The sequence below is a fragment of the Burkholderia sp. IDO3 genome (assembly GCF_003366075.1).
GTDB classification, from domain to species: Bacteria; Pseudomonadota; Gammaproteobacteria; order Burkholderiales; family Burkholderiaceae; genus Burkholderia; species Burkholderia anthina.
Genome location: NZ_CP028962.1, coordinates 1,481,822 through 1,595,721 on the forward strand (window position 1 = coordinate 1,481,822; position 113,900 = coordinate 1,595,721).

The 113,900-nt window shown below is 68.0% G+C and carries 100 protein-coding genes and 3 pseudogenes (2 of these 103 running past the window's edge); 51 read left to right on the forward strand and 52 right to left on the reverse strand.

From position 1 onward, the window contains the following. The 7 genes from DCN14_RS06830 to DCN14_RS06860 form a co-directional block, all read right to left on the reverse strand. Positions 1–334 carry the 5' portion of a LysE family translocator gene (locus tag DCN14_RS06830; RefSeq protein WP_096498832.1) on the reverse strand. Its footprint begins 272 nt before the window's first position, so only the first 334 of its 606 coding nucleotides appear in the window; it begins with the start codon at positions 332–334; its stop codon lies beyond the left edge, outside the window. A 95-nt stretch (positions 335–429) separates the two neighbouring features. Then, the gene (locus DCN14_RS06835; RefSeq protein ID WP_096498830.1) at positions 430–1,887 is read right to left on the reverse strand and encodes a heavy metal sensor histidine kinase; all 1,458 of its coding nucleotides are present in this window, start codon (positions 1,885–1,887) and stop codon (positions 430–432) included. After that, positions 1,884–2,579 carry a heavy metal response regulator transcription factor gene (locus tag DCN14_RS06840; protein WP_096498828.1) on the reverse strand — a complete coding sequence of 232 codons (696 nt, stop codon included), beginning with the start codon at positions 2,577–2,579 and terminating at the stop codon, positions 1,884–1,886. Before DCN14_RS06840 ends, DCN14_RS06835 begins: the two co-directional genes overlap by 4 nt. A 21-nt stretch (positions 2,580–2,600) precedes the next feature. Next, on the reverse strand, positions 2,601–4,100 hold the full coding sequence (locus DCN14_RS06845; protein ID WP_096499313.1) for an efflux transporter outer membrane subunit: 1,500 nt from the start codon (positions 4,098–4,100) through the stop codon (positions 2,601–2,603). 5 nt (positions 4,101–4,105) lie between these two features. Next, entirely contained in the window at positions 4,106–5,335 is a 1,230-nt protein-coding gene (locus tag DCN14_RS06850) for an efflux RND transporter periplasmic adaptor subunit (RefSeq protein ID WP_096498826.1), read from the reverse strand. Between the two features lie 25 nt (positions 5,336–5,360). Further along, entirely contained in the window at positions 5,361–8,528 is a 3,168-nt protein-coding gene (locus DCN14_RS06855) for an efflux RND transporter permease subunit (RefSeq protein WP_096498824.1), read from the reverse strand. A 228-nt stretch (positions 8,529–8,756) separates the two neighbouring features. Further along, on the reverse strand, positions 8,757–9,521 hold the full coding sequence (locus tag DCN14_RS06860) for a Crp/Fnr family transcriptional regulator (protein ID WP_096498822.1): 765 nt from the start codon (positions 9,519–9,521) through the stop codon (positions 8,757–8,759). A gap of 216 nt (positions 9,522–9,737) precedes the next feature. Here DCN14_RS06860 and DCN14_RS06865 point away from each other — a divergent pair, with 216 nt between their 5' ends. After that, complete coding sequence (locus DCN14_RS06865; RefSeq protein ID WP_096498820.1) at positions 9,738–11,390, forward strand: acyl-CoA synthetase; 1,653 nt, start codon at positions 9,738–9,740, stop codon at positions 11,388–11,390. 110 nt (positions 11,391–11,500) lie between these two features. Here the strand turns inward: DCN14_RS06865 and DCN14_RS06870 are convergent, their stop codons facing one another. The 4 genes from DCN14_RS06870 to DCN14_RS06885 form a co-directional block, all read right to left on the reverse strand. Beyond that, entirely contained in the window at positions 11,501–11,815 is a 315-nt protein-coding gene (locus tag DCN14_RS06870; protein WP_057930197.1) for a HigA family addiction module antitoxin, read from the reverse strand. 12 nt (positions 11,816–11,827) lie between these two features. Beyond that, complete coding sequence (locus DCN14_RS06875) at positions 11,828–12,106, reverse strand: type II toxin-antitoxin system RelE/ParE family toxin (RefSeq protein WP_096498818.1); 279 nt, start codon at positions 12,104–12,106, stop codon at positions 11,828–11,830. A 93-nt stretch (positions 12,107–12,199) separates the two neighbouring features. Beyond that, positions 12,200–12,631, reverse strand: a complete 432-nt coding sequence (locus DCN14_RS06880) for a YqaA family protein (protein WP_096499311.1) — start codon at positions 12,629–12,631, stop codon at positions 12,200–12,202. Between the two features lie 108 nt (positions 12,632–12,739). Beyond that, positions 12,740–13,384 carry a LysE family translocator gene (locus DCN14_RS06885; RefSeq protein ID WP_096498816.1) on the reverse strand — a complete coding sequence of 215 codons (645 nt, stop codon included), beginning with the start codon at positions 13,382–13,384 and terminating at the stop codon, positions 12,740–12,742. A gap of 286 nt (positions 13,385–13,670) precedes the next feature. Between DCN14_RS06885 and DCN14_RS06890 the strand changes: the two genes are divergently transcribed. Further along, positions 13,671–14,153 (forward strand): Lrp/AsnC family transcriptional regulator, encoded by a 483-nt coding sequence (locus DCN14_RS06890; RefSeq protein ID WP_096498814.1) that lies wholly within the window; start codon positions 13,671–13,673, stop codon positions 14,151–14,153. A gap of 818 nt (positions 14,154–14,971) precedes the next feature. On the opposite strand, the gene DCN14_RS06900 is transcribed toward DCN14_RS06890, so the two are convergent. Continuing rightward, positions 14,972–16,624 carry a helix-turn-helix domain-containing protein gene (locus tag DCN14_RS06900; protein ID WP_096498810.1) on the reverse strand — a complete coding sequence of 551 codons (1,653 nt, stop codon included), beginning with the start codon at positions 16,622–16,624 and terminating at the stop codon, positions 14,972–14,974. A 177-nt stretch (positions 16,625–16,801) separates the two neighbouring features. On the opposite strand from DCN14_RS06900, the gene DCN14_RS06905 reads away from it, so the two are divergent. From DCN14_RS06905 to DCN14_RS06915, 3 genes are all read left to right on the forward strand, one after another. Beyond that, positions 16,802–17,761, forward strand: a complete 960-nt coding sequence (locus DCN14_RS06905) for an MBL fold metallo-hydrolase (RefSeq protein ID WP_096498808.1) — start codon at positions 16,802–16,804, stop codon at positions 17,759–17,761. Between the two features lie 182 nt (positions 17,762–17,943). Beyond that, complete coding sequence (locus DCN14_RS06910; protein ID WP_096498806.1) at positions 17,944–19,323, forward strand: MFS transporter; 1,380 nt, start codon at positions 17,944–17,946, stop codon at positions 19,321–19,323. Positions 19,324–19,432: 109 nt separating this feature from the next. Continuing rightward, positions 19,433–20,776 carry an MFS transporter gene (locus tag DCN14_RS06915; protein ID WP_096498804.1) on the forward strand — a complete coding sequence of 448 codons (1,344 nt, stop codon included), beginning with the start codon at positions 19,433–19,435 and terminating at the stop codon, positions 20,774–20,776. Between the two features lie 60 nt (positions 20,777–20,836). Here DCN14_RS06915 and DCN14_RS06920 read toward each other — a convergent pair whose 3' ends face one another. Further along, positions 20,837–22,645 (reverse strand): sensor domain-containing diguanylate cyclase, encoded by a 1,809-nt coding sequence (locus DCN14_RS06920; RefSeq protein ID WP_096498802.1) that lies wholly within the window; start codon positions 22,643–22,645, stop codon positions 20,837–20,839. A 205-nt stretch (positions 22,646–22,850) separates the two neighbouring features. On the opposite strand from DCN14_RS06920, the pseudogene DCN14_RS06925 reads away from it, so the two are divergent. Beyond that, positions 22,851–23,066, forward strand: a pseudogene (locus tag DCN14_RS06925) (GlxA family transcriptional regulator); the annotation flags it as partial. Between the two features lie 42 nt (positions 23,067–23,108). On the opposite strand, the gene DCN14_RS06930 reads toward DCN14_RS06925, so the two are convergent. Next, the gene (locus DCN14_RS06930) at positions 23,109–23,600 is read right to left on the reverse strand and encodes a 2,4'-dihydroxyacetophenone dioxygenase family protein (RefSeq protein WP_096498800.1); all 492 of its coding nucleotides are present in this window, start codon (positions 23,598–23,600) and stop codon (positions 23,109–23,111) included. Between the two features lie 169 nt (positions 23,601–23,769). On the opposite strand from DCN14_RS06930, the gene DCN14_RS06935 reads away from it, so the two are divergent. From DCN14_RS06935 to DCN14_RS06945, 3 genes are read left to right on the forward strand one after another with little or no spacing between them, the layout of a single operon-like run. Next, positions 23,770–24,273 carry a MarR family transcriptional regulator gene (locus tag DCN14_RS06935; protein ID WP_096498798.1) on the forward strand — a complete coding sequence of 168 codons (504 nt, stop codon included), beginning with the start codon at positions 23,770–23,772 and terminating at the stop codon, positions 24,271–24,273. A 2-nt stretch (positions 24,274–24,275) separates the two neighbouring features. Further along, positions 24,276–24,605, forward strand: coding sequence for a hypothetical protein (locus tag DCN14_RS06940; RefSeq protein WP_096498796.1), 330 nt, complete (start codon positions 24,276–24,278; stop codon positions 24,603–24,605). Next, complete coding sequence (locus DCN14_RS06945; RefSeq protein ID WP_096498794.1) at positions 24,602–25,840, forward strand: MFS transporter; 1,239 nt, start codon at positions 24,602–24,604, stop codon at positions 25,838–25,840. Before DCN14_RS06940 ends, DCN14_RS06945 begins: the two co-directional genes overlap by 4 nt. Positions 25,841–25,863: 23 nt before the next feature. On the opposite strand, the gene DCN14_RS06950 is transcribed toward DCN14_RS06945, so the two are convergent. After that, positions 25,864–26,823 (reverse strand): LysR family transcriptional regulator, encoded by a 960-nt coding sequence (locus tag DCN14_RS06950; RefSeq protein ID WP_240327281.1) that lies wholly within the window; start codon positions 26,821–26,823, stop codon positions 25,864–25,866. A 105-nt stretch (positions 26,824–26,928) separates the two neighbouring features. Here DCN14_RS06950 and DCN14_RS06955 point away from each other — a divergent pair, with 105 nt between their 5' ends. Next, on the forward strand, positions 26,929–28,287 hold the full coding sequence (locus tag DCN14_RS06955; RefSeq protein ID WP_096498790.1) for an aspartate aminotransferase family protein: 1,359 nt from the start codon (positions 26,929–26,931) through the stop codon (positions 28,285–28,287). Positions 28,288–28,336: 49 nt separating this feature from the next. Further along, positions 28,337–29,854, forward strand: coding sequence for a CoA-acylating methylmalonate-semialdehyde dehydrogenase (locus DCN14_RS06960; protein WP_096498788.1), 1,518 nt, complete (start codon positions 28,337–28,339; stop codon positions 29,852–29,854). Between the two features lie 140 nt (positions 29,855–29,994). Here DCN14_RS06960 and DCN14_RS06965 read toward each other — a convergent pair whose 3' ends face one another. The 4 genes from DCN14_RS06965 to DCN14_RS06980 all read right to left on the reverse strand — a co-directional run bounded on the left by DCN14_RS06965 (position 29,995) and on the right by DCN14_RS06980 (position 33,854). Continuing rightward, on the reverse strand, positions 29,995–30,369 hold the full coding sequence (locus DCN14_RS06965) for a hypothetical protein (RefSeq protein WP_096498786.1): 375 nt from the start codon (positions 30,367–30,369) through the stop codon (positions 29,995–29,997). A gap of 389 nt (positions 30,370–30,758) precedes the next feature. After that, on the reverse strand, positions 30,759–31,691 hold the full coding sequence (locus tag DCN14_RS06970; RefSeq protein ID WP_096499309.1) for an AEC family transporter: 933 nt from the start codon (positions 31,689–31,691) through the stop codon (positions 30,759–30,761). Between the two features lie 164 nt (positions 31,692–31,855). Further along, positions 31,856–32,740: a LysR family transcriptional regulator gene (locus tag DCN14_RS06975; RefSeq protein WP_096498784.1), complete on the reverse strand. Its 885-nt coding sequence runs from the start codon at positions 32,738–32,740 to the stop codon at positions 31,856–31,858. Positions 32,741–33,053: 313 nt separating this feature from the next. After that, positions 33,054–33,854 carry a LuxR C-terminal-related transcriptional regulator gene (locus DCN14_RS06980; protein WP_096498782.1) on the reverse strand — a complete coding sequence of 267 codons (801 nt, stop codon included), beginning with the start codon at positions 33,852–33,854 and terminating at the stop codon, positions 33,054–33,056. A 132-nt stretch (positions 33,855–33,986) separates the two neighbouring features. Between DCN14_RS06980 and DCN14_RS06985 the strand changes: the two genes are divergently transcribed. Together DCN14_RS06985 and DCN14_RS06990 are read left to right on the forward strand one after the other, a co-directional pair. Next, complete coding sequence (locus DCN14_RS06985) at positions 33,987–35,393, forward strand: APC family permease (protein WP_096498780.1); 1,407 nt, start codon at positions 33,987–33,989, stop codon at positions 35,391–35,393. 64 nt (positions 35,394–35,457) lie between these two features. After that, positions 35,458–36,567, forward strand: a complete 1,110-nt coding sequence (locus DCN14_RS06990; protein WP_096498778.1) for a P1 family peptidase — start codon at positions 35,458–35,460, stop codon at positions 36,565–36,567. Between the two features lie 135 nt (positions 36,568–36,702). Here DCN14_RS06990 and DCN14_RS06995 read toward each other — a convergent pair whose 3' ends face one another. Together DCN14_RS06995 and DCN14_RS07000 are read right to left on the reverse strand one after the other, a co-directional pair. Further along, positions 36,703–36,915 carry a hypothetical protein gene (locus tag DCN14_RS06995; RefSeq protein ID WP_096498776.1) on the reverse strand — a complete coding sequence of 71 codons (213 nt, stop codon included), beginning with the start codon at positions 36,913–36,915 and terminating at the stop codon, positions 36,703–36,705. 147 nt (positions 36,916–37,062) lie between these two features. Then, positions 37,063–39,246 carry an FUSC family protein gene (locus DCN14_RS07000; protein WP_096498774.1) on the reverse strand — a complete coding sequence of 728 codons (2,184 nt, stop codon included), beginning with the start codon at positions 39,244–39,246 and terminating at the stop codon, positions 37,063–37,065. Positions 39,247–39,425: 179 nt separating this feature from the next. Between DCN14_RS07000 and DCN14_RS07005 the strand changes: the two genes are divergently transcribed. Next, positions 39,426–40,373: a LysR family transcriptional regulator gene (locus tag DCN14_RS07005; RefSeq protein ID WP_096498772.1), complete on the forward strand. Its 948-nt coding sequence runs from the start codon at positions 39,426–39,428 to the stop codon at positions 40,371–40,373. A 117-nt stretch (positions 40,374–40,490) separates the two neighbouring features. Here the strand turns inward: DCN14_RS07005 and DCN14_RS07010 are convergent, their stop codons facing one another. Both DCN14_RS07010 and DCN14_RS07015 read right to left on the reverse strand, forming a co-directional pair. Continuing rightward, complete coding sequence (locus DCN14_RS07010; RefSeq protein WP_096498770.1) at positions 40,491–40,778, reverse strand: DUF4148 domain-containing protein; 288 nt, start codon at positions 40,776–40,778, stop codon at positions 40,491–40,493. Between the two features lie 218 nt (positions 40,779–40,996). Beyond that, on the reverse strand, positions 40,997–42,139 hold the full coding sequence (locus tag DCN14_RS07015) for a porin (RefSeq protein WP_096498768.1): 1,143 nt from the start codon (positions 42,137–42,139) through the stop codon (positions 40,997–40,999). A gap of 308 nt (positions 42,140–42,447) precedes the next feature. Between DCN14_RS07015 and DCN14_RS07020 the strand changes: the two genes are divergently transcribed. The 4 genes from DCN14_RS07020 to DCN14_RS07035 all read left to right on the forward strand — a co-directional run bounded on the left by DCN14_RS07020 (position 42,448) and on the right by DCN14_RS07035 (position 47,279). Further along, positions 42,448–42,912 carry a VOC family protein gene (locus DCN14_RS07020; protein WP_096498767.1) on the forward strand — a complete coding sequence of 155 codons (465 nt, stop codon included), beginning with the start codon at positions 42,448–42,450 and terminating at the stop codon, positions 42,910–42,912. A gap of 73 nt (positions 42,913–42,985) precedes the next feature. Next, positions 42,986–44,227 carry a cytosine deaminase gene (gene codA, locus DCN14_RS07025; RefSeq protein WP_096498765.1) on the forward strand — a complete coding sequence of 414 codons (1,242 nt, stop codon included), beginning with the start codon at positions 42,986–42,988 and terminating at the stop codon, positions 44,225–44,227. Positions 44,228–44,400: 173 nt separating this feature from the next. Continuing rightward, on the forward strand, positions 44,401–45,735 hold the full coding sequence (locus tag DCN14_RS07030) for a chloride channel protein (RefSeq protein WP_096498763.1): 1,335 nt from the start codon (positions 44,401–44,403) through the stop codon (positions 45,733–45,735). A 221-nt stretch (positions 45,736–45,956) separates the two neighbouring features. Continuing rightward, positions 45,957–47,279 (forward strand): TIGR00366 family protein, encoded by a 1,323-nt coding sequence (locus DCN14_RS07035; protein WP_096498761.1) that lies wholly within the window; start codon positions 45,957–45,959, stop codon positions 47,277–47,279. Between the two features lie 66 nt (positions 47,280–47,345). Here the strand turns inward: DCN14_RS07035 and DCN14_RS07040 are convergent, their stop codons facing one another. The 4 genes from DCN14_RS07040 to DCN14_RS07055 all read right to left on the reverse strand — a co-directional run bounded on the left by DCN14_RS07040 (position 47,346) and on the right by DCN14_RS07055 (position 51,453). Then, entirely contained in the window at positions 47,346–48,674 is a 1,329-nt protein-coding gene (locus DCN14_RS07040) for an MFS transporter (RefSeq protein ID WP_096498759.1), read from the reverse strand. Between the two features lie 228 nt (positions 48,675–48,902). Next, on the reverse strand, positions 48,903–49,835 hold the full coding sequence (locus DCN14_RS07045; RefSeq protein WP_096498757.1) for a 3-keto-5-aminohexanoate cleavage protein: 933 nt from the start codon (positions 49,833–49,835) through the stop codon (positions 48,903–48,905). 37 nt (positions 49,836–49,872) lie between these two features. Beyond that, positions 49,873–50,670 carry an SDR family oxidoreductase gene (locus DCN14_RS07050; RefSeq protein ID WP_096498755.1) on the reverse strand — a complete coding sequence of 266 codons (798 nt, stop codon included), beginning with the start codon at positions 50,668–50,670 and terminating at the stop codon, positions 49,873–49,875. A 72-nt stretch (positions 50,671–50,742) separates the two neighbouring features. Next, positions 50,743–51,453, reverse strand: coding sequence for a GntR family transcriptional regulator (locus tag DCN14_RS07055; protein ID WP_096498753.1), 711 nt, complete (start codon positions 51,451–51,453; stop codon positions 50,743–50,745). 359 nt (positions 51,454–51,812) lie between these two features. Here DCN14_RS07055 and DCN14_RS07060 point away from each other — a divergent pair, with 359 nt between their 5' ends. Next, a complete protein-coding gene (locus DCN14_RS07060; RefSeq protein WP_096498751.1) occupies positions 51,813–52,256 on the forward strand; it encodes a T6SS amidase immunity protein Tai4 family protein in 444 nt (147 codons plus the stop codon). Between the two features lie 77 nt (positions 52,257–52,333). Further along, entirely contained in the window at positions 52,334–53,065 is a 732-nt protein-coding gene (locus DCN14_RS07065; RefSeq protein ID WP_096498749.1) for a class I SAM-dependent methyltransferase, read from the forward strand. Positions 53,066–53,086: 21 nt separating this feature from the next. On the opposite strand, the gene DCN14_RS07070 is transcribed toward DCN14_RS07065, so the two are convergent. Both DCN14_RS07070 and DCN14_RS07075 read right to left on the reverse strand, forming a co-directional pair. Beyond that, entirely contained in the window at positions 53,087–54,505 is a 1,419-nt protein-coding gene (locus DCN14_RS07070) for a cytochrome c peroxidase (RefSeq protein WP_096498747.1), read from the reverse strand. Between the two features lie 114 nt (positions 54,506–54,619). Further along, positions 54,620–56,293 carry an alkaline phosphatase family protein gene (locus tag DCN14_RS07075; protein WP_096498745.1) on the reverse strand — a complete coding sequence of 558 codons (1,674 nt, stop codon included), beginning with the start codon at positions 56,291–56,293 and terminating at the stop codon, positions 54,620–54,622. A 349-nt stretch (positions 56,294–56,642) separates the two neighbouring features. On the opposite strand from DCN14_RS07075, the gene DCN14_RS07085 reads away from it, so the two are divergent. After that, positions 56,643–57,554: an EamA family transporter gene (locus DCN14_RS07085; RefSeq protein ID WP_096498743.1), complete on the forward strand. Its 912-nt coding sequence runs from the start codon at positions 56,643–56,645 to the stop codon at positions 57,552–57,554. Positions 57,555–58,023: 469 nt separating this feature from the next. Here the strand turns inward: DCN14_RS07085 and DCN14_RS07095 are convergent, their stop codons facing one another. Next, on the reverse strand, positions 58,024–58,656 hold the full coding sequence (locus DCN14_RS07095) for a type VI secretion system amidase effector protein Tae4 (protein ID WP_096498739.1): 633 nt from the start codon (positions 58,654–58,656) through the stop codon (positions 58,024–58,026). A 281-nt stretch (positions 58,657–58,937) separates the two neighbouring features. Beyond that, positions 58,938–59,411 carry an Lrp/AsnC family transcriptional regulator gene (locus DCN14_RS07100; RefSeq protein ID WP_096498737.1) on the reverse strand — a complete coding sequence of 158 codons (474 nt, stop codon included), beginning with the start codon at positions 59,409–59,411 and terminating at the stop codon, positions 58,938–58,940. Between the two features lie 322 nt (positions 59,412–59,733). On the opposite strand from DCN14_RS07100, the gene DCN14_RS07105 reads away from it, so the two are divergent. The 6 genes from DCN14_RS07105 (at position 59,734) to DCN14_RS07130 (ending at position 64,100) form a co-directional block, all read left to right on the forward strand. After that, the gene (locus DCN14_RS07105; RefSeq protein WP_096498734.1) at positions 59,734–61,119 is read left to right on the forward strand and encodes an amino acid permease; all 1,386 of its coding nucleotides are present in this window, start codon (positions 59,734–59,736) and stop codon (positions 61,117–61,119) included. A 63-nt stretch (positions 61,120–61,182) separates the two neighbouring features. Next, positions 61,183–62,385: an amino acid aminotransferase gene (locus DCN14_RS07110; protein WP_096498732.1), complete on the forward strand. Its 1,203-nt coding sequence runs from the start codon at positions 61,183–61,185 to the stop codon at positions 62,383–62,385. 117 nt (positions 62,386–62,502) lie between these two features. After that, the gene (locus tag DCN14_RS07115; RefSeq protein WP_096498730.1) at positions 62,503–62,901 is read left to right on the forward strand and encodes a DUF488 family protein; all 399 of its coding nucleotides are present in this window, start codon (positions 62,503–62,505) and stop codon (positions 62,899–62,901) included. A gap of 117 nt (positions 62,902–63,018) precedes the next feature. Continuing rightward, positions 63,019–63,309, forward strand: a complete 291-nt coding sequence (locus DCN14_RS07120; RefSeq protein ID WP_096498728.1) for a DUF1488 domain-containing protein — start codon at positions 63,019–63,021, stop codon at positions 63,307–63,309. A 16-nt stretch (positions 63,310–63,325) separates the two neighbouring features. Next, positions 63,326–63,565 (forward strand): UDP-glucose 4-epimerase, encoded by a 240-nt coding sequence (locus tag DCN14_RS07125; RefSeq protein WP_096498726.1) that lies wholly within the window; start codon positions 63,326–63,328, stop codon positions 63,563–63,565. 181 nt (positions 63,566–63,746) lie between these two features. Next, positions 63,747–64,100, forward strand: coding sequence for a metal ABC transporter ATPase (locus tag DCN14_RS07130; protein ID WP_096498724.1), 354 nt, complete (start codon positions 63,747–63,749; stop codon positions 64,098–64,100). Between the two features lie 23 nt (positions 64,101–64,123). On the opposite strand, the gene DCN14_RS07135 is transcribed toward DCN14_RS07130, so the two are convergent. From DCN14_RS07135 to lhpI, 3 genes are all read right to left on the reverse strand, one after another. Further along, positions 64,124–64,903, reverse strand: coding sequence for a helix-turn-helix domain-containing protein (locus DCN14_RS07135; protein ID WP_096498722.1), 780 nt, complete (start codon positions 64,901–64,903; stop codon positions 64,124–64,126). Between the two features lie 17 nt (positions 64,904–64,920). Then, on the reverse strand, positions 64,921–65,325 hold the full coding sequence (locus DCN14_RS07140; protein ID WP_096498720.1) for a response regulator: 405 nt from the start codon (positions 65,323–65,325) through the stop codon (positions 64,921–64,923). Positions 65,326–65,498: 173 nt separating this feature from the next. Continuing rightward, positions 65,499–66,434 carry a bifunctional Delta(1)-pyrroline-2-carboxylate/Delta(1)-piperideine-2-carboxylate reductase gene (lhpI, locus tag DCN14_RS07145; protein ID WP_096498718.1) on the reverse strand — a complete coding sequence of 312 codons (936 nt, stop codon included), beginning with the start codon at positions 66,432–66,434 and terminating at the stop codon, positions 65,499–65,501. Positions 66,435–66,698: 264 nt separating this feature from the next. On the opposite strand from lhpI, the gene DCN14_RS07150 reads away from it, so the two are divergent. The 4 genes from DCN14_RS07150 to DCN14_RS07165 all read left to right on the forward strand — a co-directional run bounded on the left by DCN14_RS07150 (position 66,699) and on the right by DCN14_RS07165 (position 72,522). Beyond that, positions 66,699–67,436, forward strand: a complete 738-nt coding sequence (locus DCN14_RS07150; protein ID WP_096498716.1) for a GntR family transcriptional regulator — start codon at positions 66,699–66,701, stop codon at positions 67,434–67,436. Positions 67,437–67,555: 119 nt separating this feature from the next. After that, entirely contained in the window at positions 67,556–68,677 is a 1,122-nt protein-coding gene (locus DCN14_RS07155; RefSeq protein WP_096498714.1) for a branched-chain amino acid ABC transporter substrate-binding protein, read from the forward strand. 63 nt (positions 68,678–68,740) lie between these two features. Beyond that, entirely contained in the window at positions 68,741–69,748 is a 1,008-nt protein-coding gene (lhpH, locus tag DCN14_RS07160) for a trans-3-hydroxy-L-proline dehydratase (RefSeq protein ID WP_096498712.1), read from the forward strand. A gap of 200 nt (positions 69,749–69,948) precedes the next feature. Then, entirely contained in the window at positions 69,949–72,522 is a 2,574-nt protein-coding gene (locus DCN14_RS07165) for a transglycosylase domain-containing protein (RefSeq protein WP_115531406.1), read from the forward strand. Positions 72,523–72,556: 34 nt separating this feature from the next. Here DCN14_RS07165 and DCN14_RS07170 read toward each other — a convergent pair whose 3' ends face one another. From DCN14_RS07170 to DCN14_RS07180, 3 genes and pseudogenes are all read right to left on the reverse strand, one after another. Next, the gene (locus DCN14_RS07170) at positions 72,557–73,306 is read right to left on the reverse strand and encodes a glucose 1-dehydrogenase (protein WP_096498708.1); all 750 of its coding nucleotides are present in this window, start codon (positions 73,304–73,306) and stop codon (positions 72,557–72,559) included. 219 nt (positions 73,307–73,525) lie between these two features. Further along, on the reverse strand, positions 73,526–73,936 hold the full coding sequence (locus DCN14_RS07175; protein ID WP_096498706.1) for a DUF427 domain-containing protein: 411 nt from the start codon (positions 73,934–73,936) through the stop codon (positions 73,526–73,528). 182 nt (positions 73,937–74,118) lie between these two features. Further along, positions 74,119–74,292, reverse strand: a pseudogene (locus DCN14_RS07180) (SDR family NAD(P)-dependent oxidoreductase); the annotation flags it as partial. A 148-nt stretch (positions 74,293–74,440) separates the two neighbouring features. Between DCN14_RS07180 and DCN14_RS07185 the strand changes: the two are divergent. Further along, entirely contained in the window at positions 74,441–75,322 is an 882-nt protein-coding gene (locus DCN14_RS07185) for a LysR family transcriptional regulator (RefSeq protein WP_096498702.1), read from the forward strand. Positions 75,323–75,394: 72 nt separating this feature from the next. Here DCN14_RS07185 and DCN14_RS07190 read toward each other — a convergent pair whose 3' ends face one another. After that, positions 75,395–76,141 (reverse strand): glucose 1-dehydrogenase, encoded by a 747-nt coding sequence (locus tag DCN14_RS07190; protein ID WP_096498700.1) that lies wholly within the window; start codon positions 76,139–76,141, stop codon positions 75,395–75,397. A gap of 450 nt (positions 76,142–76,591) precedes the next feature. Between DCN14_RS07190 and DCN14_RS07195 the strand changes: the two genes are divergently transcribed. Further along, entirely contained in the window at positions 76,592–76,921 is a 330-nt protein-coding gene (locus DCN14_RS07195; protein ID WP_096498698.1) for a DUF4148 domain-containing protein, read from the forward strand. A gap of 286 nt (positions 76,922–77,207) precedes the next feature. Then, on the forward strand, positions 77,208–77,612 hold the full coding sequence (locus DCN14_RS07200) for a lysozyme inhibitor LprI family protein (RefSeq protein ID WP_096498696.1): 405 nt from the start codon (positions 77,208–77,210) through the stop codon (positions 77,610–77,612). Positions 77,613–77,690: 78 nt separating this feature from the next. Here the strand turns inward: DCN14_RS07200 and DCN14_RS07205 are convergent, their stop codons facing one another. Together DCN14_RS07205 and DCN14_RS07210 are read right to left on the reverse strand one after the other, a co-directional pair. Further along, a complete protein-coding gene (locus DCN14_RS07205) occupies positions 77,691–78,338 on the reverse strand; it encodes a response regulator transcription factor (protein WP_006755659.1) in 648 nt (215 codons plus the stop codon). Then, positions 78,335–80,437 (reverse strand): PAS domain-containing sensor histidine kinase, encoded by a 2,103-nt coding sequence (locus DCN14_RS07210; RefSeq protein WP_096498694.1) that lies wholly within the window; start codon positions 80,435–80,437, stop codon positions 78,335–78,337. The genes DCN14_RS07205 and DCN14_RS07210 overlap by 4 nt, the downstream gene beginning before the upstream one ends. A 319-nt stretch (positions 80,438–80,756) precedes the next feature. On the opposite strand from DCN14_RS07210, the gene DCN14_RS07215 reads away from it, so the two are divergent. From DCN14_RS07215 to DCN14_RS07245, 5 genes are all read left to right on the forward strand, one after another. Then, positions 80,757–81,230, forward strand: a complete 474-nt coding sequence (locus DCN14_RS07215) for a universal stress protein (protein WP_096498692.1) — start codon at positions 80,757–80,759, stop codon at positions 81,228–81,230. A gap of 342 nt (positions 81,231–81,572) precedes the next feature. Beyond that, positions 81,573–82,079 carry a cupin domain-containing protein gene (locus DCN14_RS07220; protein WP_096498690.1) on the forward strand — a complete coding sequence of 169 codons (507 nt, stop codon included), beginning with the start codon at positions 81,573–81,575 and terminating at the stop codon, positions 82,077–82,079. A 206-nt stretch (positions 82,080–82,285) separates the two neighbouring features. Beyond that, on the forward strand, positions 82,286–83,314 hold the full coding sequence (locus DCN14_RS07225) for a DedA family protein/thiosulfate sulfurtransferase GlpE (RefSeq protein ID WP_096498688.1): 1,029 nt from the start codon (positions 82,286–82,288) through the stop codon (positions 83,312–83,314). Between the two features lie 430 nt (positions 83,315–83,744). Further along, complete coding sequence (locus DCN14_RS07235; RefSeq protein WP_096498686.1) at positions 83,745–85,127, forward strand: amino acid permease; 1,383 nt, start codon at positions 83,745–83,747, stop codon at positions 85,125–85,127. Positions 85,128–85,379: 252 nt separating this feature from the next. Continuing rightward, entirely contained in the window at positions 85,380–86,315 is a 936-nt protein-coding gene (locus tag DCN14_RS07245; protein WP_096498682.1) for a universal stress protein, read from the forward strand. A gap of 597 nt (positions 86,316–86,912) precedes the next feature. On the opposite strand, the gene DCN14_RS07250 is transcribed toward DCN14_RS07245, so the two are convergent. Continuing rightward, positions 86,913–87,323, reverse strand: coding sequence for a hypothetical protein (locus tag DCN14_RS07250; RefSeq protein WP_096498680.1), 411 nt, complete (start codon positions 87,321–87,323; stop codon positions 86,913–86,915). 586 nt (positions 87,324–87,909) lie between these two features. Between DCN14_RS07250 and DCN14_RS07255 the strand changes: the two genes are divergently transcribed. Both DCN14_RS07255 and DCN14_RS07260 read left to right on the forward strand, forming a co-directional pair. After that, positions 87,910–88,164 carry a DUF3562 domain-containing protein gene (locus DCN14_RS07255; RefSeq protein WP_096498678.1) on the forward strand — a complete coding sequence of 85 codons (255 nt, stop codon included), beginning with the start codon at positions 87,910–87,912 and terminating at the stop codon, positions 88,162–88,164. A gap of 195 nt (positions 88,165–88,359) precedes the next feature. Further along, positions 88,360–90,159 (forward strand): methyl-accepting chemotaxis protein, encoded by a 1,800-nt coding sequence (locus DCN14_RS07260; protein WP_096498676.1) that lies wholly within the window; start codon positions 88,360–88,362, stop codon positions 90,157–90,159. A 76-nt stretch (positions 90,160–90,235) separates the two neighbouring features. On the opposite strand, the gene DCN14_RS07265 is transcribed toward DCN14_RS07260, so the two are convergent. Beyond that, entirely contained in the window at positions 90,236–91,273 is a 1,038-nt protein-coding gene (locus tag DCN14_RS07265) for a sigma-54 dependent transcriptional regulator (RefSeq protein ID WP_096499307.1), read from the reverse strand. A 354-nt stretch (positions 91,274–91,627) separates the two neighbouring features. Between DCN14_RS07265 and DCN14_RS07270 the strand changes: the two genes are divergently transcribed. The 3 genes from DCN14_RS07270 (at position 91,628) to DCN14_RS07280 (ending at position 94,689) form a co-directional block, all read left to right on the forward strand. Beyond that, on the forward strand, positions 91,628–93,613 hold the full coding sequence (locus tag DCN14_RS07270) for an ATP-binding protein (RefSeq protein WP_096498674.1): 1,986 nt from the start codon (positions 91,628–91,630) through the stop codon (positions 93,611–93,613). 37 nt (positions 93,614–93,650) lie between these two features. Beyond that, positions 93,651–94,061, forward strand: a complete 411-nt coding sequence (locus DCN14_RS07275) for a BON domain-containing protein (RefSeq protein ID WP_096498672.1) — start codon at positions 93,651–93,653, stop codon at positions 94,059–94,061. An 82-nt stretch (positions 94,062–94,143) separates the two neighbouring features. Then, the gene (locus DCN14_RS07280) at positions 94,144–94,689 is read left to right on the forward strand and encodes a hypothetical protein (protein ID WP_096498670.1); all 546 of its coding nucleotides are present in this window, start codon (positions 94,144–94,146) and stop codon (positions 94,687–94,689) included. A gap of 152 nt (positions 94,690–94,841) precedes the next feature. Here the strand turns inward: DCN14_RS07280 and DCN14_RS07285 are convergent, their stop codons facing one another. After that, positions 94,842–95,273 (reverse strand): CBS domain-containing protein, encoded by a 432-nt coding sequence (locus tag DCN14_RS07285; RefSeq protein ID WP_096498668.1) that lies wholly within the window; start codon positions 95,271–95,273, stop codon positions 94,842–94,844. Between the two features lie 339 nt (positions 95,274–95,612). After that, the gene (locus tag DCN14_RS07290) at positions 95,613–95,831 is read right to left on the reverse strand and encodes a hypothetical protein (protein ID WP_096498666.1); all 219 of its coding nucleotides are present in this window, start codon (positions 95,829–95,831) and stop codon (positions 95,613–95,615) included. Between the two features lie 145 nt (positions 95,832–95,976). Between DCN14_RS07290 and DCN14_RS07295 the strand changes: the two are divergent. The 5 genes and pseudogenes from DCN14_RS07295 to DCN14_RS07315 all read left to right on the forward strand — a co-directional run bounded on the left by DCN14_RS07295 (position 95,977) and on the right by DCN14_RS07315 (position 102,062). After that, a pseudogene (locus DCN14_RS07295) lies at positions 95,977–96,268 on the forward strand (hypothetical protein). A 309-nt stretch (positions 96,269–96,577) separates the two neighbouring features. Next, a complete protein-coding gene (locus tag DCN14_RS07300) occupies positions 96,578–96,889 on the forward strand; it encodes a hypothetical protein (protein ID WP_096498664.1) in 312 nt (103 codons plus the stop codon). Positions 96,890–97,092: 203 nt separating this feature from the next. Further along, positions 97,093–97,974, forward strand: a complete 882-nt coding sequence (locus DCN14_RS07305; protein WP_096498662.1) for a MipA/OmpV family protein — start codon at positions 97,093–97,095, stop codon at positions 97,972–97,974. Between the two features lie 96 nt (positions 97,975–98,070). Continuing rightward, positions 98,071–99,765 (forward strand): VRR-NUC domain-containing protein, encoded by a 1,695-nt coding sequence (locus DCN14_RS07310; protein ID WP_096498660.1) that lies wholly within the window; start codon positions 98,071–98,073, stop codon positions 99,763–99,765. Then, positions 99,762–102,062 carry an ATP-dependent DNA helicase gene (locus DCN14_RS07315; protein ID WP_096498658.1) on the forward strand — a complete coding sequence of 767 codons (2,301 nt, stop codon included), beginning with the start codon at positions 99,762–99,764 and terminating at the stop codon, positions 102,060–102,062. Before DCN14_RS07310 ends, DCN14_RS07315 begins: the two co-directional genes overlap by 4 nt. A gap of 23 nt (positions 102,063–102,085) precedes the next feature. On the opposite strand, the gene DCN14_RS07320 is transcribed toward DCN14_RS07315, so the two are convergent. The 3 genes from DCN14_RS07320 to shiA all read right to left on the reverse strand — a co-directional run bounded on the left by DCN14_RS07320 (position 102,086) and on the right by shiA (position 105,940). Then, complete coding sequence (locus DCN14_RS07320) at positions 102,086–102,856, reverse strand: IclR family transcriptional regulator C-terminal domain-containing protein (RefSeq protein ID WP_096498656.1); 771 nt, start codon at positions 102,854–102,856, stop codon at positions 102,086–102,088. Between the two features lie 262 nt (positions 102,857–103,118). Next, complete coding sequence (locus DCN14_RS07325; RefSeq protein WP_096498654.1) at positions 103,119–104,420, reverse strand: UDP-N-acetylglucosamine 1-carboxyvinyltransferase; 1,302 nt, start codon at positions 104,418–104,420, stop codon at positions 103,119–103,121. Positions 104,421–104,632: 212 nt separating this feature from the next. Continuing rightward, a complete protein-coding gene (gene shiA, locus DCN14_RS07330) occupies positions 104,633–105,940 on the reverse strand; it encodes a shikimate transporter (RefSeq protein ID WP_096498652.1) in 1,308 nt (435 codons plus the stop codon). 357 nt (positions 105,941–106,297) lie between these two features. Between shiA and DCN14_RS07340 the strand changes: the two genes are divergently transcribed. Next, positions 106,298–107,425, forward strand: a complete 1,128-nt coding sequence (locus DCN14_RS07340) for a VOC family protein (protein WP_096498650.1) — start codon at positions 106,298–106,300, stop codon at positions 107,423–107,425. A gap of 62 nt (positions 107,426–107,487) precedes the next feature. Here DCN14_RS07340 and DCN14_RS07345 read toward each other — a convergent pair whose 3' ends face one another. The 5 genes from DCN14_RS07345 to DCN14_RS07365 all read right to left on the reverse strand — a co-directional run bounded on the left by DCN14_RS07345 (position 107,488) and on the right by DCN14_RS07365 (position 112,810). Beyond that, on the reverse strand, positions 107,488–108,723 hold the full coding sequence (locus DCN14_RS07345) for an NADH:flavin oxidoreductase (protein ID WP_096498648.1): 1,236 nt from the start codon (positions 108,721–108,723) through the stop codon (positions 107,488–107,490). A gap of 107 nt (positions 108,724–108,830) precedes the next feature. Next, the gene (locus DCN14_RS07350; protein WP_096498646.1) at positions 108,831–110,159 is read right to left on the reverse strand and encodes a type II toxin-antitoxin system HipA family toxin; all 1,329 of its coding nucleotides are present in this window, start codon (positions 110,157–110,159) and stop codon (positions 108,831–108,833) included. Positions 110,160–110,161: 2 nt separating this feature from the next. Then, entirely contained in the window at positions 110,162–110,587 is a 426-nt protein-coding gene (locus DCN14_RS07355) for a helix-turn-helix transcriptional regulator (protein ID WP_096498644.1), read from the reverse strand. 172 nt (positions 110,588–110,759) lie between these two features. Beyond that, on the reverse strand, positions 110,760–111,875 hold the full coding sequence (gene ribBA, locus DCN14_RS07360) for a bifunctional 3,4-dihydroxy-2-butanone-4-phosphate synthase/GTP cyclohydrolase II (RefSeq protein ID WP_096498642.1): 1,116 nt from the start codon (positions 111,873–111,875) through the stop codon (positions 110,760–110,762). Next, positions 111,872–112,810 (reverse strand): alpha/beta hydrolase, encoded by a 939-nt coding sequence (locus tag DCN14_RS07365; RefSeq protein WP_096498640.1) that lies wholly within the window; start codon positions 112,808–112,810, stop codon positions 111,872–111,874. The genes ribBA and DCN14_RS07365 overlap by 4 nt, the downstream gene beginning before the upstream one ends. Positions 112,811–113,091: 281 nt before the next feature. Here DCN14_RS07365 and DCN14_RS07370 point away from each other — a divergent pair, with 281 nt between their 5' ends. After that, positions 113,092–113,900: the 5' portion of a helix-turn-helix transcriptional regulator gene (locus DCN14_RS07370; RefSeq protein WP_096498638.1), read on the forward strand. It continues 382 nt past the right edge of the window; the window shows 809 of its 1,191 coding nt (coding positions 1–809); its start codon is at positions 113,092–113,094; its stop codon lies off the right edge, out of view.

Below are 113,900 nucleotides of genomic sequence, written 5' to 3' on the forward strand. Positions count from 1 at the left end.
CCGACGGGCCGGCGACGCCCGGTGCGTCCGGATCGGCGGGGTCGGCCGACAGCCGGCCGTCGTCGAGCGCGAGCCGCAATGCGAGGTAGAGCAGGAACGCGATTCCCGACCATTGGGTGGCCGTGGTCAGCATCGGCCAGCGCGCGAGCGCCGCGTGCAGCCCGAGGCCGATCAGCAGGAACAGGGCGACGAAGCCGAGCGTCGCGCCGGCCGCATAGCGCAGGCTTGCGCCGAGACCGTGGCGCGCGCCCGCACTGAGCGCGACGATGTTGACGGGACCGGGGGTGATCGATGACGCCAGCGCGAACGCGGCCATCGAAACCAGCATGCTCATCGGAAGTCTCCATGCGAATGTGAAAGTCGCATCGAGACTAAAGAAGCCGAGCGGGCCCGTATTGAAGAAAACTGCCCTCGGCGGCGCGGCCGCCGTCAGTGCATCGCGCGCGATGCGTGCGCCGGGCGCGCCGGGTGCGGCGCATGCGGGTCGGTCGCGTCGGCCGCGCGCAGCGGGGCGCCGGTGAACGGCTGCGCCGACACCGAGAAGCCGAACGTATTGGTGCCGCCCGAGCACGCGACGAACACGCTGCCGCCATGCATCTCCGCGACGGCCTTGACGATCGACAGCCCGAGCCCGTGATTCTCCTTGCTGTTCGCGCGCGCTTCCTCGAGCCGGTAGAAGCGCTCGAACACGTGCGAACGCTGCACGGGATCGATCGGCTCGCCGGGGTTCGCGACCGACACGTCGACGAGCGTGTCGCGGCGCGTGATCGTCACGTTCAGCGTCGCGCCGGGCGCCGAATGCTGGATCGCGTTGATCAGCAGGTTGGTCATCGCGCGGCGGAACAGCGACGGATCGACGGCCGCGCGCGCGTCGCCGTGCAGTTCGGCGCGCAACTGCGCTTCGTCGAGCGGAATTTCGAGAAAATCGAGCATGCGCCGCACCTCGTCGGCGAGCGACACGTGCTTCAGGTCGGTCGCGCGCTCGCCGCGATCGCTGCGCGACAGGAACAGCATGTCGTTGATGATCACGCGCAACCGTTCGAACTCCTCGAGGTTCGACTGCAGCGTCTGGCGCATCCGGTCGACCGAGCGGTCGCGGCTCGTCAGCGCGACCTGGGTCTGGCCGATCAGGATGCTGATCGGCGTGCGCAGTTCGTGCGCAACGTCCGCGTTGAAGGCTTCGAGCCGCGCGTAGGTCTGCTGGATGCGTTCGAGCGCGCCGTTGAACGAGGCGGCGAGATCGCGCAGCTCGGTTGGCAGCGCGTCGGTCTGCAGCCGCTGGCGGCGGTTGGTGGCGCTGACGGCCGCCGCGTCCTGCGACAGCCGTTCGAGCGGCGCGAGCCCGAAGCGCGCGACCGCGCGGCTCAGCAGCAGCGTGATGACGGTGGCCGTCGCGATCAGCGCGGCGAGCGTCCACACGAAACGGCGCAGCATCCGCTGCGTGCGCTCGCACGACGACGCGACGATCAGCTTCAGATCGGGGCGCTCGCCGCTGCCCGCGATCGGGATGGTCTTCGTCATCACGTCGTAGCTGCTGTGGTTGAGCGCGTATTGCCGGAATGCGCCGAACGGTTTGCCGACGGGCGCGCCGTCGATCGGACGACCGAAGCGGAAGTCGGCGTCCGGGCTCTCGATCTGGTAGCGCGTCGAGCCGTCGGGCGGTTCGAGGTCGGCGAGCTTTTCCTGCATCAGCCGGCCGCGCGCGGCCGTGGTCGCGTGCGACACGATCATCTGCGCGACCTTCGCGCGCGTGTCGATCGTCGCGCGCAGTTCGGCGAACAACTGGCGCTCCATCATCACGAACAACCCGCAACCGACCAGCGTGAACACGAGCAGCGACACGATGCCGAACATCGCCGAAAGGCGCAGGGTGATCGAGCGTTTCATGGGTGCCTCTCGCCGTCGCCGTCCTCGCGCGCCTCGAGCACGTAGCCCATGCCGCGGATCGTGTGCAGCAGTTTTTCCGCGAACGGGCCGTCGAGCTTCGCGCGCAGCCGCTTGATCGCCGTCTCGACGACGTTCGCGTTGCTGTCGAAGTTCACGTCCCACACGAGTTCGGCGATCGTCGTCTTCGACAGCACCTCGCCGCTGCGCCGCGCGAGCACGCCGAGCAGCTGGAATTCCTGCGCGGTCAGGTCGAGGCGCGTGCCGTCGCGGGTCGCGCGGCGGCCGATCAGGTCGACGCGCAGGTCGCCGATCGAGATCAGCGTCGATTCCTGCACGCGCGCGCGGCGCGTCAGCGCGCGCAGCCGCTCGATCAGCTCGAGGAACGAGAACGGCTTGGTCAGGTAGTCGTCGGCGCCGCCGCGCAGCCCGCGCACGCGGTCGTCGACGCGGTCGCGCGCGGTCAGCATGATGACGGGCGTCTGTTTCTGCGCGCGCAACGCGCGCAGCACGCCGAAGCCGTCGAGCTTCGGCAGCATCACGTCGAGCACGACCACGTCGTAGTCGAACTCGACCGCCTTCCACGCGCCGTCCTCGCCGTCGAGCGCGGTATCGACGACCCAGCCTTCCTCGGTCAGGCCGCTTTTCAGGTATTCGACGACTTTCGGTTCGTCTTCGACAATCAGGACTTTCATAGGCTTGTCCGCGTAACCGGGTTAGGGGGCCGCGCCCGCGTCGTGCTGCGGGGACGCTCCCGCGACGGCGGTTGGCGCGGTGGTGCCGTCCCAGCCGCCGCCGAGCGCCTTCGCGAGAAACACGACGAGCGCCGCGCGCTGGCCCTGGATCTGCACGGCCTGGCGTTCGCTCGTCAGCAACTGCTGCTCGGCGGTCAGCACGTCGATGAACGGCGTCAGGCCACCCGCGTAGCGGTCCTGCGCGAGCGACACGAGCTTGCGCGCATCGTCGACGGCGGCCGACGCCTGCTGCGCGGCCTGCGCGAGCACCGACAGGCCCGTTACGGCATTCTGCACCTCCTGGAACGCGGTGAGCACGGTCTGCCGGTAATCGGCCTGCGCGGCCACGTAGCCGGCCTGCGCGAAGTCGACGCCGGCCTTCAGCTTGCCGCCTTCGAACAGCGGCTGGCTGACCGACGCGCCCACCGACCACAGCAGCGCCGGCACGGTGAACAGGCCGGCGAAGCGCGTCGCATCCCAGCCGATGTCGGGCGACAGCGCGATGCGCGGGAAATACGCGGCGCGCGCGACGCCGATCTGCGCGTTCGCGGCGGCCATCGCGCGTTCGGCGGACGCGACGTCCGGCCGCCGCTGCAGCAGGTCGCTCGGCATGCCGGTCGGCAATTCGGGCGCATGGATCGGCACGACGCGCGGCGGCAGCGAGAACGCGGGGGCTGGCGTGCCGACCAGTGTCGCGATCGCGGTTTCCACCTGCGCGCGCTGCTGGATCAGCAACTGCGCCTGCGTGCGCGTCGCATCGAGCTGCGAGCGTTGCTGCAGCAGATCGAGGCCCGAGACCGCGCCGAGGTCGTGGCGCGCGCTCACGTAGTCGAGCGCCTTCTGCTGCAGGTCGATCGAGCGCTTGACCACGTCGATCTCGGTATCGAGTTCGCGCAGCGCGAAGTAGCTCGACGCGAGATCGGCGGTCAGCACGAGGCGCGCGTTCGCGAAATCGTCGCGTGCTTGCTCCGAGCTGGCCTGCGCGGATTCGACGCTGCGCCGCACGCGGCCGAACAGGTCGAGCTCGTAGCTGACGCTCGCGCCGACCTGGATGTCGTTCTGCACGGTCGATGTGCTGACCGTCGCGTAGTTGGTCTGCGGCCGGTCGGCGGAGATCTTGAAGCGCTGGCCGCTCGCATTCAGACCGACGGCCGGATATTGCGCGGACGCGACCGACGCGAGTGTGGCCTTCGCCTGGTCGTAGCGTGCGGCGACGGCCTTCAGGTTCTGGTTGTTGCGCAGCGCGTCGGCTTCCAGCGCATCGAGCTGCGCATCGCCGAACGCGGTCCACCATGCCGGATCGAGCGGCGCGCGGGCCGGCGAGGCCGGGTGCCAGTAGGCATCGGCCGGGTCGAGCCGCCACGCGGCCGGCGTATCGACGGCCGGGCGGCGGTAATCGGGGCCGACGGTGCAGCCGGCGAGGGCCGCGAGCGCGACCGTCGCCGCGGCCGCAACTGCCGTCGGGCGCAGGCGGGCGCGCATCGCGATCACGACTTCGCTCCCGCAGCCGCGGATGCCGGCTGCGCGGCCGGCGTCTGCACGACGACCGTGTCGCCGTCCGCGAGCGCGTCGCTCGGGTTCGCGACGAGGCGGTCGTTCGGCGTGAGCGGGCCGTCGACTTCGAGCGTCTGGCCGATCGTGCGCACGACCGACACGGCCTTCAGGTGCACGTGGCCGTTCGCGCCGACGGTCGCGACCGTCGGCCCTTCGGCGCGGAACAGCAGCGTGCTGGCCGGAATCTGCAGGCGGCCGACCGGCGTCATCGGCAGCGTCGCCTGCACGTATGCGCCGGGCAGCAGCCGGCCGTCCGGGTTCGGCAGCGTGATCTCGATCTGCAGCGAACGCGTCGCGACGTCGATCGCCTGCGACGTGCGCGTGATCGTGCCGTCGAAGGTCTGGCCGGCCAGTTCGGCCTGCGCGACGCTCACGTGCTGGCCGACCTTCACCTGCTGCGCATACGCCTGCGGCACCTGCACGTACAGGCGCAGCCGGTCGGCCTGCACGACGGTGAATAGCGAGCGGCCCGCGTTGCCTGAATTCACGAGATCGCCGACGTCGACGTTGCGCTGCGTGACGATCCCGTCGATCGGCGCGACGATGCGCTGGAAGCCCTTCAGCTCGGTGAGCCGGCGCATGTTCGCGTCGGCCGCGGCGAGGTTGGCGGTGCCCTGGTTGAATGCGCCTTGCCGGTCGTCGAGTTCCTGCTGCGACACCGCATCGCGCTGCCGCAGCTGCTGTGCGCGGTCGAACGACGTCTTCGCGAGCGCGAGCGTGGCCTGCGCCTGCTGGCGCTGCGCGGTGGCCTGCGCGAGTTCCTGGTTCAGCTCGGGCGTGTCGAGTTCGGCGAGCAGTTGCCCCTGCTTCACGTGCGCGCCGATATCGGCCTGCCAGCGCAGCACGTAGCCGCTCGCGCGCGCGTAGATCGGCGCCTCGATGAAGCCGCGCAGCGTGCCGGGCAGCGTCAGCTTGCCGCCGGTGGCCGCGTCGACCGGATGCACGACGTTGACGTACTGGTGCGTGTTCTGCTCGGCAACGGCGTCGAGCTGGTTGCGGTTCAGGACGTTGACGACGATCGTGCGCGCCGCGCCGGCGGCCAGCAGTACGCCGATCACGATCAGCACGATCCGCCCGCGCCGCGATACCGACGTGCGGCTCGGCAGGTGCATGCCGTGTTCATCGACCTGGATGCCGACGGCGCTGTGATGTTTCTCTTCCATGAATTAACCGGTCTATAGGCGAAAGTCAGTGTCCGGCCTGGCGCGCGCGCCGGCGGGCCAGCCGCGAATGCACGCCGCCGAACACGAGCGGCACGAACAGCAGCGTCGAAACGGTTGCGAACAGCAGGCCGCCGATCACCGCGCGGCCGAGCGGCGCGTTCTGCTCGGCGCCTTCGCCGAGACCGAGCGCCATCGGCACCATCCCGATGATCATCGCGAGCGCCGTCATCATCACCGGCCGGATCCGCGTCGCGCCGGCTTCCAGCGCGGCCGTGAGCGGCGGCGCGCCGGCCGCGAGGCGCTGCCGCGCGAACGACACCACCAGAATACTGTTGGCGGTCGCGACGCCCACCGTCATGATCGCGCCGGTCAGCGCCGGCACGCTCAGATGCGTGCCGGTGATGAACAGCATCCACGCGATGCCCGCGAGCGCGGCCGGCATCGCGCTGACGATGATCAGCGGGTCGAGCCACGACTGGAAGTTCACGACGATCAGCAGGTAGACGAGCACGATCGCCATCGCGACACCCGCGCCGAGGCCGAGGTACGACGTGCGCATCGTCTCGACCTGGCCGCGCACCGACAGGTCGGTGCCGCGCGGCAGCGTCGCGCGCGCGTCGGACACGACCCGGTCGATCTCGCCGGCGACCGAGCCGAGATCGCGGCCCTCGACGCTCACGTAGAGGTCGATCGCCGGACGGATGTTGTAGTGCGTGATCACGGCAGGGCCGATGAAGGGACGGATCCGCACGAGGTTGCCGAGCAGTTGCAGCGGCGTGCCCGTGCGGCCGCTCGCGGAAACCGGCGTGGCGAGCAGGTCGTTGATCGACGAGATGTCGTATTGCGGGGTCTGGATCTGCAGCGGGTACTGGACGCCCGTGCGCGGGTTGATCCAGAACGACGGGGTCGTCTGGGAACTACCGGACAGCGAGATCAGCATGTTCTGCGCGACGTTCTGCGCGGAGAGGCTGAGTTGCTGCATGCGCGTACGGTCCATGTCGGCCACCAGGGTCGGTTCGTCGTTGCGCTGCAGGACGTGCACGTCGACGGCGCCGGGGATTTGCCTGATCTTCTTCATCAGGCTGCTCGCGATAGCCATGTTACTCGCGAGATCGTTGCCGAGCACCTGCACGTCGATCGCGGCCGGCTGCCCGAAGTTGAGGATCTGCGTGATGATGTCCGACGGCTGGAAGAAGAATTCGACGCCCGGGAAGCGTTGCGGCAGCAGCGTGCGCAGCAGCCGCACGTAGTGCTGGGTCGAGCGGTGACCGGGCTTCAGCGCGATCATCAGTTCGCCGTCGAGCGTGCCGATCGTGCCGCTGTTGCTGTACGACAGGTTGATGCCGCTCACCGGCAGCCCGAGGTTGTCGACGATCGCGCCGAGCTCGTCGGGCGGCACGGCCTCGCGGATCACGCGCTCGACCTGGTCGGCGAGGCGCGCGGTTTCCTCGATCCGGTAGCCGGTCGGCGCGCGCATGTGCATCCGGATGTTGCCGGAATCGGCGTTCGGGAAGAAGTCGCGACCGAGCACGAACACGAGGCCGGTCGACAGCACGCAGAAGCCGAGGAAGCACATCGCGTAGAAGCGGCGGCGCACCAGCAGGATGCTCAGCAGCACGATGTACCATGCGCGCAGCCGCTCGAACGCGTCGTTGAACGCATGATGGATGCGTGCGAAACGCGACGTCGAATGATCGGGGCCGGTGCTCGCCTGTTGCGGGCGGAACAGCAGCATCGCGAGCGTCGGCACCAGCGTGCGCGACAGCACGTACGACGCGAGCATCGCGAATACCACCGCCTCGGCGAGCGGCACGAACAGGTAGCGCGCGACGCCGGTCAGGAAGAACATCGGCACGAACACGATGCAGATGCACAGCGTCGACACGAACGCGGGCACCGCGATTTCGCCGGCGCCTTCGAGGATCGCCTCGTGCAGGTTGGTGCCGAGATGCAGGTGCCGCTCGATGTTCTCGATCGTGACGGTGGCATCGTCGACCAGAATCCCCACCGCGAGCGCCAGCCCGCCGAGCGTCATGATGTTGATGGTCTCGCCGAGCGCGGACAGCGCGATCAGCGACGTGAAGATCGACAGCGGAATCGAGATGGCGATGATCAGCGTGCTGCGCCAGTTGCCGAGGAACAGCAGGATCATCATCGCGGTCAGCACGGCGGCGATCAGCGCTTCGTGAATCACCCCCTGCACGGCGGCGTCGACGAACACCGACTGGTCGAACAGCGGCGTGACCGTGAGCCCTTCGGGCAGCGTCGGGATCACCTTCGGCAGCAGCGCCTTCAGGTCCGACACGACTTTCAGCGTCGACGCGTCGCCGGTCTTCAGGATCGACATCAGCACGCCGCGCTGGCCGTTCTGGCGCACGACGTTGGTCTGCGGCGCGAAGCCGTCGCGCACCGACGCGACTTCGCGCAGGTAGGTCGTCGCGCCGTTGACGGTCTGGATCGGCAGGCCGTTGATGTCGGCGATCGTGTCGGCCGACGCGTTCGTGTCGATCCGGTATTCGGTCTGGCCCATCTTCGCGGTGCCGGTCGGCAGCACGAGGTTCTGCGCGTTGATCGCATTGACGATGTCGGCGGGCGTGAGGCCTTTCGCGAGCAGCGCCTGCGGATCGAGGTCGATCGCGACCACGCGCGTGCGGCCGCCGTACGGGAACGGGATCTGGGCGCCGCGAACCGTGATCAGTTGCGGGCGCAGGAAGTTGAGCGCGATGTCGGCGAGCGACTGCTCGCTGAGCGTCTTGCTCGACAGCCCAAGCTGGATCACCGGGATGCTCGACGCCGAATAGGTGATCACGAGCGGCGGCGTCGCGCCCTGCGGCATCTGGCGGACGATCGACTGCGCGGACGCCACCGTCTGCGCGATGGCCGTCTGCACGTTCGCGCCGGGTTGCAGGAACACCTTCACGACCGCGATGCCGGGCAGCGACGTCGACTCGATGTGCTCGATGTTGTTGACGGTCGTCGTCAGGCTCCGTTCATGAACGGCCGTGATCCGGTTGGTCATGTCCGTCGCCGAGAACCCGCTGTAACTCCAGATCACGCTGATGACGGGGATGTTGACCGCCGGCAGCACGTCGACGGGCGTGCGCATCAGCGCAAGCGGGGTGGCCAGCACGATCATGATGGCCATCACGATGAACGTGTACGGGCGCCTGAGGGCGAGATTGACGATCCACATGGAGGCAGCGGGACAGGCCGTGATCAGGCGTCGGTGAAGGGAACCCGAATGATAGGCGTCGGGGCTGAACGCGTTACTGACATGAAACTGGCGGAATTGTCAGTTTCGGGCGCGGTGCAGGCCGGCCGATTCGTCGGATGGAAAGCGGGCTGGCGCGGGAGCCGGGAAGCGGCTGCCGGATCGGCTGCGCGCGCTGCATCGACGCCGGTTTCGTTCATCGGGCCGCGCTCAGATCTGCTCCATGCCGACCCGCGCGAGCGCGGTCAGGTCGACGACTTCGATCTGGTTGTATGCGAGCCGCAACACGCCGAGTTTCTCGAGTTGCTGCAGCGCCTGGTTGATCCGCTGCCGCGATACGCCGACGAGCATGCCCAGTTCCTCCTGCGAGATCGCGAGCGACGGGCCGGTGTCCGGATACAGATCGGGATTGAACAGTTGCGCGAGCGCTTGCGCGACGCGTGCATCGACGTCGAGCAGCCGGCTGTTCTGGATCGATGCGATGAACTCGCCCATCCGGTTGTTCAACTGATGAATCACGAAGCGCGTGAACGGCAGGCTGGTGTCGAGCAGCGCATGGAACGTGTCGACCGGCACGAACAGCACGGTCGAGCGCTGAACCGCGACCACTTCGTATTTGCGCAGCTCGCGCTTGATCACGCTGCCTTCGCCGAACCAGCCGCCCGACGGCACGCCGGAAAACGTGCAGCCGCGTCCCGACGCATTGAAGATCGCCAGCTTCAGCAGCCCGCGATGCACGCCGATCCAGTACTCGGACGGCGCGAGTCGCTGCGCGATCACGTCGCCGGCCTCGCGCTGCTCGGCGCGCGACTGCGCGAGCACCAGCGCCTGATGTTCCGGCGCGAGCGCGCGGAACCACGCGCATTGCCCGAACAGCGTCGACAGCGCCGGCAACGGGCCCGGATCGAACGGCGTGCCGGCCGTGGTGGCCGGGGTGGCGGCCGCGTCGGGCGGCGCAACGAGGTGGTCGTGCATGGGTGCGGGTTTGCGAGGATAGGGATAACGCGCAGCGTTCGAAAGGCACTCTGTCGTTTCGATGACAGACGGCTCACAATAGCGCCCGTTAGGCTGTCGGCAATTGAACCACATCAAAACGAATCGGGGTGCATGCACTCCGGCTGAACACGAGACCGATGCGTGCGCCGCGGCGTCGATGCACGCGCCGGTCGACAGAAAACGGGAGACAGGATCATGACGCAGATGTTCGAGGCCGGACTCGGCCGCCGCGACGCCAACTACGTGCCGCTCACGCCGCTCGACTTCCTGGTCCGCGCGGCCGAAGTCTACGGCGCGCGCCTGGCCATCGTGCACGGCGACGTACGACGCACGTGGGGCGAAACCTACACGCGCGCGAAGCAGCTGGCGAGCGCGCTCGCGCAGGCCGGCGTCGCGCGCGGCGAAACGGTCGCGGCGCTGCTGCCGAACATCCCGGCGATGGTCGAGGCGCACTTCGGCGTGCCGATGGCCGGCGCGGTGCTCAACACCATCAACACGCGGCTCGACATTTCGTCGGTGTTGTTCATGCTGCGCCATGGCGAGGCGAAGGTGCTGATCGTCGACACCGAATACGCGGATCTCGCGCATCGCGCGGCGTTGGAGGTGCCGGGCCTGAAGATCGTCAGCGTCGCCGACGCGATGCCGGCCGACCCCGCGCGCTTCGCCGGCGCGACCGACTACGAAGCGTTCGTCGCGGGCGGCGACCCCGACTACGCATGGACGCCGCCCGCCGACGAATGGGATGCGATCGCGCTGAACTACACGTCCGGCACGACCGGCGACCCGAAGGGCGTCGTCTATCACCATCGCGGCGCGCATCTCGCGGCGATCAGCAACATCCTCGAATGGGACATGCCGAAGCACGCCGTGTATCTGTGGACGCTGCCGATGTTCCACTGCAACGGCTGGTGCTTCCCGTGGGCCGTCGCGGCGCGTGCGGGCGTGAACGTGTGCCTGCGCAAGTTCGATGCGAAGACGGTGTTCGACCTGATCCGCCGCGAACGCATCACGCATTACTGCGGCGCGCCGATCGTGCAGAGCGCGATCGCGAATGCGCCGGCCGAATTCCGCGAAGGCATCGATCACACGGTGCACGCGATGGTCGCCGGTGCGGCGCCCGCGCCGGCCGTGATCGCGAAGATGAAGGAGATCGGCTTCGACCTGCTGCACGTGTACGGGCTGACCGAGGTCTACGGCCCGGCGACCGTGTGCGCGAAGCAGGCGCACTGGGAAGCACTGCCCGATGAAGAGCGCGCGCGGCTGAACGCGCGGCAGGGCGTGCGCTATCACCTGGAAGCGGGGGCGACGGTGCTCGACCCGGACACGATGGCGCCGGTGCCCGCCGACGGCGAGACGCTCGGCGAGATCATGTTCCGCGGCAACATCTGCATGAAGGGCTATCTGAAGAACCCGCACGCGACGGATGAAGCCTTCCACGGCGGGTGGTTCCATACGGGCGATCTCGGCGTGCTGACGCCGGACGGCTATATCCGCATCAAGGATCGCCGCAAGGACATCATCATTTCGGGCGGCGAGAACATCTCGAGCATCGAGGTGGAGGATGCGCTGTACCGGCATCCGGCGGTTGCGGTCGCGGCCGTGGTCGCGATGCCCGACCCGAAGTGGGGCGAGGTGCCGTGCGCGTTCGTCGAGCTGCGCGAAGGCGCGAGCGCGACCGAGGCGGAGATCGTCGCGCACTGCAAGCAGTTGCTCGCCGGGTTCAAGGTGCCGAAGGTCGTGCGCTTCGGCGAGCTGCCGAAGACGTCGACCGGCAAGATTCAGAAATTCCAGCTGCGCAACGCGGTCGGATCGGACAAGGCGATCGATCTGGCGGGGGACAAGAAGTAAGTGACCGATGCGCGTGCAGGCGCGTGACACCGAGATGACCGGCAGTCGGCCGTCCAGTGACGGGCGGCCGGTTATCGGGGGAGCGCGGTGCGGCCTTGTACTTTGTGATGTCAGGCGTGGGCGAATTCTCGGGGCTCGATGCGCTTCTGGATCTCGCGGCCGTGGTCGCGCTCGGCGATTTTCAGGTCATAGGTGGCTTGCAGGTTCAGCCACGTTTGCGGATCGCCGCCAAAGTAGCGGGCAAGGCGCAGCGCCGTATCGGCGGTGATGCCGCGCCGCTCACGGACGATATCGTTGATGCGGCCGGCCGTGACGCCAAGTGCGCCGGCCAACGCGTTCGCGCTCATGTCGAGCGGGATGAGGTAATCCTCACGAAGAATTTCGCCCGGATGGACCGGGCGCATACCGTTTTTGAACCGGGTCATGTCAAGCTCCATTCAGTGATAGTCGGCGATTTCCACATCGGCCGGCCCGTCATCGCCCCATGTAAAGCACACACGCCATTGGCCGTTGATTCGGATGCTGTACTGGCCAACACGATCGCCCTTCAGTGCCTCAAATCGGTTGCCGGGCGGTGATTTCATCGCGTCCAGCGTCGCCGCGTTGTCAAGTTGCGTAAGACGACGCATTGCGACATCGGCAATGTTGGCGAATTGTCTGCAACGTCCCGTTTCGAAAAGCTGCCGCGTGTCTTTGCATTTGAACGACTGGATCATTGCCACATCTTATGCCGTTTATCGATAAACGGCAAATCTGCAGCCGGCCGGCAAAATTCGCAAGATCCACCCGGGCAATGTGCGTCGCGCACCTCAATGCACGACGAGCCACGCGATTACCAGATACCGGCCGACTTTCGCGATCGTGACGATCGCGAGGAAAGTCGGTAGCGGCTCGCGCAGCACGCCGGCGATCATCGTCAGCGGATCGCCGATCACCGGCGCCCAGCTCAGCAGCAGCGACCAGCGGCCATAGCGCCTGTACCAGCCCTCGGCGCGCGCGAGCGCGGCCGGCTTGACCGGAAACCAGCGGCGATCGCGGAAATGCTCGATGCCGCGGCCGAGCACCCAGTTGATCGCCGAGCCGGCGACGTTGCCGACGCTCGCGACCAGCACCAGCGCCCACACGGGCTCGCGCCCGGCGAGCAGCAGGCCGGCGAGCACGGCTTCGGACTGGAGCGGAAACAGGGTCGCGGCGACCATCGACACGGCGAACAGGCCGCCGTAAGTGAGCAATTCGGACATCGCGCGATTGTACCGGCCGCGCATCGGCCGGCCGCGATCGGCTGCTTTTTCGAGGGGCCGGCGGCGGGTGACGCGGCACCCGCGTGCGCAGCCGCCCGGGCTTCGACCTCAGTTCCAGCCGACCATGATTGCGCCCATCCCGACCAGCAGCCCGCCCGTCACGCGATTCATCGCGCGCATCCGCGCCGGCCGTTGCAGCGCGCGGCTCAGCCGGTGCGAGAACAGCGCCATCGACGCGACGCCGCCGGCGAACAGCACCGCGAAGGTCGTCGCGAGCAGCAGGAACTGCGCGTTCAGGCTCCAGTCGGTGTTCGGGACGATGAACTGCGGAAAGAACGACGGAAAGAACAGCAGCGTCTTCGGATTCAGCCCGGACGTCGCCACGCCGCGCCAGAACAGCGCGCGCCCGGTGTCGGCGCCGGATGCGGCGGCGCCGGTTTCGGCCGACGCGGCAGGCGCGTTCGCCGGGGCGCGGCTGAGCCATTGCTTGCAGCCGAGCCAGACGAGGTATGCGGCGCCTGCCCAGCGCAGCACGGTCAGTGCATGTTCGTTGAGATGAACCAGCGAATTCAGGCACAGCGCGGTCAGCGCGAGTTGCAGCAGCACGGCGAGCGTGCCGCCCCATACGCACGGCAGCGCGCGGCGCCAGCCGGTGCGCAGTGCCTGGTTCATCGTGAGGAGGTTGACGGGGCCGGGAGCGTAGATGAGAACGGCGGATGCAGCGAGGAACGACAGATAAAGCCTGAACGACATGACGGGATAGTACGGGAACAGGGAAATCGGGCGCCGGCCCGGCAGCCGGATAGGCCGCGCGGGAGGCGGGGAATCGCATGCCTGCAGGTCCGGCGCCGCAACTCGTGATTGCGGCCGGGCGTCCCGGTGCGAGGGGGTTGTCGCGGGGAGCGTGCCGGACCACAGGCATGGAGAAAATGTATCAAGCGGGCCGATTAAAAGGCTTCCTGTTTTCCAGCAAAACGGACCCGAAACCGGAATGCTGTTCAGATAGAATGCCGATTTTCAGTAGAAGATTCTTCCTGTTATGGCTACCCGCGAACGCTCGCCGAAAACCCTCGACAATCAGGACCGCAAGATCCTCGGAGCGCTGCAAAAAAATGCGCGCCTGTCGAACGCCGAACTGGCCGAGCAGATCGGCATGTCGACCACCGCATGCTGGAACCGCACGCGGCAACTCGAACTCGACGGCTACATCGACGGGTATGTCGCGCTCGTCAACCAGAAGATGCTCGGTTACGCGGACATCGTGATTCTCGAAGTCACGCTCGATCGCCACGAGGACGACGCGCTGGCGCGCTTCGGCGCCGAACTCGCGGCACTGCCCGAGGTGCTCGAGGCGTATCTCGTGTCGGGCGAATATGACTACTGGATCAAGGTCGCGGTGGACGGCACGGCCGGCTACGAACGTTTCCTGCGCGAGAAGCTGTACCGGATTTCGAGTATCCGCCACAGCCGCTCGATGTTCGCGCTGCGGTGCATGAAGGATGTGCCGTCGATTCAGGTCTGACGGGACAGCGTCGGGCCGGCGATCCGTCGCGGCAACGATGGATTCGGCTGCGCTGAAGAAGGGCGGTGATCGGGCTGCGCGGCGCGTGTGCGCGGCCCTGAACCGTTTACGGGCGGGACAATGCCGGCGGGGCCGGAAAACGGATGAATCTTCCGCGGCGACCCGGCGCGACGCGATGCCGCGGCATCGCGCGTCGCGAGCGCACGCAGCGGCCAGCTGCTGCGTTGACCGATGCGTGAAACTCAGCATCGGCCATTACCCATGGCGCTCGCATCGTGCCGAGGCCATTCGAACCAGGACCATGCGGCCCTGTTTCATGAAATTCGTCCGGCGCTCCGATGCCGGACGCGGCGGCCTTGCGGCGCGCGTCCCGACACGCGGATCGGACGGTTATCGTGCCGCCGGCCGGCGGCCAGTGGCCAAGCTTAGTGCGGCAGGCGTGCGTGCGCTTCAGCGATGACTTCGCAGTTTTCCAGGTGGAGCGACCAGGCTTCTGCGATCAGCTCGCCAACACGTGCGAGCCAGCCAGCGGATTCGGTGGAACGGTTCGAGACATTAGACGTTTGCATGACGAAACCCCAGAGAAGTAGTGGATTAGGGATAACCCTAATCATAAAGAAACTTCACCGCTTTGTGAAATGCGATTTCGTTATATGAGAATTACTGACATTCTCTGTTGCTGCTGCGCAACACGGAAAGCGTGCATGCGGATCGTCGTGGCGAACAGGCGCGCCGAGGCCGTGGCAAGCACGGCCTCGCATCGAGGAAATGGAAAAAGGGAGGGCAGCCGGGGCGGATGAGCGGCGGTAGTACGGCGATCAGGTGCCGATCCACCCGAACCGCCACGACAGCCGGCGCGTCGCCGCGAGCAGCGTATGCGCGAGCGCGCTGTCCGGCCCGCGCGGGAAGCCGCGCGACGAGCCGATGATCGCGATCACGAGCCGGATGCTGCCGGTGTGATCGAACACGGGCGCGGCGATCGTGCCGATGCCGGGCACCGGCGCGTCGAACGCAAAATCGAGTTCGTCCGCGCGGATCGCCGCAAGCCGCGCGCGAAACGCGTCGTCGACCTGCGCCGCGCCGCCGGCAAGGCGCACCGGTTCGTCGGCCAGCAGGCCGGCCAGCACGTCGTCGGACATGCCGGCCGCGAAGATCCGGCCGATCGCCGTATTGACGAGCGACATCACGGTGCCGACCTGCAGGCTCACGTGCTGTGGCCGTGCCGATTCCTCGAGCCGGATCACGGTCGGCCCGAGCGGCCCGAGCGTCGCGGCCGCCACGCTCATGTCGGTCGCCCCGGCGAGCGCGACGATTTCGGCTTCCGCATCGCGTGTCGGCGATACGCGCTGCATTGCGATCAGGCCCAGCGCCTGCGCGAGCGGGCCGCCGCCGAAGCAGCCGGCGTCGTCGCGGCTCAGCAGGCCGATTTTCTGAAGGCTCACCAGATGCGGGAACGCCTTGGCGGCCGGCATCCCGGCGGCGGCCGCGAGGTCGCGCAGCGGCAGCGCGCGGCCCGCCGACACGAGCGCGAGCAACAGCTCGCCGGTGCTGTCGAGCGCATTGATGCCGCGTTGCGTCTTCGCGTCGTCACCGAGCGCGGGCGGCACGCGCGGCGTGGCCGGCGTCGCGGCCGGCACGGCCGGCGGTGCGTCGCGTCCCGCGTCGAGCGACGCGGTGGCTTGCCGCGCGGCGTCGCGCAACGCCGTCGCGATCGGGCCGTCCCAGCCGACGTCGATCGACCCGGTCGAACCGATCACGGTCAGCGCGAGTGGCAGGCACCCGTCGGCATCCAGCACCGGCACGCACATCGCGCTGACGCCGGGGCTCGGCCGGTCCACACCGCGCTCGATCCCGCGCGTGCGGATCGCGTCGAGTTCGGCCTGCTGCGCGCGGGCATCGGTCGCCGGCTGCTCGCCTTCCGCGCCGGCGAGCGTGTCGCCCGCGCCGGCCTGGCTGGCCGCCATCGCGTCGAGTTGCGCGGGATCGCCGAAGGCGCGGAACACGCGGCCGGTGGCGGTCGTGTCGAGCGACATCACCGACCCGACGTGCAGGTTCACGTGCAGCGGATAGCCGCCGTGCTCGATGCGCACGATCGTCGGGCCGAGCGCGCCCGGCACCGACAGTGCGACGCTCAGGCCCACCGTCTCCGCGAGCCGCGCCGCGTGCGGCAGCGCCGCGCGATAGGCCGGCTGGCGTTCGATCGACATCAGCCCGAGCCGCAGCGACAGCGGGCCCGGTTCGTAGTTGCCGGTGATCGCGTCGCGTTTGACGAGCGCGAGGCGCGTCAGGCTCACGAGATAGGTGTGCGCCTGCGCGGTCGACAAGTCGGCCGCGCCCGCCAGCTCCGACAGCCCGAGCGGCTTGCGCCGGCGCGCGAACGCGTCGAGCAGCCGGCCGCCGACCTCGACGCTCTGGATGCCGCGCTGCGCCTTGGGCGGCGCGTCGTCTGCGCTGACTTCGTGGTTCTGCACGCGATGATTCTTCCGTTGACGAAACCCCGCATGGTATCCGACGCCATTTCCCGCGCCAGCCCACACGTTTACCCGTATTAAACAATAGCAAGAAGATTTGCCATTGACAAATATTTGGCGCAGGACGATGATCCGCTCACTCCCCTCAACACATGGCTCGCAGCCACGGAACGCCACATGGCCAAAGCATTCGCATCCCAAGCCGATCTGGAAGAGAAGAAGGTCACCTGGACGAAGCTGTCCGAGAACGCATACGCGTACACCGCCGAAGGCGACCCGAACTCGGGCGTGATCATCGGCGACGACAGCGTGCTGATCGTCGATACGACCGCGACGCCCGCGATGGCGCAGGACTTGATCGCGAAGATCCGCAGCGTGACGGACAAGCCGATCAAGCACGTGGTGCTGTCGCATTACCACGCGGTGCGCGTGCTCGGCGCATCGGCGTATTTCGACGAAGGCGCGCAGCAGGTGATCGCGAGCCGCGGCACGTACGAAATGATCGTCGAGCGCGGCGAGGCCGACATGAAGTCGGAGATCGAGCGCTTCCCGCGCCTGTTCGCGGGCGTCGAGACGGTGCCGGGCCTCACGTGGCCGACGCTCGTGTTCGAGCGCGAGATCACGCTGTTCCTCGGCAAGCTCGAAGTGAAGATCATGCACGTCGGCTCGGGCCATACGAAGGGCGACACGATCGTCTGGCTGCCGTCGCAAAAGGTGCTGTTCTCGGGCGACCTCGTCGAATACGACGCGGCCTGCTATTGCGGCGACGCGCAGCTCGAACAATGGCCGGCCACGCTCGAGGCGCTGCGCGCGCTGGGCGCCGAGAAGCTCGTGCCGGGCCGCGGCCCCGCGCTGCTGAATCCGGCCGACGTGAACAAGGGCCTCGACTACACGAAGGATTTCGTGACGACGCTGCTCGCGCAGGGCCGCAAGGCGGTGGAGCGCAAGCTCGACCTGAAGGCGTCGATGGCGCTCACGCGCGAAGCGATGGATCCGAAGTTTGGCCACGTGTTCATCTACGAGCATTGCCTGCCGTTCGACGTGTCGCGCGCGTTCGACGAGGCGAGCGGCATCACGCATCCGCGCATCTGGACCGCGCAGCGCGACAAGGAAATGTGGGCCGCGCTGCAGGACTGAGCGGGTCACGACGGCGGGGCGTCCGGGCGGACGTCCCGCCGTTCTTCTGAAGGCTCGTGAATGGCGGCGGCGTTGTGCCGCGGCCCACGGCGCCGATTTCCGGTTTCACAAGAAAGCAGGGCGCATGCACGCCCTCGGAGACTGCTGCGCGCTCGATTCGCGCGGCCCGTTTGGAGAGAGACATGCCCCGATCGCTTCCCGCCGAAGCGACGATCGCGCACGCGAGTGCCGCGGCGTCGACTTCCGCATACGAGACTTCCGCCTATGCGTCCGGATCCGAATCCAGCGACGCGCTGCTGTTCCGCAAGATCGCATGGCGGATCGTGCCGTTCCTGTTCCTCTGCTACGTCGTGTCGTTCCTCGACCGCATCAACATCGGCTTCGCGCAATTGCAGATGAAGCACGACCTCGGCTTCAGCGATGCGATGTACGGCCTCGGCGCCGCGGTGTTCTACGTCGGCTACGTGTTCTGCGAAGTGCCGAGCAACATGCTGCTCGCCCGCTTCGGCGCGCGCCGCACGTTTACGCGGATCATGCTGCTGTGGGGCCTCGCGTCGACCGGGATGATGTTCGTGTCGCAGCCGTCGCATTTCTACGTGCTGCGCTTCATGCTCGGCGTGTTCGAGGCCGGCTTCTTCCCCGGCATCGTGCTGTACCTGACCTACTGGTTCCCCGCGAACCGGCGCGCGGCGGCGATCTCGGTGTTCTTTGCGGGCGTCGCGGTCGCCGGCGTGCTCGGCGGCCTGATGTCGGGCTGGATCATGCGCGACATGAGCGGCGTGTTCGGGCTGCACGGCTGGCAGTGGATGTTCGCGATCGAAGGCGCGCCGGCCATCGTGCTCGCGTTCTTCGCGTTCACGTATCTGGTCGACCGGCCGCAGGACGCCGCGTGGCTCGCGTCCGATGAAAAGGCGCGGGTGGCGGCCCTGTGCGCGGACAGCCGCACGCACGGCGCCGCGCACGACGCGCGCAGCGTGGCGGCCGCGCTCGCGAATCCGCGCGTCTACCTGTTCGCGTTCATCTATTTCGCGCTGACCTGCGCGTCGCTGACGCTCAATTTCTGGATGCCGCTGATGATCCGCGACTTCGGCGTGACCGATGTCGTGGCCGTGAGCCTGTATACGGTCGTGCCGAACGCGGTCGGCGCGGTGGGCCTGATTCTGATCGCGCGTCACTCGGACCGCACCGGCGAACGCCGCAAGCATTTCGCGTGCTGCACGATCGGCGGCGGGCTCGCGCTCGCGGCCTTGACGCTGCATCTGCACAGCTTCGCGGCGATGCTCGCGTGCCTGTCGATCGCGGCGACGCTGATCTTCGCCGCGCTGCCGATCTTCTGGGCCGTGCCGACCCGCTACCTGTCGGGCAACGCGGCCGCGGCCGGGATCGCGCTGATCAGCAGCATCGGGATCACGAGCGGCATCGTCAGCCCGTGGGTGATCGGGATGATCCGCACGCGCACCGGCAGCATGGATCTCGCCGTGTACCTGCTCGCCGCACTGCTCGCGCTGAGCGGCGCCGCGCTGATGCTCGGCGTGAAGGGCGAACCCGTGTCGCGCGACTGAACGCGGCCGGTCGCTGCCGGCGGGCGGCGGCGACCGGCGTTCGATTTTCCGGCCCGCATTCGTACGCGGTATTCGTACCCCGCATTCGCATCCATCGAGGAGACGATCGATGTCAGCCCCTCTTCAAGCGGACGCCGCGCAAGCGGTCGCGTCCGGTTCCCGCGCGTCGGACAACGACGCGCTGTATCGCCGCATCGGCATGCGGATCGTGCCGTTCCTGTTCATCTGCTACATCGTGTCGATCCTCGACCGCAGCAACATCGGCTTCGCGCAGTTGCAGATGCGGCAGGATCTCGGCCTGACCGACGCGATGTACAGCCTCGGCGCGGTGCTGTTCTTCGTCGGCTACGTGCTGTTCGAGGTGCCGAGCAACGCGCTGCTGCGCCGCTTCGGCGCGCGCCGGACGTTCGCGCGGATCATGTTCCTGTGGGGCGCGGTGTCGGTCGCGATGATCACCGTCGACAGCGCGAAGCATTTCTACGTGCTGCGCTTCCTGCTCGGGCTGTTCGAAGCAGGCTTCTTCCCGGGCGTCGTGTTCTACCTGACGTACTGGTATCCGGCGCGCCGGCGCGCGTCGGTGCTGTCGATCTTCTATGCGGGCGTCGCGGTGGCCGGGATGATCGGCGGGCTGCTGTCGGGCTGGCTGATGCGCGGGATGTCCGGCGTGCTCGGGCTGCACGGCTGGCAATGGATGTTCGCGATCGAAGGCGCGCCCGCGATCCTGCTCGGCGTGATCGCGTGGTTCTGGCTGTGCGACCGTCCCGAGCACGCACGCTGGCTGTCCGACGACGACCGGCAACGGCTGGCGGCCGATCTTGCCGCCGATCGCGCCGGCGCACCCGCGCATGTGGCCGGGTCGCTGCGGCAGGTGCTGGCCGAGCCGCGCACCTACCTGTTCGCGTTCATCTATTTCTCGCTGACGACCGCGCTGCTGATGCTGCTGTTCTGGATGCCTTTGATGATTCGCGAATTCGGGATTCACGACGTCGTGCAGATCAGCCTGCTGTCGATCGTGCCGAACGCGGTCGGCGCGGCCGGCCTGATCGCGATCGCGCGGCGTTCGGACCGCAAGCGCGAACGGCGCCGGCACTTCGCCGCGTGCGCGTTCGGCGGCGCGGTGGCGCTGGCGTTGCTGACGCTGCATCTGCAGAGCATCGTCGCGATGATGGCGCTGCTGTCGATCGCGGCCATGCTGATCTTCGCCGCGCATCCGGTGTTCTGGGCTGTGCCGTCCGCGTATTTCGCGGGCGCCGGCGCGGCCGGCGGGATCGCGCTGATCAGCAGTATCGGCGTATCGAGCGGGATGATCACGCCGTGGATCGTCGGGGTGATCCGCACGCGAACCGGCGGCATGGATCCGGCCATGCTGATGATCGCGGCGCTGCTGGCCGCGTGCGCGGTCGCGATGCTGCTGGGCGTGCGCGCCACGCCGCGCGAGGCGGCGCAATCGTAGCGTTGGGGGCGTGAGCGACGGCGCGACCCGTCGGCGGGCCGCGCGAAGGGCGGCGCGCGGCTACGCCTGATAGACCTCGATCCGGTTGCGGCCGTGTTCTTTCGCGACGTACAGCGCCTTGTCGGCACGCGACAGCGACTGGTACGCGCCGAAGTCGGACATCCGCATCGCGTCGATCCCGATGCTGACCGTCAGCGCAACACGCTGATCCTCGTGCATGAGCCGCGTGTCTGCCGCGCGCCGCTGCACGCGCAGCGCGAGCGCGAACGCCGCGTCGACCCCCGCGCGCGGCAGCACGATCGCGAATTCCTCGCCGCCGATGCGCCCGACGATGCCGTCCGGCCCGATCTCCGCGAGCAGCAGCCGCGCGAAATGGCGGAGCGCGCGGTCGCCGAGCGGATGGCCCCAGCGGTCGTTCAGCGCCTTGAAGTGGTCGAGATCGAGCATCAGCACCGCGGCGTCCTGGCCGGTCGCGCGCACACTGCGCAACACGGCCTCGCTTTGCCGCATGAACGCGTGGCGGTTCGGCAGCTGGGTCAGATGATCGGTCGTCGCCATCCGGTGCAGTTCGGCCTCGATGTGCTTGCGCTCCGTCGCGTCCGTGATGAAGCCGTGCCACACCGTGCCGCCGTCGGGCGTGCGTTGCGGGCGCGCGTCGCCTTCGCGCCAGCGCAGGCCCTGATCCGGCAGCATCACCCGATATTCGAGCCGCCACGGCGTCAGCCGCTCCGCCGACGCTTGCAGCGACTGACGGTATGCGGGCAGATCGGCCGGATGGATCCGGGTTTCGACCGCATCCGCGTCACCGGCGATCTGTTCGGGCGTCAGCTCGTAGATGTCGCACACGCCGGCGCTCGCATACGAAAAGAAGCGGCGGCCGTCGGCCGCCTGGCGCAGCTTGAACACGAGGCCCGGCACCTGGTCGGTCAGGCTCGTGACGAGCGTGGCGGAATCGCGCAGCCGGTCGGCGAGCTCACGCAGCGCGGTGATGTCGGTGGTCGTGCCGACCATGCGCAACGCGCGGCCGTTGTCGTCGCGCGCGATGACCTTGCCGCGGCTGCAGATCCATTTGTACGCGCCGTCCTTGCAGCGGATGCGGTGCTCGACCGCGTAGCTGTCGGTCCGGCTCTCGAAATGCGCGAGCATCGTCGCCTTCACGTCGTCGACGTCGTCCGGGTGCAGTCGTTCGTACGCGTCCTCGATGCGGCTGGTCAGCTCGTGCGGCGCGTAGCCGAGCAGCGCCTTCCATGCCGCCGAGTAATGAATTTCGCCGGTTTCCACGTTGCGATCCCAGACGCCGGTGCCGCTTTCCGTCAGCGCCAGCGTGGTCAGCGCGCTGTGTTCCTCGATCGCGCCGAGCCGTTCCCGCAGCGCGGCTTCCGAGATTGCGCGGCCGATCGCATGTTCCGCCAGCGTGGCCAGATCGTCCAGGAGGGTGCGTTGCGCGATGTCGAGCGCGAAGTCGCCGTCGCTCACGACGCACAGCGCGCCGAGGCGCGCACCGTCCGGCGCGATCAGGTCGCAGGCTGCGGCGATGTGCGGTGCGTGACGCGCATGCGCGCTCGCATCGGGCGCGACGAATCGTCTGCCGACAGGCGACGTGCGGGCGGTATGGGCGGTGTGGGCGACCTGAGGCGGGAACAACACGGAAGGTAGCGACGCGGGCAGCGTTCCGTCGAACGCGAGCACGCATTGCGCGCCGGCCTCTCCGTGCACGACCAGCGCGCCGGCCGCGCCGACCTGCGCACGTGCGATCCGGCACAGGGTTTCCAGCTCGGGTAACGGCGCAAACGCGGGCCGGCCATCGGCGGGCACGCTGGAAGGGCCAGGCGCGTCGCCGGCCCCGGTGGTGAACATACGGAACCGCATGGTCGAATTTCGCAACGGTCGATAGCGCCGATGATCGGACGAATGCCGGAGCGCAACTCCGGAAACTGCAATCGTAGAGATTACTGTTGCGGGGAGGGCATGGCAAGCGGGTCGGAACGCGCCGGGGATGGTGCGAAACGCGGTGACGTCGGGGCATCGCGGCAGCGGCGGCTCGCATGCCATCGGCGCCATTCGAATCGACGGCTTTACGCTGAAAACGGGGCAGTCGCCGGCGACGGCGATCGAGCGGCCGCGGCTCGAGGCCGCGCGTCTGATGATCGAGCGGAGCCGGCATCCGCTCGACGTGATCGCGAAGGCGGCCGGCTTTCGCGACCGGCGCTGTTTGCGCGACGCATCCATGCGCGGTTTCGGCGTGCCGTCGCTGGCGATTCGGCGCAGGGACGAACGCGAGATGGCCTGAAGCGCCCGAACCCGAACGGGCCGAAACCGGCTGCGCGGTTGCTCAGCGCGTGACGAACGGCGCCGCGTCGTTCGGCGCCGTGCGCGCATGCTTGCGCTGGCGCAACAGCGCGACCCGGCAATTCTCGCGCGCGGTCTCACGGCCATCGTCGTCGAGCAGTACCAGATCGCCGCGCATCACGTTGAGCGTGATCACGTCTTCGCCGGGCGCGCCGAGCGTTTCCGGCGTGTGAACCGAGCCGGCCGGTTCGAGCACCGTCGAGCCGGCCTGCGCGATCCAGTCGTACTCGAGGTAGCGCCACGCCCCCTGCAACGTATGGACGAACACTTCGCCGTCGTGACGATGGCGCGGCAGCGTGCCGCCGGCCGGCATCTTCAGCAGCGCGGTCAGCGTGTCTTCGGCCGCATTGATATGCAGATACTTGATCGCGAGCCCCGGCAGGTCCGCGCTCATCGGCAGCCACGGCAACGCATCGCCGGGCAGGCACGAAATCGGCGGCAGGTCGGTGGGAAGCGGGGCGGACGGCTGCGTCATGGCGGAAGGCGGTGCGGGAACGGGAAGCCCGCATTATCGCAGAGCCGGATCGGGCCGAAGAACGGGGGCGGATTGCGTGCGGCGCCGATGGACCGGTCACGCGCCACCTCCGAGGGCATATTTACAGCTTAACTGTACAGTTTTCCTGTAGATGTGCTATCTTGAATTCATGAACACGTCATCCTCGCCCCCCGAAGCGCTGCATCTGGCCGGACTCGCCGGCGAACTCCGCATCTCCGTCAGCAAGCTGATGCGGCGGATGCGCGAGCAGACCCACCCGAACGATCTGACGTCGTCGCAGAAATCGGTTCTGCTGCGTCTCGATCGCGACGGCGCGGCGACCGTTTCCGCGCTCGCGCGTGCCGAAAGCGTGCGGCCGCAGTCGATGCGCATGACGGTGGCGACACTGGAGTCGATGGGCGCCGTCAGCGGCGCACCCGATCCGACCGACGGCCGGCAGACGCTGATCGCGCTCACGCCAGCGTTCCGCGAGCGGCTGCAGGCCAACCGCGCGGCCAAGGACGACTGGCTGTTCCGCGCGCTGCATGCGCAGCTGTCGACACACGAGCAGGCCGAACTCGCGGCGGCCGTGCAACTGCTGCAGCGGCTCGCGGAATTCAACGACGGCGCGCCCGCGCGCCCGACCGACCTGCCCGGCGGGAGGCATGCCTGAACATGAACATCCTGCATCTCGTGTGCTGTTTTTTCGGCGGCGCCTTCCTGGCGAATGCCGTCCCGCATCTCGTCAGCGGGCTGCGCGGCGAGCCGTTCCAGACGCCGTTCGCGACGCCGCCCGGCCGCGGCCTGTCGTCGTCCACCGTGAACGTCGTGTGGGGCGTCGTCAATCTCGCGATCGGCTATGCGCTGCTTTGGCGGATCGGCCGTTTCGACCTGATGCGTACCGCCGACGCGGCCGCATCCGGCCTCGGCGTGCTGGCGCTCGGCCTGTATCTCGCGCGGCACTTCGGCGCGCTGCACGGCGGCAACGCTCCGGAGCGGCCATGAGCGTGCCGGCCGCGGGCGTGTTCCGTTCGCTGCGCAGCTTCAACTACCGGGTCTGGGCGGCCGGCGCGCTGGTGTCCAACGTCGGCACGTGGATCCAGCGCACCGCGCAGGACTGGCTCGTGCTCACGCAGCTCACGCACCACGACGCGTCGGCGGTCGGCATCGTGATGTCGCTGCAGTTCGGCCCGCAGCTCCTGCTGCTGCCGTGGACGGGCTATGCGGCCGACCGCTTCAACCAGCGCCGGCTGCTGATGACGACCCAGGCGCTGATGGGCGGCCTCGCGCTCGCGCTGGGGCTGCTGACGGTCACGGGCGTCGTGCGGCTGTGGCACGTCTATCTGTTCGCGTTCCTGTTCGGCTGCGCGTCGGCGTTCGATGCGCCGGTGCGGCAAACCTTCGTCGCGGAACTGGTCGGCGACCGCGAGCTCGCGAACGCCGTCGCGCTCAATTCGACGTCGTTCAACGCGGCGCGGATGATCGGGCCCGCGGCGGCCGGCTTCATCATCGCGTCGGTCGGCACCGGCTGGGCGTTCCTGATCAACGGCGTCAGCTTCGTCGCGGTGCTCGCGTCGCTGTCGCTGCTGCGCGCCGGCCAGTTGCGCGAGAACGCGCGCGCCGGCCGTGCGAGGGGGAGCCTACTCGACGGGTTCCGCTACGTGTGGCAGCGCCCGGACCTGAAAGCGACGCTCGCGATGCTGTTCCTGATCGGCACGTTCGGGCTGAATTTCCCGCTGTTCATCTCGACGATGGCGGCCGGCGTATTCCATGTCGACGCGCGCGGCTTCGGGATCCTGTCGTCGATGATGGCGGTCGGCACGATCTCCGGCGCGCTGCTCGCGGCGCGCCGCGAACGCCCGCTGTTCCGGCATCTGTGGATCGGCGCGACGGTGTTCGGCGTCGGCTGCACGTTCGGCGCGATCGCGCCGAGCTACTGGCTGTTCGCGGCGGCGCTCGTGCTGACCGGGATCGCCGCGATGACCTTCACCACGTCGACCAATGCGCTGATGCAACTGTCGACCGAGCCGGCGATGCGCGGGCGCGTGATGGCGCTGCGCCTCGCGGTCGCGTTCGGCGGCACGCCGATCGGCGCGCCGGTCGCGGGCTGGGTCGCGAACCATCTGGGCCCGCGCTGGGCGCTCGGCGTCGGCGCGGCGTCCGGGTTCGCGGCGGCGCTCGTCGCCGTCTATTTCCTGATGCGGATGCGGCGACGCGCGCAGGCCGACGGCGGCGCGTGAGCGGGCCGGCAGCCCGGCCGCGGCTACGCGTTGCCGTCGGCCCGCTGCGCCGCCGCATGCGCGGCTTCGAGGCACGACTGGAACAGCAGCGCCGCCCGTGACGGCCGCGGCGAGCGCCGCAGCAGGCTCACGAACCGGCACCGGTAGTTGAACCGGTGCGGCGCGATCGCCTGCATCAACCCCTTGTTTTCGAAGCTTTCCGCGTAATGGTCGGGCAGGAAGCCCAGGTAGCGGCCGGACAGGATCAGCGTCGCGATCGATTCCTGGTCCGACGCCGTCGCGCTGCGCGTGAGCTTCGCGCGGTGGCTCAGTTCCATGTTCGGCGAGTGGAAGCCGAGCCCGGCGAACGCATGGTCGCGGATCGTCGTCCACGTGAGCTTGCCGTGCGGCGCGTCGTACAGCGGATGCTGGCGGCCGCAGTACAGCAGCATCCGCTCGTCGAACAATTCCGCATACACGAGGCTGCCCGAGCTGCGGTGCGCGGGAATGATCCCGACCTGATAGCTGCCGTCGATGATCCCGCGCTCGACTTCGTTGATCGACGCGACATGCAGGTTCAGGGCGACGTCGGGCGCTTCGTCGGCGAACTGGCGGATCGCGTCGCCGAGCCGTGCATTCGCGTTGGTGGCCGTCTTGTCGAATACGGCGATGTGCAGTTCTCCGCCCATCTTGTCGTGAATGCCGTCAATCCGGCTGCGAAATGCTTCCATCGACGCGAGCAGCCGCAACGTTTCCTCGTATACGGTCTGGCCTTCGGCCGTCAGCGTGAAGCCCGCGCGGCCGCGCCGGCACAGCACCAGGCCGAGGCGCGTTTCGAGATCCTTCACGTGCCGGCTGATCGTCGAAATGCCGATATTCAGCTCGAGTTCGGCCGCCGCCATCCCGCCGCACTGCACGACGCCCTTGAAGACCCGCAGCAGCCGCAGGTCCATGTCGCTGAGCTGCCCGAGCAGCGCGCGACTCTTCGGTTTCTTTGCTTGCATAGTTGCGCAAGTGAACATTGATATTGCGATATTCAAAAGACTAATTGGCGTCCCGACAATGCGCAACATCAACACAAGGAGGAGGGGCGCGCCGCGCCGACCGACATGACCGACACGACCATCGCCAACCAGCACCAAGAGACGAATCTCCGTACCGACGCCGCCTGGCTCGACGCCCACTGGATGCCGTTCACGGCGAACCGCCAGTTCAAGTCGGACCCGCGCATGATCGTGTCGGCCAAGGACGCGTATTACACGGACGGCGAAGGCCGCAAGATCTTCGACGGCCTGTCGGGCCTGTGGTGCACGGGCCTCGGTCACGGCCGCGCCGAAATCACGGAAGCCGTGAGCCGCCAGGTCGCGCAGCTCGACTACGCGCCGGCGTTCCAGTTCGGCCATCCGAAGTCGTTCGAGCTGGCGAACAAGATCAAGGATCTGACGCCGGCCGGCCTCGACTACGTGTTCTTCACGGGTTCGGGCTCGGAAGCGGCCGACACGTCGCTGAAGATGGCCCGTGCGTACTGGCGCGCGAAGGGCAAGGGCACGAAAACGCGCCTGATCGGCCGCGAGAAGGGCTATCACGGCGTGAACTTCGGCGGCATCTCGGTCGGCGGGATCGGCGCGAACCGCAAGCTGTTCGGCCAGGGTCTCGACGCCGATTTCCTGCCGCACACGCAACTCGCCGAGAACACGTTCTCGCGCGGGATGCCCGAGAACGGCGCCGATCTGGCCGATCGCCTGCTCGACCTGATCACGCTGCACGACGCATCGAACATCGCGGCCGTGATCGTCGAGCCGTTCTCCGGCTCGGCGGGCGTGGTTATTCCGCCGAAGGGCTATCTGAAGCGCCTGCGCGACATCTGTACCGCGCACGACATCCTGCTGATTTTCGACGAAGTCATCACGGGCTTCGGCCGTGCCGGCGCGATGACGGGCGCCGACGCGTTCGGCGTGGTGCCGGACATCATGAATTTCGCGAAGCAGGTGACGAACGGCGCGCAGCCGCTCGGCGGCGTGATCGCGACGAAGGAAATCTACGACACGTTCATGGCCGCGGGCGGCCCGGAGTACATGCTCGAGTTCCCGCACGGCTACACGTACTCGGCGCACCCGGTTGCATGCGCGGCCGGCGTCGCGGCGCTCGACCTGCTCGTGAAGGAAGACGCGGTGAACCGCGTGCGCGATCTCGCGCCGCATTTCGAGGCGGCCGTGCACGGGCTGAAGGGCCAGCGCCATATCGCGGACATCCGCAACTACGGGCTGGCAGCGGGCCTGACGATCGCGGCGCTGCCGGGCGAGCCGGCACGGCGCCCGTACGAGATCGCGATGCGCTGCTGGGCGAAGGGCTTCTACGTGCGCTACGGCGGCGACACGATCCAGCTCGCGCCGCCGTTCATCGCCGAGAAGCGCGAGATCGACAATCTCGTGAACGCGCTGTCCGACGCGCTGAACGAAGTGGACTGAGCCGCGGCCCGTTCCCGGCGATAACCGAATTCACGAAAGAGCCAGAAACATGAAACACGACAGCAATGTGACCTCCACCGTCGGCCACCTGATCGACGGCAAGCGCGTCGACGGCGGCAGCCGCGTCCAGCCGGTGTTCGACCCGGCCACCGGCGAATCGGACAAGAGCGTCGCGCTCGCCGACAAGCTGACCGTCGAAGCCGCGATCGCGTCCGCGCAGGCCGCGTTCCCCGCGTGGCGCAACACGCCGCCGCTGAAGCGCGCCCGCGTGATGAGCCGCTTCAAGACGCTGCTCGAGGAGCACGCGGACGAACTGTGCGCGCTGATCACCGCCGAGCACGGCAAGGTGCTCGCCGACGCGATGGGCGAACTGCAGCGCGGGATCGAGAACGTCGAATACGCGACCTACGTGCCCGAGCTGCTGAAGGGCGAGCACAGCAAGAACGTCGGCCCCGCGATCGATTCGTGGAGCGAGTTCCAGGCGCTCGGCGTGGCCGCCGGCATCACGCCGTTCAACTTCCCGGTGATGGTGCCGCTGTGGATGTGGCCGATGGCCGTCGCGTGCGGCAACACGTTCGTGCTGAAGCCGTCCGAGCGCACGCCGTCGTCCACGTTGCGCATGGCCGAGCTCGCGTTCGAAGCCGGCCTGCCGCCGGGCGTGCTGAACGTCGTGAACGGCGACAAGGAAGCGGTCGACACGATCCTGACCGACCCGCGCGTGAAGGCGGTGAGCTTCGTCGGCTCGACGCCGATCGCCGAATACATCTATTCGACCGGCTGCGCGCACGGCAAGCGCGTGCAGGCGCTCGGCGGCGCGAAGAACTTCGCGGTCGTGATGCCCGACGCCGACATCGGCAACGCGGTGAACGCGCTGATGGGCGCCGCGTACGGTTCGTGCGGCGAGCGTTGCATGGCGATTCCGCTGGTCGTGGCGATCGGTGACGAAACGGGCGACAAGGTCGTCGCGGGGCTGACGGCCGAGATCGAGAAGATGAAGGTCGGTCCGGGCAACGGCGCGGGCATCGACATGGGGCCGCTCGTCACGAAGCAGCATTTCGAGAAGGTGACGGGCTTCGTCGAAGCGGGCGTGGAAGCGGGCGCGACGCTCGTCGTCGACGGCCGCGGCGTGAAGGTCGACGGCCACGACGGCGGTTACTACCTCGGCCCGTGCCTGTTCGACGACGTGAAGCCCGGCATGCCGATCTATCAGCACGAGATCTTCGGACCGGTGCTCGGCGTGATCCGCCTGAAGTCGCTCGACGAGGCGATGGCGCTGATCGACGCGCACGAATACGGCAACGGTACGTGCCTGTTCACGCGCGACGGCGAAGCGGCACGCTATTTCAGCGACAACATCCAGATCGGCATGGTCGGCATCAACGTGCCGCTGCCGGTGCCGGTCGCGTATCACTCGTTCGGCGGCTGGAAGCGCTCGCTGTTCGGCGACCTGCACGCATACGGCCCGGATGCGGTGCGTTTCTACACGAAGCGCAAGACGATCACGCAGCGCTGGCCGTCGGCCGGCGTGCGCGAAGGCACGGTGTTCAGCTTCCCGTCGAACCGCTGATCGTGCCGGCGTGCGCTGCGGCTGCGCGCGTCGCGATGCCGCCGGCGTGAAGACGCACTGGCCCGCCCCGGACTCCGACCGGGGCGGGCCTTTTTACGTGTGCGGCGGTGGCGCCGTTGCGGAAGGCGGGGAAAGAACGCTTACGGCGCGACTACGTGCCACATGTTCTTGAAATTGTCGCCGTTGCGGTCGCCCTGTTTCATGTCCTTCGAGAAGAAGTACAGCGGCTTGCCCTTGTACGCCCATTGCGGGCTGCCGTCTTCGCGCTTGACGATCGAGTAGGGCCCGACTGGAACGTCGGTCGCGCTGGCCTTGTACGGCGGCCAGAAGGTTTCGCACTGGCCCGAACATGCGCTGGTGCCGGCGTTGGGCTTGTCCTTGTCGAACGAATAGACGGTCATCCCGTTCGCGGCGACGAGTGCGCCGTCTTCGACCTTGGTGATCGAGCCTTGAGCCGAAGCCGAAACGGATGCGAGGGCGAGCAGGGCGGAACTGACGAGCAGCGCGGCTTTCATGGGTACCTCCTTGTAGTCCGGTGGGCGGCGCCGTCACGGGCATGGCCGGGCGTGCCCGCGACGGCGGGGAATGGTGCCGGAACGCTGCGCCGTGGCCGCCGGTGCGAGCGACCTGGAGTCGAATGGCGGCAAAGCGGGCGCGCTTCTTTCACCATAGGCGGTTTTTGGCGGGGCTGCGAGAAGAACCGGGGGCGTATCCGCGTTGCGTATGTCTGACGCAACGACGCGGGTTTGACAGCCGGGTGACGGCATTCGACGTCCGTTCCCGACCCGGCGCGAATCGCGCCTGAAGTCCGCACCGCCGGTCCGCGAGACGGGCGGATTCAGGCCGCTTCGGCGGCAGGCGGTGACGGTTGTTGTCGAGTCGGTGTGCTGCCGGTCCCGCGCCGTCAGCGAAACACGGGTGCCGACGCGAGCGCCGTCAGCACGGCCGGCATCGCGAGCGCGGCGGCGATCGTCTGGAACGCGGTGATGCCGGCCATCAGCGGTGCGTCGCCGCCGAGCTGGCGCGCCATGATGTACGACGAGGACGATGTGGGCAGCGCCTGGAACAGCAGCGCGATGGTCAGTGCCGCGTCGCCGAGCCCGAACAGGCGGCCGGCCGCAAGTGTGACGAGCGGCATCGCCATGAACTTGAATGCCGACGCGATGCACATCGGCTGCAGCCAGCCGCGCGCCGCATCGAACTTCAGCGCCGCGCCCACGCACAGCAGGCCGAGCGGCATCGATGCGGCGCCGAGCGCGCGCACGGCCGGCTCGACGGCGGCCGGAAACGCGATGCCGCTCGCCTGCATCGCGATCCCGAGCGCACAGCCGACGACGAGCGGGTTCGACAGGATCTGCCGTGCGAGCGCCAGCGCGCCGAGCCGCGTTTCGCCGTAGCGCGCGAACACCAGCACGCACATCAGGTTCACGGTCGGGACGATCGCCGCGACGCACACGGCCGCGAGCGCGATGCCGTGCGCGCCGAACAGTCCGGCGGCGAGCGCCGTGCCGACGTAGTTGTTGAAGCGCACCGCGCCCTGGAACACCGACGTGAACCCGGCGCCGTCGACCCGCACGAAGCGGCGGACCAGCAGCAGAAGCGCCGCGACGAGCGCGGTCGAACCGACCAGCGCCGCCGCGAGCGGTAAAACCGGCAGCGATTGCAGTTTCGCGTTCGCGAGACCGTCCGCGAACAATGCAGGCAGCAGCACGTAGTAGCACAGCCGCTCGGCGTGCGGCCAGAACGCGTCGCCGATGAAACCCGTGCGTCTCAGGCCGTGGCCGAACGCGACCAGCAGCGCGACCGGCGCGAGCGCGAGCAGGATCGGGCCGATCATCGGCGCGCCTTCAGGCGGGCCGGTCGGAGCGGCTTGCAGGCGGAGCGGCGGAACGAAGCGGGAATCCATCCGGCGGGCAACATGGCGACAGGCGATCGAAAGCGTGACGATGGCGCCAAGTTAACACGCGCTTGCAACAGGAATAATGGTTAATTATCGGGTGTTCAATGAGAAAGTCTCATCGATGACGCGGTGACTTCGGCGGCCAGCGCACGCGCGAAACGCTCGGCCGGACGCGACTGGTGTTCGAGCAACACGACAGCGCGGCCCATCTGCGGCTGGCCGAACGGCAAACGCGTGACGGGCGGCAGGCGTGCGAGCGTCGAATCGGGCAGCGCGACGACCGCCACGCCGAGCCCTCGCGCCACCATGCGCGCGATCGTCTCCGCGCTGTCGAGCACCATCTCTTCGCGTACCCGGACGCCGATGCGGCGCAGTTCGGCGGCGATCATCCGGCCGGCCCAGGCCTGCGCGTCGAAGCGGATGAACGGCAGAGCTTCGAGCAGCGCGCCCGCGTCGCGCTCCGCGTATTCCGGCGGCGCGAGCAGCCAGAAGCGGTCTTCGTAGAGCGTCGTCCACGTCAGCTGTGCCGGGTGCGGGCGCACCGGGTGTGTCGTGATGGCCGCATCGAGTTCGCCGGCCGCGACGCGGTTCGCCAGTTCGACCGACATGCCGGCCGACACGTGCACGCGCAGCGACGGATGCGCGTTGCGCAGCGAGAGCAGCGCATCGGGCAGCGGGCCCGACAGCGCGGTCTGGATCGCACCGATCCGCAGGCGGCCGACGAGCTTTTTCTCGTCGCTGAGCGCATCGGGAATCCGGTCGACCATCGCGAGCACCTGCTCGGCCTGCGCGACGAGAATGTTGCCGGCTTCCGTCAGCACCGGCTGGCGGCGCGAACGGTCGAACAGCTGGACGTTGTATTCGCTTTCGAGCGTCTTGATCTGCAGGCTCACGGCCGACTGCGTGAGGCCGATCGCTTCGCCGGCGCGCGCGAAGGTCCGGTATCGGGCGATCGCGACCAGGGTTCTGAATGCGCGTAGTGACATGGGCTCGATGAGGTGGGCGGCGAAGGGCCGGCATGCGGATTGCTCGTTGCGCGATTGCGGCGGATGGCGCCATGCGGACGGGCTACCCATGACCGCCGCAGCGGACGACCGCGGGCCGGCAGGCTGGCGGACATCATGCCCGCGCGTATGGAAACGGGCAACCGCGGCATGGGCCGAGCGTGACGAGGATTGCGGGGCGACGCGTGCGGGTTTTCGTGAACGGCCTCGCGCCGCGCGTGCACGCGTATCTGCGAACGCGGGATCGGTCGCGGCCGTTCGTGCCGCCCGTTGCCATTTCTCTTCGTCGATGCCGTTATCCGGCCGCATCCTCTCCCAGCGCCTGGATGAACCGCGAAAACAGTTCCGGCTGCGACGAGATCCCGAGCTTCGCGTAAAGGTGCCGCCGATGCACCTTCACCGTCTCCGGTGAAATCGCGAGCCGCTCCGCGATCGCCTTCGACGAATTGCCGCGCAGCACCATGCGCGCGATCGACATCTCGCGATCGGTCAGCACACCCGCGCCGAAGCGCGCGAGCGCCTGCTCGACGCGTGCGCCGAGGTCGGCGTCGGGCGTTGCGCGCGCGGCGTCGCCCACCAGCCGCCAGTGTTGCCGGATGACCGCGAGCACCCACGGCATCGCGGCCGTCAGCTTGCCGAGCGGCTCGACGTCGAAGCGCATGGCCGCGCCGAGCGACAGCGACAGCAGCGTGTCGGGGTTCGGCCGCAGCAGGATCTGGATCTCGTCGTCGCCGACCGCGTCGCGAAAATAGCTCAGGAAATATTCGCTCTGCCGGAACAGGTCGGGCGCGACTTCCTCGAGCCGGTAGCAGCCGTCGGCGAGCCCGTCGTGCGCGGCCTGCAGGAACGGATCGAGCAGATATAACCCATTGAGGTAAAGCGGCACCGGCGACGCGCTGTCGGTGCCGCCCGCGTCGTATTCGTCGAGCACGAGCGGCACGCCGTCGGGGCCGATCGCGGTCGCGAGCGCGTTGTCGAACGGCACCATTTCGTTGAGCAGCAGCACCAGGAAACGCCAGAAACGCGGCTGGCCGAGATGATCGATTGCGCGGCCAAGCGCCTGGTGCATCGCGATTTCGGAGAAGAGTCGATCCATACCACCACCGGAGGGCGTAACACGAAGGGGGAATAGCGGTCCTGAATTTGGCTTCCTAGACTGCCACGCAATCAATCGGGCCCGAGTATGGGCGTTCAAAAAAAAGCAGCATAGGCGCTACAGGAGAACGAAATGGCGATGATGTCGGAATCGACGGGCACGCTGCAAGCGACGCCTGCAACGGAAGACGCGCCGCGCGCGTTGTCGCAGACGCTCAGCGTGCGCGACGCGGTGATGATCACCGTGTCGGGCGTGACGCCTGCCAGCTCGATCTTCGTGATCGCGCCGTTCGCGATCCAGCAGGCGGGCAGCGGCGCGGTGCTGTCGTTCGTGCTCGGCGGCGTGCTCGCGCTGGCGTTCGCGCTCTGCTATGCGGAGCTGAGCGCCGCGCACCGCAGCGCGGGCGGCGAGTATGTGATGGCCAAGCGCGTGTTCGGCACGCTGCCCGGCTACCTGACCTTCATCACGGTGCTGTCCGTCAGCGTGTTCATTCCGGCCGTGCTCGCGAGCGGCGCCGCGCCGTACCTGAACAACGCGCTCGGCACGCACTTCAGCAACCAGTCGGTCGCATTGACGATCGTGCTGCTCAGCTACGTGCTCGGGATGCTGAACATCAAGACGAACGCGTGGATCACCGGCGCGTTCCTCGTCGTCGAGATCGGCGTGCTGATGCTGATCGCGGGGCTCGGCTTCGGCTCCCCGCATCGCGGCGCGGACGTGCTGGTCGCGCCGGTGGTCGTGAGCGGCAGTGCGCTGGTGCCCGCCACGCTCGCGGCGATCGTGCCGGCGATCGGCACGGCGATCTTCTGCTACAACGGCTTCGGCTCCGCCGCGTATCTCGCGGAAGACCTGCGCGGCGGCAACCGCAACGTCGCGAAGGCGGTGATCTATTCGCTGCTGGTGATCCTCGTCGTCGAGCTGGTGCCGCTCACGGCGATCGTGCTCGGCGCGCCGTCGCTCACGGAGCTGACAAAGAGCGCCGATCCGATCGGCTACGTCGTGCGTTCGCTGAGCAATCCGGTGGTGTCGCGCATCGTCAGCGGCGGGATCTTCCTGTCGGTGTTCAACGCGATCATCGCGATCGTGATCACGATGGGGCGCCTGCTCTACAGCAGCGGCCGCCACGCGCTCTGGTCGCGCACCTGCAACCGTGCGTTCTCGACGATCCATCCGCGCCTCGAATCGCCGTGGCTCGCGACGCTCGCGCTGGCGGTGCCGTCGGCGGGGCTGGTGTTCGTGTCGAGCCTCGACGAACTGACCGCGTTCACGGTCGACCTGCTGCTGATGATCTACCTCGTCGTCGGGCTGGCCGCGCTGGCGAGCCGGTACGTGCGCCGCGACGTCGAACATCACTACCGGATGCCGCTGTGGCCCGTGACGCCGCTCGTCGCGGTGGCGGGCGCCGCGTACACGCTCTACACGACGCTGGCGACGGCGACGAAGTCGACCGACCTGCTCATCATCGGCGGGCTGCTGGTGGCCGCGCTCGTGATGTACGGCGCCTGGGCGCGCCACAGCGAGGCGTTCCGCTCGCTCTGAACGCCGTGTCGAAACCTTGCCATACCGAAACATCGAACCATTGAAAGACTGGAGGAACTGCATCATGCGCACGAGGGATCTCGGCATCCGCATCGGACTCGGCACGCCGGGCCGCTTCAACGCGATCACGGACGTACCGGGCGTGCGGGTCGGACATTGCACGCTGCAAGTCGAGAACGGCGACGCGTCGATCCGCACCGGCGTCACCGTCATCGAGCCGCGCGCTGGCGTCGCGCACGATTCGCCGTGCTTCGCGGGCGTCCACGTGCTGAACGGCAACGGCGATGCGACGGGGCTCGAATGGATCCGCGAGGCCGGTTTGCTGACGACGCCGATCGCCTATACGAACACGCACAGCGTCGGCGCGGTGCGCGATGCGCTGGTCGCGAACGAGCGCGCGGCGGCGGCCGGCCGCGTGTACTGGTGCATGCCGGTCGTGATGGAAACCTACGACGGTCTGCTCAACGACATCTGGGGGCAGCACGTGAGTGCCGAGCACGTGCAGCGTGCGCTGGCCGCCGCGCAGTCGGGGCCGGTCGCCGAAGGCGGCGTGGGCGGCGGCACCGGCATGATCTGCCACGAGTTCAAGGGCGGCATCGGCACCGCGTCGCGCGTGACCGGAGCCGAGGCGGGTGGCTGGACCGTCGGCGCGCTCGTGCAGGCGAACTACGGCGTGCGCGAGATGCTGCGCGTGGCCGGCTATCCGGTCGGCGAGGTGCTGCGCCACGTGCATTCGCCGTTTCGTGCCGCCGATGCGCAAGGCGAAGCCGGGATGGGGTCGATCGTCGTCACGATCGCGACCGACGCGCCGCTGCTGCCGCATCAGTGCACGCGCCTCGCGCAGCGCGCGAGCGTCGGGCTGGCGCGCGTGGGCGGCGGCACAGAGGATTCGAGCGGCGACATCTTCCTTGCGTTCGCAACGGGCAACGACGGGCTGCCGGCCGCGAACTACGGCAGCAAGGGCGCGCCGACGACCGACGTGCGGATGGTGAACAACGACCATATCTCCGCGCTGTTCATCGCGGCGGCGGAAGCGGTGGAAGAGGCGATCGTGAATGCGCTGGTGGCGGGCGGCGACGTCGAGTCGCGCGGTGCGCGGGTCGAAGGGCTGGGGCAGGCGCGCTTGCTGGATGCGTTGCGCGAAGTGGGCTGGCGGCCGGGGCGCGGCGCCTGAAACGGCATGCGCCGCTTCAATCGAAGCGGCGCGGCGGGCAGTCTTGTTGCGGGAGCGGCGATCGGCCGGCTCGCCGTGCGTTCGCGCATGCGCTGCGCGAGCGGCGGGCCTGGCCGTGACGACGCGGCGTCATGCTCAGCTGCCGAAGTAGATGTTGCAGAAGCTGACCGGGCCGACGCATGCGTTCGGGTCTTCCTGCTTCGATTGCGCACGATCGACGCGGCCTGCGGCCTGGACGGCTTCGGCGCGGTTCGCCTGCTGTTGCGCGAGCTCGGCCGGCGCGGGCTGTGCGTGTGCGACAGCGGCGGTGAGCGAAAGGGCAACGAGGGCGAGGTGCAGCGGCTTCATTTGGGTTTCTCCTGGGTGATTGCCAGTCTCGCTGGCAGTGAGGAAACTATAGGCTCGCACTGCTTGAAGATTAATCGCCGCGGGTGCAGAGCTTATTTCCAAACGGAACAAGGATGACGTTGCGCGCGCATCGATCGCCGTCGACGCTCAATGACGGTGGTGGTTGAACGGCGCGTCCTTGTCGAGCAGCGCGCTGCGGATGAAGTGCAGGCAGCCGACGATGCGCTGCATGCGACGACGCGCTTCGGGCACCGCGTACCACGCATGCAGCGTGTGCTGCGCCGCGCGGATCGCCAGGTTCACCGATTTCAACGTGCGGGCGTGGTGACTCGGCGTCGGATCGTCGAAGAAGCGCGGCAGCGCGCGCAGCACCGCGTCGATCGACGCGGTCCAGTGCAGCGTCTGCGGTGGTTTCGCGTCGCAGAACGCATGCAGTTCGTCGCGCAGGTCGATCACCGCGTGACCCACTTCGAGCGTCGCCAGCATCCAGCGCAGCGCGTCGCGATGCTGGCGCGTGCGTTGCACGAGCAGCGTGCGAAGCTGCGCCATCAGGTCGTGCGTGCTCGACTGGAAGCGCGGCGCGAGGCCGTCCCGCACGCCTTCGCACGCGAGCGTGACCTGACGGCGCAGGTCGTGCGCGATGCGGCCCGTGAGCCACGGCATGCGGGTCGGAAACACGACGGCGAACACGATCGAGCACGCGAACATCGCGACGACCACCGCCAAACCGTTGTTGATCAGCACCTCGGGCGTATACGCGACGGCATTGTCGGGGCCCGCGAGCAGGCAGAAGAACACCGCGAAGCCGATCCCGTAGCCGGACAGCCCCGGTCGCATCGCGAGAAACGCGCCGAGGCCGAGCACGGGCGCGAGCGCCGCGCACAGCAGCGGAAAGCCGTCGATGTTCGGATACACGTAGCAGAGGAACACGTAGCCGACGGCGGTCGCGAACGCCGCGCCGACGCCCATCTGCGCGACGAACTTCGGCGCCCGCGGCGACATCGAACTCAGCGCGCACGCGATGGCGGTGGCGATCACGGCGAGCGAGCCGCTCGGCCATTCGGACGCGATCCAGAACGCGCTCATCGCGCCGACGGCGACGAGCGTGCGCAGGAACGCGAAGCCGACGAAGAACGCATTGGTCTTCACCGCGTAACGCGTGACCGAGCGTTCGAGCGCGTGATTGTCCTGGTCGAGCGACGCATAGGTGTCGGCATAGCCGAGGTATTCGCCGATGAAGCGATACATCAGCTCGATCGCGGTATCGAAGTCGAGCACGCCGCCGGCCGCGTGCGCTTCGATCTCGCGGCGCGTCGCGCGCGCGGCCTTCGGCAACGCATCGTGAAAGCGGCGCAGTTCGAGCAGCGCGCCGGTCGTCGATGCGATGCCGCGCTGCCGCTCGTCGCGCAATGCGGCGATCCGTTGCGCGAGCGCGTCGATATGCGGGGCGAGCGCGTCGAGCACGGCGTCCGACCGGTTCGCGCGCAGGCGTTTGATGAGCTGGTGCAACGCATGCAGCCGCGTGCACGCGTTCATGAATTCGCTGTTCAGCCGCGCGAGCCGGCGGCTGCGCGCGCGAATGTGCGGATCCTCGAACGATGCGAATGCGCGATTGGCCTCGAAGCCGACGATCTCGTCGACGAAATCGGCAAAGCGCCGTTCGAAGTCGCCGCGTGCAAGTTCGCCCGACAGCGCGCCGGCCGCGAACGCCGGGAATCTCACGTGGCGGGCGGTCAGCGTGCGCATCAGCGTCTTCGCGGAACTGAGCGGCAGGATCAGCGCGCTGACCGCGCCGGAGCATGCGATGCCCAGCGCGACTTCCCCGGCGCGCGTGAGCGCCGACTGGAACAGCGTCTGCGGCGTCATCACCGCGGGCAGGCCGATCAGCGCGGCCGTGTAGCCGGCGAGCACGAATCCGTACCAGCGGAAGTGGCGGTTACGCACCGCGAGCGCGATACATGCGCCGATCCACAGCGTGATGCCGGCCATGTACAGCTCCGGCTGTTGCGCGAACAGGCCGCCGAGCGCGAGCGCGGCGACGAGGCCCGCCGCCGTGCCGAGCACGCGGTAGAAGCTCTTCGCGAACACCATTCCCGACAGCGGCTGCATCAGCACGAACACGGTCGTCATCGCCGTACGCGGCTGCGACATCTCGAGCCGCATCGCAATGCCCATCGCCAGCAGCGCGGCGAGCACGGTTTTCGCGAGGTGCAGCCAGACGAGACCGTCGCTCGCGGCCCAGTCGCGCGCCGCGTCGCCGAGCGGATCCAGCCAGCTCCTCCATCGTGCCGGTTCGATGGAAGGTCGCTCGATCGCAGGTTGTGGCTTCATGAAAGGAAAATGGGCGCGTGTAGTGCGCGGCGCGTCCGTTCGACTGTGAGGCGCCGATTGTAGGAGTGCGGCGCGCAGGCATTAACGCAGCTACGGGGAAACGATAGTTGCAGGCCACGTAACAATCTGTCGCACCCGGTGGAGGAAAATAGCGGCTCCGCTACAGGTTGCTCACAGGAATGGATACGCTACAAAACATGCGGGTGTTTACGCGCGTCGTCGAGACGGGCAGTTTCACCGCGGCCGCGCAATCGCTGAATTCGACGACGGGCGCGATGTCGCGTGCGGTCTCGGAGCTCGAGGCGCGCCTGCGCACCCGTCTGATGAATCGCTCGACGCGCCGTCTCGCGCTGACGTCGGCCGGCGAAAGCTATCTGCGGCGCTGCCGCCAGATTCTCGCCGACGTCGATCGCGCGGAAGAAGAAGCGAGCTGCGCGCACGAACGGCCGGCCGGCGTGCTGCGCATGCACAGCTTCGCGAGCGTCGGCCATCACTACGTGATGCCCGCGCTCACGCGTTATCACACGCAGTTTCCGGACGTGTCGATCGAGCTGTCGCTGTCGCAGCGCATGCCCGACCTGTTCGACGGCACGAGCGACATGGCGGTCGTGACCGCGTCGTCGCTGCCCGATTCGGAACTCGTGTCGCACCTGCTCGGTTCGACCTTCAGCATCCTGTGCGCGTCGCCCGGGTACGTGAAGCGGCACGGCGCGCCGGCACGTCCGCAGGATCTCGGCGCGCATGCGTGCCTGACGCTCTGCACGCCGGCCTTTCCGACGCACGAATGGGTGCTCGAAGGGGCCGACGGCGTCGAGCAGATCCACGTCACGGGGCCGGTGCAGACCAACACCGCCGAATCGCTCGCACTCGCGATCCGCGACGGCATCGGGATCGGCATGCTGCCGCTGTATTCGGCGATCGACGCGTTGCACGACGGCACGCTCGTGCGCGTGCTGCCCGGGCACATCCTGCAGAAGATGAACGTGTATGCGCTGTATCCGTCGCGCCGTTTCGTCGACGCGAAGGTGCGCACGTGGGTCGAGATGCTGCGCGCCCAGGTGCCGGGCATGATCGCGCGCGACGTCGACATGCTCAACGCGATCGGCCGCGAGGCGCAGGCCGCCTGAGCGCGAACCGGCCGGACGCTGAACGCTTCGTCCGGCCCGATCGTTTCATCCCGGTTCTTCAATACGCGCGCCGCCCGCAGCAGACCTTCGATGCGGGCGGCGCGTGTCGTCACGTCGTTACAGCGTGGGCTTCGCCGCGCCGGATTCCGTTGCCGGCACACCTGCCGGGCCGTATGCGGCTTGCGCGGCGTCGCGCTTCGCATTCAGGCGCGCCTGGGCGGCGAGAATGTCTTCCGGATAGTTGCCCGCTTCACCGCGCGCCGGGTTGTAGCCGACCGACTCGAGATCGACCAGTTCCTGCAGCACCTGCGCACGCGTGACGTGCGACTGGGCCGACTGGGCGAACGACAGGGCCGGTGCAGCGAGCAGCACGGCAGCGGCGGCGGTAACGACGAGCGATTTCACGATGTTCTCCTGTAGACGGGGTGTGGCCGGTTCGGCGATCGAGGTTCGATCCGAACCGTCGACGTCAGTCTATGCAGCGCGCGCGATCGCAAAAACCCCGATTCCAGGCAGGCAGCTTTCCAGATGGCACAACATTGGCGTGCGCCGCCCGCGTCGAACGAACTTGCCGGTTGCGGCGGATTCGTTGCCGGCGGAACGCTTGCCGATGTCGATGCCGATCAGAACCGCGTGCGCATGCCGATCGTGCCGACGATCTGGTTCGCGGTGCTCGATGCGCCACCCGACGTGTTGATGAACGCCTGGTAGCCGCGGCCCGATGCGTGCTGATACATCGCTTCCGCGTACACGTCGGTGCGGCGCGACAGCTTGTACACGGCCTGCAGGTCGACCTGGTGCCACTTCGGATCGGTGCCGTGCTTGCTGTCCGGGTTCGACACGGTGGCGTCCGTGTACACGTACGCCGCGCCGAGGCTGACGGCCGGCGTGACCGCATAGCGCACGTTCACGTCGAAGTTGTTGAACGCGACCTGGCCGGTCGAGCCGAACGAACCCGAGTTGTCGTACTGCGAGCGCGTATAGACGAAGCCGACGGTCGCCGGGCCGAACACGTAGCCGATGCCGCCGCCGTACGCACGCATGCGATCCGCGCCGACCGACCAGCCGCCCTGGCTCACGCTTTTCGCTTCGGCCACGTCGGTCGCGCCGGCGCTCGCGCTCGTCGAGCCCTTCGTGCCGTTCATCTGCAGGTAGGCGCCGGCCAGCTTCAACGGGCCGTTCGTGTAGCTCGCCGCGACGCTGTACGCGCGGTTGCCGGCGAAATTCGTCGAATTCGAGAAGCCGTACAGCGCGCCGACCTTGAAGCCCGCGATCGTGTCGCTCGTGTACTTGACCGCGTTGTTGATGCGCACCGAATGGTTCAGGTTGTCGTTGTCGAACGGATGCGCGAAGCCCGTGTCGCCGAAGTCGCCGGACGTGGCGGACAGCGGCGCGACGAAGTCGACCATCGTGTCGTACTGGCGGCCGAGCGTCAGCGTGCCGTAGCCGTTGCCGCTCAGGCCGACGTATGCGTGGCGGCCGAACAGCTTGCCGTCCTGGCCGAGCGCGCCGTTGTTCGCGTTGAAGCCGTTCTCCAGCACGAACAGCGCCTTCACGCCGCCGCCGAGATCCTCGGTGCCGCGCAGGCCGAAGCGGCTGCCGTTGATCGTGCCGGTAGCCATGCGCCACTGGGCCGCGCCGCCGACGTTGTTGGTGTACGCGATGCCGGCGTCGATCAGGCCGTACAGCGTGACCGAGCTCTGCGCATGGGCGAGCGGGGCGAACAGCACGACGGTGCATGCGACGGTAGCGGTGGTTTTTTTCATGTAAGGACTCCTGCGTGTGGGTCTGTCGATCAAGTTCGGCGCAAGTGTAGGGGCGCGTTCGCCTGATTCCGGCGATGAGGGCGCGAGGGCACCATTGCGAGTCGCGCAAGAGTGCGTCACACGGCGTTCACAAATCGGCGTGAACCCGGCGGGCAATGGGTTTTCGCCTGCGCGCCGGCGCGCGGCGCGCGATGGCCGCGCACCCCGTGTCGCGCATCGGCAACACGCGCGTTGCCGGGGCGGGAGTTGATTGCCGCGGCGCGTGCGTGGAGAATGGGGAATCCGACGACACGATCCGGAGACACCCCATGACCACGCCTCGCCGTCCATCCTTCAGCGCCGCGCTGTGCTATCGCGACCCGAAAGCCGCGCTCGCGTGGCTCGAGCGCGCATTCGGCTTCCAGCGCTTGATCGTCGTCACCACGCCGGAGGGCGACATCGCACACGCCGAAATGAAATTCGGCGACGGTGTCGTCATGGTCGGCGGTTCGTGGGCCGATTTCATCGCGTCGCCGGAAGACACCGGCGACCGGAACACGCAGAACGTCCACGTGCATCTTCCCGACGACGCGGACATCGACGCGCATTGCGAGCGCGCGCGTGCCGCCGGCGCGGAGATCCTGCAGGCGCCAGGCGACCAGTTCTACGGCGAGCGCGTGTATCGCGCCCGCGACCCGGGCCGGCACGTATGGACGTTCGGCAAGCACGTGCGCGATGTGTCGAACGACGAGATGAGCGCGGCGACCGGCCTGAAGATCGAGGATTTCAGATAACGGACGGACGCGTTGCCCGAGCCGGTTTTCCCCACCACGCGGCCCGCCGGGGCCGCATGACGCCTGGACCCACATGAACCTGTTCAATACCCACCTGCGCGGCCGCGACGGACTGTTCACGATCGGCATCGACGCCGGCAAGATCGCGCGGATCGACGCGCAAACTGCACCGGTCGCGCCCGTCGGCGCCGACGACGTCGATGCGGGCGGGCGCCTCGCGATCCCGCCGCTCGTCGAGCCGCATATCCATCTCGATGCCGTGCTCACGGCCGGCGAGCCGGCCTGGAACATGAGCGGCACGCTGTTCGAGGGGATCGAGCGCTGGGCCGAACGCAAGGCGACGATCACGCACGAAGATACGAAGACGCGTGCGCACACGGCGATCGGCATGCTGCGCGACCACGGCATCCAGCATGTGCGCACGCACGTCGACGTCACCGATCCGACGCTGGCCGCGCTGAAGGCGATGCTCGAAGTGAAGGACGAGGCGCGCGGGCTGGTCGACCTGCAGATCGTCGCGTTTCCGCAAGAGGGCATCGAATCGTTCGACGACGGGCGCGCGCTGATGGAGCAGGCGATCGCGCTCGGCGCGGATGTCGTCGGCGGGATTCCGCATTTCGAGAACACCCGCGAGCAGGGCGTCAGTTCGATCCGTTTCCTGATGGATCTGGCCGAGCGCACCGGTTGCCTCGTCGACGTGCACTGCGACGAGACCGACGATCCGCATTCGCGCTTTCTCGAAGTGCTCGCGGAAGAAGCGCGCGTGCGCGGGATGGGCGCGCGCGTGACGGCGAGCCACACGACCGCGATGGGTTCGTACGACAACGCGTATTGCTCGAAGCTGTTCCGGCTGCTCAGGCGCGCGGGGCTCAACTTCATCTCGTGCCCGACCGAGAGCATTCATCTGCAGGGGCGTTTCGACACGTTTCCGAAGCGGCGCGGCGTCACGCGTGTCGCGGAGCTCGACCGCACGGGCCTGAACGTGTGCTTCGGGCAGGATTCGATCAAGGATCCGTGGTATCCGCTCGGAAACGGCAACATCCTGCGGGTGCTCGATGCGGGGCTCCATATCTGCCACATGATGGGTTACCAGGACCTGCAGCGCTGCCTCGACTTCGTGACCGATCACAGCGCGACGACGATGCACCTCGGCGACGGCTACGGGATCGCGGTCGGTCGTCCGGCAAACCTCGTCGTGCTCGACGCGGACAGCGATTACGAAGCGGTGCGCCGACAGGTGAAGGCCACGCTGTCGGTGCGGCACGGGAAGGTGATCATGCGGCGCGAGCCGGAGCGGGTGACTTATCCAGGGTGACGCCGTGACGGGGCGGCGCGCCCGTCGCGGTGCGCCGTCGCCATAGTATTCAAAAAATACATGAGTTAATCAGAAAAATACGTTTGTCTCATGAGAAGCCGAGGCCTACGATGCGGTCCTGACGGCGGCGTGCAGGGTGCGCGCCGTCTTTTCGATCCTCGTTCGCCGACCTCATGCGCCTCGATCTCCCGTCCGCTCCCGCGTCTTCTTCGCCGTCCATCAGCCCGTTCGCACGGATTGCCGTCGTCGCGGTCCTGACCGGCGTCGGCGCGGGCTTCGGCGGGATGCTGCTCGCGCTGTTGCTGCACGCGATCCAGCATGTCGCCTACGGCTACAGCCTCCGGCACGTGGTTGGCACCGAGAGCTTCCTCACGGGCGTGACCCAGGCCGATCCGCTGCGCAGGCTGGCGGTGCTGGTCGTATGCGGGCTCGTCGCGGGCGGCGGCTGGTGGGCGCTTTATCGATACGGGCGGCCGCTGGTCAGCATTCGCCGCGCGGTTCGCGCGGCCGACCCGCGGATGCCGTTCGTCAGCACGACGGTTCACGCGCTGCTGCAGATCGTCACCGTCGCGCTCGGTTCGCCGCTCGGCCGCGAAGTCGCGCCGCGCGAGATCGGCTCGCTGCTGGCCGGGCGGCTCGCGCACCGTGCGGGGCTCACGCCCGCCGACTGCCGTCTGATGGTCGCGTGCGGCGCGGGCGCCGGCCTCGCGGCCGTCTACAACGTGCCGCTCGGCGGCGCCGTGTTCGTGCTCGAAGTGCTGCTCGGCACGTTCGACATGCGCGCGCTGGTCGTGGCGGTCGTCACGTCGGCGATCGCGGCGGTCGTGGCGTGGATCGGTCTCGGCAACGAACACCAGTACGCGGTGCCGCCGTTCGTGCTGAGCGCGCCGCTCGTCGCATGGTCGATCGTCTGCGGGCCGCTGTTCGGCTTCGCCGCATACGGCTTCGTGCGGCTCACGACCCGTGCACGGGCCGATGCGCCGAAGGGCCGGCTGCTGCCGGTGCTCGCGCTGATCAACTTCGCGGTGATCGGTGTGCTTGCGATGCGGTTTCCGCAACTGCTCGGCAATGGCAAGGGGCCGGCTTCGCTGGGTTTCGACGGCTCGCTGACGATCGGTCTTGCCGCCGCGCTGCTCGTGCTGAAGGTGCTGATCGAGGCGGGCAGTTTGCGCGCGGGCGCCGAGGGCGGGTTGCTGACGCCGGGCCTGGCGAATGGCGCGCTGCTGGGTGTCGTGCTCGGCGGGCTGTGGAGCCTCGTATGGCCGGGTGCGTCGATCGGCGGATGCGCGCTGATCGGTGCGACCGCGTTTCTTGCTGCGTCGATGCAGATGCCGATCACGGCCGTCGTGCTGCTGCTCGAATTCACGCATGCGAATCACGACAGCCTCGTGCCGATGCTGCTGGCCGTGGCCGGTTCGCTCGTTGCGTATCGGTTCGCGCAGAAGCTGGCGGAGCGGCGGGCGAATGCGATGGCGATGGTCGGTACGCCGGCGACGGCTGCTCGCTGAACCGCGCCGTTATCCATCGTCCTCGCAGGCTGAGCCCGAGCCGGCTGCCGTCGTCTTTTCCCCGTTTCCTCGTCCGTTCCTTGCGCGTATCGCTACCTGATCACACCGGGGGCGCGCGCCGAAGCGCGTCTTGCGGTTCTGTGCAAGAATCCGCGCGATTCCGCGCACCGAACAACGAACCACACGCGCGGACGTCCCTATCAGGAAACGAGGAGCTCAAGTTGATTCAACGCATTTCCCGCTTTTTCACGCAGGTGGTCCACCGCGTGCTGCCCGACCCGTTGATTTTCGCGATCCTGCTGACGATCGTCACGTTCGCGCTCGCGTTCGGCCTCACGCCGAACACGCCCGCGCAACTCACGACGATGTGGGGTTCGGGCTTCTGGAACCTGCTCGCGTTCTCGATGCAGATGGTGATGATTCTCGTCACCGGCCACGCACTCGCGAGCTCGCCGCCCGTGCGACGCATGCTCGTTGCGCTCGCAAGCACCGCGCGCACGCCGGGGCAGGGCGTGATGCTCGTCGCGTTCGTCGGCGCGCTCGCCTGTGCGATCAACTGGGGCTTCGGCCTCGTGCTCGGCGCGATGCTCGCGCGTGAAGTCGCGCGCCGCGTGGCCGGCAGCGACTACCGGCTGCTCGTCGCGTCCGCGTACATGGGCTTCCTGAGCTGGCACGGCGGGCTGTCGGGTTCGGTCCCGCTCGTCGCCGCGACGAAGGGCAATCCGATGGAAAAGACCATCGGGCTGATTCCCGTGTCGCACACGATCTTCACCGGCTACAACGCGTTCATCACGATCGGGCTGATCGTGATGCTGCCGTTTCTCGCCCGGATGATGATGCCGAAGCCCGGCGAGGTCGTCAGCGTCGATCCGGCGCTGCTCGCGGAGCCGCCGAGCGTCGAGCGTCAGCTCGGACCCGACGCGACGTTCGCCGAACGACTGGAAGAAAGCCGCGCGCTGTCGATTTTCGTCGCGGCGCTGTGCGCGGTGTTCCTCGTGCTGCGCTTCATGCAGAAGGGTTTCGCGCTCGACATCGACACCGTGAACCTCGCGTTCCTCGCGGCCGGCATCCTGCTGCACCGCACGCCGATGGCCTATGCGCGCGCGGTGGCCGGCGCGGCGCGCGGCGCGTCGGGGATCATGATCCAGTTCCCGTTCTACGCGGGCATCCAGGCGCTGATGGATCACTCGGGCCTCGCGGGCGTGATCACCAAGTGGTTCGTCGATATCGCGAACGTGCACACGTTCCCGCTGCTCGCGTTCCTCAGCTCGGCCGTGATCAACTTCGCGGTGCCGTCGGGCGGCGGCCACTGGGTCGTGCAGGGCCCGTTCGTGATGCCGGCCGCACAGGCGCTCGGCGCCGATCTCGGCAAGGCCGCGATGGCGATCGCTTACGGCGAGGCGTGGACCAACATGGCGCAGCCGTTCTGGGCGCTGCCCGCGCTCGCGATCGCCGGGCTCGGCGTGCGCGACATCATGGGGTACTGCGTGACGACGCTGCTGTTCTCGGGCGTGGTGTTCGTCGCGGGGATGTATCTGTTCTGACGGTGCGCGGCGCGATGCGGACGAGGCGGGATCGCCGCATCGCGCCGGCTTGAATCGCGCGGACGTTCAGCCGGTCGAGCGTGCACCGCGCAGTTCGTGCCCGTGACGCAGCGCAAGACTCGCGAACGCCGCGACGACGAGCGCCGCGGCGAGCAGCGTGAGCCCGTTCCTTGCATTGCCCGTCGCCTGTTCGATGGCGCCGACGACAGTCGGGCCGACGAAGCCGCCGAGGAGCCCGCACGTATTCACGAGACCGAGGCCGCCGGCCAGCGCGCTGCCCGCGAGCCGGGACGCGGGAAACGTGAATACGATCGACTGCACGACGAAGAACATCGACGCGGCCACGCACACGCAGGCGAGGCCGGCCACCGGCGACGCATGCGCGGCGCCCACCATCCCCGCTGCCATCACCACGAGCCCGGCACACAGTATCCGGCGCGAATGGTGCGATTCGCGCGCGAAGCGCGGCAGCGTCGCTGCGCCGAGCGCGGCGGCGAGCCAGGGCAACGCGGTCAGTAATCCGACCGCGAACGGCGAGAAACGCCCGGATGCACCGATGATGCCCGGCAGGAAGAAGATCACTGTATAGATCGTCAGTTGGTGGCAGAAGTACACGAAGATCGCGAGCCAGATCTGCGGATCGCGCAGCGCCGAGCCGAACGCGTGGCTGCCGCGGGCGGCCACGCCCGCATCCTGTTCGGCCGCGAGCGTGCGTTCGAGGGCCCGACCGGTCTCGGGGGAGAGCCACGGCGCGCTGCTCGGGCGGTCCGGCAGGCGCATCCAGACGACGAAGGCGAGCAGGATCGCCGGAATCCCTTCGACGACGAACAGCCATTGCCAGCCGCGGAAGCCGAGCGACCCGTCGAGTTCGATCAGCGCGCCCGCCAGTGGCCCGCCGATGATGTTCGCAATGCACACGCCCAGCAGGAAATAGCCTGTCGCGCGCGCACGTTCCTCGCGACCGAACCAATACGTGAGGTACAGCATCACGCCCGGAAACAGCCCGGCTTCGGCGACGCCGAGCAGGAGACGCATCACATAGAACGACGTCGGGCCACCGACGAAGGCCATCGCGACCGACAGCGCACCCCATGTGAGCATGATTCGCGTGATCCAGAAGCGCGCGCCGACGCGGTGCATGATCAGGTTGCTCGGGATCTCGAACAGCGCGTAGGTGAGGAAGAACAAGCCCGCGCCGAGCCCGTAGGCGGCGGACGAAATACCCAGATCCACACCCATCGAATGTTTGGCGAAGGCGATGTTGGTGCGGTCGAGGAAGCTGATGACATAGGCGGCGATCAGCAGCGGCATCAGCTTGCGGAACAGCAGTTGGTTCAGCGACGCGCTTGCGTCGCCGGCGGCGGAAGGCAGTGCCTGGGCGTGGTGAGTGGACATGCGGACGACTCCGGTAAAGGCGAACGGGCGCACACGGCAAGCACGGCGCACCGCATTCGACAGAGGCCGCTGCGTCGCGCGCAGCGGAGGGGCAGACGACGGAGCCGCGCCGGCGGCGCTCGACGGGAGCGGGGCGATGAAGGGCGTCCTGGCGCCGGCTCGGGCCGTCGCCTTGTCTCTGCGCTTGCGGGTCCTGGGTTAAGGCTGCGGTCGGGGGCTACCCGGCGATCAGAAATTGACCGCGTCGCCGCCCTTGAGCTCGAGCATCGCGCGCGCCTCGGCCGGCGTCGCGATGTCCAGCGACAGGCCCTCCAGCACCTGCCGCATCTTCAGCACCTGCGCGGCACTCGATTCGGCGAGTTTGCCGGGCGCGATCCACAGCGAGTCCTCGAGGCCGACGCGCACGTTCGCGCCCTGGGCCGCGCCGATCGTCGCGAGCGGAATCTGGTTGCGGCCCGCACCGAGAATCGACCACACGTAGTCGTCGCCGAACAGGCGGTCGGCCGTGCGGCGCATGTGCATCAGGTCTTCCGGGTGCGCGCCGATGCCGCCGAGCAGGCCGAACACGCTCTGCACGAAGAACGGCGGCTTCGCGAGTCCGCGGTCGACGAAATGGGCGAGGTTGTACAGGTGCGAGATGTCGTAGCACTCGAATTCGAAGCGCGTGCCGTTCGCGCCGCAGCGCGTGAGGATCGTCTCGATGTCGGCGAACGTGTTCTTGAACACGAGGTCGCGGCTCTTCTCGAGATGTTCGCGCTCCCACGGATGCTTCAGTTCGCGAAAGCGCTCGAGCATCGGATAGAGCCCGAAGTTCATCGAGCCCATGTTCAGCGATGCGATCTCGGGCTGGAAATGCAGCGCCGGCTGCAGCCGTTCGTCGACGCTCATGTGCGGACTGCCGCCCGACGTGAGATTGATCACCGCGTCGGTTTGCGCCTTGATGCGCGGCAGGAATTCGGCGAACACGGCCGGATCCTGCGTCGGTTTGCCGTCGGACGGGTTGCGCGCGTGAAGATGCAGGATCGCCGCGCCGGCCTCGGCAGCCGCGACGGCGGCCGTCTCGATCTCATGCGGCGTCACGGGCAGATACGGCGACATCGACGGCGTGTGGATCGCGCCGGTCGGCGCACAGGTGATGATGACTTTGCGAGCGTTTGCCACGGATGGATTCCTTTCGGTGAGCGATGCGTGAGACGCGTCAGAGCACTTCGACGTTGCCGCAGACGGAAATCGCCTGCCCGGTGATGCCGTGTCCGCCCGGCGAGCACAGGAACAGCGCGGTCGCGGCGATCTCGGCCGGATCGGTCATGCGCCGCAGCGAAATCTTCTCGAGATAGCGCTTCTCCATCTCGTCGTAGCCGATACCCAACTGCTGCGCGCGCGCCTCGATCACGCGGCGCATCCGCGGGCCGCGCACGATGCCGGGCTGGATCGCGTTCACGCGGATGCCGAGCGGCCCGAGCTCGATCGCGAGGCTTTTCACGAGGCCGACGATGGCCCACTTGGTCGCTGCGTACGGCGTGCGGAACGCATAGCCGAGCCGTCCCGCGACCGACGACAGCGCGATGATCGCGCCGCCGTGCTTCGCGTCGCGCAGCAGCGGCACCGCGTGCCGCGCGAACTGGAACTGCGCGTTCAGGTTGATCGCGACCGTTTGCTCCCACTGCACCGGGTCGATTTCGTCGATACCCCCGGTCGGGCCCGCGATGCCGGCATTGTTGACCAGCACGTCGAGGCCGCCGAGCGCCGCCGCGACGTCCGCGAACACGCGTTCGACCGCGGCCGGATCGGCTACGTCGGCCAGCGTCGCGCTGATCGCGGGGCGGGACGGCCGGTCCGCCAGCGCCGCGATCGCGGCTTGCGACGCATCGCACACGTGGACGCGCGCGCCGCATTCGGCGAACGCGTCGGCGATCTCGAGACCGATGCCCGAGGCGCCGCCCGTCACGAGGACGCGCAGGCCGTCATAGGGTTTCAGCAGGTCGGAAGCTGTCATGCCGGGTTGTCTCCATCGTTGAAGTTGTAATCGGGTGCGCCGCCGCCGGGCGGCTGCTGCGCAATGCGGCCGCTACGGCTTTGCGTTCACGCGCCGCGGGGTTTGCTCGGCCCGCAACGTCTCGGCGAGATCGTGCGCCGCGCCGCCGATGTCGAGCGCGATGCCGGCGCGCACGCCGGCGCCGTCGCGCCGTTCGAGCGCATCGACGATCGCGCGGTGCGCATCCATCGAGCGCCGCATGTGCGGGATATCGAGCGCGACCATGTTGAGGAACGGCCCGACGCGCATCCACAGGTTCTCGACGATCGCGAGCGTGCTTTCGCTCGCGCCGTGCGCGTAGATCGCGCTGTGGAACGCGAAATTGCTCTGCAGGTATGCGCGCGAACGGCCGGCCTCGACTTGCGCCTGCATCGTTTCGCAGGTCCTGCGCACGGTGGCGATCTGCGCGTCGGTCATGCGGGCGCACGCACGTTCCGCGATGCAGCCTTCGAGGGCGATCCGTACGTCGCGGAGTTCACCGAGCATGTCGAGCGTCATCGGCGGCACGACGAGCGCGCGATTCGGGCCGTCGACCAGCGCGCGCTCGGCGCGCAGCCGCGTGAGCGCGGCGCGCACGGGCATCGTCGACGAGCCGACCGCCTCGGCGACGCTGCGCAGGCTCAGCGCCTGGCCGGGCGCGAAACGGCCGCTCATCAGCGCTTCGCGCAGTTGCTGATAGACCTTGTCGGCCATCGTTTCCGATTCGATGGCTTTCAGTGCGGGCGGGACGATACGAGGCGCCAAGGCGGGGTTCTCCTGGGTTTGATCTGCGATCTGTGATCACACTTGCGATGTGCGAAGTGTTGTCGATCGGGCGACGGGAGTCAAGATGGTCGGGGTTGGGGAAAACGAGGGGGGAGCTTCGCGGGAGGTGGGCGAGGGTACGACAGGTGTCGCCAGATGATTATTACAAAATCATTTCATAAAGTGCATCATGATGCACGGGATGGAGGACCCGAAGGGTTTCGGGAAACCATGAGTCGCGGTGATTTTCCGATGCACGCGAGCCAACCAAGTTAATTCCAATGACAGGGAGTCGAAGTGAAACGACCTTCGTTTGCCGTTGCGTGGGGTACGGATCGTGCGAATTTTTGGAGTCTGTCATGAAGGGAGCCTGGATCGCGATCGCACTGGCATGCGCTGCGCTTCATCCTGCAACGGTGTCGGCGAAGGAGGCAGCCCGAACGTCGCCGGAAGCCGGCTCACGGACCTACCTCCAGAACTTCAAGGACATGCTCCAGGTCGTAGTAGGTCCAGTCGCGCAACGCGTTCGTGCTGCTGCCGATATCCTTGCTCACGGCGGGTGCCTGCTCGTAGGCGGTAGCCAGACACTGCGCGAGCACCATGCACCGGACGTCGTGCATGCGCTGGTGGCGAAGTACCTTGCACGTGATTACCGGAATCCGGTCGTCGAATCGGAAGTGAGGAACGTCAGGTTCGACTACCTGAAGTGCATGGATCTGTATCACGGCAACGAACTGGACGCCGCCGCGAAGAAGCTCGTCCTGCGCCCGAACAGCACGTACCGGGCCGAGCACCCGCGATAAGCGGTGACGTTCGATCGTCGCCGTCCGGGCGCCGATCGGGCAGAATCGAAATCCCGACTCCCCCCGACGGACGCCGCATGACCGACCCGAACGAACCGTCCGCCCGCCGCGCGTACGCGAGCTTCGCGCAACGCTACGCGGACATCGCGCCGACCAAGGCGCACAACGCACTCTACGAACGGCCGGCGACGCTGGCGCTGCTCGGCGACGTCGACGGCCTGACGGTGCTCGACGCCGGCTGCGGGCCCGGCATCTGCAGCGCGCACCTCGCGCGCCGCGGCGCGACCGTCCATGCGTTCGACATTACGCCCGAAATGATCGCCCTCGCGAAATCCCGCTGCGCGGGGCTCGCGGTCGACGTCGTGGAGGGCGATCTCGCGGCGCCGCTCGACTGGCTGCCCGACCGATCATTCGACAAGGTCCTGTGCTCGCTCGCGTTCGACTATCTGCGCGATCTCGCGCCGACGCTGCATGAATTCAGGCGCGTCGCGCGACCGGGCGCGACGTTGGCGTTCTCGATGGCGCATCCGATGCGCGACTGGATGGACGAGCGCACGCACGGGGAGGACACGTACTTCGACACGAACCGGTTCGGTCTCCATTGGTCGGGTTTCGGCGAACCGAAGCCGTATGTCGAGGCATGGCGCCGCCCGCTTGCCGACATCCTGAACGCGCTCGCCGACGCCGGCTGGCGGCTCGAGCGCTTCGTCGAGCCGCGGCCGCTGCCCGAGATGAAGGCCGTGTCGGAACGGCTCCATGCGGCGCTGTCGCTGGCGCCGGCCTTCCTCTGCATCCGCGCGCGCTGCTGACGCCGCGCGGCGGCCCGCCGCTCAGTGCGCCGGCTCGTCGGTCAGCGTGCCGAGAAACGCTTCGATATCCTTGATGTCCTGCGCGGTCATCGCGGGCTTGTCGCCGGGCTTGCGATCGAACGGCGCATCGGTCACGTCGACGTTCGCATGGTACTTCGCCGGAATATCGTCGTATTCGTCGACCTTGCCGTCCGCGCCGCGCGAATAGAACTTCTGCGGCGAGATGCTGCGCTCGTTGTAGAACGCCATCACCTGGTCGAGCGTATGGAACACGCCGTTGTGGAAGAACACGTGGCGCGTCGCGGCGTTGCGCAGCGTCGGCGTGAGGAACATCGCGCAATACTGCGTCTGGTCCTTCAGATCCTCGCGGAACGGCCCGCACACGCCGAGATCGTAGAACGCGGGGTTGCGGTTCTGCGCGAGCTGCCGGTTGCGCGGCGCGCCGAGCGCCTCGTACTGATAGTCGGTAAACATCGGCGGCAAGCCGTCCTTGCCGGGCTTCGACAGGTGGCAGCCGGCACAATTGGCCTTGTCCGGATCGTTGAAGAGCCGCAGCCCGCGCAGCTCGGCCTGCGTGAGGCGCGCGCGGCCTTCGAGCCAGCGATCGTACTTGCTGTTGTACGGGTGGAACGACGAATCCTCGACCTGGTACCGCGCGATCGCGAACATCGCCTCCGACACCGCGAGCTGCGGGCTGTCGAACACGCGCGGCCCGAACAACTGCTCGAACTGCGCGCGATGCGACGACTGCGCGAGCTTGTGCGCGACGTCGTCGATGCTGGCGTTTGCCATTTCCACCGGATTCAGCAGCGGCCCGAATGCCTGCTGCTGCAGCGTGTCGGCGCGGCCGTCCCAGAACATGCCGCCTTGCGGCACGAGCTGCGGTGCCGCCGACGTGCCGGCCACCTTCTGCGCCTTGACGACGCCGGCCGCCGACGCGGCCTGCTGCGCGACGCTCGGCGCGGCGTCGTTTTCGCCGGCATCGGGGCCGATGCTGAAGTTGGGCTGCCGGTACAGGTACATCAGCGACGGCGGCGGACGATAACCCTGCTGCGTCATCGCGAGGCCGCCCGGCTGCACGTCGAGCCCGTTCGGCGGGCCGTACGCGTGATCGGGGCTGTGGCACGACGCGCACGACTGCTTGCCGGAGGCCGACAGCGACGGATCGACGAACAGCGCGCGCCCCAGTTGCGCAACCGCGGACAGCGGCTGCGCGGCCGGGCGCTGCAGCACGACCGGATGCGGATTCGCGCCCGTCCAGTCGGCGACGACGTCGCCGATCGCCGCCGGCGTGCGGGCCGGAAACGCGATCGCGAACGCGCCGTAGCCGAGCACGGCCGCGCCGAGCGCGAGCGCCGCGCGGCGCAGCGCGCGGGAAGGGGAACGCGGCGCGGCGGCGCCGGATGCGTCGGGAGACGGGTACGCGGGACGAGCTGTCATGCTGTCGGTCGAAAGTCGGAGTGCGGGCGCCGCGCGAAGCGGCGCGTTGAATGGAAACGGCCGGCGCACGATGCGCCGGCCTGCTGCGTGCTGCTACGTGTTACGCAATGCCGGTCAGATCGCCGGCGCCGCGCTCAGCACGGTGCCTTGCGTCGGATCGAGATACAGCGGCGCCGTATTCGGCTTCGACGAGAAGTCGAACAGGCCGCGCAGATCGCCTGCGGACGCATCGAACGAGCCGCCGCCGATGCGCTGGCTGCCGAGCCAGTTGTCCTCGATGAAGCGCACGACGGACGCCTGGTCGATCTGCGTGTGGTCGACGTAGTTCTGCTTCGCATACGGCGAGATCACGACCAGCGGAATGCGCACACCCGGGCCGCAGCGGCCGTTCACGGTGCCGCCGTTCACGCCCGTGGTACCGCCCGAGCCGCACTTGCCGTTGCCGTTCACCTGGTCGACCGCGTCGGACGACGAGCGGGTCGGCGTCGTGTACGCATGGTCGTACCAGCCGTCCGAATCGTCATAGGTGACGATCACGGCCGTGCTCTGCCAGTCGGGCTGCTGCTGCAGGAAGTTGACGACCTTCGTCACGAACGCCTGCTCGTCGAGCGGATCCGAATAGCCTGCGTGCGCGTCCTGTGCGGCCGGCGCCTTCAGGAAGCTGACCGACGGGAAGTTGCCGGCCTTCACTGCCGAGAAGAAATCGTCGGTGTCGTACTGGTGGTTCGCCGGTTCGGCCGTCTTGCCGTCGGTTTCGAGGCTCGAGCCGATCGCCGCGACCGAGCTCGGGCGCGTGTGCTGCGGGTTCGACGTCGACGCGTAGTACTGGAACCAGTTGTGGTGCGGGATGTAGTCGGCCGTCGCGGCGTTCACGGCGGTGGCGATCGTGCTGCGCGCGCAGCCCGTCGTGCCGTTGCCGTTGGTCGTCGACAGGTTGAAGCCGCCCATGAAGCCGCCCCACGTGATCTTCGCGCCGTTCAGCAGGTCGCCGATGTTCTTGCCGGTCATCATCGCCTGGTCGGTCGTGCTCGAGCACACGTCGTAGCCCGGGTCGACGTCGTTGATCATCGTGAAGCCGCCCTGGCCGTCATTGATGTAGTACGAACTCGTCGCGAGCGTCGACGGCTGCGCCGACGTCTTGACGATCTGCATCCCGTTGGTCTGGCCCGACACGACGTTCAGCGCGCCCGGCGTCGACGGGCCGTACACCGTCGTATATGCGTTGTCGCTCATCGCGAAGCGCTGCGCGTAGTTCCACAGTGCGGTGACGGTGTTGCCGTCGAAGAAGCCCATCACCTGGCCCTTCGTGCCGAACGCGCCGGCGCCGCCGGACGAGCCCTTGCCGGTGTATTTCGGGAACAGGTCGGCGAGGCCGTTGTCCTCGGCCTGCTGCTCGGCCGTGTACGCGTGGTTCTGGTCGGCGGTCGCGGCCTGCGTGCGATCGAGGCGGAACGGGTTCGCGGCGTCGGTGCCGTTGGCCGTGTTCGTGAAGTTCGGGTTCGCGGTCAGCAGCGTGCCGGTCAGCCCGTTGACCGTCGGCGTGCCGGACTTCGCGGTGAATGCCGGTTCGCCCGACGGGTTCGACGCGTTCGGGTAGGTGCCGAAGTAGTGGTCGAACGACACGTTTTCGCCGTAGATCACGACGACGTGCTTGATCGGCGTGGCGGTCTTCAGCGCATTCTGCGACGACACGGCGGGCGTCGACGTGGGATCGTCGCTGCCGCCGCAGGCGAACAGCGCGAGCACTGCGCCGGCGCAGGCGGTGACGAGCAAGGCTTGACGGAACATCGGAAAGCTCCAGATAGGTTTGCGATGGTGGAGATCGGCCCCGTCGCCGTATCGGTTCGGCGCGGAGCTCGTTGATAGAGCACCGGCATTGAAACAGTCCGGTATGAAGATATGGGGGCGGAGTGGTTTCGCGGCGGTTGCGTTGCGGTATCGATTTCATTACGGCGCGGAGGGTGGCGAAAGAGAACGGAAAGGGACGGAGCGTCTGCCACCTGTGCGACACATTCGGCCGGGGGGCCGGCCGCTGCCCCGTGCGCCATGTCCGGCGGGCGATAGCGTGCCGCGGGCAGGGTCGGGCCGGCGGTCGCGCAGCCGGTCGTTTTTGACAATCGCGTGACGTATTCATACGATGGTCGGCCCGCGGCGACGATTTCGCGTTGCCGGCCGTCAGCGAGTATTCAGCGTGCCGATTCCCGTTTTGTTTGCCGTGTTGTGTGCCGCGTTCCTGCACGCGTCATGGAATGCGCTCGTGCGCAGCAGCGGCGACCGGCTGCGTTCGGCCACCGTGCTGCAGATCGCGATCGGGCTGTTCGCGCTGCTGTTCCTGCCGGCCGCCGCGCCGATCTCGCCCGCGAGCTGGGCCTGCGTCGTCGCATCGGCGGTGATCCATGTGGTCTATACGCTGCTGCTGGTGCGCGCGTACGAACACGGCGATCTGACCGTGGCGTATCCGGTCGCGCGCGGCACCGCGCCGCTGCTCGTCACGCTGGGTGCGGCGGCGTTCGCCGGCGAGCGGCTGAACGTGGGCGCGCAATGCGGGCTCGTGCTGATCTGCGCCGGGATCATGGCGATCGGGCTGGAGCGTGGACGCGGTGCGCGGCACCGGATGAAGCAGGTATTGCCGACCGCGTTTGCAACCGGCGTGTCGATCGCCGCGTACAGCGTGGTCGACGGGATCGGCGTGCGCGAAAGCGGCAGCACGATCGGCTATACCGCGTGGATGTTCGTGCTGACCGGGCTGATGATGGCCGTGTACTACCGGTTGCGGGCGGGGCCGCTGCGGCTCGCGCAGGATGTCGGCGAAACCGCGAAGGCCGCGTGCGGCGGCGTATTTGCGGCGCTCGCGTACGGGATCGTGATCTGGGCGATGGATCGCGCGCCGATGGGCCCCGTGTCGGCGTTGCGCGAGACGAGCGTGGTGTTCGCGGCGCTGATCGCACGCGTGTATCTGGGCGAACGGCTGACGCCGCGTCGGGCGGGCGGGTGCGTGGTGATCGCGGCGGGGGCGTTGCTGATCAGCGCGTTTGAAGCGGTGCGGTGAAGACTTGCGAAGATCGCCGGTTTCGACACGTGCGGGTGGGGTCGCCACAGGTGGCGCCAAAGCGAGCTATAGCTCGAGGGGAACTGACGGAACGAGGCGACGACATAAGTTGCATTGTGCCGCCTCGTCGATCCGACTTAGCTGAAAAGACCTAGCGAGGGTGCCGTGTAGCTCGCGAGATGAAAAAAGACGACAAACAGCGTAGTGGCAACGAACACGGTTCCCCATCTGCGCCAAGACCAGCGCCGGTAAGCGAAGGCGTTGATTGCGGCAAAGAGGACCGAAGGCCACAAAGTGAGCGCGAGCAGACCGAGCACGAATACGGCGTGAGGGGCGCAATGCTCCATGTCGTTGCAGCCGATCGAATGTGATGGCGTAACGGGCCAATGAATACGGCTGAACGTGTAGAGGGATGCCCAGGTAGCGAGTAAGCCCCATATGAGTCCACCCAGGGTGGCAGCCAACCGTTTCATTCAACTTCCCAGAAAAGGATTTCTTTCGAATCGGCCAGGTCCGAGTACCAATTTCCGCGTCGGCCCCGTAGATAATCGACCGGGTTGATCATGGACCGCACGCCGATGCGAAATCTCCAGAACGATGCGGCGGAGGGCGTGAGCGTGTCCTTGTTCCACAGGTCGATATGTCCGCCGCTCAATGCGTCAGCCGAATCTCCGTCCTGCCGCCAATAGCCGAAGAAATAGATAATACCGGTGCGGCCCTTTATCTTGTCCTGCCAATCCTGTCCGGTGATGCTTTCCGGCTTGCCCAGGCCAAGGAATGGGCGAAGCTTCAACCATTTCGCCAGTTCATAGGCGCGGGTTGCAGTTGCTTTTCCATTGAGAACCAGACGCCCGAGCGTCTGTTTTCCCGGCATGGGTTTCAATACCTTCTGAGAAAACGACTTCATGCTGCTGCCGATTGCGTGGAAGGTGACGCTCATCCGGATCGCACATTGATTTTCATACTCGCCAGTCGGGTCGTCGTATGGGTTCTTCTTCGGATATGCGTTCCAAAGCTCCTGAAATGTCAGTGTTCTGAGTTGTACGACTTTTTCAGAATGCGGCGTGTTATTGGTACGGACTTTCGTGGGCGGGTTCGGCATCGGTTACGTCCCGTACGTGGCGGCGATGACGAATCCGACGGGAGCGGTCGGATCGCTGGCTCTTGCTACGGCTTGTTGCATAGTCGATTCCTGCCTGGTGCATTAAGGAATCGAAGACGATCGCTGATAGGAAACAAGTCGCCTATTAGACGTGTACGATTTTTCGTGAAATTCACTAACGATTGGTGGGCGTCCTGTTAATCGGTGCCATCGGGCAACGACGCAGGCGAATGCGTTTTACAGGCAATGTCGATCGTGAACGCCTCGCCCGCGTGCTGGTGTTACGTCTCCACCGGCATCGCACTCGTGCACTTGATCTCGTCGAGGCACACGCTCGAATGCACGCCGCTCACGCCGGGAATGCGCATCAGCGTTTCGAGCAGGAACGTGGACAGCCCCTTCAGGTCGTGCGCGACCACCTTCAGCACGTAGTCGATGTCGCCGGTCACCGAGAAACATTCCTGGATCTGCGCCAGATCCGACACCAGCTTCTGGAACTTCGACAGGTCGCGGATATGCCCGCGCTCCATCGTCACGTGCACGAACGCGGTGACGCCGAAACCGAGCGTATCGGGGCAAAGGCGCGTCTCGTAACGGCGGATCGCGCCGATCTCTTCCAGCCGGCGGTGGCGTCGCAGCGTCTGCGCGGGCGACAGGCCGACGGCCTTCGCCAGATCGAGGTTCGACGCGCGGCCGTTCTCCTGCAGCACCGACAGCAAGTGGCGATCGATGCGATCGAGAACCGGTTCAGGCATTTTTGTTTCCTCATCTGTCTCCCGGATGCAATCTTATCTCATAATGTAGGGTTTGCATGAGCGGGTTACGCAACCCGATTTCGTCGTCGCGACGCTAAACTGACGCCGGATTTTCGTGTGCGACCGCAGCAATGCGGCGAAGACGACAAGTCGGCGGCCGGTCTGGCGGGCCCGTCGACGCGAATCATCGGGCGTTGCCACGCGAAGATTGCAGTCCCCAACCCGGTGGCTCCACGAACGGTCGCCGGCACAGCAAAACAGCGCCCGGCACACCGAGGCGCGCCGCACCGCTTCCGGCGGAGGCGGAGAGAGTGGAGAAGACATGGTTTCTGGAAACGAGAAGGACGGCCTGAAGCGGGGGCTGAAGAATCGCCACATCCAGCTGATCGCGCTCGGCGGCGCGCTCGGTACGGGGCTGTTCCTCGGCATCGCGCAGACGATCAAGATGGCCGGCCCGTCCGTGCTGCTCGGCTACGGGGTGGCCGGCATCATCGCATTCTTCATCATGCGCCAACTGGGCGAGATGGTCGTCGACGAGCCCGTCGCCGGCTCGTTCAGCTACTTCGCCGACAAGTACGTCGGCCACTTCACCGGCTTCCTGTCCGGCTGGAACTACTGGGTGCTGTACATCCTCGTCAGCATGGCCGAGCTGTCCGCCGTCGGGATCTACGTGCAGTACTGGTGGCCGGGCGTGCCGACCTGGGTGTCGGCGCTGGTGTTCTTCGTCGCGATCAACCTGCTGAATCTGGCGAGCGTGAAGTCGTACGGCGAGACGGAATTCTGGTTCTCGATCATCAAGGTCGCGGCGATCGTCGGGATGATCGGCTTCGGCGGCTGGCTGCTCGCGAGCGGTCATGCGGGGCCGGAAGCGACCGTCGCGAACCTGTGGCAGCACGGCGGCTTCTTCCCGAACGGCGTGTCGGGGCTCGTGATGTCGATGGCGGCGATCATGTTCTCGTTCGGCGGGCTGGAGCTGATCGGCATCACCGCGGCCGAAGCCGACGATCCGAAGCGCAGCATTCCGCGCGCGACCAACCAGGTGATCTACCGGATCCTGATTTTCTACATCGGCGCGCTCGCCGTGCTGCTGTCGCTGTATCCGTGGGAGAAGGTCGTCTCCGGCGGCAGCCCGTTCGTGCTGATCTTCCACGCGCTGAGCAGCAACCTGGTCGCGAACGTGCTGAACGTGGTCGTGCTGACGGCCGCGCTGTCGGTCTACAACAGCGGCGTGTACAGCAACAGCCGGATGCTGTTCGGCCTCGCGAAGCAGGGCAATGCGCCGAAGGTGCTGTGCTCGGTGAACAAGCGCGGCATTCCGCTCGCCGCGCTCGGCGCGTCGGCGCTCGCGACCGGCGTGTGCGTGCTGGTCAACTACTTCATGCCGGGCAAGGCGTTCGAGGTGCTGATGGGCCTCGTCGTGTCGGCGCTGATCATCAACTGGGCGATGATCACGCTGATCCACCTGAAGTTCCGCCAGGCCAAGCGTATCGCCGGAGAGCAGACTTCCTTCCGCAGTCTGGGCTATCCTTTCACGAATTACCTGTGCCTGGCGTTCATGGCCGGCATTCTCGTCGTGATGTACCTGACACCGGATCTCCGCCTGTCGGTGTACCTGATCCCGGTATGGCTCGCGGTGCTCGCGATCGGGTATCGCTTCCGTCAGAAGAATGCGGGCTACGCGGTGCGCGACGGCGCGTCCATCCGCTGACACCGACGCTGCACGCAGGCCAGGCCACCACCGATCATTCTTCCAAACGAGACCGACATAGCCATGTTCGAACACATCGACGCGTACCCCGGCGACCCGATCCTGACGCTCAACGAGAACTTCCAGAAAGATCCGCGCGATCAGAAGGTCAACCTGAGCATCGGCATCTATTTCGACGCCGAAGGCCGGATTCCCGTGATGGGCGCCGTGCGCGAAGCCGAAACCGCGCTGCAGCGCGACATCGGCCCGAAGCCCTACCTGCCGATGATCGGCCTGGCCGCGTATCGCGACGCCGTCCAGTCGCTGGTGTTCGGCGCCGATCACCCGGCGCGTGCGGCCGGCCGCATCGCCACCGTGCAGACGCTCGGCGGCTCGGGCGCGCTGAAGGTCGGCGCGGATTTCCTGAAGCGCTATTTCCCGGACGCGCAGGTGTGGCTCAGCGATCCGAGCTGGGAAAACCACCGCTTCATCTTCGAGCGCGCGGGCTTCACGGTGAATACGTACCCGTACTACGACGAAGCGACGGGCGGCCTGAAGTTCGACGCGATGCTCGCGGCGATCGACGCGCTGCCGGCGCGCAGCATCGTGCTGCTGCACGCGTGCTGCCACAACCCGACCGGCGTCGATCTCGACGAAGGCCAGTGGGAGAAGCTGATCGACGTGATCGAGGCGCGCGGGCTGCTGCCGTTCGTCGACATGGCGTACCAGGGCTTCGGCGCGGGGCTCGACGCGGACGCGTTCGCGGTGCGCGAGCTGGCCCGCCGCGGCGTGCCGGCGCTCGTCGCGAACTCGTTCTCGAAGAACTTCTCGCTGTATGGCGAGCGCGTCGGCGGCCTGAGCGTCGTCTGCGAGGATGCCGCCGCGGCCGACCGCGTGCTCGGGCAGCTGGCCGGCGCGGTGCGCTCGAACTACAGCAACCCGCAAACCTACGGTGCGAAGGTCGTCGCGACCGTGCTCAACACCCCCGCGCTGCGCAAGCAGTGGGAAGAGGAACTCGCGGCGATGTGCCGCCGCATCGCGCGGATGCGCCAGTCGATCCACGACGGCCTGCGCGATCACGTGAGCGGCGAAGCGCTGACGCGCTACGTCAAGCAGCGCGGGATGTTCACGTACACGGGCCTGACCGAATCGCAGGTCGAAGCGCTGCGCGAAGTGCACGGCGTGTACATCCTGCGTTCGGGCCGCATGTGCGTCGCGGGCCTGAACGACTCGAACGTCGGCATCGTCGCGGATGCGATCGGCAAGGTGCTGAAGAGCGGCGTCTGACCGGCGCGCCGGATCGCATCGCAGAAACCGGCTGTCTCCGTGCGGAGGCAGCCGGTTTTTTCTTGCGCGGCTGCGGCGCGGCGGTACGATGAGGGATTGAACGCGAGAAGGAGCGGCATGGCTATTCGAATCGTACGGCTGGGCACGCCACGCGCGCCCGGCGAGGGCCTGAGGATCGGCACGGTGCGGCGACCGCCGCGCGGCGTACCGAAGGCGGAATTCGCGTCGCGAAACTACTATGATGTATGGCTGCCGACGCTGTCGCCGAGCGCCGAACTCGTCGCGCAGGCGCTCACCGCCGAAACCGACGCGCAATGGCGCGCGTTCGCGCGGCACTTCCGCGCGGAAATGGCGCATGGCGACGCGCCGAAGGTGCTGGACCTGCTTGCGGCGCTGTCCGCAACGAGCGCATTCTCGATCGGCTGTTACTGCGAGGATGCGCACCGTTGCCATCGCAGCGTGCTGCGCGAGCTGCTGGCGGAGCGTGGCGCGACGATCGACGCGGACGCGGGCTGAACCCGCCCGGCCGCGCGTCGTGCCGCATGGCATCACATGGCCCGGCGAGCCGCTTGACGTGGGTCAAGCGCGCGGCGGCGCACACCACTATGCTCTGGTCATGGAGTCGTTACGACGATGACAGGCGGACAGATGCAGATTGCCTTTCCCCCGGACCCGCCCGAATACTGCGGACGCGATCTGGTCGTTGCGTTTTCGGCGCTGGTCGACGGCCGCTGCGTGCAGTGCGCGGTTACGGCCGAAGCGCTGGAAGACCATTTCGGCGCGCGGTCGCTGCTCGAGCGGGATTTGCTGGATGCGTTCGACGCGCACCGGCCGGCGATCGAGACGATGGCGCGGCGAATGCTCGACGAAATCGGCGGCCGGCCGGTGTTGCTGCATAGCGGTCACTTCCGGCTCGACGACTGATACCGCAGGAGGGCGCATGACACTGCAGGGCAATATTCATGAACGCGACTGGTCGGTCGAAGTCGAGACGCGGCCGTGCGAATCGGGTCAGTTCCGCTGTCGCGTGTCGGTCGAGCACGGCACCGGGCCGGCGCGCTTTCATCACACGTTCGAGCACAGTCATGCGTATCCGACCGAGCACGAGGCGGCGATCGAAGGGCTGCGCGCCGGGATGACGTGGATCGAAATGAAGACGTCGCAGACGTTCAGCGTATGAACGGCGGCGCGTCGATCGATGCGGGTGCGTCATACCGGTAGCGGCGCGAACGCGCATTGCCGGGCGCGTGTCGTGCCGGCGGGAAACACGCGCGGTGCCGCCGGATTCAGGCGCGGCGCCGGCGCGGCAGCAGAACAGGCAACGCGGTCGACGAGCGGGCAACGCCGTCAGGAGGAGCGAAATGGGCGTGGGCATGCAGATCGTCTACGTCGGCTGCACGAGCTTCGCCGCGCTGGAAGCCGAAGCGGGGGCGCAACTGGTGCGGCTCGAACGATTCCGCGCGCGGCTCGGCGATTGCCGCCTGGCGATCGAGGCACGCACGTCCGCCGACGGGGGCCGGATTTACGACGTGCGGCTGGATCTGGTCATGTACGGCTGCGCGCCGGCATCGCTGCCATGCTGCAGCGGTGACGACGTGACCGAGGCGATGTGCTGCGCGTTCGCGCAGGCCGAACGAATGCTGGACGCGTGGCAGGCGGGCGATATCGAAGCGCTCGCGCTGCATGGCGCCGCGACCGGCGGCGCGGCGCGCTGACGCGAACGCAACCCTGACGCCGGTCAGACTTGTGCGAGCGCTTGCGCGTCGATGATCCGCACGCGCTTGCCGCGCGTTTCGACGAGCGCGTCGCGATGGAACCGGGAGAACATCCGGCTGACGGTTTCGAGTTTCATCCCGAGATAGCAGCCGATTTCCTCGCGCGTCATCCGCAGGTTGAATTCCGATGCCGAATAGCCGCGCGCCTCGAAGCGCGCCGACAGGTTCAGCAGGAAATGCGCGACGCGCTGCTCGGCCGACATCGTGCCCAGCAGCAGCATCTGGCTCGATTCGCGGACGATCTCGCTGCTCAGCATCTGATAGAGAAAATGCTGCATCGACTTCATCTCGCGGCACGCGGCTTCGAGCGCGCCGAACGGGATGACGCACACCACGCTGTCCTCGAGCGCGATCGCATCGCAGCAGTGCTGGCCGCCGCCGATGCCGTCCATCCCGAGCGTTTCCCCGGCGATCTGGAAACCCGTCACGTGCTCGCGGCCGTCACGATGCATCATCACCGTCTTGAACGAGCCCGCGCGCACCGCATAGATGCTGTGGAACGGGTCGCCGGTGCGGAACAGCGCGTCGCCCTGGCGAATCTGCCGCGTCGCGCAGATGATCGCGTCGAGGCGGCCGTACTCGGCCGCCGTCAGGTCCGGCGGCAGGCACATCGAGCGCATCGCGCAGACGGAGCAGCGCGCGGCCGGATGTTTGGCGGCGTCGGCGGACGCAACCGCACGAAGGGGAATCGTTGGCCGGGGCTCGACGTACGGGTCGGCTGCACAGGTGGCGGCGGTAGGCATGGGTCACTCTGGCTCGGTCAGGGGTGGTGCGCGCGAGCGTGCACCAGGGATTCGATGGCGCGGCACGCGGCGTCGAATTCGGCGGTCTTGTCGAAGAAGTAATCGGCTCCGGCCGCCGCGCATGCCTCTCTGAATGCCGCTGCCGAATGATTCGTCAGCACGATCGTGACGACGCGCGGTGTCGCCTTCGACAGCATCCCGATCAGGTCGAGGCCGCTGCCGTCCGCGAGCCGCAGGTCGACGATCACCACGTCCGCGTGGCTGCTGTGGATGTGGGTCAGCGCGTCGTGGCCGTCTTCCGCTTCGCCGACGACCACGACGCCGCCGATCGCGCCGACGCGCAGCGCGATCCGTTGCCGGACGGCGATGGCATGATCGACGAGGAACACCCTGAGCATGGCGGGTGGCAGGCTGGCATTCATGCGGGCAGTATCGTGGCCCGCCGCCGAAAAGGAAATCGGCCGAATTGGAAGTTTGTGTAGGCCGCTTCGCCGCGTTGTAGGGCGATTCCTACAACGCGTACCGGCATGCGGCGGCGCGCGCGCGTCGCGATGACGGGCGCACGGCGGGCCGGCAGCGGGGCGCTGCCGCCGAATCAGTTGCCCTGGCGTGCGTCCAGTGCGTCGCGCGCCGTGCGGCACGCGGCGAGATCCCACGCCGCGCAGCCGACGCTCTTGAACAGCAGCGGCCCGCTGCGCGCGAATGCGCCGCGCAGCACGTCCGCGAGCGACGCGACCTGCTGCCAGTCGACCTGCGCGACGATCAGGTCGCCGGCCTCGTGGCGTGCGCCGGCCGGATCGTCGACGACGAGCCGGCTATGACGCACGGTGTCGGCGTCGATCTCGGCAGCGTCGGCGGTGAATGCGCCGACGCCGACCACCAGCCGGCCCTCGCGCGCCGCTTCGCGATAGACGGGCGTGCGGCTCGTCGTCAGCGTGACGACGACGTCGATCGCATCGGGAATCGCATCGCCGTCGAGCGGCGCGAGCCGCGGCGCCTGCGCGCGGTGCGCGGCGCAGAACGCGGCTGCGCTGCCGGCGCGCGAACCGCGCACGTGGAGCCGCGCGTCCGGGAAAATCGCCGCGAGCGCTTCCGCGTGATTGGCCGCCTGCTTGCCGGTGCCGATCAGCAGGATGTCGCGCGGCGCCGTGCCGTGCAGCGCCTGGATGCCGAGCGCCGTGACGGCGGCCGTGCGGCGGCCGGTGACCGTCGGGCCGTCGAGCACGAAGCGCAGCGCGCCCGTCGTCGCGTCGTACGCGCTCACTTGGCCGAGGATCGTCGGCAGTCCGAGTGCGCCGTTGCCGGGGCACACGTTCACGAGCTTGTGGCTGGCAAGGTCGCGTGCGCTCGACGGCATCGACAGCATCACGCCGCCGGCCTGCAGCGGCACGACCAGCCGCTCGGGGCTGACGATTTCGCCGGCCGCGTAGTCGGCGACGGTTTGCCTGAGCGTGGCGAGCAGCGCCGGGTAGTCGAGCAGCGCGGCCGTTTCGGTGGCGTCGAAAGCGGGAATCCGGGAGAGGGCGGTCATCGTGTAGGTCGGTTGCGTCGATGGGCATGGACGACGGGCGCGGGGTGCGCTCGCCACGGAGGCTGCCGGGTAGCGCGACAGCGGATGTTCTGGATCGAATCTATACCAATTTCGGGCTATCCCGCAATCCGGAAAATCGAGCGGATGGCCGATTTTGGTTCTAATATCCGTCCAGATGGGCTGTTGCGCGTATCGGCACGGGTGTCGCTCCGGTATAGTGCGAACCCCTTTCACGTCCACGCCCGACCGGGCAGGAGCCTGCCGATGATGTCCGCCCGTCCCGAAGCGCTCGAAGCCGGTTTCCGGCCGCTGCAGATCTACGAGCAGGTCGCCGAGAAGATCCGCGACGAGATCCGCGCGGGGCGCTATGCGGCCGATTCTCGGCTGCCGTCGGAGCGCGAACTGGCGGCGCTGTTCCAGGTCGGCCGGCCGGCCGTGCGGGAGGCGCTCGGCGCGCTGCAGAACGAAGGCCTCGTGTTCACGAAGCGCAATTCCGGCACCTACGTCGTGCCGGCGCCGCTCGACGTGCTCGCGCGGCGCGGCGACACGCACGGCACGCCGGACGCGGACTTCAGCCCGACGTCGACGCTCGACGTGCGGCTCATTCTCGAACCGGCGATCGCGCGCCTCGCGGCCGCGCACGGCCGCGCCGATCCCGTCGCCGAGGGCTATCTCGCGCAGATGGAAACCATCACCGACGTCGACGATCCGCATCAGCGCGCGGTGTGGAACGAGAGCGACCGGCTGTTCCACCGGCAGCTCGCGCTGATGACCGGCGACGCGCTGATCGTGAAGATCGCGGACGAAGTCGCGAAGACGATGGATCAGCCGCTGTGGAAGCGGCTGAAGGACGACGGGATCTACGACGCGGGCCGCATCCGGCTCTACGTGTCCGAGCACCGGCTGATCTACGAGGCGATCGTGTCGGGCGATGCCGATGCGGCCGCGTTCTATGTCGAGCAGCACATCCGTCGCGTGCGGCGCGACATCGCGCCGAAATGACGCGCTGCATCGTTCTGGTATTGAAAGGAACCAGATTCCAAAAAGTTATTTTGAAATTGCTTGCATAGCGACCAGGTGTAGCCTACATTGGTTTCACACAAAACCAATCAGGAGACACCATGCGACACGTCGTTACCGCGCTCTCGGTGGCCATCGCCGCCGGCGCGCTGACTTCCGCCCGCGCGCAGGAAGTCGTGATGATCGGCCATTCGGCGCCGCTGACCGGCCCGCAGGCCGCCAATGGCAAGGACAATGAAAACGGCGTGCGGCTGGCCGTCGACGAGCTCAACAAGGCGGGCGTGAAGGTCGCCGGCAAGACCGTCACGTTCAAGCTGCTGTCCGAGGACGACCAGGCCGACCCGAAAGCGGGCGTGCAGGTCGCGCAGAACCTGGTCGACAAGGGCGTCGTCGCGGTGCTCGGGCCGTATAACTCGGGCGTCGCGATTCCCGCGTCGCGCGTGTACGCCAATGCCGGCGTGCCGCTGCTGCCGGTTGCGTCGAACCCGGCGCTCACGCGCCAGGGCTTCAAGAACATCTTCCGGATCGGCGCGAGCGACGAACAGCTCGGCGGCACGATGGCCACGTTCGCCGCGCAAACGCTGCACGCGAAGACGGCCGCCGTGATCGACGACCGCACCGCATACGGGCAGGGCGTTGCCGAGCAGTTCATGAAGGTCGCGAAGGAGAGCGGGATCAAGATCGTCGACCAGGAGTACACGAACTCGTCGGCCAGCGATTTCCTCGGCATTCTCACCAAGATCAAGGCCAGCAACCCCGACGTGATCTTCCTCGGCGGCTATGCGGCGCAGGGCGCGCCGATGGCCAAGCAGATGAAGCAGCGCGGGTTGCGCGCGAAGCTGCTCGGCGGCGACGGCATCTGCTCGGCCGACATGGGCAAGGTCGCGGGCGACGCGGCGTCGATCGTCTACTGCGCACAGGGCGGCGTCGCGCTCGACAAGACCGCGGCCGGCCGCGAATTCCTGAAGAAGTACCACGACACGTATCACACGGATACGCAGGTCTACGGCGTCAACTACTACGACGGCATGAAGCTGCTCGCCGACGCGATGGTCAAGGCGGGCACGACCACCGACAAGGCGAAGCTGATCGCGCAGCTGGCGAAGACCAACTACGTCGGCGTCGCGGGCACCTATTCGTTCGACGCCAACGGCGACCTGAAGGGCGCGCCGACGACCGTCTACGTGATCCGCAACGGCCTGCCCGAGCCGTACGCGAAGTAATCGTCAACCGGCACCGGGCGGCGGCGAGGCCGCCGTCCGTCGTTTTCACGCATTCGATCGACCATGAAAATTTCCCGATCCCTTTCCACCGTCGAAGTCCACACCGGCGGCGAACCGTTCCGCATCGTCACGAGCGGGCTGCCGCGGCTGCCCGGCGACACGATCGTCCAGCGTCGCGCGTGGCTCAAGGAGCACGCCGACGAGATCCGCAAAGCACTGATGTTCGAACCGCGCGGCCATGCCGACATGTACGGCGGCTATCTGACCGAGCCGGTTTCGCCGAACGCCGATTTCGGCGTGATCTTCCTGCACAACGAAGGCTATAGCGACCACTGCGGGCATGGCGTGATCGCGCTGTCGACCGCGGCGGTCGAACTCGGCTGGGTGCAGCGCACCGTGCCGGAAACGCGGGTCGGCATCGACGCGCCGTGCGGCTTCATCGAGGCATTCGTCAAATGGGACGGCGAGCACGCGGGGCCGGTGCGCTTCGTCAACGTGCCGTCGTTCATCTGGCAGCGCGACGTGTCGGTCGACACGCCGTCGTTCGGCACCGTGACCGGCGACATCGCGTATGGCGGCGCGTTCTATTTCTATGTCGACGGTGCGCCGTTCGACCTGCCGGTGCGCGAAGCGGCGGTGGAAAAGCTGATCCGCTTCGGCGCGGAAGTGAAGGCCGCCGCGAACGCGAAGTATCCGGTCGTGCATCCGGAGATCCCGGAAATCAACCATATCTACGGCACGATCATCGCGAACGCGCCGCGCCATCCGGGCTCGACGCAGGCGAACTGCTGCGTGTTCGCGGATCGCGAGGTCGACCGCTCGCCGACCGGCTCCGGCACCGGCGGGCGCGTCGCGCAGTTATACCTGCGCGGCTTGCTCGCGGCCGGCGACACGCTCGTCAACGAGTCGATCGTCGGCACCGTGTTCAAGGGGCGCGTGCTGCGCGAGACGACCGTCGGCGACATCCCGGCCGTGATCCCGGAGGTCGAGGGCAGCGCGCATATCTGCGGGTTCGCGAACTGGATCGTCGACGAGCGCGATCCGCTGGCCTACGGTTTTCTGGTGCGCTGAGCGTCGGCGCCCGGTTCCCCCGTTGTACCAGGTTTGGCGCGCCGTCCCGTTGCGGGACGCGCGCCTTTTTTTGCACGTGAACGCGCGCGGCCGGACGCCGTTCTCGCGTGCGCGGGGCGGCTACCCGCCGGTGCGGCGCGCGAGTTTTGGTACGATGCAGCCTTTCCAGCAGATCCCCCACCCGCGTGAATCGCCGAAACGTGTCGTCTGTGCGTGACTTCTGTGCCAAGTGGGTCGCGCGCGCCCAACCCGTCGCGGCCGCTGCCGCCGTGCCCGTCAAGCGTGCCCTGGCCGTCGCCTGGCACCATCTTCGTCATCCGACGCGCCGCGGCGTACTGCTCGCGGCCGCCGCGGTGCCGGCGCTGTTCGCGCTGTACGTGGTGGTGCTGATCCCGTTCACGCCGAGCATCGGCGACATCCGCAAGGCGCGGGTCGACCAGCCCGCGCAGGTGCTGTCCGCCGACGGCAAGCTGCTGGCGGAATTCAAGCCGTCGAACCGCGAATGGGTGCCGCTCAAGCAGATCTCGCCGCACATGGTCGACGCGCTGATCGCGACCGAGGACCATCGTTTCTACGAGCACCACGGCCTCGACTGGAAGCGCACGGCGTCGGCCGCGCTCCATACGTTCTCGGGCGACCGCCAGGGCGGCTCGACGATCACGCAGCAGCTCGCGCGCAACCTGTATCCGGACGAGATCGGCCGTGCGCCGACGCTCACGCGCAAGGTGAAGGAGGCGATCACCGCGCTGAAGATCGAGGCCGTCTACAGCAAGGACCAGATCCTCGAAACCTACCTGAACACGGTGCCGTTCCTGTACAACGCGTACGGCGTCGAGATGGCCGCGCGCACCTACTTCGACAAGTCGGCCGACGAACTCGACGTGCTCGACAGCGCGACGCTCGTCGGGATGCTGAAGGGCAACAGCTACTACAACCCGGTGCTGAACCCGGAGCGCGCGCTGCAGCGGCGCAACACGGTGCTCGGCCAGATGGTGAAGTACGGCAAGCTGTCGCCCGCGCAGTTCGCGCAGTTGCAACGCCGGCCGCTGCGCATCGACTTCGAACGCCAGAAGGAGTCGCCGGGGCCGGCGCCGCACTTCGCGCAACAACTGCGCAAATGGCTGATCGGCTGGGCCGACCGCAACGACTACAACATCTACTCCGACGGGCTGATCGTGCGCACCACGATCGACGCGCGGCTGCAGCAGATGGCGACCCAGGCGCTGACGCAGCAGGCGAACCAGCTGCAGGGCATCGCGAACAACGCATGGAGCGGCCGCGACGGCTGCGGCACCGACAACGAGGTGTTCCGTATCTTCATGCGCGAGTCGCCCGAGTACAAGGCTGCGCTGGATGCGGGCAAGAACGATGCGGCGGCGATGAAGCAGCTTGCGTCCGATCGCGGCTTCATGCGCGCGCTGTGCAAGACGAAGACCGACGTGCAGGCCGGCTTCGTCGCGATCGATCCGCGTGACGGGCAGATCCGTGCGTGGGTGGGCAGCCGCGACTTCACGAACGAGCCGTTCGATCACGTCGCGCAGGCGCGGCGTCAGCCGGGCTCGACGTTCAAGCCGTTCGTCTATGGTGTCGCGTTCGCGAACGGGATGAAGCCGGACGACACGTTCATCGACCAGCCGGTCGAGATTCCGCTGAAGGGCGGCGAGATCTGGCACCCGAACGACGACGTGCCGCCGTCGGGCAAGCCGATGACGCTGCGCGACGCGGTCGCGCTGTCGCGCAACCGGATCACCGCGCAGGTGATGGAGAAGGTCGGGCCGGCCGCCGTTGCACGGCTCGCACGCGACATGGGCGTGCGCGAAAGCCCGCTCGAGCGCGTGCCGTCGCTCGCGCTCGGTACGAGCCCCGTGACGCTGAAGGAGATGGTCGCGTCGTACGCGACGATCGCGAACAGCGGGCTGTACATCGAGCCGCAGATGGTGACGCGCATCGAGAATCGCCAGGGCGACGTCCTGGCCGAATTCGCACCGGCACCGCCCGAGCGCGCGCTCGATGCCGAGACCGACAAGACGCTGCTCGACGTGATGCGCGACGTCGTCACGCGCGGCACCGGCGGCAGCATCCGCACCCGCTTCGGCATTCGCGGCGACGTGGCCGGCAAGACCGGCACGACGCAGGACAACGCGGACGGCTGGTTCATCCTGATGCAGCCCGGCCTCGTCGCCGGCGCGTGGGTCGGCTTCGACGACGGCCGCGTGACGCTGCGCAGCGACTACTGGGGACAGGGCGCGCACAGCGCGCTGCCGATCGTCGGCGAGTTCTTCCAGCGCGCGCAGCGTGCACGGATCGTCGACACGAAGGCGAAGTTCGATACCGAGCCGTCGCCGGGCTGGTTCGCGATGGTGCGCGACCGCGTGACGGACCTGTTCGACGGCTGGTTCAAACCCGAGCCGACGAAGCCGCCTGCGCCCGTCAGGACACAGCGTATCGAGCGTCAGCCCGAGGCCGATGCCGGCGCTGCGGCGGCTGCTTCCGCCGCTTCCGCTGCATCGGCGCCCCAGGCGGCGTCCGGCGGCGTGGTCGAGGAGTGGGTGCCGGCGTCCGAGGTGGCGGCGTCGGCGGCTGCGCTGTCGGCGGGTGCGTCGCAACTGCAACCGACGCAGCCCGCGCAACCCGTGCTGCCGGCCGCGGGCGGCAGCACGGCGGGCGCGGGCAGCGCAGGCAGCGCGGGGATCGGCGCCGCGCCGGCAGTCGGGCCTTCGGCCGCGCCGGCATCGACGCCGGCTTCGCCCGGCGCCATCGGCGGCTCGGAGTAACGCGCCGCGTGGGGCATGGCGGTTTCTCCGGGTGTCAGAGCTTCGAGCCGCCATCGACACGCAGCGTGTCGCCCGTCACCCAGCGCGCCGCGTCGGAGGCGAGGAACAGGGCCGCTCCTGCGATGTCGTCGGGCTGCGCCACGCGCTTGAGGGCCTGCATGCCGAGGGTGAAGTCCCGGCCGGCATCGGTTTTGGCGAAGTTCGACATGTCGGTCTCGACGACGCCCGGTGCGACGGCGTTCACGCGGATGCCACGCTCGCCGAGCGATTCGGCGAAGTGCTTGACCAACGTGTCGATTGCGCCCTTGGTCGCGGCGTAGGCCGACAGGTTGCCAACCGAGCTGCGGGCGGCAAGGGACGACAGCAGGATCACGCTGCTCTCTTCACCCAGCACGGGCAACAGTTGCTGGACAAGGAAGTACGGTGCGCGCACGTTGACGGCGAACAGACGGTCGAAGTCGTCGACCGTCGTCTCCGCGATGGGCGAGGCCTTCGAGATTCCGGCATTTGCAACGAGAATGTCGAGGCGCTCGCCGACCAGCGCGCGTACCTGACGGGCCAGTTCGTGCGGGCCGTTCGCGGTGCTCAGGTCTGCGGCGATCTTCTCGGCCGAACCGCCCGACGCGCGAATCGTCTCGACAACGGATTGCGCAGCCTGTTCGTCGCTGCCGAAATGCACGATCACGCGTGCGCCCGCCGCGGCCAGGGCCAGGGCGGTTGCGCGGCCGATGCCGCGCGATGCGCCCGTGACAAGGGCCGTCTTGCCGTCAAGATCAGTACTCACGATTCATTCTCCTTGGATGACGCGTCGAAAATGCGGGCGTAGCGACTACGGGTTCAGGGCCGGAAACGGGAAACGTCTTCCACGAAACGCTCCGGGTATGGATGGAGCGAGCCGAGATTGGCGGCCGGATAAAGGCTCGGTTGAGCATCGGGGATGTGCCTGTCGGGTTATTTTCAGGTTGCTTCTCCGGTCGCGTGGCGTTCCGCGCGGAAAACGGCATCAAACGGCCATCGCGCCGGCCGGCAGTTCCTCGATCGCGTCGATCCGGTCGGGGTAGAAGGCCAGATGCTCGCGGATCGGAGCAACGGCTGCGTAAGGATGCTCGTAGGTCCAGACCGCATCGATGCCGCGTTCGCCGGCGATCGGAATCGAGAAGTAGGCGCAGTCGCCCTTGTACGGGCAGTAGGTGGCGTGGTCGGTGCGCGCAAGCTGCGTCATGTCGACGTCCTTGCGCGGGATGTAGATCACGGCCGGGTAGCGTGCCTCGAGCAGCGTGAGCGCGCCGCGGGTATCCGCGATCACCTTGCCGCCAGCCTTGACGACGATTCTCGACGGATGGCGTTCGATCGTGATCGGATGGTCGGGGCCCGGTATCTTGACGGGTTTGTCGTTCGGATGCGTGGTAGACATGATCAACTCCTTGTCGGAACAGCGGAAGCCGGCGGGCCGCACGGACGCAGCCCCGGGATGGTGTGTTCGGCAGGTCTTGGCAGATCGCCGGTTCGGCGGTCCCGCGAGGATGGCCACCGGTCAGCGCGAGCGTCAGGATCGAGACCACGGCAGGCCCCACGCCGAAGTCATTGAACGGCATGGGCACGACCGCCCGCAGCCGTGATGTCGGCGACGACCGCCTTGGCCTGGCGCGCACCACGGCGATAGCGAACGACGACCCGGGCGCCTGCCTGCGCGAGCGCAAGCGCGGTGGCGCGTCCGATGCCGCGAGACGTGCCGGTGACGAGCGCGGTCTTTCCTGTCAGGGTGTTCATGATCGTCCTTTCGGCAGATAACCGACGTTGAGGCGACGGAGCGTTTGGTCGGATGACGTGATCGAACGATAGTCGCCGCTTGTTCGCGCGAAAAAGACTTTGTAAGCTGGACTCCATGCCTGTCAGGCATGCCTAAAGGAACGCGAGCATGGAACTGCGTCATCTTCGTTATTTCGTCGCGGTGGCCGAAGAGGGCAGCCTGACCGTCGCGGCGGAGCGTCGGCTGTACACGTCCCAGCCGTCTCTGAGCCGGCAGATCAGGGACCTCGAGTACGAAGTGGGCGCGCAACTGTTCGTGCGTAGCGCGCGGGGCATCGAGCTGACCGACGCCGGCAAGGCATTTTTGGACCATGCGCGCCTCGCCCTTGCGCAGGTCGATGCGGCGCGCGATGCGGCGCGACGGGCGGCGCGTCCGTCGAAGCAGACGTTTGCCGTCGGCTTTCTGAGCGGGCAGGAGGTGACCTGGCTGGGCGAGGCGACCCGCGTGCTCGCGAGCGATCTGCGCGGCATCGAAATGACGGTGTCGAGCGAGCACTCTCCCGATCTCGCGGAGGGATTGTCGACCGGGCGGCTGGACGTCGCCTTCATGCGTGCCGAAGCCAGCCGGCCCGACCTCGAATACGTGACGGTCGCGCGCGAGCCTTTCGTCGTGCTCATGCCGAGCGACCATCGCCTCGCGGCCTTCGACGAGATCGACGTGCGCGAACTGGCGAACGAATTGTTCATCGGCGCCTCGGACGTCGCGGGCCCCATGCGCGGCGCGATTGAAAACTATCTGGCGACCAACGATGTCGCCATCGAGCCCGCGCATCGCGTCCATAACCTGACGATGGCGATGTCGCTCATCGCGTCGACGGGCGGCGTTGCACTGCTGCCCGCGTATGCCGAGAAACTACTGCCCTGGTCGGTGACAAGCCGGCCGCTGAAGGGCGAACCGCCGAGCATCGCGCTGGTGGTCGGCTATAACCGGAACAACCGTTCGGCGATCCTGTCGACGTTTCTGTCGCGCATCGACCAGATCAGGCAATAAGCGGCGCAACGGCAGGCCGCGCGCCGAAACCCGTGACGCGAGCGGGAAGCGGCGCCGCCCGCGTCGAAAGCCTCAACCCGCCGTCTTGCCGCCGTCGACGGTGAGGATCTGCCCCGTGACAAACGCGGCACCGTCGCTCGCCAGGTAGAGCACCGCCGCGGCGATGTCGTCGGGCCGGCCGATTCGCGCGAGCGGAACCGTTGCCGCGAGCGAGGCCTTGTTCTCCGGCGTGCCGGTGAAACGGTCCAGCATGCCCGTGTCGGTGGGGCCGGGCGCGACGGCATTGACGCGAACGCGCGCCGATGCGGCTTCGAGCGCAGCGGATTTCGTGATGCCTTCCACGGCGTGCTTGCTTCCCGCATACACCGACGCGAATGCCGCGCCTTCATGACCGTAAGTCGAAGATATGTTGATGATGCTGCCGGCTTGCTGTGCAGTCATCACGCGTAATTCATGCTTGAGACTCAGCAGCGTGCCGAGCACGTTGGTGTCGAAGGTATCCGCGTAGCGCTCGGCAGTCTGATCGACCACCGGTCCCGGTTTGCCTTCCGTGCCGGCATTGTTGACTGCAACGTCGAGCCGGCCGAACCGGGCGACGGTTTCGTCGACGAGGTGGCGGACGTCTTCGTCGCGGCGGACGTCGGTCTGCACGAAGAAGGCCTGTGCGCCTGCTTCGCGCAATTCGGCTTCGAGCGCCGACCCTTCCGCGGCACGGCGGCCGGACACGACGAGGCGCGCACCCGCGCGGGCGAATGCAAAAGCGGTGGCGCGGCCGATGCCCGTGAGGGCGCCGGTGATCAGGACGGCGGGTTGGTTCATTTTGCGGCTCCAGTCGGGTAGGTTCATGTCAAACGCAACGCAGGGAGAGCTTCGATGAATGCGCTAGCTCGTGCAGGCAGCGTAACGTTGCGGCGCGAAACGGAAAAAGACTTTCCAGGCTCACCCGCATGCCTGCGAAGCATGGTTCCGGAGCCGGCGCAGGGCGGGGGCACGACCCGGCTTCCACCGCAGCGCGTTGTCGTTGTATCCGGGGCTGTCGCGAAATGGCGAATCGGCCGGGCCGAGCGTCGTCAGCTCGGCCTATTGGGTTCGAATGCGGCCGCAATCGTCTGATAATTCAACCGAGTGCGCGCTGATTGTATGGATTCCGTCAACAGTGAATTAGCGATTTAGGTATTTACCCTGAGTTTGGCCGCGCCTAGACTTCTGTTCATGCGCAACGGACCACAAGTCCTGAGCGCCTGACAAAACAATCTGGAGGTAAGCATCATGAAATCGCTGATCAAGGCAGTTGCACTGGCCGCTCTGGTGGCCGCACCGGTCGTCTCGTTTGCCCAATCGAACCAGCAGCCGCTGACGCGCGCTCAAGTGCGTGCCGAGCTGGTGCAGCTCGAAAAGGCCGGCTACAACCCGAACGACTGGATGAACTACCCGGAAAACATCCAGGCTGCACAGGCGAAGATCGCCGCGGCGCAGGGCACTGGCGCGTCGGTTGACGCGACGGGCTACGGCGCGAACCCGAGCGCGACGTCGCAGTCCGGCCAGCGCGTGGTCGTGCCGGCCGCAGCCGATCGTTCGTCAGTGTACTTCGGCCACTAAGCCGTTCGCTGCACGGCGGTTTCCGAACCGCCGCCCCGTCGTACCGAAAAGCCCGCACTCCGATCGAGCGCGGGCTTTTTTGCGTCCGCGGCCCGCGCGGCGCCGGCTGACAATCCGGTGCGCGTACGCTAGCATCGCGGACGGTACCGACGCGGTACGACAGCCGTTGCGCCTGGGGGGCCGGCGCCGGCTTGTCCGCAGCACCGCGTGCCGGCACGCGGCAGCATCGCCAGCCAGGCATCGGGTTCCACGACATCAACGAACGACAAACAATCCAGGAGCATCCATGCGTGTGTTGACCGGTCTGCTGTGCTCGCTGGCGCTGACGGCGAACCTCGCCCATGCGCAGGCGAATTGCGCGGACGCGACGGATCAGGCGGCGATGACCGCGTGTGCCGATCGTGCATACAAGAAATCCGATGCGGAACTGAACCGCACGTACCAGGCCGTCACCGCGCGGCTGCGCGACGCCCGGCCGCTCGCCGAGAAGCTCGTGAACGCGCAGCGCGCGTGGATCGCCTACCGCGATGCCGAATGCAACTTTTCCAGCGCGAACGCCGAGGGCGGCAGCGTGTATCCGATGGTCGTGTCGACCTGCCTCGACGATCTGACGAAGACGCGCACCGAGACGCTGAAGGGCTATCTGGCGTGCGAGGAAGGCGATCTCGCGTGTCCGGTGCCTGCCAGGTAACGCAACCGCGCCTCGTGCGGCCGGCCGCGCGAGGCGCGGTCGGCGCAGCGGGCCGGCCTGGTCCGTTACACGTCGCCGTTACACGTCGTCCGTTTCATCGAGCAGCTTGTGCCGCATCGCGTAACGGACCAGCGCCGCTTCGTGCGGCATCTGCATCTTTTCCAGAATCCGCGTCTTGTAGGTGCTGACCGTCTTCGCGCTCACGCACAGCGCCTGCGCGATCTCGGTCAGCGTCTGGCCGGCGGCGATGCGCCGGAACACGTCGAACTCGCGATCGGACAGCCGCTGATGCGGCAGCGTTTCGGCCGGCTCGTTCAGGCTCTGCGCGAACTGTTCGGCCATCGCGAGGCTCACGTAGACGCCGCCCGACGCCACCTTCGTGACCGCGCCGACCAGCTCCGCGCTCGCGCTTTCCTTCGTCAGGTAGCCCGACGCACCCGCGCGGAACGCGCGCACCGCGTATTGCTGCTCCGCATGCATGGTCAGCACGAGCACCCGCAGCGCGGGCTTCTCGTCCTTGATCTGCTTGATCAGCTCGACGCCGTTGCGACCCGGCATCGACAGGTCGAGCACGAGCACCTGCGCGGGCGTCGAGCGGACGAGCGCGATCGTCGACGGGCCGTCGCACGCTTCGCCGGCCACCTCGAATCCGGTGGCGTTCTGGAGGATGTGCCGCAGACCGTCTCGCACGAGCGTATGGTCGTCGGCGATGAGCACCTTGATCATGTGAGGGTGGTTTCCTGTTGAACGGTGCTGAGCGGAAACGCGACGGTGATCGAGAAGCCGCGCGCGAGCGCGGTGTCGATCGTCACGGTGCCGCCCAGCATGTGTGCGCGCTCGCGAATGCCGATCAGGCCGAACGATTTGTCCTCGTGGGCGGGACCGCCCGGCGCCGCGCCGCGGCCGTTGTCCGCGACGCGCAGCACGCAGAAGCCTTCCTCGACGTCGAGCCGCAGCGCGACGCGCGTCGCATCCGCGTGGCGCGCGACGTTCGTCAGCGCTTCCTGGACGATGCGGAACAGCGTGGTCGCGCCCGCGCTGGTGAACGTCAGGCCGCCGGTTTCGATGTGGCGTTCGACATCGATGCCGTAGCGGTTCGTGAAGTCGTTCGCGAGCCACTCGATCGCGGGCACGAGGCCGAGATCGTCGAGCATCACGGGCCGCAGGTCGGCCGCGATGCGCCGTACCGACGCGACCGTCGCGTCGATCAGCCGGCGCATGGCCTGCAGGTGCGACAGCATGCCGTCGTCGGGCTGCGCGCGACCGGGCGCGCGCAACTGCTGTTCGACGACGGACAGGTCCATCTTCAGCGCGGTGAGCTGCTGGCCGAGGTCGTCGTGCAGCTCGCGCGCGATGCGGGTCTTTTCCTCTTCGCGCACGTTCTGCAGGTTCGCCGACAGCTCGCGCAGCTCCTCGCGCGACTGTTTCAGCGCGTTCTCGGCGCGCTGCCGCTCGGTGATGTCGCGCAGCATGACCGTGTAGAGCTTGCCCGACGCATCGCGGATCTGCGAGATCGACGCCTCGATCGGGAATTCCTCGCCGTTGCCGCGCAGCCCGAACAGCACGCGCTGGCGGCCCATCTGCCGCTCGGACACGCCCGTCACGCCGAACTGGTCGACGTGCTTCGCGTGTGCGGCGCGGAACCGCTCGGGGATGAAGCGCGACAGCGGCGCGCCGATCGCTTCCATCGCCGACACGCCGAACACTTGCTCGGCCATCGGATTGAAGATCACGACCGTCTGCTTCTCGTCGATCGTGATGATCGCTTCCATCGACGAACGGATGATGCCCATCATCCGCGCTTCGTTGAGGATGCCGCGGCTGCTGGCGCCGACGTCGGCGCGGCCGCGCAGCAGCGCATGGACGAGCGCCGCGAACACGAACGACGCGATCAGTCCCGCCGCGAGCACCGTGCCGGCCGCGCGCTGCGCGCCGGTCGCGCTCGGACGGCCGTCGGCGGAATAGGCGAGCGTCAGCACGGTGCCGCCGAAATTCAGTTGTTCGGACCGCCGCATCAGGTCGGGCGACATCGACGCCTCGTCGGTCGTCGTCTCGGCGCTCGCGAACGGGTGCGGGTCGTCGCCGGCGCTCATCCGCAGATCGAGCCCGCGTTCCGCGTCGAGCGCGCGCTCGACCAGATGATTCGGACTCACTTCCGCGAACAGCACGCCGTCGGTGCCGGGCTCGTGCGGGCCGGATGGCGCGACGGCCGTGCGCGGCGAGGCCGTCGCGGGCAGGAACAGCGTGAGGGTGCGCGTGTCGCGGGACGTATCGTCGTCGGCCGGGTGGATGCCGAGCGCGACGTCGCCGGTGCGCAGCGTACGCGCGAGCGGCGCGGCGTCCGACGCGCCGAAGCGGACGACGACCGAGCTCGACGTCGGGGCGCTGAGCGTGGCGACGGCCAGCGAGCCGGCCGGCATCGGCGCCTTGCCGGCGAGGGCGCTGCGCGCGGCCGGCGACAACGCCGCATAGCCGATCTGCCGCACCGGCGAATACCCGCTGTCGAGATCGAGCGTGTCGGCGTACCGGCGCCATTGGTCGGGCGTCATCTGCGGCGCGAGACCGTACGCGCCGCGCGCGCTTTCGAGCACGGCGACGCCGGACTGCAGTTCGTGGCGCAGCATCGCGGTCACGTGCGCCGTGCGGCGTTCGAAACGCGTATGGACGGCGCCTTGCCACTGCTCGCGAACGAGCAGCGCAACGCCGAGCGACAGCGCGGCGCCGGCGAACAGCGTGACGACGCCGGCCGCGAGCGGCTGGCGTAACATGGTCTTGAGGCGCGTGGGCCCTCGGGCATCACGCGGCGGGGTTCCACTGGCGGTCATTCGATGGCCATTCTGGTGTCGGGGCCGCCTGTGGCACGCAGGCGGCGCGGCAAAACCGGGAAAAACTCGCACCGGCCACGTGCGGCGTCTATTTTCGAGATGAAATTGTGCGCGGTTTACACGCTTTTTGTAATAGGGGTCAGCTAAAAAGACGATGACCGGGCGTTGCAGCGCGCGTACCGGACGCGCTTGACGCGTATCAACCGGCGCGTCGGCACGTGGGGCAGACTGTTCGGCAGGCGAGCCGGCATCGGGCCGGCTCGCGGTGACGGGCCGCCGTGGCGCGAAGCGCAACGCAGGCCCGGTCGGAGGGCGGACCATGTACAAGCGGATTTTCGTCGGGCTCGACGGTAGCCCGAGCGCGCGTCTCGCGCTGAACGAGGCGATCCGGATCGCGGCGGCATCCGGCGGCGAAGTCACGTGCGCGTACGTCGTCGAGCACCGGCCGCAGCTCGTCGACGTCGACGCGGGCTTTGCGGCCGAACGCGACGGCGATGCGGCGGCATCCGATGCGGCGACGCCGGTGCTCGACGAGGCGAGAGCGGCGCTCGCGCAGCAGCATGTACCCGGCACCGTGCGCGCACTCGATGCATACGGCGAGGACGTTGCCGCGGTATTGATGCGCACGGCCGCCGAGGCCGGCGCCGATCTGATCGTGATGGGGACGAGCGGTCGCCACGGCCTGCGCAGGCTGCTGCTCGGCAGCGTCGCGGAATCGCTGCTGCGCGCGGCCGATCGGCCCGTGCTGCTGGTGCGGCACGGCGAGGCGGCGGCAGCGGCAGCGACCGCATGACGGTCGACGGGCGGGACTGACGCAAGCGCGGTGACGGGCAGGGCTGTCGTGAGCAGGTCGCGGCTGCCCGCGCGAGCGCGTGTCGCGCACGCTGGTCGTCGCAGCGCGGATGCGCAGGCCGGCCTATCCGTCGCGTGGCACGGCCGGTTGCGTCACGCCCCGTCCTTCTGGCAGCATCGACCCGGGTTCGCTTCCATCGTCGTGCGCTGCATTGCGCGCGCGATCCGGTTGCCGCGTGCATGGCCGCGGCGACCGGCGCAGCGGTATGCGGCTCACGGCCCCGCATCGTCGATCGGCCCGTGAATCGCATACCGGTTCCATCCTTCGTCCACGTCATTCGCCATGCCGATTTCCGCCGCCGACCTGATTCACCAGTTCAACCTGCAGCCGCATCCGGAAGGCGGCTATTTCAGGGAAACCTACCGCGCGACCGATTCGGTCGTACGCCCGGCCGACGGTGCGCCGCGCGCGGCGTCCACCGCGATCTACTACCTGTTGTGTGACGGCGCGTATTCGTCGTGGCACCGGATCCGTTCCGACGAGGTCTGGCATTTCTACGCGGGCGATCCGCTCGAAGTGTGGGTGCTCGACGAACGGGACGGGCTGACGATCCACCGGCTCGGCAATCCGCTCACGCATCCGGGCACCGTGTTCCAGGCCGTCGTGCCGGCCGGGCGCTGGTTCGGCGCGCGCTGCGCGTCGTCCGGGCACGTCGCGCTCGTCGGCTGCACGGTGGCGCCGGGCTTCGAATTTGCGGAATTCGAGCTCGCGGACGCGGCGGCGCTGAGCACCGCCTTTCCCGAGTACGCCGAATACGTCGCGCGGCTCGCGCCGCGTTCCGACGCGTAAGTGCGCCGGCGACGATCGTACCGACCGCCGACCGCCGACCGCTCCGGCGGCCGCGGTCGAACGCGGCCGTTCCGCGCGGTATTGGTCAAACCCGTTTAGAATGCCCGTGATGCAGGGTTGGCTGCGGGCGTGCCGCGGCGACCGCTGCCAGCCGTATCGGCGGCCGCCCCCGCCGCACGGTTCGCCAGTCTTCCAGGAGCGCCGCCGTGTGGCACTTTCCCATCGCGATTCCCTCGTCGCTCGGCCCATGGGCCGTGTTCGCGAGCGTGCTGATCACGCAGCTCGGCGTGCCGGTGCCGGCCGTGCCGATGCTGATTCTCGGCGGCACGATGGCGGCGATGGGGCAGGCGTCCTGGGCGAGCATGTTCGCGGCGGCGATCGGCGCGACGATGCTCGCCGATTCGCTGTGGTTCTTCATGGGCCGCACGCGCGGCCGTCGTCTGCTGAACGGGCTCGTGCGCTTCTCGCTGTCGCTGGACACGACGCTGCGCTTCGCGCGTAACGTATTCGAAAGATACGGTGCGCCGCTGCTCCTCCTGTCCAAATTCCTGCCGGGCCTCGGGCTCGTGTCGGCGCCGTTGCTCGGCACGACCGCGATCGGCGTCGGCGTATTCCTGTTCTGGGATCTGGCCGGTGCGTCGTTGTGGGCCGCGGTGTGGCTCGTCGGCGGCGCGGCCGTGCACGACCAGATCGTGCAGTTCGTGCTGTGGGTGCGCGCGAGCGGCGGCACGATCCTCGACGCCTTCCTCGCGATCTTCATCACGTTCCTGCTGTACCGCTGGGTGCGCCGCCTGCAATTCCGCCGTTATCTGGCGCAGGTGCGGATCTCGCCGCCGCAGCTGGTCGAAATGATGACGTCGAACGAACCGCCGCTGATCTTCGATGCGCGTCCGCGTGCGGTGCGCGAGCGCGAGCCGTTCAGGATCTCCGGCGCGGTGCCGGTCGATCTCGATTCGCCGGACCTGCTCGATCCCGAGATGCTGAAGCGGCCGATCGTCGTGTACTGCGTGTGCCCGAACGAGGCAACGGCCAAGCGTCTGATCGCGAAGATGCAGCGCAAGAAGATGATCCACAACATCAGGGCGCTGAAGGGCGGGCTCGATGCATGGGAGAAGCACGGCTATCCGGTCGAGCCGCTGCCGGCCGATCTCGATGCGTCGCGGTATTTCGTGCGGCCGGACCACGGCGCCGCGCTCGAAGGCGAATATACGGTGCGCGCGACGTTGTCCAAATAAAACGCGCGCCGGTTCACATTTCATCCCCCGATTTCACGCGCTCCGATCACTACGAAAATCGGCTGGCACGAAGTGTCTGATTATCCATATAATCCCGCCTGCATATTGCATGCGCTTGATTGCGCACAATCGACGCGAGTCCGTTCGCGCCGAAAGCGATTGATCCCGTTGCCGCCCGCTACGCGCACAGCCGCGTCGCGCGGGCCGCACGGGCGTATTCCGTGAAAGGCCCGATCCGTTTTCCGGATTGTTCCGGAAAATACCGATAATCTTCGGCGATTCCAATCGGAGTGACGCAGTATCCGCATCGTTTCCATCTGGAAAACGGCCGCGGGGATTTTTCGTTTTCGGTTTGCCGGTATCGGCATGAACGGTCGCGCATTGACATCGACAATGACGGCGGCCGGTTCGCGGCTGCCAGGAGACGGACTTGACACAACCGGAAGACCAGCTGCACCGCGCTCTGGAAGAGCGGCACATCAACCTGATGGCGCTTGGCGCCACCATCGGCGTCGGCCTGTTCCTCGGCTCGGCCACCGCGATCCGCACGGCCGGCCCGGCCATCCTGCTGACCTACCTGCTGGGCGGCATCGTGATTTTCCTGATCATGCGCGCGCTCGGCGAAATGGCGATCACCAATCCGGTCGCCGGCGCATTCAGCCGCTATGCACGCGACTACCTCGGCCCGCTCGCGGGCTACCTGACGGGCTGGACCTACTGGTTCGTGTGGATCGTCACCTGCATGGCGGAAATCACCGCGGTCGGCGTCTACATGCACATGTGGGTCCCCGGCGTGCCGAACTGGATCTGGGCGCTCGCGGCGCTCACCGCGATGGGCGCGGTGAACTTCATCGCGGTCAAGCTGTACGGCGAATTCGAGTTCTGGTTCGCGCTGATCAAGATCGTCACGATCGTGCTGATGATCATCGGCGGCGGCCTGATGATCGCGTTCGGCTTCGGTAACGGCGGCGTCGCGACCGGCATCTCGAACCTGTGGGCGCACGGCGGCTTCATGCCGCACGGCATCGACGGCGTGATCGGCGCGCTGCCGATCGTGATGTTCGCGTATCTCGGCGTCGAAATGCTCGGCCTCACGGCCGGCGAGGCACGCAACCCTGAGAAGTCGCTGACGAAGGCCGTCAACTCGGTGTTCTGGCGCGTGCTGATCTTCTACATCGGCGCACTATTCGTGATCATGTCGCTGTATCCGTGGGACCAGATCGGCACGCAGGGCAGCCCGTTCGTGATGACGTTCTCGCGGCTCGGGATCCCGGCCGCCGCGGGCATCATCAACTTCGTCGTGTTGACGGCGGCGCTGTCGTCGTGCAACAGCGGCCTGTTCAGCACCGCGCGGATGCTCTACAACCTCGCGCAGCAGGGCCAGGCGCCGGCCAGGCTTGGCCGCGTGAACCGCAACGGCGTGCCGGTGTACGGCGTGCTCGTGTCGGTCGCGCTGCTGCTGATCGGCGTGCTGCTGAACTATCTCGCACCGCAGCACGTGTTCGTGTGGCTGACGTCGGTGTCGACGTTCGGCGCGATCTGGACGTGGTGCGTGATCCTGGTCGCACAGATGCGCTTTCGCCGCACGCTGTCGGCCGACAGGATCGCGCGCCTGCCGATCCGCGTGCCGTTCTATCCGCTCGGCTCGTTCGTCGCGCTGGCGTTCCTCGCGCTGGTCGTCGTGCTGATGGCGTTCTCGCCGGATACACGCGTCGCGCTCGTGATCGGCCCCGTGTGGATCGTGCTGCTGGGCATCGCGTACGCGGTGTTCTACGCGAACCGCCCGGCGACGCCGGTTTCGACGAAGTCGTAACCGAACCGGGCGACGGGCGCTGCGCCGCGCCCCCGAAATGTGCGCGCGGCGCAGCGCGGGCCGCACGTGCGTTGATCGCGATCATGCACGCGCGGCCCGGGCGTCATATGCTGTTTGAATTGCTTGTCCGCGCTTCGCGTGACCATCCGCCGATTCCAGCGACCGCGCCGGCCGTCCAGCCGCCGCGTGTCGCTTCCGCGCGAAGCTCCGGGCGTCGTTTCAAGACGATGCACCCGCAAGGAGGCTTTCGCCATGCAATCCACCCGGTCCATCCCGCCGCTCGCCCGGATCGCGCTGGCCGTCGATCCGACGCCGGAGTCGCTGTCCGCCGCGCGCTATGTGAGCACGCTGCTGCGTCCCGGCATGCGGGTGCGCATCGTCTGCGCAATCGACAATCCGCGTCTCGTGCTGCCCGACATCCCGCGCATCGACGCGCTGCTGACGTCGGCGCGCGAGGACATGGTGCGCGAAGCGCAGGCGGTGCTCGAGCGCACGGCTGCGATGTTCGCCAGCGCCGGCGTGGAACTCGAGCAGACGATCATCGATACGTCGGTCACGGGCGGCACGGTAGCCAATGCGCTCGCGAACGACACGTCGACGTGGCAAGCCGACGTGCTCGTGGTCGGCGCGAATCCGCATCACGGGCTGTTGCGGCTCGTCGAAGGCGCGATGTCCGACACGCTCGCCACGCGCGCGCACTGCGCGTTGCTGATCGTGCCGGCCGACTACGCACGGCCGTCGGACGGGCCGCTGCAGCGCTTGATGTTCGCGGTCGACGGCAGCGAGCCGTCGTTGCACGCGGTTCATGTGGGGCTCGGCTTCGCGGCGCCGACGACGCTGCTGTACGCGGCCTATGTCGTCGATCGCGCGGTTCGTCTGACCGATATCGTGCCGGTACGTGCGCTGGAGGATGCGTATCGCGCGGAGGGCGAGGATGCGCTCGCGCGCATCGGCCCGGTGTTCCATGCCACCGGGAACCCGACCAAGCGCGGCATCGTCGAAACCCGTCCGACCAGCGACGACGTCGCGCATGCGCTGATGCGCGACGCGGTGCACTGGCATGCGGAACTGCTGGTGGTCGGCACGCATGGCCGGCGCGGTATCGCCGCATGGCTGATCGGCAGCGTCGCGCGCCGCGTCGCCCATCTCGCGCAGGTGCCGGTGCTGCTCGTGCGCGGTGCCGCATGATTATCGCGGCAGAGCACAAGCGAAGCGAAGATTCGTTGACCTGCATCAGAAATGGCGTGAATGTCGCGTGAGACATTGACGCAATGTCGCACGTGGAAGAGGGTTCGTCCGTGTGCGATGCGCGCGGACGGCGACATCGGCGGCGCGACGCGTCGACGCGTGCTGTCGAAGTCCGCGCTCGAACGCGCGGCCGGCGCGGTTTCGCGCCGATCATTTTCCGGAACCGGGCCGTGCATCGCATGGCGCGATCCGATCCAGAACTCTCTGGCACGAGGGTAGGCAGCAGGCTGCTGCCTTGGGCGACGGGCGGGGTGTCGATCACCCCGTCCGCTTCCCCGGCCCCGTCGCACAGCTTTCCTCGCAGGAATGCGCTTCGTCGATGTCGCCGTGCGGAACGGCGCGTAATGACACGTAACGACACGTCACGGCACGCGATCGCGCGGTTGCGGATCGGTGCGGATGGCGGCATGCGATGCGCTGTCGTGCGCCCCCGGCGCTCGCTGCCGGCGTGACGACGCAGTCGCGATGCGGCCTCGTACCGCGCGGGCTGCGTTCGTGCGTGCAGGCATCAGGTGCAGGCGTCAGGTTTCCAGGCCGTTACGTGATGCGAAGCGCGCGCAGGTCATGCCGACGGCGGGCGCCGCGGCATACGCGTGCGCGGCGATGCGCGCCATGCAATCGTCCTCGTGTGCCGGGCGTGCGATTGCGCAGCCGCGGCCAGCCGGGGCGCGTCTTGCGGCGCGTGCCCGGAACGACCGGTGCATCGGCATCGGCGCGTGCGCACAGCGCGGCGGCGAACCGCTGCAGCGCGAGCACGGATCCCGCGACGCTCTGGTATTTTTCGCGGCCGATCTGCCCGTCGAGCATGACGAGCAAACCCGACTCGCGCGCGAGCGCGAGCAGTGCGTCCAGATCCGCGGGCGGGCGGATGCCGGCCTGCGGCGCGGGAACGGCGTGCACATGTGTGCGCGGCTGTCCGTCCCGGGCCCGGAAGTGACAAGGTGCCATGGTTGGTCTCCTGCGCCGGACCCCGCGTGCCGGCTCGACGGCCGGCTGAGCGATGACCCGGTATGAACGTTCAGTTCATGACGTCAGTATCGGCCCGGCGGCGGGCGTTGCCAATCGGCGGGGGCTGAAGTCGTTGTCAGGCATTGCGCGCGACCTATCGGAATCCGCTGACACGCGAAGCGGACGATCTGCGGCGCCGCCGCGGTTCGGCGCCGCCGCACACGGCACCCGGCGCCCCGATCCGGTGCATTTCGACTGACGAATCGTGACTGCTACCGGCGCTTGACGCAGGTTTTCGACCGGACTAAGTTCCTCTCTGCATCGCCGTCGCGCGGGGTTCCATCTCCCGCCCGATCGGCGATGCCGCGCCTCCGGGGGGCGCAGCAATGCTTCCAGTGATTCGCGGGCGATCTGCCCGGCGGGCGCTGTGCGCGCACCGGTCCTTCGGCGGATCGGCGCGACGGTATGCAACGTACCGTTGATCGAGCGCAAACACGTTTCGGCGCATCGCACGCCGGACGGCAGTTCAGTCTCCAAACTTTCGATAGCGTCATCTTTTCGTTTCTCGACCGTCAGGAGCTCGTCGATGTCACAGGACAATTTGCTCGATTCACTCAAGGAAGTCGCCGAACAGCGCGCAATCGGCGCCGACCAGTTGCGTACGATGCTCGACGACGAAGTGCGTGCGCTGTCGTCCGGCGCGCGCGTGCATGACTACATCCATGTGTTCGCGATTCGCCACCTGCGCGAACGGATGCGCAGGCAGGACGAGCTCGAACGCGATACGCCGGCCGGTACGCCGCACCGCGAGCCGGATCAGGCGACGAGCCGCCGGCTGTGAAAGACGGGCGCCGCGGGCCCGCCCGCCCGCCCGCGGCGTCTGCGCAATCGTCCTGACAGCGGACTGACAGTCATCAGCGATTTTCGTCAGACGATTGCCAAATTGTCACGACAGCCTCAAGTAAGCGGCGCGAATGCCGTATACCCGGTGGAATTCGTCCACCGGGCGTTCGCGCTCCCTTACCGAGTCGTTGCCATGTTCTCGTCCATCCGGACCCGTATCCTCGCCGCGTGCGTTGCCATCGTCGTATTCGCACTCGTCGCCACCACACTGATCAATTACTTCATCGCGCGCGCGTACAACGACGACGCGATCGACCGCAACCTCACGTCCGTCGCCAGCGGCCACGTGGTCGGCATCGGCGACTGGGTCGCGACCCGGAGCCGGATGATCGCGTCGCTGCAGGACGCCGCGCTGTCGCCCGATCCGGTGCCGGTCTTCAAGCAGATGGCCGAGGCCGGCGGCTTCACCAACGTCTACGTCGGCTACGCGGACAAGGCGTTCCATTTCTCCGATCCGGCCGGCATCGGGTCCGACTACGATCCGACTAGCCGCCCGTGGTACAAGCAGGCCGCGCAGGCCGGCAAGCCGGTCGTCACGCCGCCGTACATCGACGCGGGCACCGGCAACCTGGTCGTCACGTTCGCGGTGCCGATCCTGCGCGACGGCGGGCTGAAGGGCGTCGTCGCGGCCGACGTCGCGATGGACAGCGTGATCGCGAACGTGAAGTCGATCCGCCCGACGCCCGCGAGCTTCGGGATGTTGATCGACAGCAGCGGCCACATCGTCGCGCATCCCGACGCGAAGCTCACGCTCAAGCCGGTCACCGACGTGTCGCCCGATCTCGGCGCGATCAGCGCGGCGGCGCTCGCCGGCGCGAGCGCACCGGTCGACGTGCACGTCGGCGGCGACGCGAAGCTGGTGCGCGCGCAGGCCGTGCCGGGCACCGACTGGTATGCGCTGGTGCTGCTGGACAAATCCGAAGCGACGGCCGGGATGCGCTCGCTGCTGACCGCCTCGCTGATCACGCTGCTGGTGATCGTCGGCGTCGCGTCGCTGATCGTCGGCGCGATCACCACGACCGCGTTCCGCCGCCTGTCGCAGGTGCGTCAGGCGATGGCATCGATCGGCTCGGGCACGGGCGACCTCACGCAGCGCCTGCCGGCCGAAGGCCGCGACGAGGTGGCCGACATCGCGCGCTCGTTCAACAGTTTCGTGGACAAGCTGCACGACGTGATGCGCCAGATTCGCGATGCGAGCGAGTCGGTGCGTACGGCCGCGAACGAAATCGCGGCCGGCAACCAGGATTTGTCGTCGCGCACCGAATCGGCGGCGGCGAGCCTGGAGGAAACGGCCGCGTCGATGGAGGAAATCACCGCGACCGTCGGCCAGTCGGCGGCTGCCGCCGGCCAGGCGGACGAGCGCGCGGCGGCCGCGTCGCGGATCGCGTCGCACGGCGGCGTGGTCGTGTCGGACGTCGTCGCGACGATGGAGAAGATCGAGGAAGCGTCGGGCCGGATCGGCGACATCATCGGCGTGATCGACGGGATCGCGTTCCAGACCAACATTCTCGCGTTGAACGCGGCCGTCGAGGCCGCACGCGCGGGCGAGCAGGGGCGCGGGTTCGCGGTGGTCGCGCAGGAAGTGCGCAGCCTCGCGCAGCGCAGCGCGCAGGCCGCGCGCGAGGTGAAGGTGCTGGTCGAATCGACGGTCGCGAGCGTGTCGGCCGGGTCGGGGCAGGTGCGCCAGGCCGGCGACACGATGCGCGAGATCGTGTCGAACGTCACGAACGTGACGACGATCATCTCCGAGATCACGCACGCGGCGAACGAACAGACGCGCGGCATTCAGGAAGTGAATCGCGCGGTCACGCAGCTCGACGAAATGGTGCAGCAGAACGCGGCGCTCGTCGAGCAGTCGACCGCGGCCGCGACCGCGTTGCAGACGCAGGCGAACGCGCTCGCGTCGACGGTCGGGCAGTTCAAGGTCGCCTGATCTAAGTGGAGTGGGGCGACGCGGATCGGCAATCAGCCGATCCGTGCGCCCGCGCTGCGCGTGACGGCGCCGGCCGTCACGTGTTGCCGTCGTCGCGCATCAACGCGAGACGGTTGTAGAGGGTCTTCAGGCTGATGCCGAGCGCTTTCGCGGCTTGCGGCTTGTTGCCGTCGAAGTGATTCAACGTCGCCGCGATGAAGCGCTGCTGCACATGGTGCAGCGTCGCGCCGAGCGGCAGCGCCATGGCATCGTCCGACGTAGGGTCGGGCAGCATCGTCGGCTTCGGCAGCGTGACGTCGATTCCGTCGTCCGCGAGGATGTATGCGCGCTCGAGCGTGTTGTGCAGCTCGCGCACGTTGCCGGGCCACGAATACGCGCGCAGCGCCGCGATCGCCGCATCGGTCAGCCGCTTGTGCGAGCGGTGCCGCGCGTTGAGCGTGTCGACGAATTCGTGCGCGATCGTCTCGACGTCGCCGTCCCGCTGGCGCAGCGGCGGCACGTACAACGCGAACGCGGCGAGGCGGTAGAACAAGTCCTCGCGCAGCCGGCCGTCGCGCACGGCCTCGGCCGGATTGTGACGGGTCGCGGACAGGATGCGCACGTCGAGCGGAATCGGCTCGATGCCGCCCACCCGAACGATCGTGTTCGATTCGAGCGCCCGCAGCAGCTTCACCTGCAGCGCTGCGGGCATTTCCGCGATCTCGTCGAGCAGCAGCGTGCCGCCGCACGCGGCTTCGAAGAAGCCTTCGCGCTGCGCGACCGCACCGGTGAAGCTGCCTTTCTCGTGGCCGAACAATTGCGCTTCGGCGATATCGGCCGGAATCGCGCCGCAGTTCACGGGCACGAACGGCCCGTCGCGACGCGTGCTGAGGTCGTGCAGCCGGCGCGCGACGATATCCTTCCCGACCCCGCTTTCGCCGGCAATCATCACGCTCGCGCGGGTCGGCGCGATTTTCTCAATGCGGCCGAGCAACGTGCGCATCGCGGCGGAGTGGCCGGACAGCCGGCGTGCGTCGGCGCGCTGTTTCGAACGGTGGGCGGATTCAGCCATGAGGTCAGGCGGGCCGGTTTGAAAATCGGCACCGCGCGTTTCCTTCGTTGCAATATTTATCATCGACAGCGCAACGCAACGGAAGGTGCCGCGGTATAGAAATTTCCAATGCCCGGCCCGATGCAGCAAGAAATACGCGATCGCTGCGGCCGACTCGCCCGGCCGGTGCGTTTTTACAGCACGCCAATGAAAAATCGAAAGCCGGGTGCGATCGCCCGCGCGCCCATGCGATGTCCGACCGTGCCGCACGCCGGCCTGGCGCGGTGCCGGGGGCGGTGCAGCACGGTAACGAACGTTCTCGCGGCGGGTACGCCCGTTGCTGGGTTGCGTGGGCTCGCCCGGCACGCTCGACGGCACGCCGGACCGCCGAGTCGGCATGCCGTCGCATGACGGTCGCCGATGCGATGCAAGGAAACGATGAGGACCTTTACCCGTGAGTTGTTGCGGCAGGGCGCATGGGTCGTGCTGGCCGTCGGGGCGGCGTCCGCGCTGCAGGCGTGGGCGATTCGCGTCGTGGGCGCGCATGAGCCGTTTGCACCGCTGCCTTTCTATGCCGGTGTCGCAGCCGCCGCATGGCTGACGTCGTTCGCCGGCGGGCTGGCCGCGACGGCTGTCAGCGTGGCGGTGATCGGCGCACTGTGGTGGCCGGATGCATCGATGGCCGCGCTGCTCGCGCAGGCGGGCGCGTTCATCGCGATCAGTTTCGTCGAGTGCGTGCTGGTGATGGCCGTGAAGCCGCTGCTCGCGAGCGACCGGTTGCGCGGCGCGGTCGATGCCGACGAGGACGCCGCGCGGATGCCGCGACACGAACCGGCTCCCGCGGCGCGCTCGCCCGACGACACCCTGCTGCGCCGCGTGGTCGATGCGTCGCCCGATGCGATCGTCGGCGTCGATGCCGCCCGGCGGATCACGAGCTGGAATCCGGCCGCCCGGCGCATCTTCGGCATGGATGCCGCGACGGTGATCGGACACGACGTGACGACGCTGATCGCGCCGCGCTGGCTGCGCCGGCACCCCGTCCCCGTATCGTTCGCGAACGCGCGTGCGCCCTCCGGCCCGCTCGACGTTCTCTGTTTGCGTCGCGACGGCGGCCGCTTCCGCGCGACCGTCGCGGCATCGCCGATCGTCGATGCACAGGGCACCTGCACCGGTTTGTCGATGACGCTGCGCGAGGCGCGCGAGCGTCGCCGGGAAGAGCGGCGCGACGTGCGTTCGTTGCGTGGCGCGCGCGACGCGCGCGTGCAGGCCGACGAGTCGAACCGGATGAAGGACGAGTTGCTCGCCATCGTGTCGCACGAGTTGCGCACGCCGCTGAACGTGATCTACGGCTGGGTCGAGGTGCTGCGCAGCACCGACGGTCAGGGGTTCGCGCACCAGGCGATCGACGCGATCGACCGTAGTGCGCGATCGCTGTCGCACATGGTCGGCGACCTGCTCGACGCCTCGTCGCTCGCGACCGGCCGCATGCGCCTCGAACGCATGCCGATCGATCTCGTACGCATCGTGCGCGAAGCGGCGCGCGAACTCGGGGCGAGCGCCGAGGCGAACGGGCTCCAGTTGTCGACCGACTGCGCGATGCCCAACTGCGTGATCTCCGCCGACGGCGAGCGTCTGCGCCAGGTGCTGTCCAACCTGCTGTCGAACGCGATCAAGTTCACGCCGCCGGGCGGACGCATCACGATCTCGTTGACGCGCGCCGGCACGCGCGTCCGGCTGTCGGTCACCGATACGGGGCAGGGTATTTCCGCCGAGCGCCTGCCCCATCTGTTCGATACGTTCAACCGGCCCGAAGGCGCGTCGGCGTCGCCGAAGCGCGGTCTCGGGCTCGGGCTGTCGATCGTGCGCAATATCGCACGGCTGCATGGCGGCGAAGTCGCGGCGACGAGCGACGGCGCCGGGCACGGCACGACGGTCACGGTCATGCTGCCGGTCGACGCGGGCGGCGACGATTCGTTCGGCCACCCGCTGCGGCCGAGCGGCGCAGCGACGGCGGTCGCGCTGGACGGCCAGCGCGTGCTGGTCGTCGACGACGACGCGACGTCGCGCGCGAGTCTCGCCGCGGCGCTCGAAACGCTCGGCGCGCAGGTGTCGACCGCGCAATCGGGACACGACGCGCTCGACGTCGTCGCGCGGCAGCGCCCGAGCGTCGTGCTGTCCGATCTCGCGATGCCGGACGGCGACGGCTTCTGGCTGCTCGACCATATCCGGCATCAGCCGGGCGGCGGCGCACGCTTGCCGGTCGTCGCGGTGACCGCGCACGCGGGCAGCACGGACCGCAACCGCGTGATGGCCGCCGGCTTCGATGCGTATCTGTGCAAGCCGGTCGACATGCCGACGCTGGCGAGCGTGATCGTCGACGTATCGCCGGGCGGCCGGAAGGCCGGAAGCGGACCGCGTCGCTGATGCGCGGGCCGCATCCGCCCACCCACCAGGAGGCGCGATGAACGGATCGGAAAACACGCCGCGCGAGGGCGTCCGCCGGGCGCCGGCACGCATCCGGCGCCTACCGCCGGCCGTGCGGATCGCGAGCATACTGATGCTGTCGTGTGCATGGATCGCGATGCCGCGCTACGCGTCGGCGGACGAAAGCGTTCGGGCGACGCTCGCGAGCCAGGCGTCGGCCGTCGGCAGCCAGCTTCGCGATGCGACGCTCGCGTCCCGTATCCGGGCCGCGCTCGTCGCCGAGCGGGGGCTGGCGTCCGACGACATCGACGTGCGGGTTCACGGCCGCGTGGCCGAGCTGACGGGCAGTGTGCCCGACGCGCCGCAACATGCGGCCGCGGTCCGGGTCGTGCACGACGTCGACGGTGTACGCGGCGTGCGCGACAGGCTGCAGATTCGCCGGAAGTAACGTGATGCGCGGGCAAGCGTCGGGGCCGATCGGGCGTCGCGCGCCTCGCGGCCCTGCGCGGCACCAGGCAGGAGGGTTCGACATGGACACCATCATCGCGGGCCGTTTCTCGACGCTCGAGCGGGCGGAGCGCTGCGCGGAACAACTGCGCGGCCACGCCATGCATCGGGACGACGTGAAGGTCTTCTTTCTCAATCCGCCGGGGCAGCACGCGCTGTTCTGGCTCGGCGGCGACGTTTATGCGGATTCGGCGGCGCGCCCAGGCGGCATCGGCGCGCTGGAGGGCGTGGCCATCGGCGCGATCGTCGGGCTGGCGGGTGCCGCGCTGCTGTATCTCGGCGGGCTTCATTCGCCGCTCGCGTGGATCGGCGTGCCGCTGGTCGGCGGCTACGTCGGCGCGTTGTGCGGTGCGCTCGGCAAGATGAACGGCGATGCGCCGGAAGGCCATGGGGCGCTGAAACAGTGCGAGAACGGCGTCGTGCTGGCCGCGCACGTCACGCGGCGCACGGCGACGTTCGCGGAGCGCACGCTGCTGGCGTGGGGCGCGTTGTCGATCGAGCGGGTCGAAGGCGCATGGCAACAAGGCGCGTGGACCGACTTCTTCGCGTCCGCGCATCGCCCCGCATGACGCTTGCGCCTGCAGCGTTCGGCCGGTCCCGCGGTCGAACGGCTGCGGTCGCGACGGTGCGCGACGCGCTGTCCGGTGTCATCGCCGTCCGCAGGTCAGCCAAAGGGGCGCCGGGCTTGCCGCAGGGCGCCGCACGGATGAAGGACCATCGCTCAGCGACGCCGCGGCAGTGACACGTCCTCGAGCGTGTTGGCCAGCTCGTCGCGCGCCGGGCCGCCCGCGCGTGTCGCGATGTCGCCGAGCGACACGATGCCGACGAGCTGCTTGTTGCCATCGAGCACCGGCATCCGGTGCAACTGCACGTCGGCCATCCGCTGCTGCACGTCGCCGACGCCGTCGTCCTCGACGCACCACTGCACGGGTGCGGATGCGACCGCCGTCACGGGCGTGTCGGGCGAATGGCCGTGCGACAGCGCGCGCACCGCGAGGTCGCGATCCGTCACGATCGCGACGAGCCCGGTGTCGTCGCAAACCGGCAGCACCCCGATGTCGAAGCGCCGCATCAATTCGGCCGCGTGGCGAATCGTGTCGGTGGGCGCGACGCATACCACGTCGCGCGACATGATCTCGTTGACGCGATACATGACGCCTCCTTCGTAAGCGAGACGATGGGCGAGCAGGACGCGTGCCGCGGTCAGCCGGCACACGCCGGGCCTGCGCGGCCGAGGCACGGAGAAATTTGCCAGCGCGCTTGTACATCTTCCACGGCGGGAACCGCGGCCGGGCCGCGAGCGACGTCAGTGGCCGACGCCCGTGATCGCGACGATTTCTAGAATCAGCACATGCTCGAGCGCGGCCAGTGCCGCGCCGCTCGCGGCGGCGCTGACTTCATGCCAGGCTCGTTCCATGCGGTTCATCTGTTTCGCTCCGGTTGATCCGGTCTTTCGACACGCTGGCGCGCCCCCCGGCCCCGGATGCAGTCGTCAGCCGTGATCGCGGGGCGGTGGCGGAGTGTCGGGCGTGCGACGTTCGCGTTCGCCGGACGGTTTGGCGGGGTCGATGCGGGTCGCGCCGCCGACGGCGGGCGGGTCGCTGGCCGGAAACGTCTCTTCGAGCCCTTCGTCGATGCGTTCCTCCGTCTTGTCTTCGGCCGGCGGGCGCGACGTGGCGAGCCGGAATGCTCCGGCGGCGTGAACGGTCATGATCGAACCTCCTTGACGGGTAACGACGGACGCAAGCGCCGTGCCGCGTAGCGGCGGCGGTGGTACGGCCCTTGCAGCCATCGAGCCGCCGGCACCGGCGGACGCGAGGCCCGCCTGCCGCCGGCGTGGACGAGAGGAAATCGTGATGAATGAACCCAAGGAAAGGATACGTTACGACGCGAACGTGTGCGGCGGCGATTTCAGTCATGTGCGCGAGCGTTTCGATGCGTGGAAGCGCGAATCGCCGGCCTGTCGCCCCGATCGGCGCCTGTTCGTCGGCAAGGACGCGCGGCGCGCGAACCGAACCATGCTGTCTATTGGGGGGCAGCAAGTGCGCAGCGGGTGCGATGCGCGCCGTCCAATCCGTTCGCGCTTGCGTGCAACTTGCCGCGGAAGGGTGCACGATGTGGCTCGTGATGGCGGCTTGCGACGGGTAAGCGGCCGCATGGTGTCGCAGGATTGGCACCGGGCAGGCACGCCGCTTGCGCGCGCTCGCCGCGCCAATCGACACGCGCGAGCGCGCCGCGCAGGAGTGACATGAGCACGCCATCCATGCTGCACCGTCCCGAACCGATCCCCGACGTCGAGCCCGACCCGGCGTGGCCCGGGCACGACGATCCGGTGGATCCGCCCGTGCCGGCGGGGCCGCCGCAGGGCGACCCGCCGTCGCAACCGCCGCCGATGCGGATGCCGGACGGATGCAGCGAACCGCAGCCGGCCGCGCGATCACTGAAAGGAGGACCATCATGGACATTCACGTGCAATCGCCGGACAAGCGCGCGATCGCTCAGGTGCTGGGCCGCTATTTCGAGTCGCGCTCGTTGCGCTATCACATCGAGGAATTGCCGGGCGGCGTGCTCCATATCGGCTTTCGCGCGAGCGGCCGCCCGGTCGCCGTCACGGTGTCGTTCGACGATTCCGCGTACGACACCTACACGCACTGGGATGCGAGCCAGAAGCAGCTCGCGCTCGGACGGCTCGCGGACGGCTTCTCGCGCATGATGTCGACACGCAGTCCCGCCGCGCTCGCGGGCGATTACCACGTCGAGCGTTTCTGATTCCATAACGACCCGCCGGCGCGAGCCGGAATCCGGCAAAGTGCCCGCATGCAACGGGCGCTTTGCGGCTTCGCGCGTGTCGCGTAGGATGTCCGTTAATTCAGCGCACACTACGTTCGCGCCGTCGGCAGTCTGTCGTGGCAGCCGATCAAGCGCGACGCGCTTTCCCTCAGGTTCGTTTTGCGCAACCGACGGAGACCGCCTTGACGACCACTGCCCGCCCGCTGTTGTCACCGGCCGCACGCCGGTTCGTATCCGGCCTGTCGGCCTTCGCCGCGCTCGCGGCGTCCGACGCGCGCGATGCGTCGGCGCAGACGCCTTCGCCGCTCGGCGAATGGCAATACTCGGCGGGCGTCCCGCTGCAGAAGCTGTTCAATCCGGCCGTTCCCGCGTGGCAGATCAGCGTCGGCGCAGCGATGACGCTGCAGCCGCGCTATGCGGGCTCCGATCGCTATCGCGTGATGGGCGGCCCGAATTTCGACGTGCGCTATCGCGACCTGTTCTTCCTGTCGACGGGCGAGGGGCTCGGCGCGAACGTGCTGCGCGGGCCGAACTGGCGCGTGAGCATGTCGGTCGGCTATGACCTCGGGCGCCGTTCGGCCGACGATCTCGACCACCTGAACGGCCTCGACAACATCAACGCGGCGCCGGTGATGAAGCTCGCGGCCGACTACGTGATCTCGAAGGATTTCCCGCTCGTGCTGCGCGCCGATGTCCGTCGCAGCATCGGCGGCTCGAACGGCTGGATCGGCGATTTCTCCGCCTACCTGCCGATGCCGGGCAGCAACGAGCATTTCTTCTGGTTTGCGGGGCCGACCGTGTCGTTCGCCGACTCGCGCTACATGAACAGCTGGTTCGGCGTGAGTCCGGGCGCGTCGGCGCGTTCCGGGCTGCCGGCCTATTCGGCGAGCGCCGGGATGAAGTCGTACGGCGCGGGCGTGACGATGGTCTGGTTCGTCAACAAGCACTGGTTCGTGACGATGGACGGCGCGATCGAACAGCTGGTGGGCCGCGCACGGCGCAGCCCGATCACGCAGCAGTCGACGAACGGCGTGTTCGACATGTCGGTGAATTACCAGTTTTGAGCGGAGTCGAGCCGGGCGGGCCACCGACGGCGTGCGGCATTTTTCGTCACATTTGATATGATTGCGACCTGTACAAACGTACAGTGATCGATTCCCGTGACGCCTGCATCGCCGACGCCCCCGGCGTTTTACTACCTGACCAATTTCGAACGCGCGCTGGCCTGGCTCGGCGAGCGTTACGACGACCTGCTCGACGAGCGCGAGCACGCGTTTCTGCGCCACTTTCCGCAGTTGCCGCAGGCATCGCGCGCGTTGCTCGTGCGAATGCTGATGCGCAACGGGTCGGATTTCCGCGCCAGCAAGCTCGTCTACGACGAAATCGGCTGCCCGCACGACGCGGCCGCGCCGCTCGTCGCGCTCGGCTGGGTCGATCCGGCGCCCGCGCTGTCGCTCGACGAACTGTTCGCGTTGTTGACCAAGGCCGATCTGCTGAAGGTGTTTCCGGCGCTCGCCGCGCACGTGGGCGAACGCAAGCCCGAATGGCTGGAGCGGCTGCGGCCCGCGCACGACGTCGCGCAGCCGCTCCATGCATGGTGCGAACAGGCCGACGATCGCGTGCTGCGCGTGACCGTCGGCGCGCTGTGCGACCGGCTGCGGCTGATGTTCTTCGGCAATCTGCATCAGGACTGGAGCGAATTCGTGCTCGCCGATCTCGGCGTGTTCCAGTACGAGAGCGTGCCGTTCGCGCCGTCGTCGCGCGCGTTCCAGCAGCGCGACGACGTCGATACGTATCTCGCGTTGCAGACTTGCCGCGAAGCGCTCGACGCGTGGCCCGACGATCTGCCGTTCGACGATCTGCTGCGTGCGATCGACGCGGTGAGTTGCGTGCAGCCGTGGCTTGCGACGCGCCGCGCGAAGCTGTTGTTCACGCTCGGGCAACGCTGCGAACGCCGCGCCGACTGGCCCGCCGCGCTCGACGCGTATGCGCGCGGCGCGTGGCCGGGCAGCCGCCATCGGCGCATTCGCGTGCTCGAACGCTGCGGACGCGACGACGACGCGCTCGCGCTGGCGCTCGACGCGCGCAACGGCTTCGAAAGCGACGAGGAGCGCCAGCGCGTCGAACGGATGCTGCCGCGTCTGCAGCGGCGCGTCGGGCAGCGGGGCGAACGCGCGCATGCCGCGCCGGACGTGCCGCGCGAGACGCTGGTGCTGGCGCGCCCCGATGCGTTCGTCAGCGTCGAATTCGCCGTGCGCGATCATCTGGCGCGGCCCGAAGCGCCGGTTCATTACGTCGAGAACACGCTGATCAATTCGTTGTTCGGGCTGCTGTGCTGGGAGCCCGTGTTCGCGGCCGTGCCCGGCGCGTTCTTTCACCCGTTCCAGCGCGGGCCGGCCGACCTGCATGCACCCGATTTCGCGATGCGCCGCACCGATGCGTTCGCCGCGTGCTTCGCGCAGCTCGACTCGGGCGCGTATCGCGACACGATCCTTCGTCACTACGCGACGAAGGCGGGGCTGCAATCGCCGTTCGTGTTCTGGGGCGTGCTGACCGACGAACTGCTCGACGAGGCGCTGGCATGCCTGCCGCCCGAGCATCTGCGGCTGTGGTTCACGCGCGTGCTCGCGGATATCCGCAGCAACCGCTCGGGGCTGCCCGATCTCGTCCGCTTCTGGCCCGGCGAGCGGCGCTATGAACTGATCGAGGTGAAGGGCCCCGGCGACCGGCTGCAGGACAATCAGACACGCTGGCTCGCGTACTGCATCGCGCACGGCATGCCGGTGCGCGTCGTCGATGTCGAATGGGCGGGCGTCGGCGTCGAGCCGGCCGAAGCGGCGGGGTTGTCAGCATGAGCTATGTCGTCGCGGTGCGGGCGATGTGCGAATTCACCGCGCGGCGCGGCGATCTCGACCTGCGCTTCACGCCCGCGCCGACCGCGCTCGAAGGGATCGCGGGCCACGGCGCCGTTACGTCGAACCGCGGCGCGCGCTATGAAACCGAGATCGCGCTGACCGGCACGTGGGGCACGCTCACCGTGCGCGGACGCGCGGACGGCTACGATCCGGTCGCGAACCGGATCGAGGAAATCAAGACCTATCGCGGCAGCCTCGATGCGATGCCGGCCAATCATCGTGCGCTGCACTGGGCGCAGGCGAAGGTCTATGCACACCTGATGTGCGACGCGCGCGGCCTTCCGGAAATCGACGTCGCGCTCGTGTATTTCGACATCGTGTCCGAGCGCGAGACCGTGCTGACCGACACGCTGGGCGCGAGCGAGCTCGCCGCGTTCTTCGCCGAGCAGTGCGCATGTTTCGTCGGCTGGGCCGAGCGCGAGACCGCGCATCGCGCGGCCCGCGATGCGGCGCTGCGCGCGCTGACGTTTCCGCACGGGCAATTCCGCAGCGGGCAGCGCGAGCTGGCCGTGTCGGTCTATCGCGCGGCGCGCGACGAACGCTGCCTGATGGCGCAGGCGCCGACCGGTATCGGCAAGACGGTCGGCACGGTCTTTCCGTTGCTGAAGGCGTGCGGCGAAGGCGAGCTCGATCACGTGTTCTTCCTGACCGCGAAGACGCCCGGGCGTGCGCTCGCACTCGAAGCGGCGACGACGCTCGGCGCCGGCACGCCGGCGCTGCCGCTGCGCGTGCTGGAACTCGTCGCGCGCGACAAGGCGTGCGAGCATCCTGACCTCGCGTGTCACGGCGAATCGTGTCCGCTCGCGCAGGGCTTCTACGACCGGCTGCCCGCCGCGCGCGACGCGGCGATCGGCGCCGGGCTGCTCGATCGCGCGACCGTGCGCGAGGCGGCGCTCGCGCACGACGTCTGCCCGTACTATCTCGCTCAGGAGCTGGCGCGCTGGTCGGACATGGTGATCGGCGACTACAACTACTACTACGACGGCAGCGCGATGCTGCATACGCTTGCGCAGCAGAACCAGTGGCGCGTCGGCGTGCTCGTCGACGAGGCGCACAACCTGCTCGACCGCGCGCGCAAGATGTACAGCGCGTCGCTCGACCCGTTCGCGTTCGCCGCCGCGCGCGAGGCCGCGCCGGCGGCGCTGCGCAAGCCGTTCGACCGGCTCGCGCGTGCGTGGGGCACCCTCAATCGTGCGCAAGCCGAGCGTTATGCGGCGTATCCGGACATTCCAGGCCCGATCGTATCGGCGGTGCAGAACCTCGTCTCGGCGATCGGCGAACACCTGACCGATGCGCCGCGCGCGAACGGCGACGCGCTGCTGCGCTTTCATTTCGAGGCGATCCAGTTCGGCGTGCTCGCCGACGCGTTCGACAGCGCGTCGATCTTCGATGCGACGCTGCACGGCGAGCCGCTGCCGCGCCAGTCGGGGCTCGACGGCGTTGTGCCGGCCGCGCGCCGGCGCCGCATCCAGTCGACGCTGTGCGTGCGCAACGTGATCCCGGCCGGTTTTCTCGCGTCGCGCTACGAAGCCGCGCGTGCGACCGTGCTGTTTTCCGGCACGCTGAGCCCGTTCCATTTCTATCGCGACACGCTCGGGCTGCCGGCCGATACCGGCTGGCTCGACGTCGACGGGCCGTTTCGCGCCGAGCAGTTGACCGTGCGCGTCGCGAGCCATGTGTCGACGCGCTGGCGCGACCGCGACCGTTCGCTCGAACCGATCGCGGATCTGATCGCCGCGCAGTACGCGACGCGACCCGGCAATTACCTCGGTTTTCTCAGCAGCTTCGACTATCTCGGGCGCGTCGTCGCACTGATGCAGGCTCGCCATCCCGACGTGCCCGTGTGGGCCCAGGCGCCCGGCATGGCCGAAAGCGAGCGCGACGCGTTTCTCGCCCGCTTCGATGCGGGCGGCCGCGGCGTCGGCTTCGCGGTGCTGGGCGGCGCGTTCTCGGAAGGCGTGGACCTGGTCGGCGAGCGGCTGATCGGCGCGTTCATCGCGACGCTCGGGCTGCCGCAGGTCAACGACGTCAACGAGCAGATGCGGCGCGCGATGGATGTGCGTTTCGGCAACGGATACGACTACATGTACCTGTATCCGGGTTTGCAGAAGGTCGTGCAGGCGGCCGGACGCGTGATCCGCACCGAACACGACGAGGGCGTCGTGCACCTGATCGACGATCGTTACCGGCGGCGCGAGGTGCGCGATCTGCTGCCGAGGTGGTGGCGGATCGGGTGAGGTTGTGGTGCGGGTGCCTGCGCCTACAGCACGTTGAGCATCGCGAGCGCGGCTTCCTGCAGATGCGGCAGCACGCGGCGCACGGCCGCATCGGTCGTCTCGGCGCCGATCGGCATGTTCGTGCTCAGCGCGGCGACGACTTTGCCATGGCGGTTCTTCAGCGGCACCGCGATCCCGCGCACGCCGACCTGCAATTGCTGTTCGATCACCGCGTAGCCTGCGTCGCGGGCGTGGTCGACCTGTTCGAGCAGGCGCGCCTTGTTGGTGATCGTGTGCGGCGTGAACGGCGCGAGCGCCGTGTCGTCGAGCCACGTGCGGACAGCTTCCCGATCCGGATGATGCGCGAGCAACACGACGCCCGGCGACGTCAGCGGCGCCGGCACGCGCGCGCCGAGCACGAAGCCCGTCGTCATCACGCGCGACACGCCGTTGCGCGCGATGAACACGAGCTCCCATCCGTCGAGCACGCTCACGTACGCCGATTCGTTCAGCGACGCGCTCAGTTGCTGCAGATACGGCTGGACCGTGCGCGGCAGGCGCGCGGAGTCGAAGTACGACCAGCCGACCCGCAGCACGCGCGGCGTGAGGCCGTACAGCTTGCCATCGGTGTACACGTAGCCGAGCGATTCGAGCGTCAGCAGGTAGCGGCGCGCGGCCGTGCGCGTGAGGCCGGTGCGGGCGGCGGCCTGGGTGGGCGTCATGCGCGCGTGCTGGCTGTCGAACGCCTCGAGGATCATCAGGCCTTTTTCGAGGCCGGCAATCCAGTCGCGTCGGTCGAGTTCGGGCTTTTTCATCGTTGGTGAGGCGCCGGGTAAGGCAGTCGGTGGGCGGTGTTCGCGCAGGAGTGAGCGATTATCGCGCAGATCGAAAACCGTGCGAATACGGTCGTGATGCTGGAAGCGGGGTGCGGGGCGGAGAAAGGTGCCGGGGTGGCACCAGCGTGGCAGTCGGAGGGGGCGCTGCCAGGGGGAATCACCCGGCGGTCGGTGGAAGCTGCCGGGCGAGTGCGAACGGGGGAGCGGCGCGAACGTCAGTCGCGCCGCATCCGGAAGGACGTTACTCGCTGCTCGTCCACTCGACGTTCGCACCGACCGAACGCAGGTTTTCGACGAAATGCGGATGCGCGCGGCGGATCGGCAGCGCGTTCATGATCTCCGAACGGCCTTCGATGCTCGCGGCCACCATCAGCAGCGCGATCGCGACGCGGATGATGTAAGGGCTTTCGACGCGCGCCGGCGTCAGTTGCAGCCCGCCGAACGTGATCAGGCGGTGCGGATCCGACAGCAGCACATGCGCGCCGAACTTCGACAGTTCGCCGGACCAGCCGAGCGCGCCGTCATAGACCTTGTTCCAGAACATCGCGCTGCCTTCGGCACGCACGCCGAGCGCGATGAAGATCGGCAGCAGGTCGACCGGCAGGTACGGCCACGGTGCGGCTTCGACCTTGGTCAGGATGTTCTGCGTGAACGGCCGGCGCACGCGCAGCGGGCCGTCGCGTTCCGCGCGCGACCAGCCGTCGCGGTGCGTGACGTTCACGCCGAACTTCGCGAACGTGCGGTCGATCAGCGGGAAATGCTCCGGCGACGAGTTGCGCACCGTGATGTCGCCGCCCGTGATCGCGCCGAGCGCGAGGAACGTCGCGATTTCATGGAAATCCTCGGCGAAGCGGAATTCGCCGCCGCCGAGCTTGCCGCCGCCCGTCACGCACAGGCGCGACGTGCCGATGCCCTCGATCGTGACGCCGATCATCGCCAGGAACTGGCAGAACTCCTGCACGTGCGGCTCGGACGCCGCGTTCATCAGCGTGGACGTGCCGCCTGCAGCCGTTGCGCACAGCGCGAAGTTTTCGGTGGTCGTCACCGACGCGTAGTCGAACCAGTGGTCGTTGGCCGTCAGCGGGCCGTCGGCGCGGACGATCAGCGAATCGGGCGTGCGCTCGATGTGCGCGCCGAAGCGCTCGAACACTTCGACGTGCGGATCGATTTCGCGCACGCCGAGCGTGCAGCCCTTCACGTCGTTCTCGAGGCGCGCGACGCCGAAGCGCGCGAGCAGCGGCGGAATCAGCATGATCGACGAGCGCATCGCTTCCGGCAGCCGGTGGACGGCCGGATCGAACGTCGTGTTGCGATGGTGGAGTTCGAGGATGCCTGTCGTGAAGTCGACCGACACGTCGCTGCCCAGCGCGCGGAAGATGTCGAGGATCTTGCGCACATCGGTGATGTCCGGCACGCCGACGAGACGCAGCGGCTGATCGGTCAACAGGGTGGCGCACAGAATCGGCAGGACGGCGTTCTTGTTCGCGGACGGCTTGATGTCCCCGCGCAGCGGGGTGCCGCCGTGGACGATGAGATTCGACATGATATGGGGGCGTATCGGTGACTGACGTAGGCCCATATGATGCCATTGGTCGGCGGGCGGCGTGGAATGTTCAGAGGGGAAAAAGGGGTTCTGCGCGTGTGATTGACGGTGTTTGACGTTGGGGGATGCTCAGGCCCTCCGGTTTGCCCGAGGAGGATGGCTCGCGAGGAAATGGCCGGCCGCGGCGCGCGCCGGCCATTCAGTCCGCCTGACTACTGCGCCGCCCGCATCCGCGCGGCGACCACCAGCGAGATCAGGCAGCCCACTGCGAGATAGCCGGCGACGAGGTGCCACGAGCCGCCGGCCATGCTGACGAGGGCCACGGCGATGAACGGCGTGAACCCGCCGCCGACGACGCTCGCGAACTGGTAGCCGACGCCCGCGCCGCTGTAGCGGTATTCCGCGCCGAACAGCTCGGTGAAGAGCGGTTGCTGCACGCTGACGACCATGTCGTGCGCGGCATTCGCCAGCAGGATCGAGCAGATCACGATCCATACGGTCGAGCGCGACTCCAGCGCGACGAAGAACGGCACCGCCGCCGCGACGCCGATCAGCGCGCCGATCAGGTAGATGCGGCGCAGGCCGAAGCGGTCGGCCAGCCACGCGAAGCACGGGATCGTCACGCAGCTCACCGCGCCGACCAGCAGGCCGATGTTCAGGAACAGATCGCGCGACATGCCCAGGTTCGTCGTCGAGTAGCTGAGCGCGAACGCGGTGACGATATACATCGTGAACAGTTCGGCAAGACGCAGCGCGATGATCAGCAGGAACGCCTTCGGATGACGCGTCAGCGCTTCGAGCACCGGCAGGCGCAGCTTGCGGTTGCCGTGCTCGACCTTCTCGACGAATTCCTGCGACTCGTCCATGCTCTTGCGAACCCACAGCCCGATCAAAACCAGCACGATGCTGAACAGGAACGGCAGGCGCCAGCCCCACGACTTGAACGAGGCTTCGCCGAGCGTGTGGCTCAGGATCGACACGATCCCCGTGGCCAGCACGAGCCCGACGCCGTAGCCGACCTGTACGCCGCTGCTGTAGAACGCCTTTTTCTGCTTCGGCGCGCTCTCGACGGCCATCAGTGCCGCGCCGCCCCATTCGCCGCCGACCGCGAAGCCCTGGATCGCACGCATCAGCACCAGCAGCACGGGCGCCCACCAGCCGATGGTCGCGAAGCCGGGCAACAGGCCGATCGCGACGGTCGACAGCCCCATCAGCATCACGGTCAGCACTAGCATCCGCTTGCGGCCGAGGCGGTCGCCGTAGTGGCCGAACACGACGCCGCCGAGCGGCCGGAACAGGAAGCCGACGCCAAACGTCGCGAACGCGGCGAGCGTGCCCATCGTCGGGCTGATTTTCGGGAAGAATTCGGAGTTGAATACGAGTGCTGCGACGATCCCGTACAACAGGAAGTCGTACCAGTCGACGACGGCGCCGACGAAGCTGCCGATCGCGGCCTTGCGGGCCTGACTGCGCGCTCGGGCACTGGCGGCGGTGTCGAGGGTGTCGAAGGTTGGGGTCATGACGAAGTCTCCTGGCACGGCGCATCGTGGAATCGTGGCGGCGCCGCGTCCGATGCTGTATTGAAGTCGAAGGGTGAACGGAGAATAGGGCGCGCGCCGCGTCCCGGCAATTGGCCGATCGGTCAAGGTGCGCGATTATCGTTCATCAACGTGCGATTATCGAACGATTTTCGGGTTTGCACTAGGCGGCGCGCCAATATCCCGTTCGACCAGGGTGTGCCGCAGTGAACGATCTGGTTAAAATCTGCACCATTAAAAGTTCGCCCGATCCGCGTGGATATCCGGCCGTCTCATCGGCCGGGTAGGCCGCCCGCACCGGGCGCCGTCCCCATCGACCGCCTGCCTCCGGAGAATGGAATGCCCGGTAATGCCCACCCCCTGTCCAGCGATACGCCGCCCGTTGCCGATCCGGCTGCCAATCCGCTCGGAATGGCCGGCCTGGAATTCGTCGAGTTCGCGGCGCCGGTTCCGGACGCGCTCGCGCAACGCTTCGAGCAGCTCGGGTTCAAGGCGATCGCGCGTCACGTCAGCAAGAACGTCACGCTGTACCGGCAAGGGCAGATGCAGTTCCTGATCAACGCCGAACCCGATTCATTCGCCGCGCGCTATGCGGAGGAATATGGAATGGGTGTCTGCGCAATCGGCATTCGCGTGGCCAGCGCGCGGCGCTCGTTCGAGCGCGCGATCGAGCTGGGCGCGTGGGCGTTCGAGGGCGAGCGGATCGGCGTCGGCGAACTGAAGATTCCGGCGATTCAGGGCATCGGCGATTCGCACCTCTATTTCGTCGACCGCTGGCGCGGGCGCGACGGCCAGCGCGGCGGCGTCGGCGACATCTCGATCTTCGACGTCGACTTCCGGCCGATCGACATCGCGACCGCACATACCGATCTCGACTGCGCGGGCACGGGCCTGCAGCAGGTCGACCACTTCACGCAGACGGTCGGCGCGGGGCGCATGCGCGAGTGGCTCGACTTTTATCATGACCTGCTGCACTTCCGCGAAATCCACGAAATCGACGCGCACTGGCATGTGTCCGAAGAGTCGCGCGTGATGGTGTCGCCGTGCGGCGCGGTGCGCATTCCGGTCTATGAAGAAGGCACGCGGCGCACCGAGCTGATGCACGCGTATCTGCCGGATCATCCGGGCGAAGGTGTCCAGCACGTCGCGCTCTCGACCGACGACATCCTGGCGAGCGTCGATGCGCTGCGCGCGAACGGTGTCGAGTTCATCGAGCCGCCCGCACGCTATTACGACGAGGTCGATGCGCGGCTGCCGGGGCACGGTGTCGATCTCGACGCGCTGCGTCGGCGCGCGGTGCTGGTCGACGGCGAAATCGGCGGCGACGGCGTGCCGCGCCTGTTCTTCCAGACCTTCGTCAAGCGCCGGCCCGGCGAGATCTTCTTCGAGATCGTGCAGCGCAAAGGGCACCACGGGTTCGGGGAAGGCAACCTCGCGGCGCTGGCTCGCGCCCGCAACGCCGGCTGATCGACGGCTGCCGCCGTCTCGGCCTGCGGTACGCAGCAAGCAGCGTTACACGCCGCCGAACGTCACGCGCCGGCGGCCGGCACGCGGTTCGGCGCCGGATCGTTCGGCTCGTGGAGCACGCATGCGGTGCCGCCCGGCGTGTACATCGACACGACGCAGCGGTTGCACGACGTGCAGCCCGACCGGGCAAGCCGGCCGTCGCGCAGCCCGTTCACGAAATCCGGCTCGAACACGAGCGCGCGGGCCAGCGCGACCGCGTCGAACCCTTCGCGCATCGCCAGCGCGACGTTCTCGCGCGAGCGCACGCCGCCGAGATACGCGAGCGGCATCCGGACGGCCGCGCGCACCTTCCTCGAATGCTCGAGGAAGTACATGTCGCGAAACGCGCCCATCTTCGGCTCGGTGAGTTTCTGCAGCGCCATCGCGGCGCGCACGATCGCATTGTCGGCGTTCGCGCGCGCATCGCCGGGCAGCGGGCTGCCGAACAACTGCCACACCGACTCGACGTTCATCCCGCCGCTCAGCACGAGCAGGTGCGCGCCTTCCGCTTCGAGCAGCCGCGCGATCTCGCTCGCGTCGTCGGCCGTCCCGCCGCCGCGCACGCCTTCGGTCACGCCGATCTTGCACACCACGGCGAGATCGCGGCCGACCGCGTCGAGCACGCGGCGCAGCACCTCCACGGGGAACGCCGCGCGTCGCGCCACATCGCCGCCGTACGCATCGCAGCGGCGGTTGTACAGCGGCGACAGGAACTGGCTCAGCAGATAGCCGTGCCCCATGTGGATTTCGACCGCATCGAACCCGGCGTCGCGCGCATGCCGCGCCGCGCGCGCGAATTCGCCGGCGATGGCCGTCATCTGATCGCGCGTCATCGCTTGCTTCAGAAAGCGGCCGCTCATCACGCCGACCTTGTTGAAACCGCCCGACGCGCTCAACGGCCGCTTCGTCGACAGCGACGGCAGGAACGTGAAGCAGCCGCCGTGCGTGATCTGCGCGGACGCCGCCGCGCCGTGCCGGTGGACCGCGTCGGTGAGCGCGCGGAATTGCCGGACCGTCGGCGCGTCGAGCTGCGCCTGGTCGACGAACGTACGGCCGTCGTCGCTGATCGCGCAGTACGCGACGGTCGTCAGCGCAGCGCCGCCCTCGGCGATGCGCTCGTGAAACCGCACCAGCGCGCGCGACGGCACGCCGTTCGGCGTCATGCCTTCGTTGGTCGCCGACTTGATCAGCCGGTTGCGCAGCGTCAGCGGGCCGATCTGCAGCGGGGTGAACGCGGTATCGAGGGCAGCATGTTCCATGTCGGGCGGGCATCGGGAATGGGCACGGCGACCATTGTGCGCAGTCGGTAGCGGCCCGCATCGTCCGCGTGGATGACCCGCGGCGATGGCCGCGGGCCGCCGTGCGATCAGCCGCCCAGCTTGCGCGCCTGGCGGCGCATGCCGTCGAAGATCGCATCGGCGACGTCCGCCGGGAAATCCGCCGGAATGCGCGACGCGACGTCGGCGATCGCCGGTTCGGTGCGTGCGGCCACATCGGCCATGGCCGCGCGGACGTCGTCTTCGGTCAGGCCGACGCGCGCGCCTTGCGCGATCCAGTGGCGCGGCTGGATGTCGCCGATCACGTAGTGACGATTCTTCCCGCACACGGCCATGGCGAGCCGCGCGCGGTACGGCGACAACTGGTTGCGCCGCGTGCCGATGATCGGATGCGCGGACAGCACGTCGTACAGCGGCGTGCTGCGATACGTGTTGCCCGGCAGATGCGCGATGCTGAAGTTCTTCGCATGGCCGTCGATCGCGGCGAGCACCCAGAACACGAGCTGCGCGATGAAGAAATGCCGGCGGTCCTGCGCGGCGTCGGCGGAATTCGCGAGGATGCCCATGATCGTCGCGATCCCCGGGCCGCCGTCGGACTCGTATTTCGCGCCCGACGGCGTGCCGGTCGCCTGGCACATGTCCTCCTGCGGCAGCCGCAGGATCCACGTGCCGTCGCGCGAAGGCCGGCGGTCGAATCGCTCGACGATCAGCGCCTTCTGGTCGTCGAACCGGCCGATGTCGCACGACGCGACCGGCAGGCCGTACGCGGCGACGAGCTTCGAGCACAGCCATTCGTTCTCGACCGAGGTCCGCATGTCGGCCTGCATGTTCCCGACGCGTCCGAGCGGCAGCTTGAAGATATGCGTGGTCGGCGTGCTGCCCGACGGCAGCAGCCAGCGCTCGCCGTGGCGCAGCAGCGCGGTCTTTTCCTGCGCACCGGCGATCGACAGGCGCAGCTCGCCGTCCGGCTCCGGGTGGCCGGGCAGCGGCGCGGCGGTCGCGTGGCGCAGCACGTCGGCCACGGCTGCGTCGTCGAGTGCGGTGCCGTCGATGGCTTCCAGGTCGACGGGCACTTCGTCGGGCGGCAGCAGCTGCAGCGCGCCGACGCAATCGCGGCCGATCGACGCGAGCAGTTCGAACGGCGCCGTCGACCCGAGCCGGTAGCGCTGCGCGATGCGGCGGCGGATCGGCTGGCTGTCGGGCAGCAGGTTGTCGAAATAGTCGGCGACGACCGCGCCCTGGTGCGGCTGGTTGCCGGGCGTGAACGGCAACGACAGCGACAGCGGACGCCCCTGCGGATCGTCGACCCAGGACGGCAGGTAGACGAGGCGTTCGATGCCGCGCCGGACTTCCCAGTAGCCGACCGGGATGCCGTTCATCCACAGGTCGAGACGGTCGTGGCGGGGGCGGCGCGCCATCGTCACCAGTCCTCCCGTTTCGGGCCGCGGGGCTTGCCGGGCGTCGCCGCGGCAGGCCGTTTTCGCGACGCGGCGGCCGGGGGCTTGGCGGCGGCCGGCGAGCGGGCCGCGGGGGGATCGGACGCATGCGGGGGCGAACGCCGGCGCGTGGCCAGCGCGTGCGCGGGATCGGGATCGGGATCGGCGGCATCGGGGGCCGGCGCATCGTCGAGCGTGCCCGGCTCGAGCATCAGGCGAACGCCGAGCACGTTCAGCACCTTGAACAGCCGTTCGATACTGACGGCGGACGGATTGGCTTCGAGCTGCGCATACGACTGTTGCGTGACGCCGAGGCGGGCCGCGAGCTGCGCCTGCGTGAACCCCGCCGACTTCCGGAAGCCGACGAGGATCGGGCGCAACTGGCTCAAGGTCTGGACAGGGAATGCCATGGGCTCTCCGCGAAATGACAGGCGATCGCTTGTAATCGGAAAATACAGTCTATGGCATGTATCGTCAAAATACAAACCCGAGACTGTATTTGATGAAAACAAGCGATAGCTTGTCGTGCGGAAACCCGCAGGCAAGGGCGGCAATGCGCCCCGCGCGGTCGTCAGCCGTGCGTCATGCCGCCCGCAGCGGGGCGGCCCGCGCGCTTTCCGGATCGTCGTCGCCGAGCGGGATGAACGCCATGATCTCGAGGTCGTGCCCCGACAGCGCCGGCAGCCGGAACGGGCTCGACAGCACGTTCAGACGCCGCACGCCGAGCTCGCGCAGGATCTGCGAGCCGATCCCCGTCACGCGGCCGTCGCGGCGCGCATGGGCGGCAGGCGTGCGCGTCGCGTCGCCGCGCATGTCGCAGTCGAGCAGCACCGCGACGCCGCAGCCCGCCGCGTCGATCCGCTGCAGCGCGGCGTGCAGCGGCCACGAATGCGCGGACGGTTCCGCGTCGAGCAGGTCGAGCAGCGAATGGCATTCGTGCACACGCGTCAGCACGGGGGTCGCCGGGTCCGGCTCGCCGCGCACCAGCGCGAGATGGGGCGCGCCGTGCACGGTGTCGCGATATTCGATCGCGCGGAATCGTCCCCATGGCGTATGCAGCGGCCGTTCGCCGATGCGTTCGACGAGCGATTCGTGCTCGCGCCGGTAATGGATCAGGTCCGCGATCGTGCCGATCTTCAGCCCGTGATGCGCGGCGAACGCCTTCAGCTCGGGCAGTCGCGCCATCGTGCCGTCGTCGTTCATCACCTCGCAGATCACCGACGCGGGCGTGAGTCCGGCCAGCGCCGCGAGATCGCAGCCGGCTTCCGTGTGCCCCGCGCGCACCAGCACGCCGCCCGGGCGCGCGGCGATCGGAAACACGTGGCCGGGCTGCACGAGATCGTCGGCGCGCGCGCCCGGGCGGACCGCCGCGCGGACCGTCCGCGCGCGGTCGGCGGCCGAGATGCCGGTCGTCACGCCGTCGGCCGCTTCGATGCTGACGGTGAACGCGGTCCCGAACGGCGTGCCGTTGTGATCGGCCATCGGCGGCAGGCGCAGTTGCTCGCAGCGCTCGACCGTCAGCGTCAGGCAGATCAGCCCGCGGCCGAAGCGCGCCATGAAGTTGATCGCTTCGGGCGTCACGTGATCGGCGGCGATCACGAGGTCGCCTTCGTTCTCGCGATCCTCTTCGTCGACGAGCAGGACCATCCGCCCCGCGCGCAATTCGTCGACGATTTCCGGCGTGCCGGCGAGCGTCATTGCGCCTCCGTTGCGTCGAACGCGCGGCGCAGCGCATCGGCGCCGAACGACAGCACGCGATCGGCGGCATCGACCGCGCCGAGCATGCTCGCGAAGCCGTGCAACTGGCCCGGCCAGCGCACGAGCGACACCGGCGTGCCGGCCTGCGCGAGACGCAGCGCGTATGCCTCGGCTTCGTCGCGCAGCGGGTCGAATTCGGCGCTGACGATGGTGGCCGGCGCCGCGCCCGACAGATCCGGCGCGGCGAGCGGGCTCGCGAGCGGCGACGCGCGATCGGCGCCGTCGTCGAAATAGTGACGCTTGAACCAGCGCATCGCGTCCGCCGTCAGGAAATAGCCTTCGCCGAGCGATTCGTACGACGGATGCTCGGTCGCGCAATCGACGACCGGATACAGCAGCAACTGATGCGCGATCGCGATGCCCGAGCCGCGCAACTGCAGCGCGGCGACGGCGGCCAGGTTGCCGCCCGCGCTGTCGCCGGCGACGGCGAGCGCGCCGGTGCGCGCGCCGAGATCGCGCGCGCTGGCGGCGGCCCAGCGCACGGCATCGCATGCATCGTGCGCGGCTGCCGGGAACCGTGCTTCGGGCGCGAGCCGGTAGTCGACCGACAGCACGAGCGTGCGCGCCCGTCGGGCGAGACTGCGGCACAGGTTCGCGTGCGAGTCGATCCCGCACGCGACGAAGCCGCCGCCGTGGAAGAACACGGTCAGCGGCAACGGCCCGTCGGCCTCGGGTCGATACAGCCGTGCGGACAACTCGCGACCGGGCGCGGGAATTTGCCAGTCTTCTTCGGCGGCAATCGCGTCGCCGGGCGCGAACGCGCCGCCCCCGGCGAGGCTCGCGCGGTAGGCGGGAACGGTCAGTCGATCGAAATCGATCGCGGGCGCTTGGGCGAGCGCGGCAAGCAGCGCCTGCGCCTGAGGGTCGAGCGGCATGGAAACTCCTGTCTGAATCGGGTGCGGTCGGAATCAGGTAAACCCGCGTCGCGGTTTTCCCTGAGCCCGCGCCGGAAGCTTGCCGGCACGGCCTGACGGGCATTCCAGCGCAGCACGCAGGGCGCCACATCATCCGATTGGACGATGGTTCGCGCGCCCGGATGGCCAAAGCTCACCCTTCAGTGAATGTCCCGATGACGCCGGAATTAAGACACGTCTTAATCATGGCGGCGCGGAAGAGTCGCACCGACAACAAGTCGCATGGAGGATGGAGCGTGCTGATGGAGACGAGATGGGCTCCGCAAGAGAGCCAGTCAACAAGCGAGGAAGCCGGCATCGGCGTCGCGGATTTCAGCGAACTGATGGCGCGCATCTACCAGGGGCCGATGGAAACGCCGCCGTGGGCGGGCGCGCTCGAGATGGTGCGCCGGCTGCTGCAGGCCAACTACGTGACGCTGATCCTGCGCGCGGCGGCGAGCGATCGTCGTGCGCCGCTGTCCGTGCATGCATCGGAGTTCGGCCCCGTCGTGCCGGGTGACGGCGAGGCGTCGTACAACAACTACTACTATTCGCTCGACCCGTTCGTCGGCCTGCCGGCCGATCGCGTGGTCACGGTCGACGACGTGTTCGGCGATACGGGCTGGCTGTCGAGCGAGCTGTACAAGCAGTTCCTGAAGCCGCAGGACGTGCGCTACATCCTCGGCGCGGACCTGCGCACGTCGTCGGGCGTCGAATGCCGGTTCCGCGTGTGCCGCAACCACGCGTCGAAGCAGTTCTCCGCGCGCGACAAGGCGATCTGCGCGCTGCTGCTGCCGCACCTGAAGCGCGCGGTCGAACTGCATTCGCGGCTCGATACGGCCGAGGTCGAGCGCTCGATCTACGCGAACGCGATCAACCGGATGCAGATCGGCACGATCACGCTCGACGAGAACGGCGCGATCATCGACCTGAACAGCGTCGCCGACGAGATCCTGAAGCAGAACAACGGGCTGACGATTGCGCGCGGCACGATCGAGGCGACCGACGCGCAGGAGAACCGCACGCTCAAGCGGCTGATCCGCCACGCGGTGATGGGACACCACGGTACGGC

Coding starts and splice junctions, on each gene's coding strand:
- DCN14_RS07015 (WP_096498768.1), bottom strand. CDS start 42,139: ATGAAAAAAACCACCGCTACCGTCGCATGCACCGTCGTGCTGTTCGCC.
- DCN14_RS06880 (WP_096499311.1), bottom strand. CDS start 12,631: ATGTCCGAATTGCTCACTTACGGCGGCCTGTTCGCCGTGTCGATGGTC.
- DCN14_RS07175 (WP_096498706.1), bottom strand. CDS start 73,936: ATGTCTACCACGCATCCGAACGACAAACCCGTCAAGATACCGGGCCCC.
- DCN14_RS06855 (WP_096498824.1), bottom strand. CDS start 8,528: ATGTGGATCGTCAATCTCGCCCTCAGGCGCCCGTACACGTTCATCGTG.
- DCN14_RS07340 (WP_096498650.1), top strand. CDS start 106,298: ATGCCCGGTAATGCCCACCCCCTGTCCAGCGATACGCCGCCCGTTGCC.
- DCN14_RS06840 (WP_096498828.1), bottom strand. CDS start 2,579: ATGAAAGTCCTGATTGTCGAAGACGAACCGAAAGTCGTCGAATACCTG.
- DCN14_RS07135 (WP_096498722.1), bottom strand. CDS start 64,903: ATGCCTACCGCCGCCACCTGTGCAGCCGACCCGTACGTCGAGCCCCGG.
- shiA (WP_096498652.1), bottom strand. CDS start 105,940: ATGACCCCAACCTTCGACACCCTCGACACCGCCGCCAGTGCCCGAGCG.
- DCN14_RS06875 (WP_096498818.1), bottom strand. CDS start 12,106: ATGATCCAGTCGTTCAAATGCAAAGACACGCGGCAGCTTTTCGAAACG.
- DCN14_RS07095 (WP_096498739.1), bottom strand. CDS start 58,656: ATGCCGAACCCGCCCACGAAAGTCCGTACCAATAACACGCCGCATTCT.
- DCN14_RS07155 (WP_096498714.1), top strand. CDS start 67,556: ATGCGACACGTCGTTACCGCGCTCTCGGTGGCCATCGCCGCCGGCGCG.
- DCN14_RS06990 (WP_096498778.1), top strand. CDS start 35,458: ATGCGCACGAGGGATCTCGGCATCCGCATCGGACTCGGCACGCCGGGC.
- DCN14_RS07075 (WP_096498745.1), bottom strand. CDS start 56,293: ATGTTCCGTCAAGCCTTGCTCGTCACCGCCTGCGCCGGCGCAGTGCTC.
- DCN14_RS07250 (WP_096498680.1), bottom strand. CDS start 87,323: ATGGCACCTTGTCACTTCCGGGCCCGGGACGGACAGCCGCGCACACAT.
- DCN14_RS07050 (WP_096498755.1), bottom strand. CDS start 50,670: ATGACAGCTTCCGACCTGCTGAAACCCTATGACGGCCTGCGCGTCCTC.
- lhpH (WP_096498712.1), top strand. CDS start 68,741: ATGAAAATTTCCCGATCCCTTTCCACCGTCGAAGTCCACACCGGCGGC.
- DCN14_RS06835 (WP_096498830.1), bottom strand. CDS start 1,887: ATGAAACGCTCGATCACCCTGCGCCTTTCGGCGATGTTCGGCATCGTG.
- DCN14_RS07105 (WP_096498734.1), top strand. CDS start 59,734: ATGGTTTCTGGAAACGAGAAGGACGGCCTGAAGCGGGGGCTGAAGAAT.
- DCN14_RS06870 (WP_057930197.1), bottom strand. CDS start 11,815: ATGACCCGGTTCAAAAACGGTATGCGCCCGGTCCATCCGGGCGAAATT.
- DCN14_RS07290 (WP_096498666.1), bottom strand. CDS start 95,831: ATGACCGTTCACGCCGCCGGAGCATTCCGGCTCGCCACGTCGCGCCCG.
- DCN14_RS07210 (WP_096498694.1), bottom strand. CDS start 80,437: ATGACCGCCAGTGGAACCCCGCCGCGTGATGCCCGAGGGCCCACGCGC.
- DCN14_RS06945 (WP_096498794.1), top strand. CDS start 24,602: ATGAGCGTGCCGGCCGCGGGCGTGTTCCGTTCGCTGCGCAGCTTCAAC.
- DCN14_RS07085 (WP_096498743.1), top strand. CDS start 56,643: ATGGTCGGCCCGCGGCGACGATTTCGCGTTGCCGGCCGTCAGCGAGTA.
- DCN14_RS07065 (WP_096498749.1), top strand. CDS start 52,334: ATGACCGACCCGAACGAACCGTCCGCCCGCCGCGCGTACGCGAGCTTC.
- DCN14_RS06950 (WP_240327281.1), bottom strand. CDS start 26,823: ATGCAAGCAAAGAAACCGAAGAGTCGCGCGCTGCTCGGGCAGCTCAGC.
- DCN14_RS06995 (WP_096498776.1), bottom strand. CDS start 36,915: ATGAAGCCGCTGCACCTCGCCCTCGTTGCCCTTTCGCTCACCGCCGCT.
- DCN14_RS07150 (WP_096498716.1), top strand. CDS start 66,699: ATGATGTCCGCCCGTCCCGAAGCGCTCGAAGCCGGTTTCCGGCCGCTG.
- DCN14_RS06930 (WP_096498800.1), bottom strand. CDS start 23,600: ATGACGCAGCCGTCCGCCCCGCTTCCCACCGACCTGCCGCCGATTTCG.
- DCN14_RS07200 (WP_096498696.1), top strand. CDS start 77,208: ATGCGTGTGTTGACCGGTCTGCTGTGCTCGCTGGCGCTGACGGCGAAC.
- DCN14_RS06885 (WP_096498816.1), bottom strand. CDS start 13,384: ATGTCGTTCAGGCTTTATCTGTCGTTCCTCGCTGCATCCGCCGTTCTC.
- DCN14_RS06975 (WP_096498784.1), bottom strand. CDS start 32,740: ATGTCACTACGCGCATTCAGAACCCTGGTCGCGATCGCCCGATACCGG.
- DCN14_RS07100 (WP_096498737.1), bottom strand. CDS start 59,411: ATGCCTGAACCGGTTCTCGATCGCATCGATCGCCACTTGCTGTCGGTG.
- DCN14_RS06985 (WP_096498780.1), top strand. CDS start 33,987: ATGGCGATGATGTCGGAATCGACGGGCACGCTGCAAGCGACGCCTGCA.
- DCN14_RS07000 (WP_096498774.1), bottom strand. CDS start 39,246: ATGAAGCCACAACCTGCGATCGAGCGACCTTCCATCGAACCGGCACGA.
- DCN14_RS07270 (WP_096498674.1), top strand. CDS start 91,628: ATGAGGACCTTTACCCGTGAGTTGTTGCGGCAGGGCGCATGGGTCGTG.
- DCN14_RS06980 (WP_096498782.1), bottom strand. CDS start 33,854: ATGGATCGACTCTTCTCCGAAATCGCGATGCACCAGGCGCTTGGCCGC.
- DCN14_RS06860 (WP_096498822.1), bottom strand. CDS start 9,521: ATGCACGACCACCTCGTTGCGCCGCCCGACGCGGCCGCCACCCCGGCC.
- DCN14_RS06845 (WP_096499313.1), bottom strand. CDS start 4,100: ATGCGCGCCCGCCTGCGCCCGACGGCAGTTGCGGCCGCGGCGACGGTC.
- DCN14_RS07190 (WP_096498700.1), bottom strand. CDS start 76,141: ATGAACCAACCCGCCGTCCTGATCACCGGCGCCCTCACGGGCATCGGC.
- DCN14_RS07115 (WP_096498730.1), top strand. CDS start 62,503: ATGGCTATTCGAATCGTACGGCTGGGCACGCCACGCGCGCCCGGCGAG.
- DCN14_RS07060 (WP_096498751.1), top strand. CDS start 51,813: ATGAAGGGAGCCTGGATCGCGATCGCACTGGCATGCGCTGCGCTTCAT.
- DCN14_RS07110 (WP_096498732.1), top strand. CDS start 61,183: ATGTTCGAACACATCGACGCGTACCCCGGCGACCCGATCCTGACGCTC.
- DCN14_RS07215 (WP_096498692.1), top strand. CDS start 80,757: ATGTACAAGCGGATTTTCGTCGGGCTCGACGGTAGCCCGAGCGCGCGT.
- DCN14_RS07040 (WP_096498759.1), bottom strand. CDS start 48,674: ATGTCCACTCACCACGCCCAGGCACTGCCTTCCGCCGCCGGCGACGCA.
- DCN14_RS07300 (WP_096498664.1), top strand. CDS start 96,578: ATGGACATTCACGTGCAATCGCCGGACAAGCGCGCGATCGCTCAGGTG.
- DCN14_RS07285 (WP_096498668.1), bottom strand. CDS start 95,273: ATGTATCGCGTCAACGAGATCATGTCGCGCGACGTGGTATGCGTCGCG.
- ribBA (WP_096498642.1), bottom strand. CDS start 111,875: ATGACGCTCGCCGGCACGCCGGAAATCGTCGACGAATTGCGCGCGGGG.
- DCN14_RS07315 (WP_096498658.1), top strand. CDS start 99,762: ATGAGCTATGTCGTCGCGGTGCGGGCGATGTGCGAATTCACCGCGCGG.
- DCN14_RS07185 (WP_096498702.1), top strand. CDS start 74,441: ATGGAACTGCGTCATCTTCGTTATTTCGTCGCGGTGGCCGAAGAGGGC.
- DCN14_RS06910 (WP_096498806.1), top strand. CDS start 17,944: ATGCCCCGATCGCTTCCCGCCGAAGCGACGATCGCGCACGCGAGTGCC.
- DCN14_RS06905 (WP_096498808.1), top strand. CDS start 16,802: ATGGCCAAAGCATTCGCATCCCAAGCCGATCTGGAAGAGAAGAAGGTC.
- DCN14_RS06965 (WP_096498786.1), bottom strand. CDS start 30,369: ATGAAAGCCGCGCTGCTCGTCAGTTCCGCCCTGCTCGCCCTCGCATCC.
- DCN14_RS07220 (WP_096498690.1), top strand. CDS start 81,573: ATGCCGATTTCCGCCGCCGACCTGATTCACCAGTTCAACCTGCAGCCG.
- lhpI (WP_096498718.1), bottom strand. CDS start 66,434: ATGACCGCCCTCTCCCGGATTCCCGCTTTCGACGCCACCGAAACGGCC.
- DCN14_RS07020 (WP_096498767.1), top strand. CDS start 42,448: ATGACCACGCCTCGCCGTCCATCCTTCAGCGCCGCGCTGTGCTATCGC.
- codA (WP_096498765.1), top strand. CDS start 42,986: ATGAACCTGTTCAATACCCACCTGCGCGGCCGCGACGGACTGTTCACG.
- DCN14_RS07265 (WP_096499307.1), bottom strand. CDS start 91,273: ATGATAAATATTGCAACGAAGGAAACGCGCGGTGCCGATTTTCAAACC.
- DCN14_RS06960 (WP_096498788.1), top strand. CDS start 28,337: ATGAAACACGACAGCAATGTGACCTCCACCGTCGGCCACCTGATCGAC.
- DCN14_RS07005 (WP_096498772.1), top strand. CDS start 39,426: ATGGATACGCTACAAAACATGCGGGTGTTTACGCGCGTCGTCGAGACG.
- DCN14_RS07195 (WP_096498698.1), top strand. CDS start 76,592: ATGAAATCGCTGATCAAGGCAGTTGCACTGGCCGCTCTGGTGGCCGCA.
- DCN14_RS07125 (WP_096498726.1), top strand. CDS start 63,326: ATGACACTGCAGGGCAATATTCATGAACGCGACTGGTCGGTCGAAGTC.
- DCN14_RS07365 (WP_096498640.1), bottom strand. CDS start 112,810: ATGCCGCTCGACCCTCAGGCGCAGGCGCTGCTTGCCGCGCTCGCCCAA.
- DCN14_RS07245 (WP_096498682.1), top strand. CDS start 85,380: ATGCAATCCACCCGGTCCATCCCGCCGCTCGCCCGGATCGCGCTGGCC.
- DCN14_RS07280 (WP_096498670.1), top strand. CDS start 94,144: ATGGACACCATCATCGCGGGCCGTTTCTCGACGCTCGAGCGGGCGGAG.
- DCN14_RS07140 (WP_096498720.1), bottom strand. CDS start 65,325: ATGAATGCCAGCCTGCCACCCGCCATGCTCAGGGTGTTCCTCGTCGAT.
- DCN14_RS07355 (WP_096498644.1), bottom strand. CDS start 110,587: ATGGCATTCCCTGTCCAGACCTTGAGCCAGTTGCGCCCGATCCTCGTC.
- DCN14_RS06970 (WP_096499309.1), bottom strand. CDS start 31,691: ATGATCGGCCCGATCCTGCTCGCGCTCGCGCCGGTCGCGCTGCTGGTC.
- DCN14_RS06865 (WP_096498820.1), top strand. CDS start 9,738: ATGACGCAGATGTTCGAGGCCGGACTCGGCCGCCGCGACGCCAACTAC.
- DCN14_RS06850 (WP_096498826.1), bottom strand. CDS start 5,335: ATGGAAGAGAAACATCACAGCGCCGTCGGCATCCAGGTCGATGAACAC.
- DCN14_RS07030 (WP_096498763.1), top strand. CDS start 44,401: ATGCGCCTCGATCTCCCGTCCGCTCCCGCGTCTTCTTCGCCGTCCATC.
- DCN14_RS07345 (WP_096498648.1), bottom strand. CDS start 108,723: ATGGAACATGCTGCCCTCGATACCGCGTTCACCCCGCTGCAGATCGGC.
- DCN14_RS06940 (WP_096498796.1), top strand. CDS start 24,276: ATGAACATCCTGCATCTCGTGTGCTGTTTTTTCGGCGGCGCCTTCCTG.
- DCN14_RS07320 (WP_096498656.1), bottom strand. CDS start 102,856: ATGAAAAAGCCCGAACTCGACCGACGCGACTGGATTGCCGGCCTCGAA.
- DCN14_RS07070 (WP_096498747.1), bottom strand. CDS start 54,505: ATGACAGCTCGTCCCGCGTACCCGTCTCCCGACGCATCCGGCGCCGCC.
- DCN14_RS07350 (WP_096498646.1), bottom strand. CDS start 110,159: ATGGCGCGCCGCCCCCGCCACGACCGTCTCGACCTGTGGATGAACGGC.
- DCN14_RS06935 (WP_096498798.1), top strand. CDS start 23,770: ATGAACACGTCATCCTCGCCCCCCGAAGCGCTGCATCTGGCCGGACTC.
- DCN14_RS07120 (WP_096498728.1), top strand. CDS start 63,019: ATGACAGGCGGACAGATGCAGATTGCCTTTCCCCCGGACCCGCCCGAA.
- DCN14_RS07260 (WP_096498676.1), top strand. CDS start 88,360: ATGTTCTCGTCCATCCGGACCCGTATCCTCGCCGCGTGCGTTGCCATC.
- DCN14_RS07255 (WP_096498678.1), top strand. CDS start 87,910: ATGTCACAGGACAATTTGCTCGATTCACTCAAGGAAGTCGCCGAACAG.
- DCN14_RS06890 (WP_096498814.1), top strand. CDS start 13,671: ATGGCTACCCGCGAACGCTCGCCGAAAACCCTCGACAATCAGGACCGC.
- DCN14_RS07130 (WP_096498724.1), top strand. CDS start 63,747: ATGGGCGTGGGCATGCAGATCGTCTACGTCGGCTGCACGAGCTTCGCC.
- DCN14_RS06955 (WP_096498790.1), top strand. CDS start 26,929: ATGACCGACACGACCATCGCCAACCAGCACCAAGAGACGAATCTCCGT.
- DCN14_RS06920 (WP_096498802.1), bottom strand. CDS start 22,645: ATGCGGTTCCGTATGTTCACCACCGGGGCCGGCGACGCGCCTGGCCCT.
- DCN14_RS07275 (WP_096498672.1), top strand. CDS start 93,651: ATGAACGGATCGGAAAACACGCCGCGCGAGGGCGTCCGCCGGGCGCCG.
- DCN14_RS07325 (WP_096498654.1), bottom strand. CDS start 104,420: ATGTCGAATCTCATCGTCCACGGCGGCACCCCGCTGCGCGGGGACATC.
- DCN14_RS07205 (WP_006755659.1), bottom strand. CDS start 78,338: ATGATCAAGGTGCTCATCGCCGACGACCATACGCTCGTGCGAGACGGT.
- DCN14_RS06915 (WP_096498804.1), top strand. CDS start 19,433: ATGTCAGCCCCTCTTCAAGCGGACGCCGCGCAAGCGGTCGCGTCCGGT.